Below are 115,343 nucleotides of genomic sequence, written 5' to 3'. Positions count from 1 at the left end.
AAAACTAACCGGGCGACGCGTCAATGGCCTTGCGAATCAAACGCCTATTTTTGCATCATCCGGATTCAATTACGCACGAATCGTGTCGTCACAGGCATCCTGTACGCAGCAAGGGAACGCTATAACCAGCGGCGAACACGCTGCTCATAGTGTTTCCATTCCAGCCCGAAATGTTTTCGCAGTTGTTCCTCTTCAAAATCAATGTGCAATCTGGCAACCGCCAGCATAAACAGTGGTGCAACCAATATTCCAATCAGGCTACCGACGTAGAGAGCAAAAGCTAACTGGAGTCCACTCATTCCAAGATAGATTGGATTGCGGCTCCAGGCATAACATCCGCCAGTAACAAGCGTGGTCGATTTCTCTGCATGCAGTGGGTTTAGCGTCGTACGTTTCTTCCGCATCTGCCACGCGGTATGCAGTATCATCGCCAAACTGGCGCTAGCCAACAATGCACTTATTACAATAGTCGCCGCGCCAAATGTGAAACGCGGGATCGCCGTCAACGCATCCGCGATGAGGAATAATATTAAGATGAGTGGTGGTGGAAGCCAGACTCTTAATTTTGTCAGGAAATGACGCATGGCTATAGACTAACCTCGGAAGCGGTTTGATTAACGCTGATACCGCTATAAATACCCTGTAAAAGACACATAAACAAACAATGTTTCACTCAGAACAGGCTATCGTCTTCACCAGACAGGCAGGATCTGTAGTACTAACCTCGGCAAAAAAACCGGCATCAGAGGCATCCGCCCCTGATGTTCCCGACAAGTTTACGCTGAAAAAGTTGAATCCGACGCTGATTCAAACAGCCCTACAGACTGCTTGTAAAAACGCATAAAATCATCAAACATCACTGGTGGTAAAAATTGATAACCCTGCAGGTAATCCACATTATTTTTCCGCAACCATTGCTGCTGATAGCCATATTCAACGCCTTCCGCCACCATGCGTAACCCCAGGAGTCCGGAAAGATGAATGATTGACTCGAGCATAGGGATATGTTGCTCAACTTCTTTAATAGCCTTGATGAACGTTTTATCAATTTTGATTACATCCAGGTCTAACTCATTGAGATAGCAGAGATTAGCGTATCCCGTGCCAAAATCATCTAAAGCAAACAGCACCCCTCTGTTTCGCAACGATCGTATCAGCTCTTTGAGAGCTGGAGTGATAGTTAGAGTCTGATTTTCGGTTATTTCAATCATTAATTTTATCGGTAGTCTTTGCGTTATCTCCATAAAGTTAAGGCATTCCCAATAAAAAACAGGATTACTTAAACCTGATGGACTGACATTAAAGGAGACGAATAGCGTTTTATTAATATCCTCGCTTCCGTCGACCAGATTACGCGCGACGGTGGTCATTAAATAGCTCGTTAACTCATTCATTAAGCCACTTTTTTCAGCCAGAGGTATAAACTCACGCTGAGAAATCGCATAATTATGGCCCTGTGGCCACCGAGCTAAAACCTCAACACCACAAACGTCCCCATTGATATTTACGATGGGCTGAAAATAAGGAATGATTTCTTCATTCCTTATTGCCATACTCAGTCGGCCAGAATCTGAAACATCATATGCATCGCCATAAATTACATTCTCACCAGAATGACTGTTTGTCGGGTAGCCTTCATGCAATAAATTATTCCTGGTTAAAAAAATGATAGTTTCATTAAAATGAGAAAATCCCAGACGAGCGGTTATCCGCTCCCGATATCGATAAACTGACTTAGTTGTTAGTGAGTTAGCAATACAAAAGTCGTGCAATTTTTCTTTTGTGAATGATGAATACAACATTTCCTCTTCAAATTCAGTCAAATGAAAATTAAAAATCGTCGAACCTTTAGTGACCTCCACAACCTCATTGGGTGCCATTAAATTGGCTCTTAGCTGAGAAATCAATTGATCAGATAATTCTCGTCCATTAATGAAAGCATACTCCTCGTATCCTCGATTAACAGAACGAGTTTCATTCATCCGAAGAACAATACAGTTGATGTTGATAAACTGCGTGCTATTTCTCTGAAACCATTTCCTGACCAGTAGCAATGGTAACCGGTTATCGATCACCAGCAAACAGGACGGGTATCGTGGAATAACTGACTGTGTACCAGAAATAAATGATCGCGCATCAACCAGTACCAGATTTGGCAGCCACGCTTTTATCCCTGAGAAAAGAAAAATATCATAACTGAGCAGAAAAACCTTTTTCGTATTCATAGTTACCACCAACTTAAATTTATGGCATAGCAGGTCCCTCGTTATATACACGAGAGAATATACAACACCTTCAGCCTCCAGCAATTATAAGGCGGTTCGTGAATTAACTTTATCCATAAGCCATATCACGTAATTTCAGAGTTTATAATCACAATTATCCATATGCGTATTCCCATTAAATGGTAAATCCATTTTAAATATCAAAAAAGGAAAATTCCTAATTTTCATCAGTACAAATCCTTTTACTCATTTTCACTACAAGGCAAAACAAAAAACCACGAATGCAAGCAACGACAAAATATACAACCACAAAAATCAAAATACTAACACATTACCTTGATTTATGCTGCCCGACAAACCATGAGCGTACGTCGCAGATCTCTTATTGCATAGACATTTCCTGCGATACGGATGACCTTATAATAGAAAATATCCTGTTGAGACATAAGCAGTTCGGTAATGTCATCGGGAACATTGTCATTTTTATTTTTGACAATAGCCAAGCGACGAGTCTGCAGATATCCGTCACGGTCTTTGCCAATAAAATTCAGGACAACATTACGATCTACAGCATAGTGCTTACCCTGAATATTAAGGCTCCCTATCTGGGATACCCGCCCTTCGGTAGCGGAAGAAATACGAAAAACCAACAGAACTTCACCTTCAATTTTTACGCCCTGAGTTTGCGCCTCCAGATGCAGGTAATTCTTGGCAGAGCAGGTCAGCGTCTCAGGTTCTTGATGGCGATAAAAAAAGTATGCTGTTATCACCGCAAGAAAGATCGCCCCGCTAATAAAGATAATTTTCGCATTCACGGGCAGCCCCTCCTTTATCCAGCGTACAGATCCCCAAAAAATTCTCTTTAAGATCATTACCTGCCGATAAATTATTATCATCATAAAAAACAATTGTTTTCTTGCCATCATGACAAGTCGCATTTATTTTTCGCCACATATCAGAAGATAAAAACGCTTTCGTTTTATCAGCATTATTGTCATCGGCAGTATAAAGTTCACAATCACCTATTGCCCTGATATAGATAAAATTCGTGGCACCTGAATTAAGAGCTGGCAATATCAAAACAGAGCTCCCAAGAAAGGCAAACAATAAAATGAACAGAACAATATTTTTGCGTTTCGGTGTTGCGGGTGAGTTCACCGTTTCTGTTACCGAACGAACAGGTACATCTCCACTGAAAGATGACTGTTCATCATTGACCGAAGCATGGAACAAAAATCCCTGCCGGGGCAATGTTTCAATGGGATTATCGGCCCCCAACTCACTAAATGCTTTTCGCAATATACTGATACTTTTATTAAGGCTATGACCCGATGGGGCCATGCCATGCTTTTTCCATACTTCTTCAATGATAAACTCACGATGGAGTTGTTGATTTTTATGGGCAATGAATAGCTCAAGTAGTCTCGCTGTAGATGCCGAAAGGATTATTGTAGTATCGCGATGTTTCAGGCTTTTTCTGGTGGAATCGTACTCAACCTGATCATTAATTATACTTTTCATACTGCCTGACTCTTGAATACCGTGACATGGAGTACAAATGACCAAAGTTTCATCTGTGCTGAGCTGAATACTGCATTGTATAAAGATAGTTACAGTATAGGTTCGATATCTAACCATGACATATCGGATCAGACTCAATGCTTACTATTGATTGAGTTTGAAGCACCCCTGACCTACTGGGATGTATTTCTGCAACGCTACGATAAACTTTCGGTTTTTTGTTTTGAGCTCACTACTACGCCAGGTTTCACCCGGCAACACATAACGCATGGTGGCTTCATCATCGGTTGAATTGCACCCTTGGTGTACGATGATTTTAAAAAAAGTATTCCCAGTGTTTTTCAGTGTTCCGTTAGCCTCATCAATGGTGTAGGCCAGATTTATGTTTCTCGGGCGAACAACCAATATGGTGTCCATAGCGATCACCGGGAGAGCCTGCCCGCCTTTCCCTTGATTACGTTCGGTAAACAGCGTGATCGGCATTTCACGAAACAGAATTCGGTAATAGCGTTCTTTATCATCCTGCGGCCCGCGGTAGAAAATCTTAAAAAACTCACTCGCCTGCGGAGCCAGTGAAAAATTCAGCGGAGTAAACAGAAGTTCGCCTTCAGCAATAGCACTTCTGTTTTCACCTCCCGGTCCCGGCTTGTCAATTTTTACTGCGCCGATACTGTATAAATTCTGTTTCTGGCTATCGTTATAGATTCGTTTACTGATAAATGCTTTATCCGATGGCATCTCATAAATGGTCGACTCCAGGTAGACTGCCTGTGTAGAGAATGCTGTCAGACCGGAAAGTAGAATAAATACCCATCTAAGCGCCAGACGACGGCGGTTCATGGCGTCACTCCCACCCAATTCGCCGTGACTTTTATCTCTCCACTGGCGCTGACGACACCTTCCCAGTCAGCGCCGGAAACGGTTAACATCGAACGTGAATCATTCATTGGGAAAAGCAATTTCAAATCAGTAGCATAATAGCTTCCATCGTCATTGTTATTTGCGTCCCAGGGCGTCTGTTGCCACTGCGCATCTCTCATACTGACTGCCGCTTCACTGCAGCTATTTCGTTTTTGCACCACGCCCCCCGACTGACTGTTGTACTGCAGAAAAGCGGGAATGGGGACGGACAGCCCGCCTTGCGCAGACGTAAACAGACAGTAAGGGACACTGTTTATCGTCGTACTTTCCCCAATAACTTGCGCGGTAATACTGTCTGCTTGACGGGGACCTGAGACGGTTACGGTGTACTCCATTTCTATAGGAGCGGCATCGCCAATCGTGCCACTACCGCTCGCAGAAGCTGTGTTGTCCGAAGAGACGATACTGATCCCATACTCCTTCGGCACAATATTGAGCTGTAGCGAAGGGGTAAACTGGTAGTGTCCTGACTCTGGTGTTAAGCCATTATAAAAGCCGAAGGTAAAGGGCTGACTGTTAGTAATGCTGATCCCTGAATCGACAAGATTCTTCAAAAATGCTTTTGACAGAAAAATATAAATGTATTCTCCGGAGGTCGTAAAAACGTTGTAATAAGCAGTTGAAGTACCATAGTTATACCAGTTTGAACCATTCCCGGAGTATCTCACGGTGGCCGCTCCGGGCGTAAAACCAAGCATCGCCGTATCGACAAAAGCGCGAAACGTCAAGGAGGCGGTCAGATTGGCCGTTTGTTGCAGGTTATAACTCACCATTTTGCAAATCACACCGTCAGTACCGCCTACCACGCCAAGTTCGCAATAACCAGAGTCTTTGGTGATGCTCGGCGTACCGTCGCTGGCAACCCAAAGCTCCTGAAATGCGTTAGTCGAGACAAGTGACAGATGACCGCGTTTAGTTAACGTGTAATTGACGTAATTCCATGATCCTGTCGATTGGTCTTTGCACCGTTGCCCGGAAGAATAATCATAATTTACAGAAGTATAACAGCGGTTGAACACGTAGGTTTCGCTGCTACCGGTAGGCACATTGCGAAAGTACTCATAAGCAGTATCGGTCAGGGAAGCGAATCCGTAGGCGCCACCAATAACGCCTGCGACAGAGCCGACCTGCGCATGATAAAAACCGTTTTTGTCAGTGCCCAATCCGGCAATAAACCCGGTTGATGGGCATTGGGTGCCACTATAACAACGGATTCCCCGGAAAGGCCCGTTAATCGGGGAGTTATCAATCCACATGTCCTGATAATAATTTCCAGGCGCAGTCCAGCCGACAAAACCTAAATACCCGAGACTCACCTGAGAGGTACCGTATTTTATCCACGTGTTTGACCCGCTGAAACGCGGATCAAGTGCCGATGGGGTAATAAAGTATTCACTATCAATGGCATTTTCGATAAACAAATAGTTATTGCTAACTGAGCCGGAAGAGATTGCATTCAACGCCAAAGCAGGCACAGGTGAAAAACTCCCTACGGCACAGATTACAGTAGCTAATTTAATTAATACTTTCATTTTATTACCTCTGCGCCATCGTGGTTTGCGTTGCACATTTCACATCGCCAACCCACGCTGCGCCGCGTGCTTTTTCCAAATCAAGATCGGCTTCGCATATGCTGCCATTGGCTGAAATTAACGTGATGACCGGATACTTTTTATCGATATCGATAGCAAACTCACCCTTTTCATCCGTACGCGTTTTACCGATGTGGTTATGGATATCGGTATTTGCAGCCAATTGTCCATCGGGATAACGAATGCGCCCGAATACAGTGACCATGCTTTTCACTTCAGGATTGATAACACCCACGTTACCCGGATATAGCGTCAGCTCCTGTTTGCGTCCTGAAACAATATCGAAGCTGTCCTCAGAGTTTTTATCATTGAGGATTTCCAGCTTGTACTGAGCATAGGGCGGCAGTGCAATGAAATTTGATTTACCGCTGAGAAGATAATTGCGGTTATTAATCTTCGCAGCTAGTTTCCCTTCACCGGTCAAATCTGTTTTCACAATGATGCCGGACCGCTGCCGCTCTTTACTCAGGCCGAAATCTTTACCTGCCCACGCCAGAGAACCTTGAGAAGAGAAGTTCATATTGGTGGAGTTGTCAGCAGAACGCGTTACCGATACGGTGCCGGCGTTATATTTCGTGTCATAACTCAAATTGCCGTTTACCGAATAATTATTGTCGTAATATTGTTCGCCACTCAGACGCGTTGATGCCGACAATCCGACCGATTTAATCGGGCCCTCAGCATACTGCTTACGCGCGCTGAGATTACCCTGAGTACTGCCATAACGATCCCGGGAGACGCCCATGCTCAACCAGGTCGCCAACGGCAACGATAAATCCAGACTGACATAACGTTCCTGTCGCCCATCGTCATTCCGATTGTTGTAGTAATAACGCTGAATACCTGCACGCAACCCAACCGTGGCATACCTGCCTGAATAAAGGGTCGTGCTGTAGTCCAGATTACGATATTTATTTCCCGAGTAGCGATTCTCCGTCTGACTCACGGTGAGCGAGCCCCCATGAGGAATAAACTTTCCGAGGTTAAGAGTCCCGCCAATGGAATAATTATCACGCTCCTGTAAAGGCAGACGATCGCCAATTTTACTGTCTTCACGAGATGCCCATAGGGAACCGTATCCCTCAGGGACATTAAGGTTGATGTTACTGATATTTCGCCATGACGAATCGTTCGCCACTAGCGTCTGATTGCCAATACTTACGTATTCATTCACATTGAGCGTGACATCCGTTTCATTAACCGCATTGTTGTCAAAACCGTAGAGCGTGGATTTCAGGCCCAGCCCCGATAATATCGCCAGCGTCATCGATGCGGCCCCCCCGGCAATCCAGGTCTGCTCGTTGCCCAAATCTTGATAATGATTTCGCTTGTAACTCACACGGTCATAATCCAGTGAGCCACCAAACAGTTGCCACGAAAGCTGATCAATCCCGGCGGCTTGTTGGCGGGCAAAGATTTTATTAACCCTGCTAATACGACTATTAATTGTCCGGCCATTGACCACGATATCTACCGTGACGTCATAAACACCATACGGAAAGCGACTGGTATCAATTTCATAGCTGCCCATATTAAAGTTCTGCACGCTGAGCAAACGCCCATCACGGAAGACATGAACCTCGCCAGCGGCTGGCAAAAATACGGTAATCGGCGTGAGTGAAAGCGCGGTATTCTCAACAACCGTACTTCCTTTGTTTCCGTAGCTCACACCGTAAATTTTCCCACCATTCAACGCATTCAAACTAGCAATAGACTGCACGTTCCAGGTGTCGAGCATCCCGAGCGCCAGTCGATACCCGTCATAATCACGCTCATACATCGCACGATAGAGTTTACTGGTGCCGTTGCTGTCGCCGATGCCGTAAAACGAACCGTTAATATTGATATGGTGCTCACGCAGCGATGTTGTATTGTCCACCGTCAGATAGCTGCGGGTACTGCTGCCATTATGATAATCGTTGTAGTAGGTACCAAAGTTATAATTCAGGACGTTAGAGAGAGACTCCACGCTGGAAGGTCCAAGCAGGCTACTGCGTGCGACAATCGCTTCAGTTAACGCATCTTTGCTGACTATCATCTCCAGGTGAAATGAAGAGACGTTGAGTTGCAGGCGTGCATTGTCCGATAGCTCGATATTGGTGTTATCGTGAAATTTCACATCACGAATTTTTTCTACCAACGCACGAGTTTTTCCAGATAACACGGCATTATTAGGCAATTCAGCAAGAGTCAGGGCTTTAACTGTAATATTGCCATCAACAAGCGAAATCATCGCATCGGCAATTTTTTGCTGACTTTTCTCGTCAGTCTCGTTGTAACGAATATATACCGGCACCGTCATTCCCTGCTCCAGTGAACGGGCGAAAGCGCTGGGAATAACGTAATTACCCACTTTTACTGGGGCTGCATGTGAAGTTCCTGGTGTCAGCGCAAGAAAAAGACAAATGCTACCGCCGACAATATATTTTGTTGTCATATGCATCCTTACAATCCGGTATTTTTATTTATCCCGTACAGATGGCTGCTATTGACCATCACTTCACTGTAATAAACTGCTTACCGTGCCAGATACCAATGCGTGAGCGGCTATTACTAATGTCGGTGAACTGCAGTTTTATTTTTGTACCTGGCATAATGTAATAGCGTTCGCGACAACCTCGTCCCTGATCGCGAGCCTTATCCTTACAGGCGCCATAGGCGATCACACGAAACGAAACATTGCCAGTATTGGTAATAACATCGCCATTTCGGCTATATTCAAAACGTTCTTTTCGCGGCGCGACCACCAGAATAGTGCCAATTTCTGCCGACGCTGTTGCTACCGCCATTTTATTCGCCCGGGTTTCCGCGCTCTCGGTGACCGGCTCATCTATCCATTGCAGACGATAATAACGTTCGAGATCATCTGCTGGTCCTTTATAAAAGAAGCGGAAAACATCCTTTGCTTGACCAGGAAGAATAAGATTGGCAGGTGTAGAAAGTAACTCTCCGGAATTGACAGGCTTTATTTCGACTCCCCCCGCCAAAGGTGATGACAATTGTTTTACCGAAACACTGACATAACGCGCCGCATCAGTTGTATTAGTAATTTCTTTCGATAATGAACTCTCAGCAGAAGTCATTATCGATGTGATTTCACCCACATTAATTGCCCATCCGGGAAAAGATGCTACTAACCCTACCAACATCACTGCCGGTAAATATTTTTTCATGACGCCATTCCTGATAAATTCGGGAGAAAAAATTCTCCCGAATTTTTATTACTTAGGCAGACGGAGTCGTCCAGGTTGCATTAAACTGTACTTTTACATCGCCAGTCCAATAGCCGTCTGGCAGAGCAGAGTAATCCGTTACTGCCTGGCTACCATCAGAAGTCGCTGACGCGATGGTGAATTTGAAGTTGGATTGATCGCTGACACGAGCAGCACCGTTATAAGCGCCATCAGCCATCAGGCTTTCAAGACCAGAAGTCGAGCTGGAGTTAACCAGGACAGTATCTGATGAGTTAGTCAGCGCGGTGCCATTCCATGCCACCCCTACGTTCAGGGTAGACGCATCGCCACTGGCGTTGGTCAGCGTGTTACTAATGATCTGAGCAGTCAGCTCAAAATCAGTTGCCGTTTCCTGACCCTGAATAGTCACATCAAAAGCACCGTCCTGAGAGTTGAAGGCTTTCAGTCCTTCAGCATACTGGAAAGTCAAAGAGTTCAGCGGGGTGACAACCAACATACTGGTGGTATCTTTTGTTGCCGTCGCGTCCCACGAGGCAGTTGCAGAAGCAGTAACGTCTGCCATTGCATTTGCTGCAACAAATACAGAAGCCAGAGAGGTTACTAATAATAATTTTTTCATTTTTATCTTCTCCTAAGAACAAACTCACCACCGAGTCTTATTTTTAAGTCACTCCAGCGGTTCCATTAATTGCGAGCCAGAATTGCCGCGCCAAAAAATTATCATTTGAATTAAGTAACATCTCAACAAACCCTGAAACGCAAAAATTACAAAAAACTAAGAATTTTCCCACAAAAAAATTTATCTAAGAAGTATCCTAAGACAGAATTACTTGAAATGTGCCTTGTTTCAGAATTATCACCCATACAAACAAGCAATACCAAACAATTCATCTTTTTTATGTTTTTGATAAATATCAAAAAGATCATACAAATACCACCTAAGCAAAACCCTTACAAAACATAAAGATAATTAACGCCTCCATATTTTCTCTATAATGCTTATTATTTGTTGCAATTATGCTAATTTTTTAACTTCACAAGAAAATTCTCATGAAATATTCATATGAGGGGGAATATTCTTATAAAATAATCGCCAAGCTGGAGGATTAGTATTCGAATTGATAATTATTTCACAGAAATAAAACCAGGAATTTTCCATATAAAAAGAATATTCCTGGAATATCAAGAGTTATATAACGCTCAACAGGAGAGATTTAGCTGAAACCTTTTAATCCCAAATAACTATTAAGTGTTACCGTTCGCACCCGATGTAGGGTAATCAAATTTTGTTGTTCGAGGGATTTAAATGACCGGCTAACGGTTTCAATTTTAAGGTCGAGATAACTGGCAATTTCCTCCCGGGAGAATGGCAAGTGAAGCGTCGTTTCTGGCCTGCCAATACGTAAATGCATCTCGTAAAACTCCACCAGAAAAGCAGCGATCCTGGCCTCAGCATGTTTATTCGCATAGCGCCGCAGTTTTTCAACAATGAATCCATTGTCCCTGCAGAGAAACTTGATGACTGCGGCAGCAACCGACGGATCCTTTTCTGCTACTTTGAACAACCGCGCAATATCGATATGACATACCTCCGCAGCCGTTGCCGCCTTAATCGTTGTCAGGTACTTCCCCCCTTCGACAGCATCCAGCGCCATGATATCTCCCGGAACATAAAAGCGACTGATAAAATCGTTATCACCGCATTCCACGCTGGACTTGCAGTATCCCTCGTGAATAACAAAAAGCATGTTTGCGGCTTCATCCTGCCGGGCGAGTATCTCCCCTGCTTTAAACCTTCTTCTTTTGTCTATTAATCGGTGTTGATTATCACGATCAATTGCCGCTCCCTTTGGACACAGCGAACAATGGCGGGGGGGAAACGGGTTGCCGAGCGGCACTACAGGAATGCGATGTTTGTGAATATCCGATTTCACGCAACAACTCCTCATAAAAATGAGACTGATTCTAATAGATCGGGCCATGGGAACAATACGTGAACTGAAGACCAGGAAAATTCATGCTGGCAGGGAAAATTCTGTGATACATCGCCTTTCTGGCACAGGGACGCATGGGTCAAAACCAGACTGATGATGTTAAAACGCAGGATAGAAAAATGTGGCAGTGGAGTGAAGGTTGGAATTAACAGGGCGATGCCTTAATAGCCTTGAAAATCAGAGTGCTATTATGGAATCGCCCGTTTTCAATTACGCACGGATCGTGTCGTCGCCGAAACCAACCCATTTGTATGTAGTCAGTGCTTCCAGCCCCATTGGGCCACGCGCGTGCAGTTTTTGCGTACTTACCGCCACTTCCGCGCCCAGTCCAAACTGGCCGCCATCGGTAAAACGCGTAGAGGCGTTAACGTACACAGCTGAAGAATCGACTTCATTCACAAAACGATCGGCGTTGCGTAGCGTACGCGTCAGGATCGCATCGGAATGCTGGGTACCATGCTCGCGGATGTGGGCGATGGCATCATCCAGACTGGTGACGATTTTCACGTTCAAATCCAGCGACAGAAACTCGTCGTCATACTCTTCAGCTTTCACCGCAACCACATTAGCAGGTCCTGCCTTCAATGTAGCCAGCGCCATTTCGTCTCCGTGCAGAGTTACGCCGCTTTGTGCCATCTGCTGGCTCAATGCTGGCAGAAAACGCGCGGCGATATCCTGATGCACCAGCAGAGTTTCTACGGTGTTGCAGGTGCTCGGACGCTGGGTTTTGGCATTGACGATAATCTTCAGGGCCGGGGCGATCTCCGCGGTATCATCAACATAGATATGACATACGCCAATGCCGCCGGTGATGACCGGGATAGTCGACTGCTCACGACACAGCTTGTGCAGGCCCGCGCCCCCACGAGGGATCAGCATATCGATGTACTTATCCATCCGTAGCATCTCAGCGACCAGTGCGCGGTCCGGGTTATCAATCGACTGTACGGCAGCCGCGGGTAAACCGCAGGCTTCCAGCGCCTTTTGGATAACCGCCACGGTGGCAGCGTTCGTCCGGTAGGTCTCTTTCCCACCGCGCAGGATCGCGGCATTGCCGGTTTTCAGGCACAGGGAGGCAACGTCAACGGTGACGTTTGGGCGCGCTTCATAAATTACGCCAATCACGCCCAGCGGGACGCGACGACGCTCCAGACGCAGACCGCTGTCCAGCAGCCCACCGTCAATCACCTGCCCGACTGGGTCGGCGAGATTACACACCTGGCGTACATCGTCAGCAATCGCTTTCAGACGCGCTGGCGTCAGGGCCAGGCGGTCTAGCATCGCATCGCTCAGGCCGTTGGCTCGCGCCTGCTCAACATCTTGTACGTTTGCGCTGAGGATGCTTTCGGTTTGCGCTTCCAGCTCATCAGCAATGGTTTCCAGTACGCGATTTTTTTCGCGACTGGAGAGCAGCGCCAGCTTATATGACGCGGCTTTGGCAGCAATGCCCATTTTTTCCAGCATATGCCTGTTCCTTAACGGGTGATCATGTCGTCACGATGGACAGCGACCGGGCCGTATTCGTAGCCCAGGATGGTGTCGATCTGTTGTGAGTGATGTCCGGCAATACGGCGCAGCGCATCGCTGTTATAGCGGGTGACGCCGTGGGCAATATCACGCCCTTCGAGATTGCAGATGCGGATCACTTCACCACGAGAGAAGTTGCCTGTCACGCTTTTAATGCCTTTTGGCAATAATGAGCTGCCGCGTTCCAGAATCGCTGCGGTAGCGCCCTCATCAACAGTAATTTCTCCGGCAGGCGGCGCGCCGAAGATCCAGCGTTTACGGTTCTCCAGTGGAGATGCCTGAGCATGAAAACGCGTCCCAACGGAAACGCCTTCCATCACGTCGCCAATGACGCCCGGTTTGCTGCCTGCGGCAATTATGGTGTCGATCCCGGCGCGGCACGCGACATCGGCGGCCTGCAGTTTTGTTCCCATCCCGCCGGTTCCCAGACCCGAGACGCTGTCTCCGGCAATGGCGCGCAGCGCATCATCAATACCGTGCACGTCTTTGATCAGCTCCGCCTGCGGATTGGTGCGCGGATCGGCGGTGAACAGGCCCTGCTGATCGGTCAACAGCAGCAGCTTATCGGCTCCAGCCAGAATTGCCGCCAGCGCTGAGAGGTTGTCGTTATCACCCACTTTAATTTCAGCGGTCGCCACCGCATCGTTCTCATTAATGACCGGAACGATGTTGTTATCCAGCAGCGCGCGCAGGGTATCGCGGGCATTGAGGAAGCGCTCTCTGTCTTCCATATCCGCACGCGTCAGCAGCATCTGCCCGATATGAATACCGTAAATCGAGAAAAGCTGTTCCCATAGTTGAATCAGTCGGCTCTGCCCTACCGCTGCCAACAGCTGTTTCGAGGCTATCGTTGCCGGGAGTTCAGGGTAACCAAGATGCTCACGTCCGGCGGCAATCGCGCCTGAGGTAACAATAACAATACGATGCCCTGCGGCATGGAGCTGCGCGCACTGGCGAACCAGTTCTACGATGTGGGCGCGGTTCAGGCGGCGGGATCCGCCCGTTAACACACTGGTGCCAAGTTTTACCACCAGCGTCTGGCTGTCACTCATGATTCTCTGCCATTCAAAATTGGGGAAAATGATATCAAACGAACGTTTTAGCAGGACTGGCCCCGGTTGCCAACAACCAGCGCACAAAGCATGAAATTTTATTGCGCAGGATCAGCAAGCGTAGCGGCAGATTTTGACGCATTTATTACAGAAACAAAAAAACATCCTTTTTTAAAAATATTCTTACTTTGTCATAAAACGTTCATTGCCAGACGTTAAAAACCCTCCTGTCTTTTAACGGGGATCACACCCAGTGAATATTAGCGCGTACTTTTAATCAGGAATGAAAATGAAAAAGAGCACTCTGGCATTAGTGGTGATGGGAATTGTTGCGTCGGCATCCGTACAGGCTGCGGAAGTGTATAACAAGAACGGTAATAAACTGGACTTATACGGCAAAGTAAAAGCCATGCATTACATGACGGATTATGACAGCAAAGATGGTGACCAAAGCTATATCCGTTTAGGTTTTAAAGGCGAAACGCAAATTAACGATCAACTGACCGGTTATGGTCGTTGGGAGGCTGAATTCGCCGGCAATAAAGCTGAAAGCGATTCTAACCAACAAAAAACACGTCTGGCCTTCGCCGGTGTGAAATTAAAAGATTTTGGCTCGTTTGATTATGGCCGTAACCTGGGTGCGCTGTATGACGTGGAAGCATGGACCGATATGTTCCCGGAATTCGGCGGCGACTCCTCCGCACAAACCGATAACTTTATGACCAAACGTGCCAGCGGCCTGGCAACTTACCGTAACACCGACTTCTTCGGCGTCGTGGATGGCCTGGATCTGACCCTGCAATATCAGGGTAAAAACCAGGACCGCGATGTGAAAAAACAGAACGGCGACGGTTTTGGTACTTCCGTTACCTATGACTTTGGCGGCAGCGACTTTGCGGTGAGCGGCGCTTATACCAACTCCGATCGTACTAACCAGCAGAATCTGCAAACTCGCGGTACAGGCGATAAAGCAGAAGCCTGGGCAACTGGCTTAAAATATGATGCTAACGATATTTATATTGCAACGTTCTATTCTGAAACGCGCAATATGACGCCAATTTCCGGTGGCTTTGCTAATAAAACACAGAACTTCGAAGCGGTAGTTCAGTACCAGTTTGACTTTGGTCTGCGTCCGTCACTGGGTTATGTGCTGTCTAAAGGGAAAGATATTGAAGGCGTCGGCAATGAAGATCTGGTGAATTATATTGATCTCGGCGCAACGTACTATTTCAACAAAAATATGTCCGCGTTTGTCGATTATAAAATCAACCAGCTCGATAGCGATAATAAGCTGGGCATCAACGATGATAATATCGTTGCCGTCGGTATGGTCTACCAGTTTTGATATAGCATAAAAAAAGCCGGATGGGGTTGCGCCGCCATCCGGCTTTTCACTGTTCATTATGCCGTTAACTTAACCGGTTCATCCTTAAAGTCGTCAGCAGGTTCCAGCGCCAGATTCAGCGTCGTTAACAAGCCAAGTAATTTTTCATGGAATTCACGTAAGGTGTATTCCAGTCGCTCTACCACTTCAGTCTCTTTCACCGGCACCGCAGTCCAGTTACCGTCTTTATCAAACAAACCAAACTGATAACTATACGTGAAGCGTTTTTCCTGCGCCTCCAGTTCCATCCACCAGCCCCAGAACTCGCGTTTCTCAGGGGCGGGTTTCACGTTGACGCAAACAGCCAGACAATCGAAAAAAAATCGATTATCTTCGCACTGCCCTTCCCGGATGTACGGGCCAAGCGCGGTGAATTTCTTGATCAATCTACTTTTCGGATGCCCACTCGGTAACGTCATTACGATCTCCTTAGGTGAAGCACCTGTTTTACCAAATCGATAAAATTTAGCAAACTTTTAACACAATCTCTGATTGATCCAACTGGTTATTTCCTGCAACCCTTTGTCAAAATTGCGATACACCGGATTGAAGGGGATCTCCAGTAGCTTACCGTCTGAAGATGAAGATGTGATTAAACGTGACTCTTCTTCCGGGCTAAACGGGTCGTTCTTCCAGAACCCCGAAAGCATTGGCGTCGGGCAACGTCGCCCCAGCAGGCCCTGCACTTTTAATGAATAGCGATTAAGCTCAACGCGCAGCGCTTCATCGGAGGCGTCATGCATCCCCAGGCGGCTAGCCAGTACATCAAGATACATTTCCGGGACGCTCGCCTGACGCTGCGGGTCACTAAGCAGCGCATGAACCACTGGTCCCAGACAGGCCACCGCCTTCAGACGTGATGATTCCAGATATGCCAGACGTACCGCTACGTTAGCGCCAAAGCGGAAACCGAAGGCCGCCACGCGAGTGTGATCCACCCAGGGAACATTAGGCAGCGCTTTTAATACGTGCTGATGCAGCAGGCTGGAATCCTGAGTCAGTTTCCATTTTGATGAGAACCCAACCGACGGCATATCCAGCGTCAGCATGGCAATGCCACGTGGAGCAAAGTAGCGCTCATACAGACTGTAATAATCCGTTTGCATGGAATCGAGGCCACCGCACATCAGCACCGTCGGGAACGGACCGTCGCCTTTTGGCATATGCAGGAATCCAGTGATTGGCGCGCCGCCAGTAACGGCAAATTCCATCTCGCGCAACGTCCCCGGCAGTCGCTGCGCGGCCTCTTCATAGGCGCGATTGGCCAAAGCCTGTGCCTGTTCTGCCAGCTCATCGCCTTTCAGGTGTGGGTAAGCGGCAATGTTGTACAACGTAGACGCATGCAGCCAGTGGCGTCCGCTCACCTGCGGATCCTCTTCCATAGACGCTTTCTGTTGCCAGTCCATCGCCTGCTTCGCCCACTCATAGATCCAGTTCCCACCGCGATAGCCGATAACCGTATCGTAGAGTTCTTTATCCGTACGCTCGGCTTCGCTCATCACGATACGTGCCTGCACCTCAAGGATTTCACGCGGGTCGACGCCACGCCAGATCCACATCAGACGATTCACCATGCGATACCAGTGGGGAATGGTTTTACCATCCAGGGCAGATTGTACGGACGGCTGCGCGCCGTGATTAAAACGACGAACCAGCGTTGACGTTTCAGGGTGTTTGAAGCGGGGTTTAAACAGGACTTCGCTGAGGTTAGCCTGTGACATGATTGCAGCCTCCATGAGTACTCACTAAGGCATAGTGTAACCTGACACTGCACAAAAAGAACAACGCCCGGCAGTTGCCAGGCGTTGAAAACTTTTTAGATTAGCGACCAGAGATCGGTGGGACGAACACCACGCCCATATCCCACGGCTGCTCAATCCAGGTATCCTGAGGGATATCAACAACATAATCATTCACCAGCGGGCGACCTGCCGGCTTAGCGAAGATAGTAACGAAATGCGCTTTAGGATACATTTCGCGGATCGCAACGGCGGTACCACCGGTGTCAACCAGGTCATCGATTACGATGAAACCTTCACCGTCGCCTTCGGCACGTTTCAGCACTTTCAGTTCGCGCTGGTTGTCGTGATCGTAGCTGGAGATGCATACGGTATCGACATGACGAATACCCAATTCACGCGCCAGCAATGCGCCCGGTACCAGACCACCACGGCTAACGGCAATAATGCCTTTCCATTGTTCAGAAGGCATCAGGCGGCTTGCCAGTTTACGTGCATGGATCTGCAACATGTCCCAGGTGACGACGTATTTTTCGCTCATGTGAAGTGTCCCAGCCTGTTTATCTACGGCTTAAAAAGTGTTCGAGGGGGAAATAGGTTGCGCGAGATTATAGAGATCTGACGCACTAAAAACCAGTGTTTCGCGGAATCCGCGCCTCTTTTTGCATGCTTTATGCTAGCCGTCAGCGGAGAAAGTGGTATTCTCAATCGCATCGCGCAAGCCTGACTTGTGGTGTTTTTAATTCTGCTAACCCCGTGGCCTGCAAGCAAGTTTTGTAGGACATCGCCAAGGAGACTCAACGTGTCTGAACTGTCTCAATTATCCCCGCAACCGCTATGGGATATTTTTGCCAAAATCTGTTCTATTCCTCATCCGTCCTATCATGAAGAGCAGCTCGCTGAACACATTCTGAGCTGGGCCCAGGAAAAAGGTTTCCACGTCGAGCGCGATCAAGTCGGTAATATCCTGATTCGCAAACCCGCTACCGCAGGCATGGAAAACCGCAAACCGGTCGTTCTGCAGGCGCACCTGGATATGGTCCCGCAGAAAAACAACGACACCGTGCACGACTTCACCAAAGATCCTATCCAACCTTATATTGATGGCGAATGGGTAAAAGCCCGTGGCACCACGCTGGGTGCGGATAACGGTATCGGTATGGCGTCCGCGCTGGCCGTTCTGGCTGATGACAGCGTGGTACATGGTCCTCTGGAAGTGCTGCTGACCATGACCGAAGAAGCAGGTATGGATGGCGCGTTTGGTCTGCAGGCTAACTGGCTACAGGCAGATATCCTGATCAACACCGACTCAGAAGAAGAAGGTGAGATCTACATGGGTTGCGCAGGCGGTATCGACTTTACCTCCAACCTGCCGCTGTCCCGTGAAGCAATCCCTGCTGGCTTCCAGAGCTTTAAGCTGACGTTAAAAGGCCTGAAAGGCGGCCACTCCGGCGGCGAAATCCACGTGGGTCTCGGTAACGCGAACAAGCTGCTGGTACGCTTCCTGGCGGGCCACGCTGAAGAGCTGGATCTGCGTCTGGTTGATTTCAACGGCGGTACGCTGCGTAACGCAATTCCGCGTGAAGCCTTTGCCACCCTGGCCGTGGCTGCAGATAAAGTTGATGCGTTAAAAGCGCTGGTCAACACCTATCAGGAAATCCTGAAAAACGAACTGGAAGCCAAAGAGAAGAACCTGGCTCTGCTGCTGGATGCCGTTACTCAAGACAAAGCCGCGCTGACCGCTGAGTCTCGTGACAGCTTTGTGCGTCTGCTGAACGCCACCCCGAACGGTGTTATCCGCAACTCCGACGTCGCCAAAGGCGTGGTAGAAACTTCCCTGAACGTCGGCGTTGTAACCATGACTGACGACAACGTTGAAATTCACTGCCTCATTCGTTCTCTGATCGACAGCGGTAAAGACTACGTGGTGAGCATGCTGGATTCACTGGGTAAACTGGCTGGCGCGAAAACCCAGGCAAAAGGCGGATATCCAGGCTGGCAGCCGGATGCCAACTCTCCGGTTATGCACCTGGTTCGTGAAACCTATCAGCGTCTGTTCAACAAAACGCCTAACATCCAAATCATCCACGCAGGTCTGGAATGTGGTCTGTTCAAGAAACCGTATCCAGATATGGACATGGTTTCCATCGGGCCAACCATCACCGGCCCGCACTCCCCGGATGAACAGGTTCATATCGAAAGCGTCGGCCATTACTGGACGCTGCTGACTGAACTGCTGAAGTCTATTCCGGCGAAGTAAGTCTGCGCTAAACGCCGGATGGCGCTGTGCTTATCCGGCCTACATGCTGATTTGTAGGCCGGATATAGTTTTTACGCAGCCATCCGGCAATACATCAACATCACAGCCCCAACAGTAGTTGCCTTTCCAGCTGTGGATCCAACAGCGTGACGTGTAATCCCACCAGCCTTACGCCCCGCCCTCCCCGACGTTCATTCCAGGTTTTGCGCGCCGTCGCAATTAAGTCATCTTTACTTAAGCGCGGCCAGACGTGCTCCTGCGTGGTTTGCTGAAAATCATTAAACTTGAGTTTTACTCCCTGCCGGGCGATCAACAGATCCGGTTTTACCTTGGCCAGACGTCGTTCCAGTTCGGGATATAGCCGCTCAATAATCTCCTCACATTCAGCCCACTCATGAATATCTTCTGCCAAAGTACGCTCGACGCCGACTGATTTGCGCAGTCTGTCATTGTTGACGTCGCGCTCATCAATGCCCTGGCTACGTTCCCACAACACGCGACCAAACTTACCAAAACGTTTGAGCAACATGGCCAGGTCGTATTTCTGAACATCCTCGCAGGTTCGCAACCCCATCGCTTCCAGCTTAGCGGCAGAGACTTTGCCAACGCCGGGAATTTTGCCTAACGGTAATGTTCTGAGAAATTCAGGAACATCGGCAGGGGTAATCACATATTGCCCATTGGGTTTGTTGAGATCGGAGGCTATTTTTGCCAGAAATTTGACCGGCGCAATTCCGGCAGAGGCGGTTAACTGTAGCTCGGCAAAAATTGTCTGGCGGATCTCCTGAGCGATCAGCGTAGCTGAGCCATGGCAGTGAGTGCTGTCAGTCACATCCAGATAGGCTTCATCCAGCGAAAGCGGTTCTATCAGCGAGGTATAGCGGGAGAAAATAGCCTGAATCTGGCGGGAAGCTTCTTTATAGGCCTCGTAACGACCAGGTAATAACGTGAGATGCGGGCACAGTTTTAACGCCATTCCGGTCGGCATTGCGCTACGCACACCAAATTTGCGCGCCGGGTAATTGGCCGTGCTGATGACTCCCCGACGTTCACGACTGCCGCCAATAGCAATGGGAATATCACGCAAGGCGGGGTTGTCGCGCATTTCCACCGCCGCGAAAAAGCAGTCCATATCGACATGTATGATTTTGCGCATCGCTCGCCTCCCACAACACTGTTTAAGTATACAGTATTTTTATGTTGTGAGAAGTCTGTTTATGCCTTAGGCCGGACCATTCATGACGAAGCGTGCATCGCACAGGTAACGCACGATGTCCGTGATCTTATGTTCTGCGGGATTACCCGCCGTACTGACAAAAAGCTTATTCACTTTGCGAATCTTTGCCCGCAGCAGTTTTTCGATCGTCATCAGGCGAAATGCATCATTTTCCACGCAGAAAAGCTCATAGTCGCCCAGACGTTCTCCACAAATTTCACAATGATTCATCCAGTAACGTAGCCCGGTAGTTTTACTTTTATCCAGATAGTAATTGCTGGCTTTGATGTTCTTTTGTATCTCTTCAGGCAGAGAATTAATGTGGAACAGAAAGGTATTCCGCCGAATAGATTGCCAGCCTTTGCCATCCTGATCTTTTCTGATAAAGCGGGTAAACATCACCCCGTGAATATGGGTGAGCTGGTGGCAGCTCCAGCAGTGCATCTTCGAGGTAATCACCAGATAGTACGGCGCAACGATGTTAAAACTGTCGGTGTTGTAGACATAGTCACGAAGCCCCTCATTTAACACATGAGGCTCGGTGTACCAGATACCTGAAACCGGGTCGAAATGCGCGCCCTGACAAGCCCCATCAGTGACATTATCAGTATGAATATCCAATGGAATAATATGGGTTACATCTATCACATTACCTTCCTGAGGGATAATTTGCCCCCACGTTGCGTGGGGGGCGGAAAACAGAATTAATGAGTGACGGGAACAGAGGGCTGACGTAAAGAAGTCACCTGCTTTTGTTTGTCCAGCTTATCAACCAGTGGCTGAACCACTTTCTCGCCGTGCTGACCAAAATATTGATACAGCGTATCGGAAGCACTTTGCGTTAACACCATGATCTCAATACGGCGGTTGCCTGCGCTTTCCGGGTTTTTCGCATCCAGCAGCATTTGGTCCGCCATGGCGCTAACCTGCATGACTTTATCCTGCGGCATGCCGGCATCTTCCAGCACGCGTCGTGCTGACAAAGCACGGTCGCCGGAGAGATTCCAGTTGTTGTAAATGTTGCTCTTATAGCTCATCGCATCCGTATGTCCGGTAATGATGAGCTTGTTGTCCAGCGAGTCAAACACGGGGGCCAGCTCAACCAGCAGCGATTTAAAGAACGGCATAATTTTGGCGCTGCCGCGTTCAAACATATTCCGGTTCTGGTCATCTTTAATCAGTACGCGCAACCCCTGAGGAACAATCTCCATCTCGAGGTTGGTTTCCATATGTGCGTTGCGGGCAATGACGTTAATATCGGTCGCCAGCTCACCCAATTCACGCGCTGATTTTTGCTTCAGCAACACCGCTTTTTCATTTACATCCAGCGCTTTTTTGGCGTTATCTTCTGTTATCTTCGCCGTCTCTTGCGGGGTAACCGTTTTATCCAGCTTGTTGCGCGTGACGTTTTTCTTCTGCGCACCCGGCGCTATCGGCTGCTTGCCCAGCTTGTTTAAAGGTGCCATACCGCCACCGTTAAAGATTGACTGGCCGTGCAGCGCCGCCACAATATTTTCTCGGTCAGCCTTGCTGACGCTGTTCACAATTAACTTTATCGTGGTGACCAAAGGTGCGGAGCGTATCTCCGAAGTTTCTGCCCGCTTTACGCTGGACGCCATGCCCGGTAAGCAGATGGCGATCGACGCCGATCTGAACGCAGGACTGATTAATCAGGCGCAGGCGCAAGCGCGACGTAAAGACGTAGCGGGCGAAGCGGATTTCTATGGCGCGATGGATGGTGCGTCAAAGTTCGTGCGCGGCGATGCCATCGCCGGGATGATGATCCTGGCTATCAACCTGATCGGCGGCGTCTGTATCGGGATCTTTAAATACGATTTAAGCGCCGAAGCCGCCTTCCAGCAATACGTACTGATGACCATCGGTGACGGCCTGGTCGCCCAGATCCCTTCTCTGCTGTTGTCGACAGCTGCAGCGATCATCGTCACCCGCGTAAGCGACAGCGGCGATATTGCCACGGACGTACGTAGCCAACTGCTGGCCAGCCCCTCCGTGCTGTATACCGCCACCAGCATTATGTTTGTGCTGGCAGTGGTGCCGGGGATGCCGCATTTCCCCTTCCTGATTTTCAGCGCCCTGCTGGGATTCACCGCCTGGCGCATGAGCAAGCGACCGAAGGTGGCTGAGACCGAAGAGAAAAATCTCGAAACGCTGACCAAAACCATCGCTGAAACCACCGAGCAGCAGGTCAGTTGGGAAACTATCCCCTTAATAGAACCTATCAGCCTGAGCCTGGGATATAAGCTGGTGTCGTTGGTCGATAAATCCAAAGGGAATCCGCTCACTCAACGCATTCGCGGTGTGCGACAGGTGATCTCAGACAGCAACGGCGTGTTGTTACCGGAAATTCGCATTCGCGAAAACTTCCGCCTTAAACCCACCCAGTACGCCATTTTTATCAATGGGATCAAGGCCGATGAAGCCGATATTCCCGCAGATAAGCTGATGGCGCTGCCCTCCAGTGAAACCTATGGCGAGATCGACGGTGTTTTAGGCCACGATCCGGCCTATGGTATGCCGGTCACCTGGATTGTTCCGGCGCAAAAAGCTAAAGCGTTAAATATGGGGTACCAGGTTATTGATAGTGCCAGCGTCATTGCGACGCATGTGAATAAGATCATTCGTAACTATATTCCAGAGCTGTTTAATTACGATGATATTACGCAGTTGCATAACCGCCTCTCTTCTATGGCGCCACGTCTGGCGGAAGATTTGAGCGCAGCGCTGAATTACAGCCAGCTCTTGAAAGTGTACCGGGCGCTGCTTATCGAAGGTGTGTCATTGCGCGATATCGTCACCATAGCCACCGTACTTGTCGCCAGTAGCACCGTGACCAAAGATCATATTTTGTTAACGGCCGATGTGCGCCTGGCGCTCCGTCGCAGCATTACCCACCCGTTTGTGCGCAAAGATGAGCTGGCCGTATATACGCTGAACAGTGAACTGGAGAATCTGCTGGCGAATGTGGTGAATCAGGCTCAGCAAAGTGGAAAAGTGGTGCTGGATAGCGTGCCGGTCGATCCCAATATGCTGAATCAGTTTCAGACCAATATGCCGCAGATAAAAGAACAGATGAAAGCGGCGGGGAAAGAGCCTGTGCTGCTGGTCGCGCCGCAGTTACGTCCTTTGCTCGCGCGCTATGCGCGCCTGTTTGCCCCGGGCCTACAGGTGTTGTCTTATAACGAAGTTCCGGATGAACTGGAATTAAAGATCATGGGGGCGTTAAGTTAACGCCTGCCGAGGCGGTGTCATTACACCGCCTTTTTGATTACAGAATCGTATTTTCCGTAAGAATACGACGAGCGCCAAGATAATGATCCTGCCAGAAGTCATCGGATAAATTGCTCACCCGAATTGTTTCTCCTGTCCGTGGTGATTCAATAAATTGTCCCTGCCCCAAATAGACGCCCATATGATCGGCAATATCCCGGCTGTGAATATGAAAGAACACTAAATCACCACGGCGAAGATCGCGGTTAGCGACAATAGTAGCCCGTCGATAGTGATACATTTCATTCGCTGTCCGGGGCAATTTTGCTGCCAGGATTTTGTTGTAGGCATAAAAAATCAGCCCGCTACAGTCAAACCCTTCATCCGGATCGGTACCGCCCCACAAATAGGGTTTACCGAGCTGTTGCTCAAGTCGGTGGATGGCCACTTCAGTGATATTGTGTAGATGATTGCTACTGAGAAAATGGTCATTCTCAGCCAGTTCCTGCCAGCGATGGTCGCTGGCTTTTAGTGGGCCAGGGAACCACTCCGGGTGCTGTTTAATCAGCGCTCGGTTCTGCTGGCGCAGCGCGCTTTTACTTTCTGCGTTGCCTTCCACCACGTAGCTTGCCTGCTTTTTTACCTGTGCGTGATACTGCTTCAGCAGCCGGGCGCGGTTACGCATCCGCAAGTGCGCCGCATAGCTTACATGGGCGTCAGATAAGAGGGGCTGAACTTTGGCGACAGACGGTGAGGACAATACAACACACAAAGACAGCAGACCCGGCAAAAAGCGTCGGGGTGCAGAGACAAAAGACATGAAAACAAAAATACCTAATCAAACACGTTCCGCGCAGTCTACCGCTATTACCGGGTATTCCATTTTAATATTTGATTATTAAAGTATTAATTTTTTAAATTCAATACATTAGGAATTTTGCACTAATAGGGCTCAATGACGGTCGCTCACCCGCAAAATACGCCAGTGTCTGACAGACTTTAAGCACAATTATCCGTATAAAGAAAATCTAAAGTGTAAACGCAGCAAGAGAGACTTGCGAAAAACTCTCTGGGTGATAATGTGAGCGCTCCAGATCCAGATTTATCCGATTTGGGGACTCTTTTGCCGTCCTGGCGTGTGTGATCGTTTTATCAAGGAATAAGCAGTATGCGTAAAATCGCATTTTTTCTTGCGATGCTTTTATTGCCGTGCGTTTCATTTGCCGGTTTGCTGAGCAGCAGCAGCCCGACTACGCCTGTCAGCAAAGAATATAAGCAGCAATTAATGGGCTCCCCCGTTTATATCCAGATCTTCAAAGAAGAGCGAACGTTGGATCTGTACGTCAAGATGGGCGAACAGTATCAATTGCTCGACAGTTATAAGATCTGTAATTATTCCGGTGGCTTAGGGCCGAAACAGCGTCAGGGTGATTTCAAAAGTCCGGAAGGATTTTACAGCGTTCAGCGTGGACAGCTGAAACCGGATAGCCGCTTCTATAAAGCGATTAACATTGGTTTCCCTAATGCCTACGATCGCGCACACGGTTATGAAGGTAAATACCTGATGATCCACGGCGCCTGTGTTTCCGTCGGCTGCTACGCAATGACCGACAACGGCATTGATGAGATTTTCCAGTTTGTCACCGGCGCGCTGGTGTTCGGGCAATCCAGTGTGCAGGTCAGCATTTATCCGTTCCGCATGACCGATGCCAACATGCAGCGCCATAAGTTCTCGTATTACAAAGAGTTCTGGTCGCAGCTAAAACCGGGATACGATTACTTCGAACAAACGCGTAAGCCACCGACCGTTTCCGTCGTCGATGGCCGTTACGTCGTCAGCAAGCCGTTGAGTCACGAAGTGGTTCAGCCGCAACTGGCATCAAACTACGCGCTCCCCGAGACAAAATAATGCCCACTCGCCTGGCATAATCTTTTGCCAGGTTTCATTGCCGGTTAACGGTTGAGTGGCAATCACGGTGACCACATCATTGGGTGTGGTCTCTGAGCTAAAATCAATCTCCACATCCTGATCCAGCAATGTCGCCACGCCAAACGGCGCACGCCGCGTGATCCAAAACAAATTGGTCGAGCAGAAGGCCATCACATAACGTCCGTCAGACAACAGCATGTTGAAGACGCCCTTCTCCCGCAGTTCTCCTGCCAGCATCGCGATATATTTAAACACCGCCGTCATATTGCCTGGCGTGCGCGGATAACGCTCCGTCAGCTTGTGGAGCAGCCAGCAGAAGGCTTTTTCGCTGTCGGTTTCACCGACCGGGCGGAAATTACCGGTCTCCAGTGATTTATAACCGCTGAGTTGCCCGTTATGGGCATACGTCCAGTTACGTCCCCATAGTTCACGGGTAAATGGATGGGTATTTTCCAGCGCTACTTCTCCACGATTCGCCTGACGAATATGGGCAATCACGGAACAGGATTTGATGGGATAGTCTTGTACCAGTTTGGCGATAGGCGAATTAAAGCTGGGTTGCGGATCTTTAAACGTACGGCAGCCCTTACCTTCATAAAACGTAATACCCCAGCCGTCTTTGTGCGGCCCGGTACCTCCGCCGCGCTGGACCAGCCCGGTGAAGCTAAAGCAGATATCGGTTGGCACATTGGCGCTCATCCCGAGCAGTTCGCACATACATCACCTACCTTAAAACCGTGAACTGCCTGATGGCGCTGCGCTTATCAGGCCTACATGGCGCTCATGTAGGCCGGATAAGGCTTCAGCCACCATCCGGCAATCGTCTTCTTATGGTTTAACCATCTCTTTTTCGATCAACTGGATCAGGATATGGATCACTTTGATATGAATTTCCTGAATACGATCAGCGTAGCCAAAGTGCGGCACGCGAATTTCGATATCCGCGCTGCCCGCCATTTTGCCGCCATCTTTACCGGTCAGGGTGATAACTTTCATCCCTTTCTCACGCGCTGCGGCAATCGCTTTAATTACGTTACCGGAATTACCCGAAGTCGAGATGCCTAACAGGACATCTCCCTCACGACCCACGGCTTCTACGTAGCGAGAGAACACATAATCGTAACCGAAATCGTTGCTGACGCAGGAGATATGGCTGACGTCAGAGATAGCGATAGCAGGGTAACCAGGACGGTTTTCACGATAGCGTCCGGTCAGCTCTTCGGCAAAGTGCATCGCGTCGCAATGGGAACCGCCGTTACCGCAAGAGAGTACCTTACCGCCGGCTTTAAAGCTGTCTGCCAACAGGACCGCCGCGCGCTGAATGGCGTGAATATTGGCGTCATCTTTAAGAAAATTAGCCAGCGTTTCCGCCGCTTCGCTCAGTTCGTTACGAATAAGATCCTGGTACATGAGGATATCCTTCAGCATGAATGTAAATGACAAGGTGCAGTGTACCGGATAGCGCTACCAGCGAGAAGTACAAGCCACAGGAATGGTTACGGCTTTTGATTTTTTGTGCCGGTTAAAACAGCAACAATGTGAGCTTTGTTGTAATTATTTTGTAAACACATTGCTAAAAGAATTTACATCCACTACAACCATATCATCACAAGTGGTCAGACCTCCTACAAGCAAGGGAGCTTTTCGTTATGATGATTTTGAGTATTATCGCTACGGTTGTTCTGCTCAGCGTTCTGTTTTATCACCGCGTGAGCTTATTCCTCAGCAGCTTAATTTTGCTCGCCTGGACGGCCGCGCTTGGCGTGGCTGGCCTGTGGTCAGTCTGGCTGCTGGTTCCTCTGGCCATTATTCTCGTACCGTTTAACTTTACGCCGATGCGCAAATCTATGATCTCTGCACCGGTGTTCCGCGGTTTCCGTAAAGTCATGCCGCCAATGTCGCGTACTGAGAAAGAAGCGATTGATGCCGGTACGACCTGGTGGGAAGGTGATCTGTTCCAGGGCAAGCCTGACTGGAAAAAACTGCATAACTATCCTCAGCCGCATCTGACTGCTGAAGAGCAAGCGTTTATTGATGGTCCAGTGGAAGAAGCGTGCCGCATGGCGAACGACTTTCAGATCACTCACGAACTCGCGGATCTGCCTCCGGAACTGTGGGCATATCTGAAAGAACACCGCTTCTTCGCGATGATCATTAAGAAAGAGTACGGCGGGCTGGAATTCTCAGCATATGCTCAGGCTCGCGTTCTACAGAAACTCTCCGGCGTTTCTGGGATCCTGGCGATCACCGTTGGCGTGCCTAACTCATTAGGCCCAGGCGAACTGCTGCAACATTACGGCACCGAAGAGCAGAAAAATCATTATCTGCCACGTCTGGCTCGCGGTCAGGAGATCCCATGCTTTGCTCTGACCAGCCCGGAAGCCGGCTCCGACGCAGGCGCGATCCCTGATACCGGCGTGGTTTGTATGGGCGACTGGCAGGGCCAGCAGGTGCTGGGTATGCGCCTGACCTGGAACAAACGCTATATCACGCTGGCGCCTATCGCTACCGTGCTGGGTCTGGCATTTAAACTCTCCGACCCGGAAAAACTGCTGGGTGGCGAAGAAGATCTTGGCATTACCTGTGCGCTGATCCCAACCTCAACGCCAGGTGTACAAATTGGGCGTCGTCACTTCCCGCTGAACGTGCCGTTCCAGAACGGTCCGACACTGGGCAAAGATGTGTTTGTACCAATTGATTACATCATCGGTGGTCCGAAAATGGCCGGTCAGGGCTGGCGCATGCTGGTGGAATGCCTGTCTGTGGGACGTGGTATTACCCTGCCATCTAACTCGACGGGCGGCGTGAAATCGGTCGCGATGGCCACCGGCGCGTATGCGCACATTCGTCGCCAGTTCAAAATCTCTATCGGCAAGATGGAAGGTATTGAAGAGCCGTTGGCACGTATTGCCGGTAACGCCTACGTGATGGACGCTGCAGCATCACTGATTACCTACGGCATTATGCTGGGTGAAAAACCGGCGGTGTTGTCGGCCATCGTGAAATATCACTGCACCCACCGCGGACAGCAGTCAATCATCGATGCGATGGATATCACTGGCGGTAAAGGCATTATGCTTGGCGAAAGCAACTTCCTCGCCCGTGCTTATCAAGGTGCGCCAATCGCTATTACCGTTGAAGGTGCCAACATTCTGACCCGTAGCATGATGATCTTCGGTCAGGGTGCGATTCGCTGCCATCCGTATGTTCTGGAAGAGATGGCTGCGGCACAGAGTAACGATGTGAATGCGTTCGACAAGCTGCTGTTCAAACACATCGGTCACGTCGGCAGTAACAAAGTGCGTAGCTTCTGGCTTGGCCTGACGCGTGGTTTAACCAGCAGCACGCCAACTGGCGATGCGACCAAACGTTACTACCAGCACCTGAACCGTCTGAGCGCCAACCTGGCCCTGCTTTCAGATGTGTCGATGGCTGTACTGGGCGGTAGTCTGAAGCGTCGTGAACGTATCTCCGCACGTCTGGGCGATGTGTTAAGTCAGCTGTATCTGGCCTCCGCGGTGCTGAAGCGTTATGACGACGAAGGCCGTCATGAAGCGGACCTGCCGTTGGTTCACTGGGGCGTTCAGGATGCGTTGTACAAAGCGGAACAGGCGATGGACGATCTGCTGAAGAACTTCCCGAACCGTCTGGTCGCGGGCTTGCTGAATGTGGTTATCTTCCCTACCGGTCGCCACTACCATGCACCGTCTGACAAATTGGATCATAAAGTCGCGAAGATTTTGCAGGTTCCGAGCGCTACTCGTTCTCGTATTGGTCGCGGTCAATATCTGACGCCAAGCGAGCATAACCCGGTTGGTTTGCTGGAAGAGGCGCTGCTGGACGTGATTGCAGCCGACCCAATCCACCAGCGGATCTGTAAAGAGTTGGGTAAAAACCTGCCATTTACCCGTCTCGACGAACTGGCGCACAATGCGCTGGCGAAAGGGCTGATTGATAAAGATGAAGCCGCGATTCTGGTGAAAGCCGAAGCGAGCCGCCTGCGCAGTATCAACGTGGATGACTTTGAACCCGAGGAGCTGGCGACTCAGCCGGTAAAGCTGCCAGAGAAAGTGCGTAAAGTCGAAGCCGCATAACGACACTCGCACGACGTTTAGCCCCGCTTAATGCGGGGCTTTTTATTGCCACATTTTCATTAATGCTCATGCTACAGTGTCAAAATGTTGTTCAACGAGGAGCCTCGATCGTGCCTGGTTTGAAAATTACTCTGCTGCAACAACCATTGATCTGGATGGATGGCCCGGCCAACCTGCGCCATTTTGACCGACAACTGGAAACCGTCGCCGGACGTGATGTCATTGTATTGCCTGAGATGTTTACCAGCGGATTTGCCATGGAAGCGGCAAATAAATCGTTGCCGCAAGAAGAAGTTGTAAGCTGGATGCGTAGCAAAGCGCAGCAGACAAATGCCCTGATAGCAGGTAGCGTGGCGATACAGTCTGAACGGGGGCCGGTGAATCGTTTTTTGCTGGTTGAACCCGAAGGTAATGTGCATTTCTACGACAAGCGCCATCTGTTCCGCATGGCGGATGAGCACCAGCATTACCAGGCGGGTGACGCGCGCGTTATTGTTGAATGGCGCGGCTGGCGCATTCTGCCGTTGGTCTGTTATGACCTGCGTTTTCCGGTATGGTCGCGCAATCGCAACGATTACGACCTTGCGTTGTATGTTGCCAATTGGCCTGCGCCGCGTTCTCTGCACTGGCAGGTTCTGCTTGCCGCACGGGCGATTGAGAACCAGGCTTATGTAGCAGGATGTAACCGCGTGGGCACTGACGGTAACGGGCATCATTATCGCGGTGACAGCCGGGTGATTAATCCGCAGGGTGAGATTATTGCCACCGCCGAGCCGCATCAGGCCACACGCATTGACGCAGAACTGTCTCTCTCAGCGCTGCGTGAATATCACGAGAAATTTCCCGCCTGGCAGGACGCCGACCCCTTCACGCTATAACTATCGCCTTAACTCCCGCTGCACAACGTTTTTCCGTGGCGGGATTGTTGCACTCCGTAACCAACCGCAAAACAAATTCGCGTGGCGACATGCGGTGGGCATCGTATCCTGCAAAAGATAATCACTCGTAATCAGCGAGTGACTGACAATGTTAATAATTCCCTTATCAGGATCTCGACATGAAGAACTTCTTACGCATGACTTTGCTAGCAGTTACCGTGGCTGGCGCTTCTTTTAGCACGCTTGCAGCAACCACATCTAATGTTCCGGCTCCAGCCCAGGATCCGATAGTACAACATCTTAAGTTGAGCACTGACCAGGTTGCGCAGATTAAAAAACTGCACCAGCAGCTTGAAACCAACGTAAGCCAGATTTCGGTGAAGGATGTTAAAGACGGCGCGTTGATTGACGTCATCAAGTCCGGGAAGTGGGATGAAGCAGTCGTCAAAAAACAGCTTTCGGCATTCAGCAACATCGAACAGCAGGCGCGTTATTATCGCGTGAAATACTATTTTGACCTGAACAAAGTGCTGACTCCAGAACAGCGCCAGCAGGTGCAAAAAGACATCGCACAGACGCTAAGCGAATAATTACCAGAGCCTGAATCAGCAATGATTCAGGCTTTTCGGTAAAATCGCCTGTTCAAACAGAAACCCCTGTACAGCATCTGCGCCGCTCATACGGCAAATGGCATAATCCTGTGGCGTTTCTACCCCCTCAATGACAACCCGTTCACCCAGCCCACGAAACTGATTGACCAGAACCCTCAACTGCCACTCCGATGTTCTGAACTGATGAAACATTCCACTTTCAATTTTGATGGCATCGAAACGGATGCCCGACAGCCGCCAGACAAAAAATAGCTCAGGTGAAACATCATCCAGCCACACGCGAAACCCGTGACGCACCAGCGTTTTTACGGCGATGCATACGGCCTGCTGCTCTGCCTTCTCCAGCCGCATCATGGAGCCCGGATCCTGAATCTCAATAACAATCCGCCCCTGATGCACCTGCTTTGTGAGACGCGTGACCCATGACAGACAGGTCAGCATCCTGACGGATAAATTCAACGAATAGCTTCCAGAAAGAGCCAGCACCCGTTGCATTTGCCATAGAAAAAGCTGCTGTTTTGCCGCAATTGAAAGGTGCTTGAAAAACAAATCCAGTGGGAGCGGAGTGCGTACCTGACTTAACACTTCACAGACATCCAGCGATACGTCATCAAAAAAATGAATGCGCTGCAAACGGATCCCAGTGATCTGCAGCAGTTCGGCGTTGCGGGGAAGTTCTGGCACATAACGGGCCTGTTCGCTGAATCTGTTCATATCATTCCATTATTTTATTAAAAGGACGTCGTGCATCCTGCAGCCACGGGATACGGCGATCGTTCGGGTATATCAGGCAAAAGCGCGTCGCCAGACGATGCGCCTCGACAGGGTCGCGCTGTTGCAACGCCAGCAAGATTTGCGTGAAGGAGACATTAGGGTCTGGGTGAACGCGCACATAGTCAGGCGCCCAGCGGCGAACCGCCTCCAGCCAACGAGCGTCCCGGGTACGCTGATACCGTTGCAGATACCCCATCTGGACATCAAACCGATAGCGACTGGTAAGAAGCCAGCCTCCTACAGGGAGCGATTCGGCAAGATGCCACTGCGATGACTGCCTTTCCGCCAGCGTCAGTTGCTGTTGCGTATGCAGCGTGAGAAGCAGCAATGGCGCGACGGTCAGTAGCGAGATAACCCCTGGCGCGCGAATCAGCCACGTCGACGTAAGCACCAGGCGTATTCCAGCTCGGTCGCTGTCTGCACATCGAAGCAACAGGATCAGCAGTAGCCAATGCGGCGTTGACTGCCTGACGGGGTATTCCGTCAGCATATGAATCACCACCGGCAGCGCCGCCACCAGACAGGCGCGACGCCAACGATTTCCATGCATCCAGAGCCAGAAACCACTCGCAATAAAACACAGCGCTCCCACCAGCCCAACCAGACCGCCCTCCACCAGCCATAACACCAGTTCATTGTGCGGATGCGAGATGCTGCTCAACCCCAACGGTCCCGCACGTTCGAGAAACACGGCGGCAAAACTGCCCACGCCCCACCCCGTCCACGGGCGTTCGGCAAATAATGCCAACGACGTTTTGAGTACCGTCCAGCGCACCTGGGAAGTGGTGAAGTGATCGACCGTTGCAACGGACAAAAAATGGCGAACGAGCGACCCCGCCGCCATGCCTGACGCCAACGGCAACAGGAGTAGTAACAACGTACGCCGTTGCGCCGGGAAAACCGCCAGCAGCAGCACTTCACCGATTACCAGAGACAGGTAACCGGTTTGCGACTGGGATTCATGCAGCACAAATCCCATCATCACCAGGCCAACCCCGATGACAATTCGATACCCGTCGCGCAGCCGTAAAAAGAGCGTGGCTGACAGCAACACGCCACAGGCCGCAAAGCTGGCCAGCAGGTTGACCTGCTGAAAAATGCCGTAAGGCCGTGTACCACGTCGCCAGGCAAACTCCCAGTAATCCACGCCCGGCAAATGCCAGTACTGATAGACAAACACCAGACATTCAATCACGCACGCCCCCCATAGCAGGGCCAGCAGTGCCGTCAGGGTGTTTGCCGTGAGAGGAATTTGCAATGTGACCAGATAGACGCTCACACCTCCCAGTAACGCCCCCGCCACCAGTAGTGCCTCGGCCTGCCTGACGTCAGGTGTTAGCAGGCAAAGCAACATCAGGATGAACGCCCCGATCGTAAAACCCGCAGCTGGCACAGTGATGCGCCAGCGTTGACGAGGCGCCAGCATCAATGCGCTTGCAGCCAGTACAACAGCGTAGATCCAGCTCGTAATATTAAGCGGCAACGACAGACCGCTGCCGCCGTTGTTCGGCCAGTAGAGATGCATGGCCCCACACCAGAAAAACAGACTAATACCGAGCAATAATTTCTGCGCAGGCAACGGCGCAATCCGATTCAGTACGTTCATCATGCTACTGGTAGTTCAACGTCCAGGTCCCGCTGGCGCTGAACGGACCGTATTCGAGAGACTGATTTTTTATCGCCGATGGCTCCGCTGCGACCCACGCCAAAAAATTCAGCGTCATCGAGCCTTCTGTTATCTCTTTGACTGATGTGCTCTCATCAAGGCGGATTGCCGTGCCGTCCTCTTCGCTCATCCCAATCCCGATCCCTGACGCGCCCCCTTGTTCACTGCTATCCAGCGCCAGATGATCGGCCAGCTCCGCATCCTCACGACCGCTGAAGGTAACCGAGATCCCACGGAAAACCTCAGGATTGCAGTCGCGTAACTGGATGCTGAATTTTTCCGGCTTACTGCGCCCCGATAGATAGAGATCCTGCGTCGCGATTTGCTTGAAATCGACCTCGATTTTGTCGCCACCCGGTGCAAGGCTGCAGGCCAGTGCTCTGATGGTGCCGTGAAAATACATATCGCCGCCGACCAGTTTGGTGTCGGCCTGTGCCATGCTGCCAAGCAGTAACATACCGGTCGCGAATAACGCCGAGAATCTCATGACATCCCCCTACTGAAACTGCGCGACAACGGTGGCAGAGGCTTCAAATTCACCTTCCTTCACGCTTCCCACGCCCGGCTTTGCCACCGGCGCGGCGGTGAGATTCCAGTCGCCCTGATTCTGGTAAAACCCCTTCACGTTGTAAAATTGATTGGGCACGACGGTGCCACCACTCTCGTCTTTAAGCATAATGCCGAGATCGTCGCGTTTTTGTCCGCCGCTTAACGTGCCGAGGAGATTACCGTTAAATCCCGCCGTGCCTGACGCCGTGGTCGTTTGCACGCCAAGATTGATATTCAGCGCGCCCTGATCGAAGCTGCCGCCTTCACACACCACATGTATAGGGATTGGCTTACTATAGTTAGTGCCGTTGAGCCGGGCAGCGGATCCTGGCAAATCGCCAAACTCAATGCTGATTTTGTCTCCCCGGTTGAAGGTGCATTTGTCCGGTACGGTAATCAGCCCGGATTTAATCACCACGCGGGAAATTGGCGTTGTCGGCGTAGGACCAGCATCCCCTAAGCGCCCAGCAACCTCCACCAGCGACTGGGAGGTAATATTGATGCCATTAATAATGGGTTTTGTGACAATAAACGTCACTTTCCCTTTTGAACCACTTTCTATGTTGGTAGCCCGCTCGTAACCTTTGCGCTTTTTGCAGCTATGATCGTTATAACGATTTGAAAAATTGGTAAAAGGTGCCTGAACGTAGTTGTTATAACGCCCGGCGACCCACACCTGTACTTCCACATCCAGATACTCGTTTAGACGAAAACGGTTCGCTCCCTGATTGGAAGGCGGCATCGTGGTCGTGGTGGTGTAGTAAATCGGTTGTCGGGAGATGTCAGCCTGTTCGCAGTGAAAATCCACTACATACCAACTGCCAAGATTCCAGGGGAACGGCTCCGTTCTGCCGCCCACGTGGTTTTTGCTGACATCCAGCGAGTTCAGTTCAATATCGTACTGATGCGGCGACCCACCTTCCGGCTCACCTTCTCCCTGTGTAAATGCCTGCCCGGCCAGAGGACAGCCTGCCAGCACCCCCCACAGCAGCATTTTGCGCAATACGCTCATAGATACTCCAGCTTAAGTCTGACCAGACCGTTAAACTCTCCGGCGGTCACCTCTCGCCCAAAAGATTCCAGCGCGGCAAGAAAATGAATGGCGTTATCGCCCGGTTTGAGGATCCACATGCGTTGCGGTTGATTCAGGTGGATCAACTGCTTACGTTCAGTCAGTAGCCGGATGCCCGCGCCGCGAACATCGCCACGAATGCGCCCCAAATCGCTGTTTTCCGGTGCGCCTTCAGCCATCATCGTCATCGAAACACCACGCTCCACCGTGCTGTAAGCAAGCTCAGGCATCTCACTGGTCTGCCCGGGAAAATCCCTTAAGGTATGACCGGAGCCCTTTAAACAACCGTTCAGATACAGCGTGACCAATACCGGATCGCTGCGATCGCCGCCCTGGCGAAATCGGCTGGCGGAAATATCACCAAGATCGATAGTCTGATCGCGGGAGGCCATATCCAGCACGCACGGCGAAACGAATACCCGACCATGAAAGCGGACATTGCCATACTCACCGGACACGTTGCTCATATCCTGGCGACCGCTTGTGGCCTGAACCGAGCAGGCCATGCCCGCCATCAGCAGAGCGCAAAGCATCTTTTTCATTTACGAATCCTGTTACCGGGGCTGTTGCTCCATTGGCAATGCTTTACACACATTGCCTGTGCAGCTGAATTTCAATTCGGGATGACCGCCAAAATCGTTCACATACATCATGCTGAACTGGCTAACGCTGCCGTCGGTCACGCTGAAATCGCGAGATGACTTTGGTGAAACCATAACCCCAGGGAAGTCAGTCAGCCTGTCGCCGCCCTGAGCTTCAGGTTTGCGGCTTAAGCCGATCAAGGTGACGAAGTACGGCGTTGGGTTATCCACACTCCAGCGCAGGCCCTGCTTATGAAAGACCAGTTGGTTTTGCCACACGGCGCCCGGTGTTTCCGGCACGATGGCGGTCGGACGGTAGAACAGTTTGATACGCGACTGCATCGCCAGCTGCAGCACGTTCGGCTTATCCGGCTTGGGCGGAATTTCGCGCACGTTCAGGTAGAACAGACTTTCTCGATCCTGTGGCAGAGCGTTAATACCGCTGGTTTTCGTCACACGTGCAATGCCCTTTTGCCCGCCGTTAATCCGTTGTAGCGGCGGTAAAACCATCAGCGGCGAGGTGATTTTTGTTCCATTGGCGTCTTCCACCCACGACTGAGCCAGAAACGGAATGCTCGGACTGGTGTTGGTTAAGTTCGCGCTGACAGAGCGCGCATCACCGGTGATGATCAGGCGGGTACGGTCAAGTGCGATACCCGCCCATGAGGCGTTGATCTCTGCAATAAAAAGCAGACCGCAGGCCACGGGTTTCAGCCAACGCTGCACGGAGTAAAAAGCTTGATTTTTCATGACAAAATTCATTCAGGTTATTGAAATTATTCACAAGGCAACAGCACGTTACCTTCCGGGTTGATTTGTTGCGGCATCTGTAAGTGACACTGAGCACGACCGCCCCAGGCAACAGAAAGACGCTCAGCTGGATTCACACCCGCAATCCAGGCCATGCCGTTTTCCATCACCATGGCGACGCTGACACCGTTGGCGTTAAACACTTCGGCACCAAACGGCGGTACAGAGCCATCCTTCAGGCGCAGCAGCGCCATCATTTTTTGCCCCTGCGCCACGGCGAAGCGCTGATAACCAATCGCGCCTTCCGTCAGGGTGTTGGTGACGATGGCTTTGGTCGCGGAAATATCCTCGTCCATTGCGTCCACATCGATACGGGTATCAAAGCTGTGATAGCTGACGACGTCCGGTACGACGGCAATACCGAAGCGGTTTGAGTGCGCCTGTTCACCGTTCAGCGGTACATTCGCCACACCGTCGGTATCAACCATCACCCTGGCGGTATTCATTGACGCCTGGCTGTTATGCAGCGCCGCGCCGTGACGCGTTGCGGTAAAGCCGCCGCGCATCGTGCCGCCAACGGAGAAATAACGTGATTGCTGCCAGCTGACGTTAGACTCAAGCTCAGCCATCATGCTGCGATGCTTGTAGTAACCATCAAACGCGGTGTGCCCTTCACCGGAAACCCCTGCGCGCAGTCGCCATGGATTGTTACGGTCGCGGTTATCGGAATACGAAACCATCTGACTGGTCTGGTTGCCGCTGTTTTGCACTTCATAATCCATGGAGCGGCCATCGCTCCATGGCACAGAAATGGACAGCGAAAGGCTGTCGTCCCGTTTGCCCTGATACTCAGAGCGGTAAGCAGCAAGGTTGGCGCTGATCCCCTGAATGCCTGCGAACGAAAAGCTGTGCCCCATCGACAACCCGTAACGATCCTGAGAGCCACGATCCCAGTAATTCTGGTGGGTATAGGTCAGGTACAGCGTGGTCGCTAATTGCGGGTCGTCAGCAAAAAAGGTCTTGTTACCGGTGATGGTGTACATCTCTTTTTCGTTGCCGGCGCTGTTGTTATTTTCATACTGCTCGTCAAGGAACTGCGAGAAGGTGCGGAAGTTACGCTGTGAAAAGCGGTAACCAGCAAAGGTGATGGCGCTGTTGTACTCATCAAAGGTTTTGGCATAGCTGAGCTTAAAGGACATCCCTTTTTGTTCAGCCTGATGCTTCACCCGACTCACGGATTGCGTCGCGTCAGCCGACAGCGCACCCAGCCAGCTCAAATCCCGCCCAATCCCCATCGACCAGGCGTTATAACGATCGCCAGTGAGCAACGCGCCGCCATACAGCGACCACGCATTGCTGACCCCCCAGGAAAAATCACCGCTATAAAACGCAGGCCCCTGGACGTCGTGGTTATAACGCGATGGCTTACCGACCGCGGCGTTGTATCGAACATAGCCCGGGCGCGTCAGGTAAGGAATATCGGCCGTATTGACCTGAAAGGTTTGTACACTGCCATCCTGCTCTTCGACGCGAACATCCAGCGTGCCGCGTACCGAGCCGTGCAGATCCTGAATATTAAATGGCCCCGCAGGAACGGTGGTTTGATAGATAACACGCCCCTGCTGACTGACAGTGACCTTCGCATTGCTGCGCGCGATGCCATGTACTTCGGGCGCGTAGCCCTGCAAATTCGGCGGCAGCATGCGTTCGTCGCTGGCGAGGTTCGCCCCGGTGAAACGTACCGAATCAAAAACCTGAGAATTCAGGTAGATTTCGCCGAGCGTCAGTTTTGCCGCCTGCATCGGTAACGGGCGATAGGCATAGATCTGATCCCAATCGATTCGCCCTCGGTTCTCATCCGAAGCGTAATTGGCTTGGTACTGGCCACGAAAACGCCACGCGCCGAGGTTAAAGCCAGTCTGCCCATAGCCAGACAGAGAGCGATAACGATCGCCGCCCTGCTCGTAATGTGTGGCCTGGCCTGAAACGCTGTAGTCAAAAATTAGCCCTGCGACACCGTTATCCCAACGCTCCGGCGGCGTCCAGTCTGGATCGGTATATTTCATCCATGCCTGAGGCACGGTAATGTCCAGTACGCCGGCGCTATTATTCAGCACCACACCCGGCAGGCGGGAAATGTCATAGCAGGCCGCGCTGATCGGGTGAATATAGGTCAGCGCCTCTTCTTTGAGCGCCAGTAATTCAAGTTGTTGTGGCGTCAGACAGGCCATGGATTTATGCGGGTTGGCAGGGTCGACGATATAACGAATCGACTGCTGAGGGATCTCCTGGCTGTTAATACGAACATCCAGCAGATATTCTCCGGGAGTCACAAAGTTGCCTTCGGAAAAACGCTGCAAATCGACATTGTGCCTGTCGCTGGCATCCAGTACGTCGGTATTAAATTCAATGGCCTCATCCGCTTCAACAAATGAAGAGGCACAGACCAGAGCAATAAAAAGCGCCAGACGTTTTTTATCTGTTTTCAGCGTGATCATTTTCGTTCGCAAACCTTCAGATACCCGAATTGCAGTGCAGCTCAGAGATAATTCACAACAAAATGCGTGACCGCAGTAAATTCGCCGGATGTCATTCTTCCGTCGCGGGAGATCAAATAAGCCGTAAAATTGAGCGTGTTTTTCCCTGGGTTAAGCGCATAGTCCGGTGATGGCTCACCCAGATGAATTTGCTGTCCTTTGCCGTCATATATTTCTATCGCTAAATTTTCAGTTTCCGATTGCACGCTCAGATAATCAGGATTGTCACTATCGGGTGCGCCGGAAAAGGTAATATTGGCGCGTTGAAACAGACTCCCCGGATGTTGAGAATCCCCAAGGGAACATCCCAGCAAATGAATGCTGAAATCATGCGCAGATACTTTTTCAGGTTTACCGGAAATATCTCTGGCTGAGAGATCATCAAATTCAACCAGTAGCGACCGGTCGCGCGGATCGACATAACAGGCAGCTTCAATAATATTTCCCCGCATGCGCATTTTGCCGGGCGTACTGACAAGACGATGAGTGTCAGCCAAAACCCATGCAGGCGATATAAAGATAAAAAGCAGTAAAATACGCCATCCAGGCATCACCGCATTTCCTTTCAGTTATTCGCAGGAAGGGTTAGGCAGGCGCATAATTGCGCCTGCTGCAGATCGTTACTGGTAGTCGATCTGGAAATTAACGGTAGATTCGAAATCACCCGGAGTTACCGCTGCAGATGCGTTGTTTGCCTGCAGGTAAGCGACGAAATCAATGTCGGTTTCGCCATCGGTAATGTTGACCTGAGAGGCCGCTTTGCCCCATTCCACGTCCTGGTTGCCGCTGTCAACCATACCGATGCCCGCACCCTTTGCAGTACCCGAGGTGAACGCGGCCAGCGCGTTGTTATCTGAATCAATTGTTGCCGGGGTATAGGTCACAGTAGCCGTTTTCGCGACGGTCGTATCACAGCCCTGCAGCACGATTTTGGCATGCTTAACGCCTGCACGTTGGTTGTCTTTTAACTGAGAGGTTGGGATTTCACCAAAATTTACCTGCACCGGGCTGGATTCTGGGGCCAGACCGCATGCGGAATTAACCAGAGAACCAGTGAAGTGAATTTTACCGTTAGTCGGTTCAACATTTTTTGCAGCATAAGCAGAAGATGCAGTAAAAGTCATTCCCGCCATCAGCGCACAGGCCACAGCCACGTTTTTCATTTTCATATTACTACTTAACCTTATATCTTTTTTTTGGTTATTCCGACGATCTATTTCCGCAGACAATCAATGCAAGGGAAATCCTGATCTGCAGGTGGCGGTAGTGCATATCCTTGCAAACAATCCATCTCAAGCCACCCCGTATTTTGAACTTCATTGGTATTCCATCCGAAATACCGTCCACAGGTGTTTACGCTGTTTCGGGACTTATATTAAGTCGACGAAAAAATGACACAATGCAAAAATCCGGTATTAATCAAACTCAGGGAATCGTGTTGTAACACAGTCTGTCGAGCGATCGTTTACCTAAAAAACAGCCAAAAAACATACCACACCCAGTGTTAATTGCTATTATTTATGGTTTTTATAGAGTTTTTATCTATCAAATATTTTTTTATTTAGCCAGAAGAACAGGCAAAATGTATTTATGAAAGTTTTGTAAAAATGAAATTAGGTATCAAAAGCGAGTAATGACAATAAGATAGTGAAAGAGAGGAAGGACATAGGAGGATTCTATTAGATATATTAAAAGATTGTTATATAAATATTAATAAAGAGTTCTATGGTACAATCATTTTTTATAAATGAATTATGTTATGCTATTGCTTCCCCCACTCGAATGCGAGATATCCTGCTTTAAAGGAGACATCAGTGATTTCTCATATACCAATAAACAAAATCAAATCCGTAATTATTGGTGATGGCTTAGTTTTCAGACCACATAAAAATACCCTAAAAGACCTGGCGTCTGGTGAAATGGCCACATTGAATAATGTGGCAACACAATTACTGCTCTATCTGTTGCAAAATGGTAAAGAGATATCCTCGCGCGATGAAATTCTGCAGAATGTTTTCCAGCATAATGGCGCCAGAGCGACGGATGCTAATCTCAATCAGCACATTTCATTTCTGCGCAAAGCAATAACGTCTACGGGCCATCCTGCAGAACTGATCGTCACCATTCCGCGAATAGGATTTCGGATGGGCGACGCCAGTATCAATATTCAGCAACTGGAGGAAGCACAAGCACCCACCAGAATAGCCAATGTTGCATTGATGCCCAGGAAAAAGAAACGAAACCTGTGGCCTGTCATGATAACAACGTTAATTACCGGCATCGCCGTGCTGGCGACAGCGTGGTTAACATGGATACCCAATAAAATCGCTATGACGGACGCGGCGATCCTGCGGACTATCGACTACGAGCAATGCCGAGTGCATATATTAGGAAACGCCCTCACCGACACCATTACCGAAAAAAAAGCGCTGGATATTTTCAAGTCCGTGGGTATTAACCCTAACTGTTCGTATCCAAAAGATCTGTATCTCAATACCTGGGCGAGCAACCATAATCTGGTTGAGTGGTCGTTTGCAGCTGAATGTGGGCTAAACCTCGGCTATTACCATTGCATCAGCCAGTATCGCCATCATGAGGAATGATATGAAGCAGGAAAGCGATCACTCTCCTTTACTATGGTCAGTCGTGATTGCCATTTTTGGGCTGGCGACTATCGCTTTTTTTATTATCGCCGGGAATGCGAAAAAACAAGAAATCAGTTTTTCCTGTTCCTCGGAATTCACGTCGATACTCGACATCCAAAACACCAAAAAGGAACTCCACGGAATAATGCTGATCACCAGCTACAACTCTGGACACCTCTCATTGTCAGTACAAGGGAAACTCAAAAGTGATGATGGCGAGTTTGCTGTTAACCGAAAACTGTTCTTTCGCTATGCCCGACCACTCGGCCATACCGCCGGCGTTTTTATGCTCACCCCCGACGGACGCGAAAAATCCCCGGATGATGAAGCAACGGATGCTATAGATTATCTTTTCTTTGACGCTTACGAACGTGCCGACAAGCTGTATATGCTAAAGCACCTGAATGAGGAAACGGTTCTTATTGGCGATAACTTTTCACCCCGCTTCGCCTGCGTGATGAATCACTTCGCGAGTTAATCGCCTTCTGGATATGCGTCGGGTTAAGGATGACCTGATGTGTTGCCCACCCGAAAGCACGGGCGCGGTCGATAGAACGTGAGAATGAGATTATTATTTTTGGTGGGTTAAAACGACGAAAGCCTGAATCATTTCTGATTCAGGCTTTCTGAATAGTGGCGGAATGGACGGGACTCGAACCCGCGACCCCCTGCGTGACAGGCAGGTATTCTAACCAACTGAACTACCACTCCGCGTTGTGTTCCGCTTGGGAACGAAGCGAATATTACGGATTGCCTCGCACCTCGTCAACGCCTTTTCTCACGTTTTTTAATCGTTTGCTGCAAAAATCACCCGAATGGCCATTTTCATACCGTAAATGTACAAACTATGCCCGCCAGAGGCAACTTCCGCCTTTCTTCTGCACCAGGTCAAGGCGTGACTCATGGGCCGCTAACTCTTCATCAGTGGCGAAAACAACACGTAGTTTGCTGGACTGGCGCACAATACGCTGGATCCCTGTGTCATTCCTCTGCTGGCTGTCGCCTTCCATTGAAAACGCCATCGTGGTCTGCCCGCCGGTCATCATCAGATAAACGTCGGCCAGAATCTGGGCATCAAGCAATGCGCCGTGCAGGGTTCGTTTACTGTTGTCTATCTCATAGCGCGAGCACAACGCATCAAGGCTGTTTCGCTTGCCAGGAAACATTTTCCTCGCCAGCGCCAGGCTATCGGTTATTTTGCAGAATTCGTTCGTCTTCGGAATATCCCGCTTGAGCTTCGCGAACTCGTAATCCATAAAACCGATATCGAACGATGCGTTATGGATGACCAGCTCCGCGCCGCGAATGTAGTCGAGAAATTCGTCGGCTACATCAGCAAACGTGGGTTTATCAAGCAGGAATTCGTCTGCGATTCCGTGTACGCCGAACGCTTCCGGGTCCACCAGCCGATCCGGCTTCAGGTAAACATGGAAGTTATTGCCGGTCAGGCGGCGGTTCACCACTTCAACCGCACCGATCTCAATGATCTTGTGGCCTTCATAGTGGGCGCCAATCTGGTTCATACCGGTGGTTTCGGTATCGAGGACGATCTGTCGTGTAATTCCAGTGCTCATAACGGTCATTTATGTCAGACTTATCGTTTGATTTCGATTTGCTAAAACAGGAAGTCTACCAGAGATGCTTAAACAGGTAGAAATTTTCACCGATGGTTCTTGCCTGGGAAATCCAGGACCGGGTGGTTATGGGGCGATTTTACGCTATCGCGGGCGCGAAAAAACCTTTAGCGAAGGCTACAACCTTACAACTAATAATCGCATGGAGCTGATGGCAGCAATCGTTGCGCTGGAAGCCCTGAAAGAACAGTGTGAAGTGATACTCAGCACGGACAGCCAGTATGTGCGCCAGGGCATTACGCAGTGGATCCACAACTGGAAGAAGCGTGGCTGGAAAACAGCAGATAAAAAACCAGTGAAGAACGTCGATCTGTGGAAGCGTCTCGATGCCGCTTTAGGCCCTCATCAAATCAAATGGGAATGGGTTAAAGGCCATGCGGGCCATCCGGAAAACGAACGCTGCGATGAGCTTGCGCGCACCGCGGCCATGAGCCCGACTCAGGATGATATTGGGTATCAGACTGAGGCTTAAGCGTCCGGTTTACGGTATTGCCGGGTCGCGCCAACGGCATGACGGATAGGCGTTTTGCTTTTATTTTGTTTCATCGGGTTGAGCGTAAGCGGAATGGTTCGCTTGCGCGCAACCACCAGCTGTAAACAGCCCAGCGCGGGGATATGGGTGCTTAACATTTTCCCGCCCTTCTTATTCCAGGGCAGAACATGAAAACGACTATAGTGCAGCACTTCAAAATTCAGTAATGATAGCCAGTCCAATTGACGCATGAGGGTAAACATCCGACTGTTATAGGGCGATGTCTTACGCAATACGGGCACCAGTTTACGCAAACCCATCAGGCTTACCGGGTTAAAGCCGCTCAAAATCAACCAACCGTCATCAATCAACACGCGATCGGCTTCACGCAGTAGGCGATGCGGATCGGAACACCACGGTAACGTATGGGCCAATAAACAGACATCCACGGACTTATCGGCAAAGGGAAGATGCAAAGGATCGGCCGTCACCTGCATGGGAGAACCCTGCAAAGAAACATTTACCTGATGAGAAACCGCGCACGCTTCGGAATCGATTTCTGCGCTTAAATTACCAACCTTAAGCAGATGAAAACCGTACATTTTTGCGAACCACGGGTTAAGCTGATACTCCAGCGCCTCACGATAGTGTTCGCCCCAGGGCAGATCATCCCAGCTAACGGGCGCTACGACAGTTTGAGGGATCCTTGCCGGTTTCATCACAACCTTCCGTTACGCATTGAGAGGTAATATATGAATCTTAACAGTATTCCTGCATTTCAGGACAATTACATCTGGGTCTTGTCAAATAATGACCAGCATTGTCTGATTGTGGACCCGGGTGAAGCGGCTCCTGTTCTGAAAGCCATTGCAGAGCATAACTGGGTGCCTGAAGCCATTCTGCTAACCCATCATCATCAGGATCACGTGGGCGGAGTGAAAGAGCTACTGCAACATTTCCCACACATAGTGGTATACGGACCAGCTGAAACGCAAGATAAGGGAACGACGCATATAGTCGAAGATGGCGATATTGCACTCGTTTTGGGGCATGAATTTACGGTAATTGCCACTCCGGGTCACACTTTAGGACATATCTGTTACTTTAGTCAGCCTTATCTGTTTTGTGGCGACACGCTCTTTTCTGGCGGTTGCGGTCGGCTTTTTGAAGGCACCCCATCCCAAATGTATCAATCACTTAAAAAACTAAACTCACTTCCTGACGACACATTGATTTGTTGCGCACATGAATACACATTAGCAAATATGAAGTTTGCTTTAAGCATTCTGCCGCACGATTCGTTCATAAATGAATATTATCGTAAAGTTAATGAGTTACGCGTAAAAAAACAAATGACACTACCCGTAATTCTGAAAAATGAGCGACGAATTAATCTTTTTTTGAGAGCGGAAGATGTTGATTTAATTAATGAAATTAACAAAGAAACAATATTGCAACAACCTGAAGAGCGTTTTGCCTGGTTAAGGTCAAAGAAAGATACGTTCTGACAATTCCGGGTTGCCTTTTGAAAACTTCGCCGTTATGATCGGTCGTCTTTTAAGCAACTATTGACACACACATGAAGGCAAAAGCGATATTACTCGCCTCTGTCCTGCTTGTTGGGTGCCAGAATACTGGTAACGTCCAACAACACGCACAGAGCCTTTCTGCAGCTGGTCAAGGGGAAGCAGGAAAGTTTACAAGTCAGGCGCGATGGATGGACGACGGAACATCTATCGCCGCTGATCAAGATTTGTGGGCTTTCATTGGTGACGAGCTAAAGATGGGAATTCCGGAAAACAGCCGGATTCGCGAACAGAAACAGAAGTATTTACGCAATAAGAGCTATCTCCACGATGTAACTTTACGGGCAGAGCCGTATATGTACTGGATAGCCGGGCAGGTTAAGAAACGTAACATGCCTATGGAACTGGTACTACTACCCATAGTGGAGAGCGCTTTTGATCCTCACGCAACGTCTGGCGCCAATGCCGCAGGTATTTGGCAGATCATTCCGAGCACGGGGCGCAATTATGGTTTAAAACAGACCCGCAGTTATGATGCACGTCGCGACGTTGTGGCTTCCACCACCGCCGCGCTGGACATGATGCAGCGTCTGAACAAGATGTTTGATGGCGACTGGCTGCTGACCGTTGCTGCTTATAATAGCGGTGAAGGTCGTGTCATGAAGGCAATCAAAACGAACAAAGCTCGTGGTAAACCCACTGACTTCTGGTCGTTGCCATTGCCTCAGGAAACGAAGCTATACGTGCCCAAAATGCTGGCATTGAGCGATATACTCAAAAACAGCAAACGCTATGGCGTACGTCTGCCAACAACAGACGAAAGCCGCGCGTTGGCACGTGTTCGCCTGAGTAGCCCGGTTGAGATGGCTCAGGTTGCCGATATGGCGGGTATTTCCGTTAGCAAGCTGAAGACCTTCAATGCAGGCGTGAAAGGTTCCACGTTGGGTGCCAGCGGCCCGCAATATGTGATGGTGCCAAAGAAGCATGCAGAGAAGCTGCGTGAGTCTCTGGCTTCAGGCGAAATTGCAGCCGTGCAGTCAACGCTGGTCGCGGATAACACGCCGCTGAACAGCCGTAGCTACAAAGTTCGCTCTGGCGATACGCTTTCTGGCGTTGCTTCACGTCTTGGCGTGAGCATCAATGACCTTAAGCAGTGGAATAATCTGCGCGGGTCGTCGCTGAAAGTAGGCCAGAATCTGACGGTGGGCGCTGGCAGCAGCGCACAGCGACTGGCGAACAACAGCGATAGCATCACCTATCGTGTGCGTAAAGGCGACTCGCTCTCGAGTATTGCCAAACGCCACGGGGTTAACATCAAGGATGTGATGCGCTGGAACAGCGATACGAATAATCTACAGCCAGGCGATCAGCTAACGTTGTTTGTGAAAAACAACGACATGCCGGACTCCTGATAGCATTGTAGAAATGAAGGCACTGGTTTCCCCCCAGTGCCTTTTTCATTTATCCCGCTTTATGTGCCTCAACCATTATCGTGTCGCTGGTAAACGAGCCATCTTCCTGTAACGCAAAGTAGTCTTTCACTTGTGCAGAAGCACTTTGTTGGTAGGCACGAATCGCGTCGCTCAACGCTGCAGGCGTACGCATCCGCGCCACCCACGAACTGAATTCCAGCGCCAGGCGATCGGTTAACAAGGTATCGGCAATCAGATTGGCGTCATTGATTAACGACAACCACTCTCCGCTGGAATAGTTGCGTACGTGTGAGGTATCGCGTAATGCCTCCACGGTTTGCAACCAGATATCACGTACTGGGTGGCCAGGCGACATCACATCCATCACAATCAGTACACCCCCGGGCTTCAGAACGCGGTTCACTTCCCGCAGCGCGCGCCCGACATCATGCCAGTGATGCGCGGAATAGCGGCTAATCACCACATCAAATACGTTATCTTCAAATGGCAGGCTCTCAGCATACCCCTGCCGTGTGGCGATATTTTCCAGACCTCGGTCTTTTGCCGCCTTAGCAACCACTTCAAGCATCTGCGACGATAAATCATAAGCCACGACCTGCTTTACCTGTTGCGCGGCCACAAAGCTAGCGTGCCCTGCTCCGCATCCCATATCCAATACGCGAGCCTGCGGAAATGCCGACAACCTTTCCCCCAGACGTTGCAAGTCACGGCCAGAGGCGTGCACCGTACTGGTTAAATAGGCATTAGCCTGAGAGCCAAACTGTTTTTCGACGTTGTCATGGTGAGAGCGTGTTGTCATTGTGTTGTCCTTCGGTTGTTATGAAATATGAAGGGCAACCATCACAGGCCTGCCCTATGGCAGACCTGACACACCGTTATTGTTCAGGTTTGCCGGGACTGAATTCAACGAGTAGCGGGTTGTGATCGGATGCACGGGTGACCAGCACAGAGGCTTCACTCACGTTCAGACCGCGATAGAACACAAAATCAAGAGGGCGACCAAACGCACGGCGGCGCTGATCGTCAGTAAAGCGAACCTGGCGCAGCGACATTTCACGCGCAAAACGGTACAGCGCATTCATCCGTCGACGGCTCCAGGCATTAAAATCGCCAGCCATGATCACCGGACCGCTGTGATGAGCAATCTGATCGCCAATGGGAAGTAACTGCTTACTATAGACATCAACGCCAAGGCTAAAGTTAACCGCGTGGATATTCACCACCATTAACAGCCGAGTGTCAGGCAACGGGTACACCGTCACCAGCGCCGATTTCGCCAGCCGTAAAATAGGCTCACGCTCGCGCAATGGACAGCAGTAAACAGGATGAGCAGCAGAGAGCGTCATGACGCCAGAGGGATGCTGAGGCAGCACAAAGGCCGGAACCTGATCGGCAGCAAGATAGTTAGCGGTCGCAAACTGCACCAGTTCTGGCGTGGTTTGTGCTTCCTGCAATAACACCAGATGCGCATCTTTGCCAAAATTCTTCAGCACCGACTGCCATTCTGCGCGCTGCTGTTTAAAAATATTCCATACCAGCACGCGAATGCGATCTTCACTGCTTAACGGAACGCCTGCGGGTAATGCCTGGCCAATATGCGCAAACGACCCCGGCGGTAAAATCCGCTCGGCGGGTTGTCCGGCAACATAACGCATGGCATAGGTGTTTTTTCGCACTTTAGACTTTCAAACCTCTGTAACGTCAACCAGTCCGCAGCCGGACTGGTTCTTCTGTTATAGGGATTTTAGCACTCACTTTCAACGAACAATTGCAGTTTGTTTTGTAAGTGGGCGCTTACATCAATGATTTACCCCAAAGCAACGCGCGCGGGCTTATCAAGACGACCGCTGAGTCCCATCAGCAGGAAAGCAACCAGGACAATAAGTGCGCCAATCCACGGCGTCTGCGCCAGACCATAATGCTCGACCGTTTGTCCACCAATCACTGAACCCAGTGCAATGCCAATGTTAAACGCCGCAATGTTCAACCCTGACGCCACATCTACAGCATTAGGCGTAAATTGTTCCGCTTTCTGTACCACATAGACCTGCAACCCCGGTACGTTACCAAAGGCAAAGATCCCCATTACCAGGATGGTAGCCAGCGCGGCATACTGTGTAGAAGCCGTCAGTTGGAAAACCATCAGCAGAACAAACAGTGCGGCGAAAATGAATTTCAGCGCAGGAACGGCACCATGCTTATCCGCCAGCTTACCACCCCAGATATTACCGATAGCCACTGAAACACCGTAACCCAGTAAGATCCAGCTTACTGCTGCCGGAGAGAATCCCGCCAGATCCTGCATCATCGGTGCCAGGAAGGTGAATGCCGTGAATACACCGCCGTAGCCCAGTGCCGTAACGGCATAAATCAACAACAGACGGGGATGAGTCAGCACTTTCACCTGGTCGCGAATGCTGGCGGCTGCACGACCGGGAATGTTGGCGGGGATCAACAGCTGGCTACTGATCAGTGCAATCACGCCTAACATTGATACCGCAAGGAAAGTCTCGCGCCAGCCAAAGTGTTGACCAATAAACGTTCCCAGCGGCACGCCGGTTACCAGCGCCACCGTTAAGCCACCAAACATAATGGCGATGGCGGAGGCCGCTTTCTCTTTCGGCACCAGACTTGTCGCGATGGTAGAACCAATCGAGAAGAATACACCGTGTGCCAGCCCAGTCAGCAGACGAGCGACAATGAGTGTCATATACCCGGGAGCCTGCCATGCCAGCAAATTCCCCGCCGTAAACAGAACCATCAGCGCAACCAGTAACTGCTTACGTGGCAGGCGTCCGGTCAAAGCGGTCAGTACCGGTGCGCCAATCGCCACACCCAGCGCATAGATGGAAACCAGCATCCCGGCGGAAGGTAACGAGATCGCCAGTTGTTTAGCGATGGTCGGCACCAGACCAACAATCACAAACTCAGTAGTGCCTATAGCGAAGGCACTAATTGTTAGTGCAAATAAAGCGAGAGGCATAAATAACTCCGTAACATCAGTAATCAGATGACACGCAGTATGCCTGGATGTTTTAATGACAAAAATATTCAAAATCTCAATATAATTTTGCGTCAGGTGCAAAAATGAAAGCAACCTCTGAAGAACTTGCGATTTTTGTAGCGGTAGTCGAAAGCGGCAGCTTTAGCCGGGCGGCAGAACAGCTTGGACAAGCCAATTCCGCGGTCAGTCGGGCAGTAAAAAAGCTGGAGATGAAACTGGGCGTCAGTTTGCTTAATCGAACGACCCGACAGCTAAGTCTCACTGAGGAAGGAGAGCGCTACTTCAGGCGGGTGCAGCAGATACTGCAAGAGATGGCTGCAGCAGAAACGGAAATCATGGAGTCGCGTAATACTCCGCGCGGCCTGCTGCGCATCGACGCAGCAACACCGGTGATGTTGCATTTCCTGATGCCGCTAATCAAACCGTTCCGGGAGCGGTATCCCGAGATGACGTTGTCTCTCGTCTCCTCGGAAACATTCATCAATCTTATTGAACGAAAAGTGGATGTTGCTATACGAGCGGGTACACTGACTGACTCGAGTCTACGTGCGCGTCCGTTATTTACCAGCTATCGCAAGATTATTGCCTCACCGGAGTACATTGCCCGTTTTGGTAGACCAGAGACCGTCGAGGAGTTAAAACAGCATCTGTGTCTGGGGTTTTCCGAACCGGTTTCGCTCAATACCTGGCCAATTGCCTGTAGCGACGGACAGCTGCATGAGGTCGAGTGTGGAATTTCTTCCAACAGTGGGGAAACGCTAAAACAGCTTTGCCTGAACGGCAACGGCATCGCCTGTCTTTCAGATTATATGATAGATAAAGAGATCGCGCAGGGAGAGCTAGTGGAACTGCTGGCCGATAAACGTCTGCCGGTAAAAATGCCTTTCAGCGCCGTTTACTACAGCGATCGTGCGGTCAGTACACGTATTCGTGCATTTATAGACTTTTTAAGTGAATATATAAGAACAGCTCCCGAAGGAGCTGTAAAATAGGGGTAAGGGATACACAGGCTCGGGCAATTAATCCCAGGCAGGAGCCAGACCTTCCGGGCTGACCAGACGATCGTTGCAGTCCAGTGCCGCGATCATTTTTTTATCTTCGGCATCCAGATGCAGTTCCAGCGCCAGCAGGTTGCTTGCCAGGTTTTCACGTTTGGTAGAAGAAGGAATTACGGAGTAACCTTCCCCCATTGCCCATGCCAGAATAACCTGCGCCGGAGTCGCATTATGTTTAGCGGCAATGTGCGCAATCACTTCATCTTTCAGCGCGTTACCGTAAGCCAGTGTCATGTAAGAGGTGATGTGGATACCGTGTGCTTTCGCCCAGTCAACCACCTTACGGCTCTGAAGATACGGAGAAAGCTCAATCTGGTTGGTCGCAATATTGTCTGCGCCTACTGCGGCAATGGCTTTTTCCATCAGCGCAATGGTGAAGTTTGAGATACCAATTTCACGAGTCAGTCCCTGCTGTTTTGCTTCGAGCAGCGCCAGCATGAATTCCTCAACAGATACAGCATCTCCTGGAGATGGCCAGTGGATCAGCACCAAATCAACATAATCTGTACGCAGTTTCTTCAGGCTTTCTTTCAGACTTGGGATCAGTTTTTCTTTGCTGAGATTTTCAATCCAGATCTTGGTGGTGATGTACAGTTCGTTACGCGGTACGCCGGTTTCGGCAATCGCCTGACCAACAGCCGCTTCATTATCATAGATTTGCGCAGTGTCGACAGCACGGTAGCCTAGTTCAAGCGCCGTTTTAACAGAAGCGATAACCACGTCGTCTTTCAGGCGGAAAGTACCCAAACCGAATGCAGGGATAGCCATAGAATTCCTCTTTTTAATCACTATGTTCATCAACTAAGAGGATTATGACTTCCAGCTCTTTATAGAAAAAGAGTGATAAATGCAGAGGATTTTTGCGGATGTAGCAATAATCAAACTGCAGGCAAAGAAAAAGCCCTGAGCTAATGCTCAGGGCTCTTAATAAGTGGCGGAACGGACGGGACTCGAACCCGCGACCCCCTGCGTGACAGGCAGGTATTCTAACCAACTGAACTACCGCTCCACCGAATTTCTTTGTCACTACCCGGATTCTTCATCCCGGTTTACTGCAATTTGATGCCTGGCAGTTCCCTACTCTCGCATGGGGAGACCCCACACTACCATCGGCGCTACGGCGTTTCACTTCTGAGTTCGGCATGGGGTCAGGTGGGACCACCGCGCTACAGCCGCCAGGCAAATTCTGTTATCAGACCACTTTATGCGTTCTGATGTAATCTGTATCAAGCTGAATATGATGTCTGTCTTTCGCCAAAACATCTTCGGCGTTGTAAGGTTAAGCCTCACGGTTCATTAGTATCGGTTAGCTCAATGTATCGCTACACTTACACACCCGACCTATCAACGTCGTCGTCTTCAACGTTCCTTCAGGAGACTTAAAGTCTCAGGGAGAACTCATCTCGGGGCAAGTTTCGTGCTTAGATGCTTTCAGCACTTATCTCTTCCGCATTTAGCTACCGGGCAATGCCATTGGCATGACAACCCGAACACCAGTGATGCGTCCACTCCGGTCCTCTCGTACTAGGAGCAGCCCCCCTCAATTCTCCAGCGCCCACGGCAGATAGGGACCGAACTGTCTCACGACGTTCTAAACCCAGCTCGCGTACCACTTTAAATGGCGAACAGCCATACCCTTGGGACCTACTTCAGCCCCAGGATGTGATGAGCCGACATCGAGGTGCCAAACACCGCCGTCGATATGAACTCTTGGGCGGTATCAGCCTGTTATCCCCGGAGTACCTTTTATCCGTTGAGCGATGGCCCTTCCATTCAGAACCACCGGATCACTAAGACCTGCTTTCGCACCTGCTCGAGCCGTCACTCTCGCAGTCAAGCTAGCTTATGCCTTTGCACTAACCTCCTGATGTCCGACCAGGATTAGCTAACCTTCGTGCTCCTCCGTTACTCTTTAGGAGGAGACCGCCCCAGTCAAACTACCCACCAGACACTGTCCGCAACCCGGGTAACGGGTCCACGTTAGAACACCAGCCATTAAAGGGTGGTATTTCAAGGATGGCTCCATGCAGACTGGCGTCCACACTTCAAAGCCTCCCACCTATCCTACACATCAAGGACCAGTGTTCAGTGTCAAGCTATAGTAAAGGTTCACGGGGTCTTTCCGTCTTGCCGCGGGTACACTGCATCTTCACAGCGAGTTCAATTTCACTGAGTCTCGGGTGGAGACAGCCTGGCCATCATTACGCCATTCGTGCAGGTCGGAACTTACCCGACAAGGAATTTCGCTACCTTAGGACCGTTATAGTTACGGCCGCCGTTTACCGGGGCTTCGATCAAGAGCTTCTCCTTACGGATAACCCCATCAATTAACCTTCCGGCACCGGGCAGGCGTCACACCGTATACGTCCACTTTCGTGTTTGCACAGTGCTGTGTTTTTAATAAACAGTTGCAGCCAGCTGGTATCTTCGACTGATTTCAGCTCCATGAGTAAATCACTTCACCTACATATCAGCGTGCCTTCTCCCGAAGTTACGGCACCATTTTGCCTAGTTCCTTCACCCGAGTTCTCTCAAGCGCCTTGGTATTCTCTACCTGACCACCTGTGTCGGTTTGGGGTACGATTTCGTGTTACCTGATGCTTAGAGGCTTTTCCTGGAAGCAGGGCATTTGTTACTTCAGCACCGTAGTGCCTCGTCATCACACCTCAGCGTTAAAAAGGTACCGGATTTACCTGGAACCTCCGCCTACATGCTTAAACCGGGACAACCGTCGCCCGGCTAACATAGCCTTCTCCGTCCCCCCTTCGCAGTAACACCAAGTACAGGAATATTAACCTGTTTCCCATCGACTACGCCTTTCGGCCTCGCCTTAGGGGTCGACTCACCCTGCCCCGATTAACGTTGGACAGGAACCCTTGGTCTTCCGGCGTGCGGGGTTTTCACCCGCATTATCGTTACTTATGTCAGCATTCGCACTTCTGATACCTCCAGCATGCCTCACAGCACACCTTCAACGGCTTACAGAACGCTCCCCTACCCAACAACACATAGTGTCGCTGCCGCAGCTTCGGTGCATGGTTTAGCCCCGTTACATCTTCCGCGCAGGCCGACTCGACCAGTGAGCTATTACGCTTTCTTTAAATGATGGCTGCTTCTAAGCCAACATCCTGGCTGTCTGTGCCTTCCCACATCGTTTCCCACTTAACCATGACTTTGGGACCTTAGCTGGCGGTCTGGGTTGTTTCCCTCTTCACGACGGACGTTAGCACCCGCCGTGTGTCTCCCGTGATAACATTCTTCGGTATTCGCAGTTTGCATCGGGTTGGTAAGTCGGGATGACCCCCTAGCCGAAACAGTGCTCTACCCCCGAAGATGAATTCACGAGGCGCTACCTAAATAGCTTTCGGGGAGAACCAGCTATCTCCCGGTTTGATTGGCCTTTCACCCCCAGCCACAAGTCATCCGCTAATTTTTCAACATTAGTCGGTTCGGTCCTCCAGTTAGTGTTACCCAACCTTCAACCTGCCCATGGCTAGATCACCGGGTTTCGGGTCTATACCCTGCAACTTAACGCCCAGTTAAGACTCGGTTTCCCTTCGGCTCCCCTATACGGTTAACCTTGCTACAGAATATAAGTCGCTGACCCATTATACAAAAGGTACGCAGTCACCCAACAAAGAGGCTCCCACTGCTTGTACGTACACGGTTTCAGGTTCTTTTTCACTCCCCTCGCCGGGGTTCTTTTCGCCTTTCCCTCACGGTACTGGTTCACTATCGGTCAGTCAGGAGTATTTAGCCTTGGAGGATGGTCCCCCCATATTCAGACAGGATACCACGTGTCCCGCCCTACTCTTCGAGTTCACAACCTGTGCATTTTGGTGTACGGGACTATCACCCTGTACCGTCGGACTTTCCAGACCGTTCCACTAACACACAAGCTGATTCAGACTCTGGGCTGCTCCCCGTTCGCTCGCCGCTACTGGGGGAATCTCGGTTGATTTCTTTTCCTCGGGGTACTTAGATGTTTCAGTTCCCCCGGTTCGCTTCATTACGCTATGTATTCACGTAATGATAGTGTGTCGAAACACACTGGGTTTCCCCATTCGGAAATCGCCGGTTATAACGGTTCATATCACCTTACCGACGCTTATCGCAGATTAGCACGTCCTTCATCGCCTCTGACTGCCAGGGCATCCACCGTGTACGCTTAGTCGCTTAACCTCACAACCCGAAGATGTTTCTTTCGATTCATCATCGACTTGCAAAAATTTGAGAGACTCGAACACACCGCTTATCTGTTCTTATTTACGGAGAACAGACACAGTGTGTCGTTTCAATTTTCAGCTTGATCCAGATTTTTAAAGAGCAAATATCTCAAACGTCACCCGAAGGTAAGTTTTGAGATATTGAGGTCGGCGACTTTCACTCACACATACCAGCAAGTGGCGTCCCCTAGGGGATTCGAACCCCTGTTACCGCCGTGAAAGGGCGGTGTCCTGGGCCTCTAGACGAAGGGGACACTGAAGTCTCAATCGCAAGACGCCTTGCTATTTACTTTTCATCAGACAATCTGTGTGAGCACTTCAAAGGCAGGTTCTTTAAGGTAAGGAGGTGATCCAACCGCAGGTTCCCCTACGGTTACCTTGTTACGACTTCACCCCAGTCATGAATCACAAAGTGGTAAGCGCCCTCCCGAAGGTTAAGCTACCTACTTCTTTTGCAACCCACTCCCATGGTGTGACGGGCGGTGTGTACAAGGCCCGGGAACGTATTCACCGTGGCATTCTGATCCACGATTACTAGCGATTCCGACTTCATGGAGTCGAGTTGCAGACTCCAATCCGGACTACGACATACTTTATGAGGTCCGCTTGCTCTCGCGAGGTCGCTTCTCTTTGTATATGCCATTGTAGCACGTGTGTAGCCCTACTCGTAAGGGCCATGATGACTTGACGTCATCCCCACCTTCCTCCAGTTTATCACTGGCAGTCTCCTTTGAGTTCCCGGCCGGACCGCTGGCAACAAAGGATAAGGGTTGCGCTCGTTGCGGGACTTAACCCAACATTTCACAACACGAGCTGACGACAGCCATGCAGCACCTGTCTCAGAGTTCCCGAAGGCACCAAAGCATCTCTGCTAAGTTCTCTGGATGTCAAGAGTAGGTAAGGTTCTTCGCGTTGCATCGAATTAAACCACATGCTCCACCGCTTGTGCGGGCCCCCGTCAATTCATTTGAGTTTTAACCTTGCGGCCGTACTCCCCAGGCGGTCGACTTAACGCGTTAGCTCCGGAAGCCACGCCTCAAGGGCACAACCTCCAAGTCGACATCGTTTACGGCGTGGACTACCAGGGTATCTAATCCTGTTTGCTCCCCACGCTTTCGCACCTGAGCGTCAGTCTTTGTCCAGGGGGCCGCCTTCGCCACCGGTATTCCTCCAGATCTCTACGCATTTCACCGCTACACCTGGAATTCTACCCCCCTCTACAAGACTCTAGCCTGCCAGTTTCGGATGCAGTTCCCAGGTTGAGCCCGGGGATTTCACATCCGACTTGACAGACCGCCTGCGTGCGCTTTACGCCCAGTAATTCCGATTAACGCTTGCACCCTCCGTATTACCGCGGCTGCTGGCACGGAGTTAGCCGGTGCTTCTTCTGCGAGTAACGTCAATCGTTGCGGTTATTAACCACAACGCCTTCCTCCTCGCTGAAAGTACTTTACAACCCGAAGGCCTTCTTCATACACGCGGCATGGCTGCATCAGGCTTGCGCCCATTGTGCAATATTCCCCACTGCTGCCTCCCGTAGGAGTCTGGACCGTGTCTCAGTTCCAGTGTGGCTGGTCATCCTCTCAGACCAGCTAGGGATCGTCGCCTAGGTGAGCCGTTACCCCACCTACTAGCTAATCCCATCTGGGCACATCCGATGGCAAGAGGCCCGAAGGTCCCCCTCTTTGGTCTTGCGACGTTATGCGGTATTAGCTACCGTTTCCAGTAGTTATCCCCCTCCATCGGGCAGTTTCCCAGACATTACTCACCCGTCCGCCACTCGTCACCCAAGGAGCAAGCTCCTCTGTGCTACCGTTCGACTTGCATGTGTTAGGCCTGCCGCCAGCGTTCAATCTGAGCCATGATCAAACTCTTCAATTTAAGTTTGATGCTCGTGAATTAAACTTCGTAATGAATTACGTATGTTCACTCAGAGACTTGGTATTCATTTTTCGTCTTGCGACGTTAAGAATCCGTATCTTCGAGTGCCCACACAGATTGTCTGATAAATTGTTAAAGAGCAGTGCCGCTTCGCTTTTTCTCAGCGGCGCGGGGTGTGCATATTACGCCATCCCGCTGCGAAGTCAAGCATTTAATTTCGCTTTCTTCGCCGGAGTTCTCAGTGGAACCCCGCTGACCCGGCGGCTTATAATCCGTTGTTCCGTGTCAGTGGAGGCGCATTATAGGGAGTTATTTCAGGCTGACAAGGGGAAATTTAAAATAACTTTCTGAGTGCGTGTTTTTTCACCAAAACAACCATTAACATGCCATAAAATAAGCAAATTGCCGTTTTTGCAGCCGCAATCACACTTCCAGGTGGCATACTAATGAATAAGAAAAAGAGTAAGGAAGAACATTCATGCCGTTAAATGCCCAACAGCTAGCCGCACAGAAAAACTTGTCCTACGTTCTGGCCGAAAAGCTGGCTCAGCGAATATTAAAAGGTGAATACGCGCCGGGCGCTATATTGCCTGGCGAAATAGAGCTGGGCGATCAGTTTGGTGTGAGTCGCACCGCGGTAAGAGAGGCGGTAAAAACGTTAACGGCAAAAGGTATGGTATTACCACGCCCACGTATCGGCACACGCGTCATGCCGCAAGCAAACTGGAACTTCCTCGACCAGGAGCTGCTCACCTGGTGGATGACGGAAGATAATTTCCCACAGGTCATTAAACATTTTCTGGTGATGCGTATCAGCCTGGAGCCTCAGGCGTGTTTACTGGCGGCGACCATTGGTACGGCTGAACAGAAAGCGCACCTCAACACGCTGATGGAAGAGATGGTCGAGCTGAAAAGAAACTTCAGACGCGAACGCTGGATTGAGGTTGATATCGCCTGGCATGAACACATCTATGAAATGAGTGCGAATCCGTTCCTTATTTCCTTTGCATCTCTGTTCCATTCGGTTTACCAGACCTACTTTACCTCTATTACCTATAACGATGTGGTGAAACTGGATTTGCACCAGGCCATTGTCGATGCAATAGATGATAACGATGGCGATCGCGCCTTTGCTGCTTGTCAGGCATTGCTGATAGCACCGAACGTGCTACCGGATAAATAATATGTCAGAAAAGAAATCACGTAGTATGGCCGGGCTACCGTGGATAGCAGCCATGGCCTTTTTTATGCAGGCACTAGACGCCACTATCCTCAATACCGCCCTACCCGCAATAGCACATAGTCTTAACCGCTCTCCGCTCGCCATGCAGTCGGCCATTATCAGCTATACCCTGACGGTCGCGATGCTGATCCCGGTAAGTGGTTGGTTGGCAGACCGATTTGGTACCCGACGCGTCTTTATGATTGCTGTTAGCCTGTTTACGTTGGGATCGCTGGCCTGTGCGCTGTCCAACTCCCTAAGCGAGCTGGTGATTTTCCGTGTCATTCAGGGGATCGGTGGCGCCATGATGATGCCCGTTGCCCGTCTGGCGTTATTGCGTGCCTACCCTCGTAGTGAACTGCTTCCCGTGCTTAACTTCGTCACCATGCCTGGACTTGTGGGGCCGATTTTAGGTCCGGTATTGGGCGGTGTACTGGTTACATGGGCCAGTTGGCACTGGATCTTCCTGATTAATATTCCAATTGGCATTGCCGGTATCTTCTACGCTCGCAAATATATGCCGAACTTCACCACCCCACGCCGCGGTTTTGATATGACCGGTTTCTTTCTGTTTGGTTTGAGCCTGGTGTTGTTTTCCAGCGGCGTTGAATTGTTCGGCGAGAAGCTTGTCGCTACCTGGGTCGCACTCGGTATTATTCTTGTCAGTGTGTTGTTACTACTCGCCTATATTCGCCATGCTCGTCGTCACCCAACGCCACTAATATCTCTTCCGATATTTAAGACTCGAACCTTTTCTGTTGGGATCGCCGGCAACCTCGCCACTCGCCTGGGCACAGGCTGCGTGCCCTTCTTAATGCCGCTGATGTTGCAGGTAGGCTTTGGATATCCGGCTCTGATAGCCGGTTGTATGATGGCGCCAACGGCGTTGGGTTCAATTCTGGCAAAATCCATGGTGACGCAGGTTCTGCGCAAACTCGGCTACAGGACCACATTGGTGGGTGTTACGGTTTTTATCGGCCTGATGATTGCGCAGTTCGCTTTGCAATCTCCTGCCATGCCGGTCTGGATGCTGATCCTGCCGCTGTTCATTTTAGGTATGGCGATGTCCACCCAGTTTACCTCAATGAATACTATCACTCTGGCGGATCTGACCGATGAAAACGCCAGCAGCGGCAACAGCGTATTGGCCGTTACTCAGCAGTTATCAATCAGTTTAGGGGTTGCCATCAGCGCCGCCGTTCTGCGTATCTATGAAGGTATGGAAGGAACCAATACGGTCGAACAGTTCCACTACACCTTTATGACGATGGGCGCTATCACGGTAATATCCGCGCTGATGTTCATGCTGCTAAAAGCCAAAGATGGACGTAACCTGATCAAAGATCGGCACAAACCTAAACCGACCCCCGCTCCATCAAAACAGGAGTAAGCTGCAAACGCTGTTGTTGTAATGCGGGCTGGGCCATCCGATGGATTAATACATCGATGGCCAGTTCGCCCAATTCATCTTTTGGTTGATGTATGGTCGTCAGCGGAGGCGTCATATAGCGCGCCAGCTCGATATCATCATAACCCACCACCGCCATATCCTGCGGAATGCGCAATCCCGACTGGTACAGAGCCTGATACGCGCCAACCGCCATTGCATCATTGCCGGTAAAAACGGCCTGCGGTCGCTGTTTATGCGACAGCAACGTTTGCATAGCTTCAAAGCCGCCACCAAACTCAAAGTCACCGGTAATCTCGTAGCCTTCCGGGACAGGCAAGCCCGCCCGCTTCATTGCCGCCCGATATCCTTCCAGACGCAAACGCGCCGGGGTTTTATCCAGCGGCCCGGTGATGCAGGCAATGCGCGTAAAACCTTTTTCGATAAGATGTTGCGTGGCTAAATCCCCGCCCAGCAGGGAGTTATCCTGAATCAGATCGCTTTCACCATCAAAGGGCGACCAGTCCATCATCACGGTCGGTATAGAAGGATAACGCTGCATTATCTCTCTGGAAGGCTGATGTGTTTCCGTGCAGAGCAGCAGCAAGCCATCCACGCGTTTTTGCATTAGCGTTTCCAGATTACGGTTCATGCGCTGTTCATCGCCTTCGGTATTGCACAGTACCAGGCTGTAGCCGCGCTCAAAACAGCTACGTTCAACGCCGCGCACCAGCTCAGAATAGAAGGGATTGGTACTGGCAGTGATTAACATGCCAATTGTGCGGGTCTGGTTTAACTTGAGGCTACGCGCCAGCGCGGAGGGAGCGTAGTTAAGCGCTTTAATCGCAGCTTCTACTTTGTCAGTGACAGACTCACTGACAAAGCGATCTTTATTAATGACGTGAGAAACCGTCGACGTGGAAACACCCGCCAGGCGGGCGACGTCCTTCATTGTAGCCAAGCGTTACCTCTGTTGACTTAAAAACGCTTCTATTTCTTCGCGCCACGGAACGGAAGGCTGTGCGCCTTTACGGGTAACCGCAATCGCCGCAGCGGCATGCGCAAAACGGATCGCTTCAGGCAGTGGAGTCTCTTCCAGTAACGCTGTAATTAACGCGCCATTAAAGGTGTCTCCGGCGGCAATAGTATCAACGGCTTCCACTTTAAAACCGGGTACTCGCTGACCTTCGCCATTCACGCTGGCCCACACACCGCGACTCCCTAAGGTAATCAGTACAGTATGGATTCCTTTAGCATGCAATGCCTGCGCCGCTTTGGCCGCGTCTTCATCATTTTCAACCCGGATCCCCGTCAGCTTTTCAGCCTCGGTTTCATTCGGGGTAATAATATCTACCAGCGCCAACAGCTCGTCAGAAAGTTCACGCGCCGGAGCCGGGTTTAGGGCGACCATGGTCTTATTTTGATGTGCAATCTTTGCCGCAGCCAGAACACTTTCGATCGGCGACTCTAGCTGCATCAGTAAAGCGGACGCCTGCGCAATACGCTCATGCTGTGCTTCCACCAGCGCTGGCGAAAGCGCTGCGTTAGCTCCAGCATGAATGCCGATAACGTTCTCACCTTCACCATTCACAAAAATCAACGCAACACCGGTCGATTCCCCCGAAATTACGCTAATCGGCGCAATATCAATGTTGTCTTTGGCTAACTGTTTACGCACACTTTCGCCAATATCATCATCGCCCGTACAGGCAATGAATGCGATATTCGCGCCACTACGACCCGCAGCAACAGCCTGATTCGCGCCTTTACCGCCAAATGCGACCTGATAATGACTACCGGTTACGGTTTCACCAGGTGTCGGGAAAGAGTTAAGGTTAAGGATGTGATCGGCATTGATACTGCCAAGAACAACGAGGTTGCCTGCGGTTTTCATATTTGGTGTTCCAAGTCAAAGTGCGCCACCGGGTTAGGGTGGCGCGTGCCCTGCTTTTCTTTTTACGCTTTCATCCCCAAAACCAGATACGGGGATGGCGTATTTATGTCTCCATCAGGCCGCGAGCGACCTGAATCGGTATTACTGCTTGATGACCAGCTTCAGGTCAACCGGATATTTAGCCTGAACCTTCTCGCCTTTCAGGACTTTATCCGCAGTCTCAACGCCTTTCGCGCCGATCTGATCCGGCAACTGAGCAATGGTCGCAGCCAGTTTGCCATCATTTACTGCTTTTTCGCCATCTGGAGTGCCGTCAAATCCAACCACCATCACATCAGATTTACCCGCGGTTTGCAGTGCGCGCAGCGCACCCAGCGCCATTTCATCGTTCTGAGCAAATACGGCCTGCACATCAGGATGCGCGGTCAGCAGGTTCTGCATGACGTTCAGACCTTTAGTGCGGTCGAAGTCTGCCGGCTGGCTGGCCAGTACGTTAAATTTGTGTGCCGCAACGGCCTGCTGGAAACCTTCGCCACGCTCACGCGCCGCTGAAGTTCCGGCAATCCCCTGCAGTTCGATAACTTTCGCGCCTTCACCTGCTTTCTTCGCGATGTAATCACCCGCAATTTTGCCGCCCAACACGTTATCAGACGCAATGTGGCTTACCACTTCGCCTTTGGAGGCAACACGGTCAAGGGTAATAACCGGAATTTTTGCCTGGTTAGCCATCTTCACAGCATTACCAACGGCATCAGAGTCGGTTGGGTTGATCAGCAGAATTTTAGTTCCACGAACCGTTAAGTCCTGAACGTTAGCCAGCTCTTTCGCCGGGTTGTTCTGCGAGTCCAGAATCACCAGGTTATAACCCAGCTTATCCGCCTCTTTTTGCGCCCCATCCTTCAGAGAAACAAAGAACGGGTTATTGAGGGTGGAGACCACCAGCGCAATAGTATCTTTAGCCATCGCATTCGCGCTCACGGTGGCGCTTAGCGCAACAGCAGAAACCAGGGTAGCCAGTTTTTTCATGTTCATATTTAAGATGTCCTGTAATCGTTGTTACTGCTTTTTGTTGTCTACCAGTACCGCCAGCAAAATCACCACCGCTTTGACGATCATCTGGTAATAGGAGGATACACCTAACAAATTCAACCCATTATTGAGGAAACCAAGAATCAATGCGCCGATCAGCGTCCCAACAATTCGTCCTTTACCACCCGCCAGGCTAGTACCGCCTAATACCACCGCAGCGATAGCATCCAACTCATAGCCAGTACCTGCCGTCGGTTGCGCAGAGGAAAGGCGCGCAACTTCAATGATGCCCGCCAGCGATGCCAGCAGACCGCACAGTGAGTAAACGATAATTTTGATTTTACTGACGCTGATACCGGACAGACGCGTTGCCGCTTCGTTACCGCCCAGCGCATAGATATAACGCCCCAGACGCGTGTGGTGCAGCATGTACCACGCCGCGAGGAAGACAATCCCCATGATCCACACCGGCGTAGGGACGCCTAACGGACGACCAATCCCGAACCAGCCAAACAGATCGGCATTGTCAGTAAACCCGGTGTTTACCGGACTGCCGTTGGTGTAGACCATGGTCACACCGCGCAGCAGCAGCATCATAACCAGAGTCGCGATAAACGCCTGCACGCGACCTTTCGCGACAATCACCCCGGTTACCGCGCCAATGGCAGCGCCGAGCGCCAGGGCCGCAGCAACAGCCACCAGCGCATTGACTTCAATCCCTACAATCGAAGCCGCAACCGCACCGGTCAGCGCCAGCAAGGAACCGACGGACAGATCGATACCCGACGTCAGGATAACCAGCGTCATGCCAACCGCCATGATGGCGTTCACCGACGTTTGCTGAAGAATGTTGAACAGGTTATTAACGGTAAAAAAGTTAGGGCTCATGGTGGAAACAATCGCGATCAGCACTAACAGAGCGATGAGCGACTTTTGCTCCAGAAGCCATGCTTTAGTGAAATAACGGCGACCAGAAACAGCCTGGGTAGTCATCTTTTTTACTCCTGATTCACGCGATTAAGCTTGCCCACAGCGGCAGCCATTAATACTTCCTGAGTGGCCTGCTCGCGAGTGAATTCACCGCCGAGATGCCCTTCATGCATAACGATAATTCGATCGCTCATGCCCAATACTTCTGGCATCTCAGAAGAGACCAGAATGATACTCAGCCCATCAGCCTTAAACTGGTTGATAAGCTGATAGATTTCTTTTTTCGCCCCAACGTCAACGCCGCGCGTTGGTTCATCAAGGATCAGCACTTTTGGCCGGGTCATCAGACCGCGCGCAATCGCCACTTTCTGCTGGTTACCGCCGGAAAGAAGGCCGATAGCCTGTTCCATCGATGGCGTTTTAACATTGAACAGGCGAATAAAATCACCCACCGCCTGCTGCTCATCTTTATGTTTAAGGCTTCCGCCTGCACGGCTGAAATAACGCAGCGCGGTCAGTGACATATTCTCTTTCACCGACATGCCGAGCACTAAACCATCGCGTTTACGGTCTTCAGAAATATAGACGATGCCGTTAGCCAGTCCATCCTGCGGCGAACGGGTAACCACTTCATGGCCATCAAGCGTGACGTAGCCGCTGGTGCGTGGCAATGCGCCGTACAACACTTTCATCAGCTCGGTACGTCCGGCCCCCATCAGCCCCGATACGCCAAGGATCTCGCCTTTACGCAGCGTGAATGACACATCGTTTACGCCAGGACCGCACAGATTATCGACCTTCAGGCGAATATCACCCGGCGCTTTTTCCAGGCGCGGGTACTGATCTTCCAGCTTACGTCCCACCATCATTTCAATCAGCGAGTCTTCGGTAAGCGATGCGACTTCACGCTCGGCAATAAACTGCCCATCGCGGAAGACGGTTACGTCGTCGCAAATCTCGAAGATCTCTTTCATGCGGTGAGAAATATAGACAATGCCGCGTCCCTGGGATTTCAGTTCGCGAATGACGCGGAACAGGGATTCGGTTTCGGTGTCGGTGAGGGCATCCGTCGGTTCATCCATAATGATGACCTTCGATTCAAAGCTCAGCACTTTAGCAATTTCGACCATCTGCTGATCGCCAATCGACAGCTCACCGACCAGCCTGTCGCTTTTAAAGCGCAGATTGAGTTTGGCGAGCAGCAGATCGGCTTCGGCGTACATCTTCTTCCAGTCAATTTTGCCAAAGCGATTCACAAACTCACGACCGAGAAAAATGTTTTCAGCGATAGTGAGTTGCGGGATCAGGTTCAGCTCCTGGTGGATGATACCGATTCCGGCTTCCTGGGAGGATTTCGGGCCGTTAAAGGTGGTCTCTTTCCCCAGCCACAATAAGGAACCGGCATCACGGGTGTAGATTCCGGTCAGCACCTTCATCATGGTGGATTTACCCGCGCCGTTTTCGCCCACCAGCGCCATTACGCGGCCTGGGTAGACATTCAGCGCGGCGCCGGATAGCGCTTTTACGCCCGGGAACGCTTTATCGATCCCTTTGAGTTGCAGTAATGCGTTCATGATGGCCTCAGAACGTGACGCCAGCACAGAGAATGATATTCGCATACGGAGAACACTCTCCGCTGCGAATTACCGCCTGACTGTCTGCGGTTTGTTTTTTGAATTGTTCATGCGTGGTGTAACGAATTTCTATGGTGTTTCCCTGGTGTTGTTGCAGTTGCTCAATGTGGCTGAGCAACGTTTCGTGGAGTTGCGGATTATGTTGTTTAATTTCCGACGCGAGAATGGCCGCCTCGACCTGCATTTCACGTGTGACCACATCCAGTACCTGCATAAAAGAAGGTACGCCCTGGGTTAATGCCATATCGATACGCGTTGTGCTGTTCGGGATGGGTAAACCTGCATCACACACCACCAGCGTATCGGTATGCCCCAGACGGGAGATCACCGATGAAATTTCAGAGTTGAGTACCGTGCCTTTCTTCATTTTCTTTCCCCACTAGCGAAACGTTTCGCTGGAGATAAGTGTAGTGCGAAGAGTGGACAGAAAACCACCGCGACGTTACGAAAATGTGATCGCCATCGAAACGTTTCGCAAGGATTATCATTAGATGAAATGAAAACTGGGAGGGGCAAAACAAAACGCCCCTTTTCACGATGAAAGAGGGCGTTGATGAGATTAAATCTCGACCTGAGTACCGAGCTCAATAACCCGGTTCGGTGGGATTTCAAACTGGTCCGGCGCACGCAGCGCATTGCGCTGTAACAGCAGATACAGCTTACCGCGCAGACGCAAGTACCATGGTCGTTTGCCGACAATCAGCGACTCGTGCGACATGAAGAAGGAGGTTTCCATCATCCGGCAGCTTAAGCCTTCCAGACCGCAGCGATGGAACACTTCCTCCACGTTCGGCGTTTCGCGCCAACCGTAGCTGGCAACCACGCGCCAGAAGGTGGGCGATAACTGCTCAATCTGCACCCTACGCACGTTGTGAACATAGGGCGCATCTTCCGTGCGCAGCGTCAGCAGAATAACGCGCTCATGCAGCACCTTGTTATGTTTGAGGTTATGCAGAAGCGCAAACGGGATGACGTTCAGTGCGCGGGACATATATACAGCCGTTCCCGGCACGCGTACCGGTGGTGATTTCTCCAGAGAAGCAATCATCGCCTCCAGAGAGTTACCGTGCTCATGCATACGACGCAGCAGACGGAAGCGTTCACTTTTCCAGGTGGTCATGATGGTGAACATCACCAGACCCAGCGTCAGAGGCAGCCAACCGCCGGAAATCAGTTTATCGAGGTTCGCGGAGAACAGCGGAACATCGACGCACAGGAATGCCACCAGGATCAGGAAGACGAAGTATTTATTCCAGTGCCAGTTTTTGCGCGCCACGGTGGTCGACAAAATAGAGGTCAGCACCATCGTCCCCGTTACCGCAATCCCGTACGCCGCGGCCAGATTACTGGAGTGTTCAAAACTCACAATCACAATAACCACCGCAAAATAGAGCATCCAGTTAACGAAAGGAATGTAGATCTGGCCCGACTCCATTTCCGAGGTATGGATAATGCGCATTGGCGATAAATATCCCAAACGCACGGCCTGACGCGTCAGCGAGAACACACCGGAGATAACCGCCTGCGAAGCGATTACCGTCGCCAGCGCAGCGAGGATCAGTAGCGGGATCAACGCCCAGTCTGGCGCCAACAGGAAGAACGGGTTTTTGATCGCTTCAGGATGCTTTAACAGTAGCGCCCCCTGACCAAAATAGTTCAGTACCAGTGAAGGCAACACCACAGAGAACCATGCCAGGCGAATCGGCAACTTACCGAAGTGGCCCATATCCGCATACAGCGCTTCAACACCGGTAATCGACAACACCACCGCACCCAGTGCAATAAAAGACAACGTTTTGAATTCGAGGAAGAAATGCACCGCCCAATACGGATTTAGCGCCTGCAGTACTTCCGGATTGCCAATAATACTGCGTACGCCTAAAACCGCCAGCGTCAGGAACCACAGCAGCATAATCGGCGCAAACAGCTTACCGACCATGCCGGTACCGTGTTTTTGAATCAAAAACAGCAGGGTCAGTACGATTATCGAGAGCGGAACAATCCAGGTATCCAGTTGCGGGGCAATAATCTCCAGACCTTCAATCGCAGACATCACAGAAATGGCTGGCGTAATCACCACTTCACCATAGAAGAAGCTGCCGCCTATCAATCCCATAATGACCAGCATGGAGGTTGTTCGCGCCGAGGTATTGCGCCCGGCCAATGACATCAGCGTCAGGATCCCGCCTTCTCCGGCGTTATCTGCGCGCATGACAAACGTCAGGTATTTAATGGAGACAACAAAGATCAGCAGCCAGAAAATCAGCGAGAGAAAACCAAATACGGCATCACGTTCAACGCCAAAACCAAACTGGCCGGACAAACATTCACGAAGCGTATAAAGTGGGCTGGTACCAATATCACCGTAGACAACCCCAATGGCTGCAAGGGTAATCGCAGACAATGATTGTTTATTATCAGTGCTCATAGACTCGTCTTTCGTTTATACACATCATCTTTCAAGCCACTCCGTGTGGGCTGCATTCGTTATTCCCCCCATCCCAGGAGAAAACTCCATTGCCGCCTTGGTGCAGCTTGATTGATTTGGTGTATATATAAGAAATGTGTGCGTCGTCCCTTGGCCCACAAAAAGGCGCACAGTATGCACGATTAATCACAAAATCGTACCCCTAAATGAGACCAGATTAATCTGGCTCAAAGAAAAATAAGCGCACCTTCAGTCTATTACTGCAATGGTGTGAAGCATCTATACTCGCAGTTTATGCAGTACATTTGGCGAAAGGACGCCACTTCATTATGGCTCACCCACATTTATTAGCGGAAAGAATTTCCCGTCTGAGCAATGCGCTGGAAAAGGGACTTTATGAACGTAGCCACGCCATTCGTCTGTGTCTGCTGGCAGCACTCAGCGGCGAGAGCGTTTTCTTATTAGGCCCCCCGGGGATCGCAAAGAGCTTAATTGCCCGCCGACTGAAGTTTGCCTTCCAAAATGCACGCGCTTTTGAATACCTGATGACGCGCTTCTCTACGCCGGAAGAAGTTTTCGGCCCGCTGTCCATACAGGCCCTTAAAGACGAAGGTCGCTATGAACGCTTAACGGCGGGCTATCTTCCTGAAGCTGAAATCGTTTTTCTTGATGAAATCTGGAAAGCAGGCCCGGCAATTCTTAACACCCTGCTGACCGCCATTAACGAACGTCACTTTCGCAACGGCGCGTATGAAGAAAAAATTCCGATGCGTCTGCTGGTTGCCGCTTCCAACGAACTGCCTGAAGCCGACAGCAGCCTGGAAGCGCTGTACGACCGTATGCTGATTCGTCTGTGGCTGGATAAAGTTCAGGACAAGGCCAATTTCCGCTCCATGCTGCTAAGTCAGCAGGATGAAAGCGACAACCCGGTCCCCGCATCATTGCAGGTGACGGATGAAGAGTATCACCAGTGGCAAAAAGACATTGGCGCCATCAAGCTTCCCGATCGCGTGTTTGAGCTTATTTTCACCCTACGCCAGCAGTTGGACACGCTACCAAATGCCCCCTACGTGTCCGATCGTCGCTGGAAAAAAGCGATCCGCTTACTCCAGGCCAGCGCTTTCTTTAGCGGACGTGATGCGGTAGTACCTATCGACCTGATCCTGCTGAAAGATTGTCTGTGGTACGACGCGCAAAGCCTGAATCTGATGCAACAGCAGCTTGAAATATTGATGACCGGACACGCCTGGCAGCAGCAAGCCATGCTGACGCGCCTGGGCAGTATTGTGCAGCGCCGCATTCAACTCCAGCAGCAACAAAGCGACAAAACGGCGTTCACGGTAATCCGTCAGGGTGGCATGTTCAGTCGTCGTCCTCATTATGATTTACCACCAGAAGCTACGTCCTCAGTCGTGACATTACTGCTACAAAAGCCATTAAAGCTGCATGATATGGAAGTTATCCATATTGCTTTTGAACGCAGTGCGCTGGAACTGTGGCTAACAAAAGGCGGTGAAATCCGCGGAAAATTAAACGGGATCGGCTTTGCCCAAACACTGAATATGGAAGTCGATAGTGCACAGCATCTGGTTGTGCGCGATGTCAGTTTACAGGGTTCTCGCCTGGCGCTGCCGGGGGCTTCGCAAGAGAGTATGCCCGCAGAGATAAAGCAGGAGCTTGAAGCGCTCGATAACGAGTGGCATCAGCAGCACAGCGCATTCAGCGAACAGCAAAAATGCCTGTTTATTCATAGCGACTGGTTAGGCCGCATTGAGGCCAGCCTGCAGGATGTCGGGGCGCAAATCCGCCAGGCGCAACAATGCTGACCCTTGATACACTCAACATAATGCTGGCAGTCAGCGAAGAGGCGATGATCGAAGAGATGATCGTCGCCCTGTTGGCTTCCCCAAAGATGGTGGTATTTTTTAAAAAATTTCCTCGCCTTAAAAAAGCGATCACTGACGATATTCCCCGCTGGCGCGAATCTTTGCGTAGCCGCCTCAAAGATACCCATGTGCCGCCGGAGTTGGCAGAAGAAGTCATTTGTTATCAACAAAGCCAGCTCCTCTCTCATGCACAGTTTATCGTTCAACTACCGCAAATATTATCGCTATTGCACCGACTCCATTCGCCCTGGGCTGGGCAAGCGCAGCAACTGGTCAATGACAACAGCACCTTTACGCCCGCCCTACATACGCTTTTTCTCCAGCGCTGGCGCCTGAGCCTGGTGGTGCAAACCACAACGCTGAATCAGCAACTGCTGGAAGAAGAGCGCGAGCATTTGCTCAGTGAAGTACAGGAACGGATGACCCTTAGCGGACAACTGGAACCCGTTCTGGCGGAAAATGACAACGCTGCAGGCCGGTTGTGGGATATGAGCGCGGGCCAAATCAAGCGCGGTGATTATCAGTTGATGGTGAAATACGGCGAATTTCTGACGCAACAACCCGAACTCCAGCGCCTGGCCGAGCAGTTAGGTCGTTCCAGAGAGGCGAAATCCGTGCCGCGTAAAGATGCGCCAATGGAAACCTTCCGTACCCTGGTGCGCGAACCGGCAACCGTCCCGGAGCAGGTGGATGGCATCCAGCAAAGTGACGATATCCTGCGCCTGCTACCGCCAGAACTGGCCACGTTGGGCATAACCGAACTGGAATACGAGTTCTACCGACGGCTGGTGGAAAAGCAACTGCTGACCTACCGCCTGCACGGCGAAGCATGGCGTGAGAAAGTAACAGAACGTCCGGTGGTGCATCAGGATTTTGACGAGCAGCCGCGCGGACCTTTTATCGTCTGCGTTGATACATCAGGATCGATGGGCGGGTTTAATGAGCAGTGTGCGAAAGCCTTTTGCCTGGCGCTAATGCGCGTCGCCCTTGCCGATAACCGGCGTTGTTTCATTATGCTGTTTTCAACAGAAGTGGTGCGCTATGAGCTTTCCGGTCCGGAGGGCATCGAACAGGCGATCCGCTTTTTAAGTCAACGCTTTCGTGGTGGCACTGATATTGCCAGCTGTTTTCGCGCCATTATTGAACGCATGCAGGGTCGGGAATGGTTTGATGCCGATGCGGTGGTTATCTCAGATTTTATCGCTCAGCGATTACCCGATGAAGTCGTCAGCAAAGTGGGGGAATTACAGCGGGTGCACCAGCACCGTTTTCATGCGGTAGCGATGTCAGCACATGGCAAACCCGGCATCATGCGCATTTTCGATCATATCTGGCGCTTTGATACCGGGATGCGAAGCCGCCTGCTCAGACGCTGGCGGCGTTAATTGTTACAGCAGAGAAGCGACGCTTTCACGTACCTGGGCCGGCCATACGCCACACTGAACCTGGCCAATGTGCGGTAATTGCAGCAACAGCATGGTCAGACGCGACTGCCCAATCCCCCCACCAATCGTCTGCGGCATTTCACCACGCAGCAGCGCCTGGTGCCATTCCAGACTCAGGCGATCTTCATCACCAGTCAAAGACAGCTGGTGTTTCAGAGCGTCAGCATCCACACGGATCCCCATAGAAGACAGCTCAAACGCATCTTCCAGAACCGGGTTCCAGACCAGAATATCACCGTTCAGACCGGCATGACCCAGCTCAGACGCTGAACTCCAGTCATCATAATCCGGCGCACGTACATCATGACGGTGACCGTCACTGAGCTTACCGCCGATTCCCACCAGGAATACCGCGCCCAGCTCTTTAGCGATCGCACGTTCACGACCTTTTGCGTCAAGATCCGGATAACGAGATAACAGCTCCTGGCTATGAACAAAGTGGATCTGCTCTGGCAGGAACGGTGCCAGACCAAACTCTTTGCTAACCGCAGCTTCGGTGGCCTTAATTCCCGCCCAGATAGCCTCTACCGTGCTTTTCAGAGTGGAGAATTGACGCTCACCGTCGCCCATCACGCGCTCCCAGTCCCACTGGTCAACGTACACTGAGTGCAGCGGGGAGAGGCGATCTTCATCGGGACGCAGGGCTTTCATATGCGTGTACAGCCCCTCGCCTGCGCTAAAGTCGTGTTGTCCTAACGTTTGACGCTTCCACTTCGCCAGTGAATGAACCACTTCGAATTGAGCGTCTGGCAATGCTTTAACCTTCACCTGCACCGCTTTTTCACAGCCCGACAAGTTATCCTGCGTGCCATCTCCAACGCGGCTGAGGATCGGAGCCTGAACTTCGATCAGACCTAAACGCTCTTCCAGCTGGCGAGAAAAATGAGATTTTACGAAGCTAATTTGACGTTGTTTGGCAATGTAAGCGGTTTTCATTATGTGTACTCCTGTGTCCTGTTGCCTATGATTAAGCAACAGAATGGAGGTAATATTCAATAATCAACAAACAAAAAGCCGACTTCGATTTTGATTCGTTAAAATTAACGACTAAAATAGAGGGAATCATTAATCTACATAAGAAAAACCTATGGAAAATTATCAGATCGACAATCTGGACCGCGGCATTCTTGATGCCCTGATGGAAAATGCCCGTACTGCCTACGCAGAATTAGCCAAACAGTTCGGCGTCAGCCCAGGAACAATTCACGTTCGCGTAGAAAAGATGAAGCAGGCCGGGATCATTACCGGCGCGCGGATTGATGTTAGTCCCAAACAATTGGGTTACGACGTCGGCTGCTTTATCGGCATCATTCTGAAAAGTGCGAAAGACTATCCGTCAGCACTTGCAAGACTGGAAAGCCTCGATGAAGTGACCGAAGCGTATTACACCACCGGGCACTACAGCATCTTTATTAAGGTAATGTGCAAATCGATCGACGCGTTGCAGCAGGTACTTATCAACAAGATCCAAACAATTGACGAAATTCAGTCCACTGAAACCCTGATCGTCTTGCAGAACCCGATTATGCGTACCATCAAGCCGTGATCGGGTTTTTTAATCCCCTATTTTTCCACAGGTAGATCCCAGCTCGCACACAGCGTACAATACGCCCTCTTTATAAAGGTGGGCGATCATGGCAGACATCACTCTTATCAGCGGTAGTACGCTTGGCAGTGCGGAATATGTAGCAGAGCATCTGGCTGAAAAGCTGGACGACGCCGGTTTTTCCAGCGAAATACTGCATGGGCCAATGCTTGAAGAGGTTCCGACTGACGGGATCTGGCTGATTATCAGCTCCACACACGGAGCAGGAGACATTCCTGACAACCTGCAGCCTTTATATGATGCCTTACGCGAGCAGAAACCGAACCTGTCACAAGTGCACTTTGGTGCAATCGGGATCGGCAGTCGTGAATATGACACCTTTTGCGGCGCAATCGACAAGCTGGAAGCCGAATTGAAGGCCTGTGGGGCAAAACAGATCGGCGAAACGCTCAGGATCAACGTACTGGAACATGAAATTCCGGAAGATCCGGCTGAAATTTGGCTGGGATCGTGGCATCCGTTGCTCAGAGATTTGTAAAGATCGTACTTTTTTATGTGGATAACTCTGGTTAAAAGCTTGGATCAACCGGTAGTTATCCCAAGAGCAACTGTTGTTCAGTTTTTGAGTTGTGTATAACCCTTCATTCTGATCCCAGCTTATACGGACCAGGATCACCGATCATTCACAGCTAATGATCCTCAGCAACCTGTTGATCTTACTTAAAGGATCGCCCTTATCCACAGAAAGGTGCGATCCTAATAAGAGATCACAGTAAAACAGATCTCTAAATAAAAAGATCTTCTTTTTAATACCCAGGATCCCAGGTCTTTCTCCATCGACTAAAGTTGAGTAGAATCCACGGCCCGGGCTTCAATCCATTTTCACACCGCGTTATGCGAGGCAATCACCATGTTTTATCAGGATCCTTTTGACGTCATCATCATTGGCGGGGGTCATGCAGGCACCGAGGCCGCAATGGCCGCGGCGCGAATGGGTCAACAGACTCTGCTTTTGACACACAATATCGACACTCTGGGACAGATGAGCTGCAACCCGGCGATCGGCGGTATTGGGAAGGGACACCTGGTAAAAGAAGTGGATGCGCTTGGTGGGTTGATGGCAAAAGCGATCGACCATGCCGGTATCCAGTTTAGGATACTAAACGCCAGCAAAGGGCCTGCCGTTCGTGCTACTCGCGCTCAGGCCGATCGTGTGCTCTATCGCCAGGCGGTACGTACCGCACTGGAGAATCAACCCAACCTGATGATCTTCCAACAGGCGGTTGAAGATCTGATTGTTGAAAACGATCGTGTCGTAGGCGCGGTAACCCAAATGGGACTGAAGTTCCGTGCCAAAGCGGTCGTGTTAACCGTGGGGACTTTCCTCGACGGCAAAATTCATATTGGTCTGGACAACTACAGCGGTGGCCGCGCTGGCGATCCGCCGTCTATTCCGCTGTCACGTCGTCTGCGTGAACTGCCGCTGCGCGTCAGTCGCCTGAAAACCGGTACACCGCCGCGAATCGATGCGCGCACGATTGATTTCAGCGTGCTCGGCCAGCAAAACAGCGATAACCCGATGCCGGTCTTCTCATTCCTGGGCGATGCTTCTCAACATCCGCGCCAGATGCCGTGTTACATCACGCATACCAATGAAAAAACCCATGATGTGATCCGTAATAACCTCGATCGTAGCCCGATGTACGCAGGCGTGATCGAAGGTATCGGCCCACGCTATTGCCCGTCGATCGAAGACAAAGTGATGCGCTTTGCCGATCGTAACCAACATCAGATCTTCCTCGAACCGGAAGGACTGACGTCTAACGAAATTTACCCGAATGGCATCTCCACCAGCCTGCCGTTCGATGTGCAGATGCAAATTGTCCGTTCCATGCAGGGGATGGAAAATGCCAGAATCGTCCGTCCTGGCTACGCAATTGAGTATGATTTCTTCGATCCGCGCGACCTGAAACCTACTCTGGAAAGCAAATTCATCCAGGGTCTGTTCTTTGCTGGTCAGATCAACGGTACGACCGGTTATGAAGAAGCTGCCGCGCAAGGGATGCTGGCTGGTCTGAACGCCGCACGCTTGTCTGCTGACAAAGACGGCTGGGCGCCGCGCCGCGATCAGGCTTATCTTGGTGTGCTGGTGGACGATCTGTGTACGCTGGGCACCAAAGAACCGTACCGCATGTTCACCTCACGCGCGGAATACCGTTTGATGCTGCGCGAAGATAACGCCGACCTGCGTCTGACCGAAATTGGCCGTGAGCTGGGACTGGTGGACGATGAGCGTTGGGCTCGCTTCAACGAGAAGCTGGAGCGTATTGAACAAGAACGCCAGCGTCTCAAATCAACCTGGGTGAATCCGTTAGCGGAGTCCGCTGCAGAAGTGAATGCTCACCTGGCGACACCTCTGTCACGTGAAGCGAGCGGTGAAGATCTGCTGCGTCGCCCGGATATGACCTATGCTCAGTTGACCTCTTTATCTGCGTTTGCACCTGCGCTTGATGATGCTCAGGCCGCAGAACAGGTTGAAATTCAGGTGAAATACGAAGGATATATCGCCCGTCAGCAGGAAGAGATCGAGAGACAACAGCGTAATGAGAACACCCTGTTGCCTGCAACGCTGGATTATCGTCAGGTCTCCGGCTTGTCGAATGAGGTCATTGCCAAACTGAACGATCACAAACCGGTATCGATCGGTCAGGCATCGCGTATTTCCGGCGTAACACCTGCCGCCATCTCCATTCTGCTGGTATGGCTGAAAAAACAAGGTATGCTGCGTCGCAGCGCTTGATATCACTTTTTGGCGGGAGCGCTTCGTTTGCCCGCCCTACAAATTTGTCGGCCCGATAAGCGACAGCGCGTCGGGCAATAGATTATTTACAGGTAACGACCGTGCTCAACAAACTCTCTCGTCTGCTGGCTGATGCCGGTATTTCTCTTACCGATCACCAGAAAAATCAGCTGATTGCGTATGTCGATATGCTGCATAAATGGAACAAAGCGTACAACCTGACGTCGGTGCGTGATCCCAACGAAATGCTGGTGCGCCATATTCTGGACAGCATTGTCGTCGCGCCGTACCTGAAGGGCGAGCGTTTTATCGATGTCGGCACTGGTCCGGGCCTGCCGGGAATCCCTCTCTCCATCGTACGTCCTGAAGCGCATTTCACACTGCTGGATAGCCTGGGAAAACGCGTTCGTTTCTTGCGCCAGGTGCAGCATGAGCTTGCGCTTACTAACATCACTCCAGTGCAAAGTCGCGTTGAAGAATTCCCTTCAGAGCCGCCGTTTGATGGGGTGATTAGCCGTGCTTTCGCGTCACTCAATGATATGGTGAGCTGGTGCCATCATTTGCCTGGTCAGGAAGGGCGTTTTTATGCGCTAAAAGGGCAGTTGCCTGAAGATGAAATTGCCTCGTTGCCTGCAGAATTCAGCGTCGAGTCGGTCGAAAAATTACACGTTCCGCAACTGGATGGTGAACGTCATCTGGTGGTTATTAAGCCAAACAAAATTTAATTTTTATCAAAAAAAATAGAAAAAAAACGGTTCTTCGGGTGTTAAAAGTCATAAGGAATAGTGTGGTTAAATGTCGTTACATTTCACTAATGCCTTACGGTTTTGCATCATAACTATAACGTACCGTTTTTTGTTGAAAGTGAAACAAGTCAGCTGTGAAAATATCAGCCTGCTAAAAATAGAATCAAAGAATCACCGCTCGTGTTAATTTTTTATTATAAATGTCAATGGGTGGTTTTTTTGTTGTTATTCGCTATTTTTAAAACAGTAACGAATTTTAGGCTTAAATATCAAAAAGTTGAAATGGCATCATTTGCCAAGTAAATAAATAGTGCCGGGGCGAATATGCTTAATATGTGATCTGGTGCACGCTTTGCAGCCAGTGTTTACGCGGCTTTTGCAGTTTTGCATGATCGTTCACAGTTTGCATAAAAGTGATAAATGTGGCGTAGCGAAAAATATTTAAACATTTATTCACTTTTTAGCTACTTATTGTTTGAAATCGAGAAGGCGCACCGTATAATTTGACCGCTTTTTGATGCTTGACTCTAAGCCATAAAGAACGTTTTATACGACACGCGGCATACCTCGAAGGGAGCAGGAGTAAAAACGTGATGTCTATGTCGCTCTTGAGTCGAAACGTTGCTCGTAAGCTTTTGCTCACACAGTTTCTGGCGGTAATAGCAAGTGGACTGCTATTTAGCCTCAAAGACCCTTTCTGGGGCATCTCCGCATTGTGCGGTGGATTGGCAGTGTTACTGCCTAATGTGTTGTTTATGATATTTGCCTGGCGTCACCAGGCACATACACCAGCTAAAGGCCGAGTAGCCTGGACGTTCGCTTTCGGCGAAGCCTTCAAGGTATTAGCTATGCTGGTGTTGTTGGTGGTGGCGTTGGCTGTTTTGAAAGCGGTATTCATGCCGCTGATCGTTACGTGGGTTTTGGTGCTGGTGGTTCAGATACTGGCGCCGGCTGTAATTAACAACAAAGGGTAAAGGCATCATGGCTTCAGAAAATATGACGCCGCAGGATTACATAGGACACCATCTGAATAACCTTCAGTTGGACCTACGTACATTCTCGCTGGTGGATCCGCACAACCCCCCAGCCACCTTCTGGACGCTCAATATTGACTCCATTTTCTTCTCGGTGGTTCTGGGTCTGTTGTTCCTGCTTATGTTCCGTAGCGTAGCCAAAAAGGCGACCAGCGGCGTACCAGGTAAATTTCAGACTGCGATTGAGCTGGTAATCGGCTTTGTGCATGGTAGCGTGAAAGACATGTACCATGGCAAAAGCAAGCTGATTGCTCCGCTGGCCCTGACGATTTTCGTCTGGGTATTCCTGATGAACTTGATGGATTTGCTGCCTATCGACCTGCTGCCGTACATCGGTGAGCATATCTTTGGCCTACCGGCTCTGCGTGTGGTTCCGTCTGCTGACGTGAACATCACCCTGTCGATGGCGCTGGGCGTATTTATCCTCATTCTGTTCTACAGCATCAAAATGAAAGGCATCGGTGGCTTCGCGAAAGAGTTGACGCTGCAGCCGTTCAATCACTGGGCGTTCATCCCTGTCAACTTAATCCTTGAAGGGGTAAGCCTGCTGTCCAAACCAATCTCACTTGGTCTGCGACTGTTCGGTAACATGTACGCTGGTGAGCTGATTTTCATTCTGATTGCTGGTCTGTTGCCGTGGTGGTCACAGTGGATCCTGAATGTGCCGTGGGCCATTTTCCACATACTGATTATCACGCTGCAAGCCTTCATATTTATGGTTCTGACGATTGTCTATCTGTCGATGGCATCTGAAGAGCATTAATTTACCAACACTACTACGTTTTAACTGAAACAAACTGGAGACTGTCATGGAAAACCTGAATATGGATCTGCTGTACATTGCTGCCGCTGTGATGATGGGTCTGGCGGCAATCGGTGCTGCGATCGGTATCGGCATCCTCGGGGGTAAATTCCTGGAAGGCGCAGCGCGTCAACCGGATCTGATTCCTCTGCTGCGTACTCAGTTCTTTATCGTTATGGGTCTGGTGGATGCAATCCCAATGATCGCTGTAGGTCTGGGTCTGTACGTGATGTTTGCTGTCGCGTAGTAAGCGTTGCTTGAATTAAGAGCAATATCAGAACGTTAACTAGATAGAGGCATTGTGCTGTGAATCTTAACGCAACAATCCTCGGCCAGGCCATCGCGTTTGTCCTGTTCGTTCTGTTCTGCATGAAGTACGTATGGCCGCCTTTAATGGCTGCCATCGAAAAACGTCAAAAAGAAATTGCTGACGGCCTTGCTTCTGCAGAACGAGCACATAAGGATCTTGACCTTGCAAAGGCCAGCGCGACCGACCAGCTGAAAAAAGCGAAGGCGGAAGCTCAGGTAATCATCGAGCAGGCGAACAAACGCCGTGCTCAGATCCTGGACGAAGCTAAAACTGAAGCAGAGCAGGAACGTACTAAAATCGTGGCACAGGCGCAGGCGGAAATTGAAGCCGAGCGTAAACGTGCTCGCGAAGAGCTGCGTAAGCAAGTTGCTATCCTGGCTGTTGCTGGCGCCGAGAAGATCATCGAACGTTCCGTGGATGAAGCTGCTAATAGCGACATCGTGGACAAACTTGTCGCTGAACTGTAAGGAGGGAGGGGCTGATGTCTGAATTTGTTACGGTAGCTCGCCCCTACGCCAAAGCAGCTTTTGACTTTGCCGTTGAGCACCAAAGCGTTGACCGTTGGCAGGATATGCTGATGTTTGCCGCTGAGGTGACAAAAAACGAACAAATGGCAGAGCTTCTCTCTGGCGCGCTGGCGCCGGAAACGCTCGCTGAGTCGTTTATCGCCGTATGCGGTGAGCAACTGGACGAAAGCGGCCAAAACCTGATTCGGGTAATGGCTGAAAATAACCGTCTGAATGCGCTCCCGGATGTTCTTGAGCAGTTTATTCACCTGCGTGCAGCCAGTGAGGCTATCTCTGAGGTAGAAGTTACTTCTGCCAATGCACTGAGTGATGAACAGCTTAAGAAGATTAGCGCAGCGATGGAAAAACGTCTGTCACGCAAAGTTAAGCTGAATTGCAAAATCGATAAGTCTGTAATGGCAGGCGTAATCATCCGAGCGGGTGATATGGTCATTGATGGCAGCGTACGCGGCCGTCTTGAACGCCTTGCAGACGTCTTGCAGTCTTAAGGGGACTGGAGCATGCAACTGAATTCCACCGAAATCAGCGAACTGATCAAGCAGCGCATTGCTCAGTTCAATGTTGTGAGCGAAGCTCACAACGAAGGTACTATTGTTTCTGTAAGTGACGGTGTTATCCGCATTCACGGCCTGGCCGATTGTATGCAGGGTGAGATGATTTCCCTGCCGGGTAACCGTTACGCTATCGCACTGAACCTGGAGCGCGACTCCGTAGGTGCAGTTGTGATGGGTCCATACGCTGACCTCGCCGAAGGCATGAAGGTTAAGTGTACGGGTCGTATTCTGGAAGTTCCGGTTGGCCGTGGCCTGCTGGGTCGTGTGGTGAACACTCTGGGTTCCCCGATTGACGGTAAAGGTCCGGTTGATAACGATGGCTTCTCGCCAATCGAAGTTATCGCACCGGGCGTAATCGAACGTCAGTCCGTCGACCAGCCAGTACAGACCGGTTATAAATCTGTTGATGCCATGATCCCAATCGGTCGTGGCCAGCGTGAGCTGATCATCGGTGACCGTCAGACAGGTAAAACCGCGATGGCAATCGATGCCATCATCAACCAGCGTGATTCCGGCATCAAATGTGTGTACGTGGCTATCGGCCAGAAAGCGTCCACCATTTCTAACGTGGTTCGTAAACTGGAAGAACACGGCGCACTGTCCAACACCATCGTTGTTGTGGCGACCGCGTCTGAATCTGCTGCACTGCAATACCTGGCACCATATGCCGGTTGCGCAATGGGCGAATACTTCCGTGACCGCGGTGAAGATGCACTGATCGTTTACGATGACCTGTCTAAACAGGCTGTTGCTTACCGTCAGGTTTCCCTGTTGCTGCGTCGTCCACCAGGACGTGAAGCATTCCCGGGCGACGTATTTTACCTCCACTCCCGTCTGCTGGAACGCGCATCCCGCGTAAACGCGGAATACGTTGAGAAGTTCACCAATGGTGAAGTTAAAGGTAAAACCGGCTCCCTGACCGCTCTGCCGATTATCGAAACCCAGGCGGGTGACGTTTCTGCGTTCGTTCCGACCAACGTAATTTCTATTACCGATGGTCAGATCTTCCTGGAAACCAACCTGTTTAACTCCGGTATTCGTCCGGCAGTTAACCCGGGTATCTCCGTATCTCGTGTTGGTGGTGCAGCGCAGACCAAGATCATCAAGAAACTGTCCGGTGGTATTCGTACCGCGCTGGCGCAGTATCGTGAACTGGCAGCGTTTTCTCAGTTCGCTTCCGACCTGGATGAAGCTACTCGTAAGCAGCTGAGCCACGGTCAGAAAGTAACTGAATTGCTGAAGCAGAAACAGTATGCGCCAATGTCTGTTGCACAGCAGGGTGTGGTGCTGTTCGCGGCTGAACGCGGTTACCTCGAAGATGTGGAACTGGCGAAAATCGGTAGCTTCGAAGCCGCTCTGCTGGCTTACGTTGACCGTGACCACGCTCCGCTGATGCAAGAGATCAACCAGTCCGGTGGCTATAACGATGAAATCGAAGGCAAGCTGAAAGCTATCCTCGATTCCTTCAAGGCAACCCAGTCCTGGTAACGTCTGGCGGTCTGCTTTAGGGTGGACCGCAAGGCATTGAGGAGAAGCTCATGGCCGGCGCAAAAGAGATACGTAGTAAGATCGCAAGCGTCCAGAACACGCAGAAGATCACTAAAGCGATGGAGATGGTCGCCGCTTCCAAAATGCGTAAATCGCAGGATCGCATGGCGGCCAGCCGTCCTTATGCAGAGACCATGCGCAAAGTGATTGGTCACCTTGCGAATGGTAATCTGGAATATAAGCACCCTTACCTGGAAGAACGCGACGTTAAACGCGTGGGCTACCTGGTGGTGTCGACCGACCGTGGTCTGTGCGGTGGCTTGAACATTAACCTGTTCAAAAAGCTGCTGGCGGATATGAAAACATGGTCCGATAAAGGCGTTCAGTGCGATATCGCAATGATCGGCTCTAAGGGCGTGTCTTTCTTTAACTCCGTTGGCGGTAATGTGATTGCTCAGGTAACCGGTATGGGGGATAACCCTTCCCTGTCCGAACTGATCGGTCCGGTTAAAGTGATGCTGCAGGCCTACGATGAAGGTCGCCTGGACAGACTGTACGTTGTCAGCAACAAATTTATTAACACCATGTCTCAGACGCCAACCATCACCCAACTGCTGCCTCTGCCGGCATCAGATGATGATGAATTGAAGCGTAAATCCTGGGATTACCTGTATGAGCCAGACCCGAAAGCGCTGCTGGATACCCTGCTGCGTCGTTATGTCGAGTCTCAGGTTTATCAGGGCGTGGTAGAAAACCTGGCCAGCGAGCAGGCCGCACGTATGGTGGCGATGAAAGCCGCGACCGACAATGGCGGCAGCCTGATTAAAGAGCTGCAGTTGGTATACAACAAAGCTCGTCAGGCCAGCATTACTCAGGAACTCACCGAAATCGTCGGTGGTGCATCCGCGGTATAACCAGGTTAATTCGTAGAGGATTCAAGATGGCTACTGGAAAAATTGTCCAGGTAATCGGCGCCGTGGTTGACGTCGAATTCCCTCAGGATGCCGTACCGCGCGTGTACGATGCTCTTGAGGTTATGAATGGTAAAGAGAGCCTGGTGCTGGAAGTTCAGCAGCAGCTCGGCGGCGGTATCGTACGTACCATCGCCATGGGTTCTTCTGACGGTCTGCGTCGTGGTCTGGAAGTTAAAGACCTCGAGCACCCGATCGAAGTCCCGGTAGGTAAAGCAACGCTGGGTCGTATCATGAACGTTCTGGGTCACCCGATCGACATGAAAGGCGATATCGGTGAAGAAGAGCGTTGGGCTATCCACCGTGCAGCACCTTCCTACGAAGAGCTGTCAAGCTCTCAGGAACTGCTGGAAACCGGTATCAAAGTTATCGACCTGATGTGTCCGTTCGCTAAGGGCGGTAAAGTTGGTCTGTTCGGTGGTGCGGGTGTAGGTAAAACCGTAAACATGATGGAGCTGATCCGTAACATCGCGATCGAACACTCCGGTTACTCCGTGTTTGCGGGCGTAGGTGAACGTACTCGTGAGGGTAACGACTTCTACCACGAAATGACCGACTCCAACGTTCTGGACAAAGTATCCCTGGTATATGGCCAGATGAACGAGCCGCCGGGAAACCGTCTGCGTGTTGCGCTGACCGGTCTGACCATGGCTGAGAAGTTCCGTGACGAAGGTCGTGACGTTCTGCTGTTCGTTGATAACATCTATCGTTACACCCTGGCCGGTACAGAAGTATCTGCACTGCTGGGTCGTATGCCATCAGCGGTAGGCTACCAGCCGACCCTGGCGGAAGAGATGGGTGTTCTGCAGGAACGTATCACCTCCACCAAAACCGGTTCTATCACCTCCGTTCAGGCGGTATACGTACCAGCGGATGACTTGACTGACCCATCCCCAGCAACCACCTTTGCTCACTTGGATGCAACCGTGGTACTGAGCCGTCAGATCGCATCTCTGGGTATCTACCCGGCAGTTGACCCGCTGGACTCCACCAGCCGTCAGCTGGATCCGCTGGTTGTTGGTCAGGAACACTACGACACCGCGCGTGGCGTACAGTCCCTGCTGCAGCGTTATCAGGAACTGAAAGACATCATCGCCATCCTGGGTATGGATGAACTGTCTGAAGAAGATAAACTGGTGGTAGCACGCGCACGTAAGATTCAGCGCTTCCTGTCCCAGCCGTTCTTCGTTGCGGAAGTATTCACCGGTTCTCCGGGCAAATACGTTTCCCTGAAAGACACCATCCGTGGCTTTAAAGGCATCATGGAAGGCGAATACGACCACCTGCCAGAGCAGGCGTTCTACATGGTTGGTTCTATCGACGAAGCCGTGGAAAAAGCCAAAAAACTTTAACGCCTTAATCGGAGGGTGATATGGCAATGACTTACCACCTGGACGTCGTCAGCGCAGAGCAACAAATGTTCTCTGGTCTGGTCGAGAAAATCCAGGTAACGGGTAGTGAAGGTGAACTGGGTATTTTCCCGGGTCACGCACCGCTGCTCACCGCCATTAAGCCTGGTATGATCCGCATCGTTAAACAGTTCGGTCATGAAGAGTTTATCTACCTGTCCGGCGGCATTCTCGAAGTGCAGCCTGGCAGCGTGACCGTTCTGGCTGATACCGCGATTCGCGGACAGGATCTCGATGAAGCGAGAGCCCTGGAAGCGAAGCGTAAGGCTGAAGAGCACATCAAGAGCTCTCATGGTGACGTGGATTACGCTCAGGCATCTGCGGAACTGGCCAAAGCGATCGCGAAACTGCGCGTTATCGAGTTGACCAAAAAAGCGATGTAACACCGGCTTGAAAAGCATAAAGGCCAGTCTGGTTTCCAGGCTGGCTTTTTTTTGCTTTTGCTGCAAGAACATTTAAATTGAAAGCTGTTTTGTGATTTAGATCATAAAAATATTGATTGGCTAAAAAATGCGGCGTAGACTCTTTTTATGTGATGTGTGTCACATAATAAAATCAGATAAAAAGAGATGCCAACATGAAATTACTCAATAAAATCATCGCCATGTTCAGCAATATGAGCTTTTAGACTTTACCTGCCTGTCCTGTGGCGCGATGCTTGATATGGTTTATCAGTCAGCGCCACTTGTTGTTATAAATCCCCTCCCCCTACTCTTCTCCCTCAACTTTTTATTTCGCGTACACATGTTCGGTTTCTCACTGAATCACATAAAAAAAATCGGGCTTTGCATGTGTAACTCTTTATTCATGCGGTAAAAAAATAGCAAAAACATTAACCTAAGGCTTTAATAAGAGCAGTCCCCAGGTTTTTGGCAGACAAAAGATACTGATTTAGACGAAAATAGTGAGTTATCAGATGGGGAATTACCCCTGTTGAACGTTTTATCTTCGGTCCATTTCACGCTGAAAAAAATGTAGTATTTTCAATGTGAAACGGTATAAATTCGTTCTCAAATTACAGTCAGGATGTGTATGTTGAATAATGCTATGAGCGTCGTGATCCTTGCCGCAGGCAAAGGCACGCGTATGTATTCCGATCTCCCTAAAGTGCTGCATACCCTCGCAGGAAAACCGATGGTTCAGCATGTCATTGATGCTGCTAATGAATTAGGTGCGACTCACGTACATCTGGTCTACGGGCACGGTGGTGATTTGCTCAAGCAGACGCTGAAAGATGGCAATCTGAACTGGGTTCTGCAGGCGGAACAGTTGGGTACCGGCCATGCAATGCAGCAGGCGGCGCCATTCTTTGGTGATGATGAAGACATTTTAATGCTCTATGGCGATGTGCCGCTGATCTCTACCGATACCTTACGTCGCCTGCGTGAAGCCAAACCGCAGGGCGGCATTGGCTTGCTAACGGTAAAACTTGATGACCCAACCGGTTATGGCCGAATTACCCGCGATAACGGCAATGTCACGGGTATCGTTGAGCATAAAGATGCCACCGACGAGCAGCGTCAAATCCAGGAAATAAACACTGGTATCCTGATTGCCAACGGCGCTGACATGAAGCGTTGGCTGTCTAAACTGACCAACAACAACGTGCAGGGTGAATACTACATCACCGATATCATCGCGATGGCGTATAAGGAAGGACGTGAAATTGCTGCAGTACATCCGGCACGCATTAGCGAAACTGAAGGGGTGAATAACCGTCTTCAGCTATCCCGTCTGGAACGTGTTTATCAGTCCGAGCAGGCAGAAAAACTGCTGCTGGCGGGCGTGATGTTGCGCGATCCGGCACGTTTTGATCTTCGCGGTACGCTTATTCACGGGCGCGATGTTGAAATTGATACTAACGTTATCATTGAAGGTAACGTAACCGTTGGGGATCGCGTCAAGATTGGCGCCGGTTGCATCATCAAAAACAGCGTGATTGGTGAGGGTTGCGAGCTTAGCCCATACAGTGTGGTGGAAGATGCGCATCTGGAAGCCGCTTGCACCATTGGTCCATTCGCACGTCTGCGCCCGGGTGCTGAGCTGCAGGAAGGCGCGCACGTGGGTAACTTTGTCGAAATGAAAAAAGCGCGTCTGGGTAAAGGCTCCAAAGCCGGTCATTTGACCTACCTGGGTGATGCGGAGATTGGCGATAACGTGAATATCGGCGCGGGTACGATTACCTGCAACTACGATGGCGCCAATAAGTTTAAAACCATTATTGGTGATGATGTGTTTGTGGGGTCTGATACTCAGCTGGTGGCGCCTGTCACCGTGGGTAAAGGTGCGACGATTGCCGCCGGAACCACCGTAACGCGTAATGTCGCCGATAACGAACTGGTATTAAGCCGTGTACCTCAGGTCCATAAACAGGGCTGGCAGCGTCCGGTGAAGAAGAAGTAAGTGATTTTTGCCGGATGGCGGCCTACGTGCGGTGACGTTCTGTAGGCCTTATAAGCGTAAGCGCCATCAGGCACACAAGAGATGAGGGGATAACATAATCCTCCGCTCAACAAGCAGTACCATAAAAATAACCCCACTCTCTACAAGGCTCGGGGCGCCCGAAATGGGCAAATACAGGTCAGCGACAACGACAGGCATAATGCCTAAATTCGGAATCAAAAAATATGTGTGGAATTGTTGGCGCTATCGCGCAGCGTGATGTAGCTGAAATCCTTCTCGAAGGTTTACGTCGTCTGGAATATCGTGGTTATGACTCTGCTGGTCTGGCCGTCGTCGATGCTGAAGGTAACATGACCCGTCTGCGTCGTCTGGGTAAAGTGCAGATGCTGACTGCTGCTGCGGAAGAACATCCGTTGCATGGTGGTACAGGTATCGCTCATACCCGTTGGGCGACACACGGTGAACCTTCAGAAGCGAACGCGCATCCTCATGTTTCTGAACACATTGTTGTGGTGCATAACGGCATCATTGAAAACCATGAACCACTGCGTGAGCTGTTGAAAACGCGTGGCTATACCTTTGTTTCTGAAACCGACACCGAAGTGATTGCTCACCTGGTGCACTGGGAACTGGAACAGGGTGGTACGCTGCGTGAAGCCGTGCTGCGCACTATTCCCCAACTACGTGGTGCCTACGGCACGGTGATCATGGATACCCGTAATCCGGAAACCCTGCTGGCGGCCCGTTCTGGTAGCCCGCTGGTGATTGGTCTGGGTATGGGCGAAAACTTCATCGCTTCCGATCAGCTGGCGCTGCTGCCGGTAACCCGTCGCTTCATCTTCCTGGAAGAGGGTGACATCGCGGAAGTGACTCGTCGTTCTGTCTCTATTTTCGACAAGTCTGGCGCAGAAGTGAAACGTCAGGATATCGAATCGAATCTGCAGTATGACGCGGGCGAAAAAGGTATTTATCGCCACTACATGCAGAAAGAGATCTACGAACAGCCGAACGCGATTAAAAATACGCTGACCGGGCGCATTAGCCACGGTGAAGTGGATTTAAGCGAGCTGGGGTCGCGTGCCAACGAGCTGCTGTCTCAGGTTGAGCATATCCAGATTATCGCCTGCGGTACGTCTTACAACTCCGGTATGGTGTCCCGCTACTGGTTTGAATCGCTGGCGGGTATTCCTTGTGATGTCGAAATCGCTTCCGAATTCCGCTATCGCAAATCCGCCGTGCGTCGTAACAGCCTGATGATTACCCTTTCTCAGTCTGGTGAAACGGCGGATACCCTGGCGGGCCTGCGCTTATCTAAAGAGCTGGGCTATCTGGGATCGCTGGCTATCTGTAACGTTCCGGGTTCCTCTCTGGTGCGTGAATCTGACCTGGCGATGATGACCAATGCCGGTACCGAAATCGGTGTGGCCTCCACGAAGGCATTTACCACTCAGCTGACCGTTCTGCTGATGCTGGTGGCGAAACTGTCCCGTCTGAAAGGCCTTGATGCGTCTATTGAGCAGGAGATCGTTCACGGTCTGCAGGCGCTGCCGAGTCGTATTGAGCAGATGTTGTCTCAGGACAAACGCATTGCCGCTCTGGCAGAAGGTTTCTCTGACAAACATCATGCGCTGTTCCTTGGCCGTGGCGATCAGTATCCAATTGCGCTGGAAGGCGCGCTGAAGCTGAAAGAGATCTCTTATATTCACGCTGAAGCTTATGCCGCAGGTGAACTGAAACACGGTCCGCTGGCGCTGATTGATGCCGATATGCCAGTTATCGTGGTTGCGCCGAACAACGAATTGTTGGAAAAACTGAAATCCAACATTGAAGAAGTTCGCGCCCGTGGCGGTCAGCTGTACGTCTTTGCTGACCAGGATGCTGGCTTTACCAGCAGCGAAAACATGCACATCATCGAGATGCCGCATGTGGAAGAGGTGATTGCACCGATCTTCTACACCGTTCCGCTGCAGCTGCTGGCGTATCATGTGGCACTGATTAAAGGCACCGACGTCGATCAGCCGCGTAACCTGGCGAAGTCAGTTACCGTAGAATAATACTTAGTACAAAGCTATTAAGGGTTGCTGTAGCAATACAGCAACCTTTTTTATTTGCATTTACAAATATTCTAAATAGTATTTTAATTATAGATTAATCACCTGTTTGTAATTATATTTAAATCATATAAATAATAATGATGTTAGCTTGTAGATTGAGCTGATTGTGTTTTTTTTGCACTTTTTTATGGGTGAATTCTGAAAATTTAAATTCTGATATATAAAATGTGAGGTAATTGTTATATTAATAATTAATGTATATGCTTGTATTATTAGTTAATGAAATCTGTAAACCTGATTATTTCTGTTTTACAGATTTTGTAATTTGCTGTTTATATATTTTAAGGAGTATTATCTATCCCGATGTAAAGGGTATTTGTTTTATTTTTTATCTGTGAAAATAAAACGTTAAGATAATTTAATATATAAAGGGATAAAATGAAACTAAATTTAATTACGGGTGCGTTGGTGCTTTCTTCTACGATTATGGCAAGCCAGGTATTTGCTTCTGATGGTACCGTCCACTTTCGTGGTGAAGTGATTGACAGTACGTGTGAAGTGACCGCAGATACCAAAGATCAGAGTGTCGACTTAGGTAAAGTAAACCGTACTGCATTCACCGGTGCAGGTTCTACCGCCGCGCCGACGGCTTTCCATATTGACCTGGAGAAATGCCCGGATACATATACCAAAGCGGGCGTTCGCTTCGATGGCACAGAAGCTGCCGACGGTAATGGCGACCTGGCTATTGGCGATCCGCTGAATACGACGACTCCGGGTGATTATACAGGAACTGAACCTGCACCGATTACCGCAACAGGTGTTGCGATCCGTATCTATAACAAAGCTGATAACTCTCAGGTTAAGCTGTATACAAAATCAGCTGAAACCCCGATTGTTGCGACTAAAGCGTCTATGCAGTTTGTTGCTCGTTATATTGCCACTTCTGCGACAGTGACTGCCGGTACCGCTAACGCCGATTCCCAGTTCACCGTTGAATATGTGAAGTAATACAAAGAGTCATTCGTTTCAATTGAATATTCATTGTTAATTAAATGGCGCTCGTTATTGTGCTATTCCTTTTTCTTTGTTATAGCGAGCGTCTTTTTATTTCTGGATACATGTATGCCTGGTCATTATTTTAAAATAGTTCTGTTTATGGTCTTTTCATTTTATTCATCGGTATCTTTTTCAGGTATCGTTGTTGGAGGCACACGAGTTATTTTTCCAGGTAATGCACCCGATGCAACGATATCTATTTATAATAAAGAATCTAAACTCCCTTATTTAATTCAGTCGTGGGTCGATCCATTTGACAAAAATGATAAGAGCAAACCGCCCTTTACGACGATTCCTCCTGTGTCGCGACTCGAGGCTGGGCAAGAAAAAATATTACGTATTATTAAAACAGAGGGTAATCTTCCTACCGATCGTGAATCTGTTTTTTGGTTTAATGTTAAAAATATTCCCCCGTCAACGAATAAAGAAGAGGGGAGCTCTCTTGAAATTGCTATTAAAACACGAATTAAGCTTTTCTGGCGTCCCGCGTCGATAACCATTACGCCGGAAAAGGCAGTAGCCAAAGTATCCTGGCAGCGTCAGGGAAATAAACTGATGGTGAATAATCCAACGCCTATTCATATCAATGTGATGAGCGTAATTGTTGACGGAAAAGATATCACCTTAAATATGATTAAGCCGTTTGAAACGATAGCCCTGGACATTCCTGAAGGGGCTGCTGGGCGTTCGTTGGTATGGCAATTTATTAATGATTATGGCGCGATCAGCGATCCGATAAAAAGGGCCCTTTAACTACCCGACAAGGACGTCACGATGATTGATTCAGGTCGTTATTTCATACTGGTTTCCGGCGTTTTTATGAGCGCTACTTTTCAGAGTATGGCGCAGGATTCATTATTTAACCCGAATCTTCTGGAGATCGATCACCCGGTTAATGTCGATATCCGTCAGTTTAACCGCTCAAATGCGCTTCCTCCGGGTAATTATAAGGTTGATGTAATCGTTAATGGTCGTTTTTTTGAACGACAGGATATTAAATTTATTCAGGACTCACCGGAAGGGGAGCTTCACCCCTGCTTTATTGCCATAAAGGATGTTTTATCTTCCTATGGTGTAAAAGTTAATGCGCTGAAGGAACTGAATGAGGCTGATAGTGAAGCGTGTATCAATCCGGTTCCCTTGATCGATGGCTCATCGTGGTTTTTTGATGCTAACAAACTGGCGTTGAATATTTCTGTTCCACAAATTTATCTGGATAGTTCGGCGGCTGATTATATCAGCCCCTCCCGCTGGGATCAGGGGATTAATGCGCTGATGGTTAACTATGATTTCTCCGGGGCACACACATTAAAATCCAATTATGACTCCTCTGAGGATGACAGCTATTACCTCAACTTACGCAACGGTTTGAATATCGGTGCCTGGCGGCTACGTAACTACAGCACCTTAAACGCGACGGAAAACAGTACTGAATACCACTCTATCAGTAGCTACGTTCAGCGAGATATTGCCGCGCTGCGTAGCCAGATTATGCTGGGTGATACCTGGACGGCGAGTGATGTTTTTGACAGCACGCAAATCCGTGGGGCACGGTTGTATACCGACGACGATATGTTGCCATCCAGCCAGAATGGCTTTGCGCCAATAGTTCGTGGTATCGCTAAAAGCAACGCGACGGTGATTATTCGGCAGAATAATTATGTTATTTATCAGTCTGCTGTACCGCAAGGGGCTTTTGAGATCACCGATCTTAACACCACCAGCGGCGGCGGCGATCTGGATGTGACCATCAAAGAGGAGGATGGCAGCGAGCTGCACTTTACCCAGCCGTATGCCTCGCTTGCCATTCTGAAACGTGAAGGGCAAACCGATGTGGACATTAGCGTCGGTGAAATACGCGATGAGAGCGGCTTTACGCCCAATGTGCTACAGGCTCAGGTTCTCCATGGTTTGCCGTGGGGGCTGACGCTGTATGGCGGTACACAGGTCACGGATGATTATGCATCTGCGGCGATGGGGATGGGTAAGGATATGGGCTCGCTCGGCGCGCTGTCATTGGATGTGACTCACGCGCATGCCAACTTTGACGATGGTGACGATGAAACCGGGCAATCTTATCGCTTTCTCTATTCTAAGCGGTTCGATGAAACTGATACGAATTTCCGTCTGGTTGGATACCGTTATTCCACTGAGGGGTACTACACGCTCAATGAATGGGCATCCCGGCAGAATAATGATGAAGATTTCTGGATGATTGGTAACCGACGTAGCCGTATTGAAGGGACGTGGTCGCAATCTTTTGCCCGGGGCTACGGTAATATTTATCTGACGTTGAGTCGACAGCAGTACTGGAAAACGGATGACGTCGAGAAATTGGTTCAGTTTGGTTATGCCAACACCTGGCGGCGTATTTCGTGGAACGTTTCCTGGAACTACACCGATTCTGTCAATCATTATGGAAGCAGTCAGTCTTATGATGATGAGAACGATCATGAGCATATTTTTATGCTGTCGGTTTCGGTACCGCTTTCCGGCTGGCTGGAGAACAGTTACGTCAATTATTCGCTGACGCAAAACAATCACAATGACAGCACGATGCAGGTCGGATTGGGCGGTACCGCGCTGGAAGGACATAACCTTGCCTATAACGTTCAGGAATCATGGGTTAGCGATCCGCAAGACAGCTATAGCAGTAACGCCAGCCTGAGCTATGACGGTACCTATGGCTCAGTTAACGGTAGCTATGCCTATAGTCAGGATTCACAGCGCCTTAACTACGGGGTTCGCGGCGGTATTCTGGTTCACAGCGGCGGCATCACTTTTTCGCAAGAGCTAGGGGAAACGGTGGCATTGGTTGAAGCGCCGGGGGCAGATGGCCTCTCAGTGGAGAACGCCACCGGCGTATCCACCGACTGGCGAGGCTATACGGTAAAAACGCAAATGAATCCGTATGATGAAAACCGGGTGGCGATCAACAGCAATTATTTCTCGCGCGCTAATGTCGAACTGGAAAATACCGTGGTTAATCTGGTACCTACGCGCGGCGCTGTGGTGAAAGCGACGTTTGTCACTCATGTTGGTTATCGTGTGTTGTTTACGGTAACGATGCCAGATGGTAAACCCGCACCATTTGGCGCTATGGCCTCGGCGGATTTGGAGTCCGGCACGGTAACTGGGATTGTGGGTGATAATGGTGAGCTTTATTTATCCGGAATGCCGGCAGAAGGTCATTTTACGATTACGGGTAATCTTGGCACCTGTTCTGCACATTACCATTTTTCTGAACCGAAAGATAATGAACTGATTCAGGTTAAAGTTGGCTGCAAATAAAAAGGATATTAATTTGAGACTGGTTATCTGTTTTATATTTCTCACGTCTGCTATTTTTTGCAAAAATCTATTAGCCGCCGACGTTTATTGTGAGGCAGATGGTGGAACGCATCATAGTATATTAACATTCCCCAATAAAAAAATTAGTGCAACTCAAAATAAAAGTGGGCAAACATTTGAGCAGCATGTTGATAATGGAAATAGGTATCATGGGTTTTGCTACTGTACTAGTAATTTTAACTATGTTTATTATACTGCCGTGGAAAATTCCTCGTTAGCTAAATCAGGTGTGCGGAGTAATATACAATATTATAATCTTAATGAACATTTGGATGTGGGGATCTCCATCGCTATTCTCGGTAGAGGTTATATTAATGTACCTTTTTCCAATCAACCTAACAATCCTGATGGCAAAAACACATGTACAGATAATAAAAAAATAGCGACTTTTGATAGTGGGTCAGATGCGATTATTTATTTTTATGTCAAGGAGCCATTTATTGGAAAAGTGACTATTCCAACTATGTTAATGGCTTCTTTGTATGGTAAAACGAACGCCACTGGTGCAGATAGTCCCACTCCGTTAGCCGATGTCTATATCCAGGGGGATATTACCGCTCCACAGGAGTGTGAAGTTAATGGAGGGCAAGTGATTGAAGTCAATTTTGAAAAAATACCCGCCTCCGAATTTTCATCGACGCCGGGTGCGGCGATTACCAGCCGTAAAATTCCGATAAAGGCATCGGTTAAATGTACGGGAATGGCGGCTGGGCAAGATGTTGAAGTTTCGCTACATGCGACGCAGACGGCGACATCGCCCACAATGTTACAGACATCAAACGACGATGTTGGAATCAAGATTTATGATGAATACGATAAAGAAGTTGATGTGAACGGCGGGCGCATGGAAACAGATATGGGAAAACGTTCGCGTTTGGGTGAAGAAGATGGCGAGTTCAATTTCTCTGCCGCACCCGGTAGCGCCACCGGTGCCAGGCCAAAGCCCGGTACCTTTAGCGCCAATGCTACGATCATCATGGAAATTAAAAACTAATCCTCCTCAGGCAACGGCTGTTTATGACAGCCGTTGTCATATTTACCATCCGAATCCCAACGCATCAAAAATTTTATGACAAAAAAATGAAAGCTAATTGATTTATTTTTGTTATTTTTCAATGTGTTATATTTTATGTTGTTGCTGTCATAAAACTGTCATATTTCGTACATTTAACTGTCACCTGTTTGTCCTATTTTGCTCACAGTAGCAACTCAAACAACGATTTACGAAAACCGTGCAGGAGACATTATGAAAGTTATGCGTACCACTGTCGCAACTGTTGTCGCCGCGACCTTATCCATGAGCGCGTTCTCTGCGTTTGCAGCAGCGAGCCTGACAGGTGCAGGTGCAACCTTCCCTGCGCCAGTGTATGCCAAATGGGCAGATACCTATCAGAAAGAGACCGGTAGCAAAGTAAACTACCAGGGTATCGGCTCCTCCGGTGGTGTAAAACAAATTACGGCCAATACCGTTGATTTCGGCGCTTCTGATGCACCGCTGTCTGACGAAAAACTGGCGCAAGAAGGTCTGTTCCAGTTCCCGACCGTGATCGGTGGCGTAGTGCTGGCTGTGAATATCCCGGGCCTGAAATCCGGCGAGCTGGTGCTGGACGGTAAAACGCTGGGTGACATCTACCTCGGTAAAATTAAGAAGTGGGATGATGAAGCCATCACCAAACTGAACCCGGGTCTGAAGCTGCCTTCACAGAATATCGCCGTTGTGCGTCGCGCTGACGGTTCCGGTACTTCCTTCGTTTTCACCAGCTACCTGGCAAAAGTAAACGAAGAGTGGAAATCTAAAATTGGTTCCGGCTCTACTGTGAACTGGCCGACCGGTCTGGGCGGTAAAGGTAACGACGGTATCGCTGCGTTCGTACAGCGTCTGCCGGGTTCTATCGGTTACGTTGAGTACGCTTACGCTAAGCAGAACAACCTGGCGTACACCAAGCTGTTCTCTGCTGATGGCAAACCGGTAAGCCCGACAGAAGAGAGCTTTGCTAACGCCGCAAAAGGCGCTGACTGGAGCAAAACTTTCGCTCAGGATCTGACTAACCAGAAAGGTGACGACGCGTGGCCAATCACTTCCACCACCTTCATCCTGGTCCATAAAGAGTCGAAGAAACCAGAGCAGAGCGCAGAAGTGCTGAAGTTCTTCGACTGGGCGTACAAAAATGGCGGCAAACAGGCTAACGACCTGGATTACGCCAGCCTGCCGGACAGCGTGGTTGAGCAGGTTCGTGCTGCATGGAAGACCAACGTGAAAGACAGCAGCGGTAAAGCGCTGTACTAATAGAATATCTTTAACGAGTTGGCGGATGGCGCTACGCTTATCCGCCCTACGGTTTCGACTGTAGGCCCGCTTTGTAGGCCGGATAAGCGTAGCGCCATCCGGCATGGGCAACTTCGTAAACGCGTTTAACTTAAAGAGTGATTTATGGCTGCAACCAAGCCTGCTTTTAACCCACCGGGTAAAAAGGGTGACATGATCTTCAGCGCGCTGGTAAGACTGGCTGCGCTGATTGTGCTATTGATGTTGGGTGGCATTATTGTCTCTCTGGTTATCTCCTCCTGGCCAAGCATTCAGAAATTTGGTTTCTCCTTTCTGTGGACCAAAGACTGGGATGCGCCAAACGATATCTACGGTGCCTTAGTACCGATTTACGGTACGCTGGTTACCTCACTTATTGCACTGCTGATTGCCGTTCCGGTGAGTTTCGGCATTGCGCTGTTCCTGACTGAACTTGCACCTGGCTGGCTGCGTCGCCCGCTGGGCATCGCTATTGAACTGCTGGCGGCAATTCCGAGTATCGTGTACGGCATGTGGGGGCTGTTTATCTTTGCCCCGCTGTTTGCGACTTATTTCCAGGAGCCGGTCGGAAACATCCTTTCCAACATTCCGTTTGTTGGCGCACTGTTCTCCGGCCCGGCTTTTGGTATCGGTATTCTGGCGGCTGGCGTGATCCTCGCCATCATGATCATCCCGTACATTGCGGCGGTTATGCGTGATGTGTTCGAACAAACGCCGGTACTGATGAAAGAGTCAGCCTACGGCATCGGCTGTACCACCTGGGAAGTTATCTGGCGCATCGTCCTGCCGTTCACCAAAAATGGCGTGATCGGCGGCGTGATGTTGGGGCTGGGCCGCGCACTGGGTGAAACCATGGCGGTGACCTTTATCATCGGTAACACCTACCAGCTCGACAGTGCCTCGCTGTACATGCCGGGCAACAGTATTACCTCTGCGCTGGCGAATGAATTTGCCGAAGCGGAATCTGGACTGCACGTTGCCGCGTTGATGGAGCTGGGTCTGATTCTGTTTGTGATCACCTTCATCGTGCTGGCTGCGTCTAAGTTCATGATCATGCGCCTTGCGAAGAACGAGGGGGCACGCTAATGGCTACGCTTGAAATGCAAAACACCGCTCAGCTTGCGGAATCCCGCCGTAAAATGCAGGCGCGTCGTCGTCTGAAAAACCGCATCGCGCTGACGCTCTCTATGGCGACCATGGCGTTCGGTCTGTTCTGGCTCATTTGGATCCTGATGTCCACGATCACCCGCGGCATTGACGGTATGTCGCTAGCGCTGTTCACCGAAATGACGCCGCCGCCGAATACGGCGGGTGGTGGTCTGGCGAACGCCCTGGCCGGTAGCGGTCTGTTGATTCTGTGGGCGACCGTGTTTGGTACCCCGCTCGGCATTATGGCGGGTATCTACCTGGCGGAGTATGGGCGTAAGTCCTGGCTGGCTGAGGTCATCCGCTTTATCAATGACATTCTGCTTTCTGCGCCATCCATCGTGGTCGGTCTGTTCGTTTACACCATCGTGGTAGCAAAAATGGAGCATTTCTCCGGCTGGGCGGGCGTGATCGCGCTGGCGCTGCTGCAGGTGCCCATTGTTATTCGTACCACAGAGAACATGCTCAAGCTGGTGCCAGATAGCCTGCGTGAAGCCGCCTATGCACTGGGTACGCCGAAATGGAAGATGATTTCTGCGATCACCCTGAAGGCATCTGTCTCGGGGATCATTACAGGTGTTCTGTTAGCAATTGCTCGTATCGCAGGTGAAACGGCTCCGCTGCTGTTTACGTCGCTCTCCAACCAGTTCTGGAGCACTGACATGATGCAGCCTATCGCCAACCTGCCGGTCACTATCTTTAAGTTTGCGATGAGCCCGTTTGCTGAGTGGCAGCAACTGGCCTGGGCCGGGGTACTGATTATTACCCTGTGCGTACTGCTGCTGAACATTCTGGCGCGCGTCATTTTCGCGAAGAAGAAACACGGTTAATTTTTACGGCGTGGCTGATGCGGCGCCGGATGAGGAAAAGATTGAAATGAGTATGGTTGATACTGCCCCAGGTAAAATTCAGGTTCGTGATTTGAACTTCTACTATGGCAAATTCCATGCCCTGAAGAACATCAACCTGGATATTGCTAAAAACCAGGTAACGGCGTTTATCGGTCCTTCTGGCTGTGGTAAATCGACGCTGCTGCGTACGTTCAACAAAATGTTTGAACTGTACCCGGAGCAACGTGCGGAAGGTGAAATTCTGCTGGATGGCGACAATATTCTCACCAATACCCAGGATATCGCTCTGCTGCGAGCCAAAGTGGGCATGGTATTCCAGAAGCCCACGCCGTTCCCGATGTCCATCTACGACAACATCGCTTTTGGCGTACGTCTGTTTGAGAAACTCTCGCGTGCGGATATGGACGAACGCGTGCAGTGGGCATTGACCAAGGCCGCATTGTGGAATGAAACCAAAGATAAATTACACCAGAGCGGGTACTCTCTCTCGGGTGGTCAGCAGCAGCGACTGTGTATTGCGCGTGGCATCGCCATTCGCCCGGAAGTGCTTCTGCTTGATGAGCCATGTTCAGCGCTCGACCCTATTTCTACCGGGCGTATCGAAGAGCTGATCACTGAGCTGAAAGAGGATTACACCGTCGTTATCGTTACCCACAACATGCAGCAGGCTGCGCGTTGTTCCGATCACACGGCATTTATGTACCTGGGCGAGTTGATTGAGTTCAGTAACACGGACGATCTGTTCACCAAGCCCGCGAAGAAACAAACTGAAGATTACATCACCGGTCGTTACGGCTGATTCAGGAGCTTGTTGTGGATAACCTTAACCTTAATAAACATATTTCCGGCCAGTTCAATGCAGAGCTGGAAAGCATCCGTACCCAGGTGATGACCATGGGCGGCATGGTCGAGCAGCAGCTTTCTGATGCAATCACGGCGATGCACAATCAGGATAGCGAGCTGGCGAAGCGCGTCATTGAAGGCGATAAGAACGTCAATATGATGGAGGTGGCGATCGACGAAGCCTGCGTGCGCATCATCGCCAAGCGTCAACCGACAGCGAGCGACCTGCGTCTGGTGATGGCGATTATCAAAACCATCGCTGAGCTGGAACGTATTGGCGACGTGGCAGATAAAATTTGCCGCACCGCGCTGGAGAAGTTCTCGCAACAACACCAGCCGCTGCTGGTAAGTCTGGAGTCGCTGGGTCGTCACACCGTGCAGATGCTGCACGACGTGTTGGATGCGTTTGCGCGTATGGATCTCGACGAAGCGGTACGTATTTATCGCGAAGATAAGAAAGTCGACCAGGAGTATGAAGGCATCGTGCGTCAGCTGATGACTTATATGATGGAAGACCCACGTACCATTCCAAGCGTGCTGACCGCGCTGTTCTGCGCACGTTCCATCGAACGTATCGGTGACCGCTGCCAGAATATCTGCGAATACATCTTCTATTTCGTGAAGGGACAAGACTTCCGTCACGTGGGCGGCGATGAGCTGGATAAGCTGCTGGCGGGCAAAGATCCTAAAGAGTGATAAAAACGTAGAAAATAGGCCGGATAAGCGTTAGCGCTATCCGGCAATTGCCCGGTGGCGCAAGCTTACCGGGCCTACAAAAAATTACCGGGTAATATCCCAACCCCGTGCCTTCCACAATTCCGGCAACTGTGTCAGATCGGTAAAGGTCGTGACTTTTGGATGATCGATCGGTTTGTTATGCGGATCGGCGCAGAAGTAGAACACTTCCATCCCCGCCGCAATCCCCGCCTGCGCGCCTGCGCTGGAATCATCAACCAGAATGCAGTTCTCAACATTAACGTCCATTGCTTTTGCCGCATGGAACATTAGGGTCGGATCGGGCTTCCAGCGTTGGATATCGTAGCCGCTGAACAGTAAATCAGGAAAATGGTGCAACATGCCCAGCTTACCCAGCGAATGCTGCATTTTGCTGACCGGACCGTTAGACACCACGCACATTGGCACAGCCATGCTGTCCAGCAGCGTGTTCGCACCAGCAATGACTTCCAGCTCGGTATCGAACAGACGTGCGACCTCAGCGCGGTAAACCGGTTCTAAATCGGCTTTTGCCAGTTCGACACCGTGCTCTTCGTTGATAATGTCGATGATCTCGTACAGCTTTACCCCCTTGAAGCGTTTGAAAATTTCTTCAAGATCGAGCGTAATGCCAAACGCCTGGAACATGCTGACATACGCGCGAGAACAAATCACTTCACTGTCGACAAGGGTACCGTCACAGTCAAAAAATACGGCTTCTATCTGGGACATGTCATTTCCGTTTTAACAAGTTTAACGTTTTCGTAATGCATTATTGGGCGACGCAATCGTTGCCGTATAAGCAAAATCAATGAAAAAAGTTGCTCATAACCCAACCCTATTGTCGCATTTTGGTATAGGATAGCGACGAATTTTCCCTCCTTGTTCGGAAATTGATAATGAGTCAACAACACACAACCCAGGCTTCTGGCCAGGGGATGCTGGAACGCGTGTTCAAACTGCGCGAACATGGCACGACGGCACGGACCGAAGTGATCGCCGGTTTAACCACCTTCCTGACGATGGTGTATATCGTTTTTGTTAACCCGCAAATTCTTGGCGTGGCTGGCATGGATACCAGCGCCGTCTTTGTTACCACCTGCCTTATTGCTGCCTTTGGTAGCATCCTGATGGGGCTATTTGCTAACCTGCCGGTCGCACTTGCGCCTGCTATGGGCCTGAATGCATTTTTCGCTTTCGTGGTCGTCGGCGCGATGGGCCTGTCATGGCAGATCGGTATGGGGGCTATCTTCTGGGGCGCGGTAGGTCTGCTGCTGCTGACCATTTTCCGCGTACGTTACTGGATGATTGCCAATATCCCGGTGAGCCTGCGAGTGGGGATCACCAGTGGTATCGGTCTGTTCATCGGCATGATGGGGCTGAAAAACGCAGGTGTTATCGTCGCCAACAAAGACACGCTGGTGTCTATCGGTAACCTGACGTCCCACAGCGTACTTCTCGGTATTCTGGGCTTCTTTATCATCGCGATTCTGGCGTCACGTAATATTCATGCTGCGGTGCTGATTTCCATCATTGTAACCACGCTGCTGGGCTGGATGCTGGGCGATGTCCATTACAACGGTATCGTTTCTGCGCCGCCGAGCGTGATGTCCGTTATCGGACATGTCGATCTGGCCGGTTCGTTTAACATTGGCCTGGCGGGTGTGATTTTCTCGTTCATGCTGGTCAACCTGTTTGACTCCTCCGGTACGCTGATTGGCGTGACGGATAAAGCCGGTCTGGCGGACGCGAAGGGCAAGTTCCCACGCATGAAGCAGGCGCTGTATGTGGATAGCGTGTCGTCGGTTACCGGGGCGTTTATCGGGACTTCTTCCGTTACCGCCTATATTGAATCCTCTTCCGGGGTGTCGGTTGGTGGCCGTACCGGCCTGACTGCAGTCGTCGTTGGCCTGCTGTTCCTGCTGGTTATCTTCCTGTCGCCGCTGGCGGGAATGGTACCGGGCTATGCAGCTGCAGGTGCGCTGATTTACGTTGGTGTCCTGATGACATCAAGCCTGTCACGCGTGAAGTGGGATGATCTGACTGAAGCGGTTCCGGCGTTTATTACCGCCGTGATGATGCCGTTTAGCTTCTCAATTACCGAAGGTATTGCGCTGGGCTTTATCTCTTACTGCGTGATGAAAATCGGTACTGGACGTTTCCGCGATCTCAGCCCGTGCGTCATCGTTGTCGCGCTGCTGTTTGTGCTGAAGATTGTGTTTATCGACGCGCATTAAAATATCGGTCTGGACAACTGCCCGCCAGGCATCGTTGCTGGCGGGCTTTTTCTTTTAGGCTTTCACGCGTTGGATGTAGTCGCCAAATGCGGTCAACTGGCCGGTCAGATGGTCCAGCGTGCTTTGGTCAATCACTTCACCCGTCTGCGGATCCACCTTGTTTTGAATGACCCCGCCCATAAATTCCGGCTTGTTCATTACCATGGCGTCGAGGAACACCAGGATTTGACGCAGATGGTACTGGCAGCGCGCGCCGCCAATGGCACCCATGGAGCTGGTCTGGATCAGCACCGGTTTGCCGGATAATGGCTGATCGGGCAGGCGAGACAGCCAGTCGATGGCGTTCTTCAGTCCGCCCGGAACAGAATAGTTATATTCAGGTGTGACGATGACGACACCGTCAGCCTTTCTGATTTGCTCAGCCAGTGCTTCTACGCTGGCCGGAAAACCTTCTTCCTGCTGGAGATCGGCATCGTACAGTGGGATATCACCAATCGACGGTAACGCGCTCACTTCCATTCCTGCGGGAGCAATCTTGGGCAGTGTACGGGCAACCATTCCATTAAACGAACCTTTGCGCAGACTTCCCAGTAACGTAACAACATTCAATGTTTCAGACATGGTGACTCCTGTTTCATCATAAAGGTTAAATCAAAGCGTATGGCTTTTCGCTGCGCATAATTGAGAGAACCGGATCAGACGACCCGTTGGCTCATTGGCGCGAGTCTGGATATCAGGCAAACTTTTCCAGTCCTGCTGACCATCAAACTCCCAAACCTTGAGTTTTTCAATGGCTGGCGAAACCGCAACCGACCACACCAGCACATCTTCCGCGTCGCAAATGGCTTCAATCTGCGCAACATGGGCACATTTCAGGCGTCCTGCGCCGGGTAAAAGCTGGAGTTCGCGCGGATCGTCATTGCATACATCGCCAGTGAGTTTGAGTACGCTCTGGCGCAATGTAATGAGCTGCGCGCGTGCTTCATTGGGGTCGTTTTGATTATTGATCCACAGGTTTTCGTTACTGGAGAAGCGCCACGTTTCCGCTGAATTTGGATTGTTAAACCCGCGGGTTGCCCGCTGAAGTTCCATATCCAGGCCGCACGTTCCTTCAGTCGTTAGCACAACGCCGACGATATTCCCGGCATAAGAGATCGAAAATCCCGGTAGATTCTTATCGCGAAAAACGGGCTTACCTTTCGCCTCAGTAACAATCTCAGGCAACGTGCTGGTGCCGTAAAGCATGAACATCAGTTCGGCGAGAAGACTTCGGGAGGCCAGGAAGCGTGTTCGGCGATGAGCGGGCAGATCTCTTGCTTCGATATGGCATGGAGAAGGGAGGCGAGCTGATACCAGGTGTCCCTCCGTAAGAATCCCTCTGGCAAAATGTGTCGCCATTTTTCGCTCCGTGATTAATGGTCCGTGATTATCACCAGAGTAACATTTACACGGCTTCCGGGCAGGCTTTGCTGCCCAAAAAGTAAGCGGAAATGGGGTACATTACGCGATATTTACATTTCTGTTGCCAGAATGGTCGATTTTGAAACACCAAAATGACGGATCGTCAGGATATATCGCGATAAAGCGCCTTGATCGTGTCTTTTAGCCAGACGATCTTAGGATTGTGGCTGTTGCGTTTATGCCAAAGAAGAGTAAACGGTACGCGCATTTTTTCCAGTTGCGCCGTATCAAATGGCATCGGCCGCGCAACGAGTGGAAGCTGGTGGAGTTGGTTATAACGCTGGCAATAAACCGGTGCGGTGGCAATCAGCGCGTGATCCGGCTGCGCTGCCATAAACAGCGATTGCTCAAAACCAGGCAGACATAACGCGATATTGCGTGCGCGCCCCATTTCTTGCAGGACTTCATCCAGCGCCCAGGTATCGCTTTGCTCCCAGCTAATGCTGATGTGCGGATAGCGCAGAAAGGTGTCCAGATTCCACTCTTCCTGCAGTGCGGGATGATCTTCACGTAGCCAGACGCAGGGCAGATCGGAAAACAGCACTTCATGGTCGATCGACAATGGCAACAAACTCAGCAGTTCGCGCGAACGCGGATGACTTTCGCGCCCGGTGAAGCCAATATCCACTTCACCGCGAATAATGGCATCCAGCGAATCATAGTCCCAGTTGCGTATTTTGATCGTCGCCTGAGGATAGCGCTGGTAAATCTGCCGGGAGAGCGCGTTGAACATGATCATCACCAGTGGCGTTTCGGCCACCAGATCAAACTTCAGCCCGCGCGGCGATTCATGGTGCGGTTTATCGAGCAGCTGATTGCCCATCTGCATCCATTCAGCCAGGCTCTGCTCCATGCTGACCATCAGCGGCGTCGGCGATAGCCCCAGCGGGGTGTTCACAAACAAGGGATCGTCAAACCAGGCCCGCAGCTTCGACAGCGACTTACTGACCGCCGACGGAGTGACGTTCATCCGTTTAGCGGTTTTAGTGACGCTGCGTTCCTGCATCAACAACTGCAGGCAGAGCAATAAATTAAGATCGAGACTGCTGAGGGATTTCTTCATGAGTTGGCGCGGACCGGTTAGGTGCAACAGTGATAATCAGCATGATACTCACTATGCTACAGCCAATCAGAATCCCGATCAGCATATTCAGCGCATCAAGGCCAAGAACAGCCGCCAGCCAAATCCACAGCGAGGAACCGCAAACCTGTGCAATACCTAATGCCGAGCTGGCGACGCCCGCGCGCAGCGAGAACGGTCCCAGCGCCTGGCTCATCGCAACACCGAAACCGACCGAGAATCCGGCGCAGATTAAGGTTAGCCCGAACAACGTTACCGCGTGTGAAGTAGCAAGGGTTAACACCACGCCAGCACACAGAAACAGCACCTGCGAGGTTAGCATCATAACGCGAGGCTTAAACACGCTCAGGGCGAATGGCGTAGAGAAAGAGACCGCCATACTGATGCCAGCGGTCATGGCCATGGTAGTGGCGTACTCGCCGCGGTCGAAGCCCATCACTTCCATCAGCAGCACCGGAGACGTATTCACGAAGGTCAGGATCACCGACACGCTAAGGGTGGTAATGGCCAGACGGCTTAAGAAAAAGCGGTTTACCAGTGATTCGGTAGTGTGGTTCTTTTCCATCGTCGCCATAAACGTTGCTGGGCGCGATTCTCGCAGGACAAATACCGACAGCAGGCAAACAGCCACACCCATTCCCATCATCGTGTAGAACAGGCTCTGCCACGGGTATTTGAGCATGATCAGATGCCCCATCACCGGAGCCAGCACCGGCACGATACAGGTAATACCGTTCAACAACGACAGTACCTTCGCCCGGCGACGATCGTCGAGCGTATCGCGCAGAATAGCGAAAGCCACCACATAGCAGCAGCCGGCGCCCACACCCTGAATAAAGCGGCCTACCAGGAACGGCGTACCGCTCTCGGCAAATGAACACAGCGCAGAGGCGAAAATAAAGATGAGTGCACCGACAATAGCGACTGGTTTACGTCCTGACTGGTCGGCAACTTTTCCGGCGAAAAGCATCGCCGTCGCCATTCCCGCCAGATAAACCGAAAACGCGATATGCAGTTGCGCCTCGCTGGCCTGTAGATCGGCCGCAATACGGGGCAGCCCCACCAGATACATATCAATACCGGCAGGATAAAGAAGAACCAGGGCGAAACTGCAGATTAGAAAGCGTGTCATAGCGACCTCATGAGAAATGTGGCGCTAAGCATACGGTCAGAGAGTCAACTGCACGAGTTGCCATTTGGACAACAGTGATTTCCGCATGGGAAATTGTTGTTGCCGGATGGCGGTGTAAACGCCTTATCCGGCCTACAGGGCCTGTAGGCCCGGCAAGCATCGCGCCACCGGGCAACACAACGTTACTTACCAATACAGAAACTGGAGAAAATTCGTCCCAGCAGATCGTCGGAGGTAAATTCCCCGGTGATCTCACTGAGGTTCTGCTGCGCCAGACGTAGCTCCTCTGCCAGCAATTCTCCGGCCCATGCGCCGAGAAGTTGGGCTTTACCCTGCTCAAGATGCTCCGCCGCTTCTGCCAGTGCCTGCAGGTGACGACGACGCGCCAGGAAGCCACCTTCCATATTGGTTTCAAAGCCCATGCTCTGTTTGAGATGGTTACGCAGTACGTCAACACCTTCACCGGTACGTGCGGAGAGACGAACCAGTGAGTGGCCATTTACTTCGCTAAGGCCCAGCGTCTCACCGGTAATATCCGCTTTGTTACGCACCACGGTAATCGGCAGTTTGGCTGGCAGACGGGCAATAAAGTCTGGCCAGATGTCAGCTGGGTCCACGGCGTCGGTGGTGGTGCCATCCACCATAAACAGCACACGGTCGGCTTGTTCGATTTCCTGCCAGGCACGTTCGATACCGATGCGTTCAACTTCATCACTGGCATCGCGCAAACCGGCAGTATCGATGATGTGCAGCGGCATACCGTCGATATGAATATGCTCACGCAGTACGTCGCGAGTCGTCCCCGCAATGTCGGTCACAATAGCCGCCTCACGGCCTGCCAGCGCGTTCAGCAGGCTCGATTTCCCGGCGTTAGGGCGACCGGCAATGACTACCTTCATCCCTTCGCGCAGCAGGCTACCCTGACGCGCTTCGGCACGTACGGCATCAAGATCGCTGATAACGCTATTGAGCTGCGCTTCAATCTTGCCGTCAGACAGGAAGTCGATTTCTTCATCCGGGAAGTCGATCGCCGCTTCGACATAGATGCGCAGGTGAGTGAGTGCTTCCACAAGATGATTTACCCGTGCGGAAAATGCGCCCTGCAACGAGTTCAGCGCCGAGCGAGCGGCTTGCTCCGAGCTGGCATCGATCAGGTCGGCAATCGCCTCGGCCTGGGCTAAATCGAGCTTATCATTGAGAAACGCGCGCTCGGAGAATTCACCGGGTCTGGCAATGCGCAGCCCGGGAATGGTCAGAATACGTTTGAGCAGCAGGTCAAGAATCACCGGACCTCCGTGGCCCTGAAGCTCTAAAACGTCTTCGCCGGTAAAGGAGTTCGGGCCGGGGAACCACAGGGCAATCCCCTGATCCAGCGTGCTGCCATCCGCGTCTTTAAACGGGAGATAATCGGCATAACGCGGTTTGGGTAGTTTCCCCAGTACGGTTTCTGCGACCTCACGCGCCTTCAGGCCGGAGATACGCAGGATACCCACGCCACCACGTCCCGGTGGGGTGGCCTGAGCGACGATGGTGTCGTTATGGCTCATGGTTTGTCTCTTCTTAATGCAATAAAAAAGGCGGTCTAATGACCGCCCTTTACTTTATGTTCCGTTTGCCGGATGGCGGCTTCGCCTAATCCGGCCTACACCGAATCAGGAGTTTTTCTTCTCGCGGCTATGCAGGCCACGCTTCTCCAGACCACGGTAAATCAGCTGCTGCTGAATAATGGTTACCAGGTTGCTGACGATATAGTACAGCACCAGACCTGACGGGAACCACAGGAAGAACACGGTGAAGATGACCGGCATAAAGGTCATGATCTTCTGCTGCATCGGGTCGGTTACGGTGGTCGGAGACATCTTCTGAATGAAGAACATCGTCACGCCCATCAGAATTGGCAGAATGTAGTACGGGTCCTGTGCAGACAGGTCATGGATCCACAGAGCGAACGGTGCATGACGCAGTTCAATGGAGCCCATCAGCATGTAGTACAACGCCAGGAAGATTGGCATCTGGATGATCAGCGGGAAGCAGCCGCCCAGCGGGTTAACCTTCTCAGCTTTGTACAGGGCCATCATTTCCTGGCTCTGACGCTGTTTGTCATCGCCCAGACGCTCACGCATTGCCTGAATCTTCGGCTGCAGCATACGCATCTTCGCCATGGAGGTGTACTGCGCTTTGGTCAGCGGGTACATGATGCCACGAACGATAAAGGTGATAACGATGATGGAGAAGCCCCAGTTACCCAGGAAGCTATGGATCCACTTCAGCAGTTTAAACAGCGGCTGAGAAATGAACCACAACCAGCCGTAATCCACGGTCAGATCCAGGTGCGGTGCAACGGCCGCCATTTTATCCTGAATTTCCGGGCCGACCCACAGGGTACTGGTCATCGCGCCAGTCTGGCCAGGCTGTACCAGTACCGGCTGTGACTTATAGCCGATAGCGGCAATGCCGTTACCCAGGTTAGCGGTATAGAAGTTGTTGGTGCCGTCGTTACGCGGAACCCATGCCGTTGCGAAATACTGTTGCAGCATTGCGACCCAGCCGTCTTTAGCATTGACGTTCAGGTTTTCGTTTTCAGCAATGGTGTCGAATTTGTATTTCTCATACTTCTCATCCGGCGTGGAGTACGCCGCGCCGCGGAAGGTGTGCAGCGCAAAGTTGCTGCTACCTGTGTCGCGATGAGATGGCAGATTGATGGATTGCTTCAGCTGACCAAAGGTGGATACTTCCAGCGGTTTTTCGCCGGCGTTCTGCACGCTGTAGTTAACGTTGACAGCATATTCACCACGCTTGAGTACAAACGTTTTAGTGAATGTGTTACCCGCTGCGTCAGTATAGGTCATCGGGATCTGCAGTTCGTTCTGACCGTCAGCCAGTACAAACGCGTCTTTCTCGACGTTGTACAGCGGACGCGGGCCGTTAGCCGGGTTATCCGGGCCGTCACGACCTGTCAGGCCACTCTGAGCCTGGTAGATGAACTGTGGCGTGGTTTCCAGTAACTGGAACGGTTCGGTAGAACCGAGTTCTTTCGGGTAAGCTGGCAGTGAAGCCTGTTCTACATCACCACCACGGGTGTTGATGGTCAGATCAAGCACGTCAGTTTTAACCGTAATCAGTTTCCCCTGGCCACTGGCCGGTACGCCCTGGTCTGCGGCGCTACCCGCTGCGGTGGTCGTTGTCTGCGTGGTCTGTTGGGCCTGAGGTTGCGGGTTTTTATCCTGCTCCCAGGCTTGCCAGATCATGAAAGACACGAACAGCAAAGCGATGACTAAAAGATTGCGTTGCGAATCCATCGTTAGTGTTCTCTGGTATCAAATGGTCCGGGCGGGACGGGATCGTCACCACCAGGGTGTAAAGGGTGGCATTTTAATACGCGTTTCACCGTCAACCAACTGCCTTTTATCACTCCAAACCTGCGCAATGCCTCAATTCCGTAGCTCGAACAGGTTGGAGTGAAACGGCAATGCGGCCCAAGCAGCGGACTGATCAGGCGTTGATAGACCCGAATAAGGGCTATCAGGACCCGCGAGCCAGGCGACAATGGCGACGCCATAATTTTTCCAACGCTTCCGAGAGAGCACGGTTATCGAGGTCAGCAACCCCTTTTTTCGCCACCACCACGAAATCCATTGCTGGAAGGTCGTGCTGACGTAAACGGAAGCTTTCACGCGTCAGACGTTTAATCCGATTGCGTTCATGCGCACGTTTAACATTTTTCTTGGCGACTGTAAGACCGATACGGGGATGCCCCAGCGAATTCAGGCGGCCGAGGATGGTGATTTGCGGCGTGCCAGCCCGTTGTGGCTGCTGGAAGACGAATGTGAAATGAGTGGGAGTTAACAAACGTAACTCCCTGGGAAATGCGAGCTTAACCACTCAGGGGCTAGCTTTTATTACTTAGAAACGGTCAGACGAGAACGGCCTTTAGCACGACGACGTGCCAGAACCTGACGACCATTTTTATTAGCCATACGAGCACGGAAGCCGTGAGAACGGTTGCGCTTCAGTACAGACGGTTGAAAAGTGCGTTTCATGGCGATTTCTACCTAAACTTGAATAAATTCACTGACTTTTGCGTATACCCGAACGAATTTCGAACGACTTACGCCACAGTGTGGGTGATTAAAGAGGCCGGATTGTAATAATTGTACACTCCGGAGTCAATTCTCTTTCCTTATTTCCCGCTTTTTTCCGCATGGTTTCGTGTAAAAAACAGGCAGCGTTGACGCCGTAAGGCGACCGTTACTCGCTGGGGGTAAGAATTATACGGGCTGGTGGATAAAGCGCAAGGATCGCTCGGGATCTTTATTAGATCGTTTAAGCAGTAAAGCATCTTTACTCATTAATTTTTTCAATATGCGCGCTAAAACCTGCAGCACTTCTCCAGGATCGTTTACACTTAGCCGATTCTGGATCATCCTGTGGATAAATCGGGAAGAATCTGTGAGAAACAGAAGATCTCTTTCTCAGTTTACGCTATGATCCGCGGTCCTGATCGTTTCAATGGATCCTGATCGGGTAAAAATTGCAGATAGCAATTCGCACGTCACCCTTTGCATAGGGTCTTGTCGGTGTGCGTCAACAATCATGAATGTTTCAGCCTTTGTCATTTATCGACTTTTGTTCGAGTGGAGTCCGCCGTGTCACTTTCGCTTTGGCAGCAGTGTCTTGCCCGATTGCAGGATGAGTTACCAGCCACAGAGTTCAGTATGTGGATACGCCCGTTGCAGGCGGAACTGAGCGATAACACGCTGGCTTTGTACGCGCCAAACCGTTTCGTGCTCGATTGGGTAAGGGATAAATACCTTAATAATATTAATGGATTACTCAATAATTTCTGTGGAGCGGATGCCCCACAGCTGCGCTTTGAAGTCGGTACTAAACCCGTCACGCAAACGCTGAAAACGCCGGTCAACAACGTTGTTGCGCCCGCCCACGTGACTCAGCAAGTGCAACCACAACGTGCTGCTCCGGCGGCGCGTCCAGGCTGGGATAACGTCCCGGCTCCGGCAGAACCTACCTATCGTTCTAACGTCAACGTCAAACACACGTTTGATAACTTCGTTGAAGGTAAATCTAACCAACTGGCGCGCGCGGCGGCACGTCAGGTGGCGGACAATCCTGGCGGCGCCTACAATCCGTTATTCCTTTATGGCGGTACGGGTCTGGGTAAAACCCACCTGCTGCACGCTGTCGGTAACGGTATTATGGCGCGTAAGCCAAACGCCAAAGTGGTGTATATGCACTCCGAGCGTTTTGTGCAGGACATGGTCAAAGCCCTGCAAAACAACGCGATCGAAGAGTTTAAACGTTACTACCGTTCCGTTGACGCGCTGCTGATTGACGATATCCAATTCTTCGCGAATAAAGAGCGATCGCAGGAAGAGTTTTTCCACACCTTTAATGCCCTGCTGGAAGGCAATCAGCAGATCATCCTGACCTCGGATCGCTATCCGAAGGAGATCAACGGCGTTGAAGATCGTCTGAAATCCCGTTTTGGCTGGGGACTGACTGTCGCGATCGAACCGCCTGAACTGGAAACGCGTGTTGCGATCCTGATGAAAAAAGCCGACGAAAACGACATTCGTCTGCCGGGTGAAGTAGCGTTCTTTATTGCCAAGCGTCTACGCTCTAACGTACGTGAGCTGGAAGGCGCACTGAACCGCGTGATCGCCAACGCCAATTTTACCGGCCGGGCGATTACTATCGATTTCGTGCGTGAAGCGCTGCGCGATCTGCTGGCTTTGCAGGAAAAGCTGGTCACCATCGACAATATCCAGAAGACGGTGGCGGAGTATTACAAAATCAAAATTGCGGATCTGCTTTCTAAGCGTCGATCTCGCTCGGTAGCTCGTCCGCGCCAGATGGCGATGGCGCTGGCAAAAGAGCTCACTAACCACAGTCTGCCGGAAATTGGCGACGCGTTTGGTGGGCGTGACCATACTACCGTGCTTCATGCCTGCCGCAAGATTGAGCAGTTGCGTGAAGAAAGCCATGATATTAAAGAAGATTTCTCCAATTTAATCAGAACATTATCTTCGTGACGCTATGAAATTTACCGTTGAACGTGAACATTTATTAAAACCGCTTCAGCAGGTCAGCGGCCCGCTGGGTGGACGTCCTACACTGCCGATCCTCGGAAACCTGCTGCTGCAGGTTGCTGACGGCACCCTTTCGCTTACCGGTACCGATCTCGAAATGGAGATGGTGGCGCGCGTGGCGCTGATCCAGCCTCATGAACCTGGTGCGACCACCGTTCCGGCGCGTAAATTCTTCGATATTTGCCGTGGATTACCAGAAGGGGCGGAAATTGCCGTTCAACTGGAAGGCGACCGTATGCTGGTGCGTTCTGGCCGCAGCCGTTTCTCGCTGTCTACGCTGCCTGCCGCCGACTTCCCGAATCTGGACGACTGGCAGAGCGAAGTCGAATTCACCCTGCCACAGGCGACAATGAAGCGCCTGATTGAAGCCACGCAGTTTTCGATGGCGCATCAGGACGTGCGTTACTACTTAAACGGCATGCTGTTTGAAACCGAAGGGGAAGAGTTGCGTACCGTGGCGACCGACGGTCACCGCCTGGCGGTCTGTTCAATGCCTGTCGGTCAGCCGTTGCCTAGCCATTCGGTGATCGTACCGCGTAAAGGTGTGATTGAACTGATGCGTATGCTCGACGGCGGCGATAACCCGCTGCGCGTGCAGATTGGCAGCAACAATATTCGTGCGCACGTTGGTGACTTCATCTTTACTTCCAAGCTGGTTGACGGTCGTTTCCCGGATTATCGCCGCGTATTGCCGAAGAATCCGGACAAACATCTGGAAGCCGGTTGCGATATCCTCAAACAGGCGTTTGCGCGTGCGGCGATTCTCTCCAACGAGAAATTCCGTGGCGTGCGTCTGTATGTCAGCGAAAACCAGCTCAAAATCACTGCCAACAACCCGGAGCAGGAAGAAGCAGAAGAAATTCTGGATGTTTCCTATCCTGGTACTGAACTGGAAATCGGCTTTAACGTTAGCTACGTACTGGACGTTCTGAACGCGCTGAAGTGCGAAAACGTGCGTATTCTGCTGACCGATTCCGTATCGAGCGTACAGATTGAAGATGCAGCGTCACAATCTGCAGCCTATGTCGTCATGCCTATGCGCTTGTAAAGAATATCGGGCTATCTTACTTGTTATTCTGGCTCCGGGCAGTGCTCGCAATCCTCACGTACTTCAGTACGCTCCGGTTGCTGTGCGCTGGCCGTAACCAGACTAACTGCGACGATAACGCCCTGGTTATGAGTTGATATGTCGCTATCCCGACTCCTGATTAAAGATTTCCGCAATATTGAAAATGCGGATCTCGCTTTATCTCCCGGCTTTAACTTTCTGGTAGGCGCTAACGGCAGCGGCAAAACCAGCGTGCTGGAAGCTATCTATACGCTCGGCCATGGTCGGGCGTTTCGCAGTTTGCAGATTGGCCGCGTGATTCGCCACGAGCAGGAGTCGTTTGTTTTACACGGGCGTTTGCAGGGTGAAGAACGTGAGACGTCGATTGGCCTGACGAAAGACAAACTGGGTGACAGCAAAGTGCGCATTGACGGCACTGACGGGCACAAGGTCGCGGAACTGGCGCACCTGATGCCGATGCAGTTGATCACGCCTGAGGGGTTTACTTTACTCAATGGCGGCCCCAAATACAGAAGAGCATTCCTTGACTGGGGATGCTTTCACAATGAAGCCGGATTTTTCACCGCCTGGAGTAACCTGAAGCGACTGCTCAAGCAGCGCAATGCAGCGCTGCGCCAGGTGAGTCGTTATGAGCAACTGCGCCCGTGGGATAAAGAACTGATCCCACTGGCGGAACAAATCAGCACCTGGCGCGCGGAGTACAGCGCCGGTATCGCGCAGGATATGGCGGATACCTGCCAGCAGTTTCTTCCCGAGTTTTCTCTCTCCTTCTCTTTCCAGCGCGGCTGGGAGAAAGAGACAGATTACGCCGAAGTGCTGGAACGTAGTTTTGAACGCGATCGCATGTTGACCTACACCGCGCACGGTCCGCATAAGGCGGATTTCCGCATTCGCGCCGACGGTGCGCCGGTGGAAGATACGTTGTCGCGTGGGCAGCTCAAGCTGCTGATGTGCGCCTTACGTCTGGCGCAAGGGGAGTTCCTGACCCGCGAAAGCGGACGGCGCTGCCTGTACCTGATAGATGATTTTGCCTCTGAACTGGATGATGCGCGTCGCGGGCTGCTGGCCAGCCGCTTAAAAGCCACGCAATCTCAGGTCTTTGTCAGCGCAATTAGCGCTGAACACGTTATAGACATGTCCGATGAAAATTCGAAGATGTTTACCGTGGAAAAGGGTAAAATAACGGATTAACCCAAGATAAAATGAGCGAGAAACGTTGATGTCGAATTCTTATGACTCCTCCAGTATCAAAGTCCTGAAAGGACTGGATGCGGTGCGTAAGCGCCCGGGTATGTATATCGGCGACACGGATGACGGCACCGGTCTGCACCACATGGTATTCGAGGTGGTAGATAACGCTATCGACGAAGCGCTCGCGGGTCACTGTAAAGATATCGTGGTAACGATTCACGCTGATAACTCCGTGTCCGTTACCGATGATGGCCGTGGTATCCCAACCGGTATTCACCCGGAAGAGGGCGTTTCGGCGGCGGAAGTTATCATGACCGTTCTGCACGCAGGCGGTAAATTCGATGATAACTCCTATAAAGTTTCCGGCGGTCTGCACGGTGTGGGTGTTTCCGTCGTTAACGCCCTGTCACAGAAGCTGGAACTGGTGATTCGTCGCGAAGGCAAAGTGCATCAGCAAACTTACGTGCACGGTGTGCCGCAGGCGCCGCTGGCAGTAACTGGCGAAACAGAAATGACGGGGACTCAGGTCCGTTTCTGGCCAAGCCACGAAACCTTTACCAACGTCGTTGAGTTCGAATACGACATTCTGGCCAAGCGTCTGCGTGAGCTGTCATTCCTGAACTCCGGCGTCTCTATTCGTCTGCGCGACAAGCGCGACGGCAAAGAAGACCATTTCCACTACGAAGGTGGCATCAAGGCGTTTGTTGAATACCTCAACAAAAACAAAACGCCGATCCACCCGAATATCTTCTACTTCTCCACCGAAAAAGACGGTATCGGCGTTGAAGTTGCGCTGCAGTGGAACGATGGTTTCCAGGAAAACATCTACTGCTTCACCAACAACATTCCGCAGCGTGACGGCGGTACTCACCTTGCAGGCTTCCGTGCGGCGATGACCCGTACCCTGAACGCCTACATGGACAAAGAAGGCTACAGCAAAAAAGCGAAAGTCAGCGCTACCGGTGACGATGCCCGTGAAGGCCTGATTGCCGTTGTTTCCGTGAAGGTGCCGGATCCGAAATTCTCCTCTCAGACCAAAGACAAGCTGGTCTCTTCTGAGGTGAAATCGGCGGTAGAACAGCAGATGAACGAACTGCTGAGCGAATACCTGCTGGAAAACCCGTCTGACGCGAAAATCGTCGTCGGCAAAATCATTGATGCTGCGCGTGCTCGTGAAGCTGCACGTCGCGCGCGTGAAATGACCCGTCGTAAAGGCGCGCTGGACTTAGCGGGTCTGCCGGGCAAACTGGCGGACTGTCAGGAACGCGACCCGGCTCACTCTGAACTGTACCTGGTGGAAGGGGACTCAGCGGGCGGCTCTGCGAAGCAGGGACGTAACCGTAAGAACCAGGCGATTCTGCCGCTCAAGGGTAAAATTCTTAACGTTGAGAAGGCGCGTTTCGACAAGATGCTCTCTTCTCAGGAAGTGGCGACGCTGATCACCGCGCTGGGCTGCGGCATCGGTCGCGACGAGTACAACCCGGACAAACTGCGTTATCACAGCATCATCATCATGACCGATGCGGACGTCGACGGCTCGCACATCCGTACGCTGCTGTTGACCTTCTTCTATCGTCAGATGCCGGAAATCGTTGAGCGCGGCCACGTTTACATTGCACAGCCGCCGCTGTACAAAGTGAAGAAAGGCAAGCAGGAACAGTACATCAAAGACGATGAAGCGATGGATCAGTACCAGATCTCTATCGCCCTTGATGGCGCCACGCTGCACACCAACGCCAGCGCACCAGCCCTGGCGGGTGAAGCGTTAGAAAAACTGGTTTCTGAATACAACGCGACGCAGAAAATGATTGGCCGTATGGAACGTCGTTTCCCGAAAGCGCTGCTGAAAGAACTGGTTTATCAGCCGACGCTGGCTGAAGCCGATCTGGCTGATGAAGCGAAAGTCACTGCCTGGGTGTCCCAGCTGGTTAACGTGCTGAATGAAAACGAAGTTCACGGCAGCACCTGGAACAGCTTTGTGCGTAAAGACGCTGAACTGAACCTGTTCGAGCCGGTGATCCGCGTGCGTACCCACGGCGTTGATACCGATTATCCGCTGGAGCATGAATTTGTGACCGGTGGCGAATATCGTCGTATTTGTACGCTCGGCGAGAAGCTGCGTGGACTGATCGAGGACGATGCGTTTATCGAACGTGGCGAGCGTCGCCAGCCGGTTGCCAGCTTCGAGCAGGCGCTGGAATGGCTGCAGAAAGAGTCACGTCGCGGCCTCGCTATCCAGCGTTATAAAGGTCTGGGCGAGATGAACCCGGAACAGCTGTGGGAAACCACCATGGATCCGGAAAGCCGTCGTATGCTGCGCGTTACCGTGAAGGATGCGATTGCTGCCGACCAGCTGTTCACCACGCTGATGGGTGATGCCGTTGAACCGCGTCGCGCGTTTATCGAAGAGAATGCCCTGAAAGCGGCGAACATCGATATCTAACATGTACCTCAGGCCTGCTCCTGTAGGCCTGATAAGCGAAGCGTCATCAGGCAGTTCGTTTACGTTTGCCGGCTCAGGCCTTATCCGGCCTACCATCGATTGTCAAAAGGGGAATCTCGATTCCCCTTTCTATCCCCCTTTTCGTAGCTGTTTTTTGAGCGGAATCGCGTTAGCATGAGGACGGACTCATTTAATCCGGGGAACTCATGGCTATCAAACTTATTGCTATCGACATGGATGGCACACTTCTGCTGCCCGATCACACCATTTCACCTGCGGTCAAAACGGCGATTGCCGCAGCGCGCGCGCGTGGCGTGAATGTGGTGCTGACCACGGGACGCCCGTATGCCGGCGTTCACAGCTATCTGAAAGAACTACATATGGCACAGCCCGGTGACTACTGCATTACCTACAACGGTGCGCTGGTGCAGAAAGCTGGAGATGGCAGTACCGTAGCGCAAACTGCGTTAAGCTATGACGATTATCGCTACCTGGAGCAGCTTTCCCGGGAAGTTGGCTCACATTTCCACGCCCTCGATCGCAACACGTTGTATACCGCGAACCGTGATATCAGCTACTACACGGTGCACGAATCGTTTGTCGCGACCATCCCGCTGGTGTTCTGTGAAGCCGAGAAAATGGATCCAGAAACCCAGTTCCTGAAAGTGATGATGATTGATGAA

General features: G+C 50.9%; 100 protein-coding genes, 3 tRNA genes, 3 rRNA genes and 2 pseudogenes (1 of these 108 running past the window's edge). 47 read left to right on the top strand and 61 right to left on the bottom strand.

Translation table 11 applies throughout. The annotated features are described in order from the left end of the window. Positions 1 to 119: 119 nt before the first annotated feature. From SK34_RS12010 to proB, 12 genes are all read right to left on the bottom strand, one after another. On the bottom strand, positions 120 to 584 hold the full coding sequence (locus SK34_RS12010) for a methyltransferase family protein (protein ID WP_003843778.1): 465 nt from the start codon (positions 582 to 584) through the stop codon (positions 120 to 122). 192 nt (positions 585 to 776) lie between these two features. Further along, positions 777 to 2,225 carry an EAL domain-containing protein gene (locus SK34_RS12005; RefSeq protein ID WP_003838773.1) on the bottom strand — a complete coding sequence of 483 codons (1,449 nt, stop codon included), beginning with the start codon at positions 2,223 to 2,225 and terminating at the stop codon, positions 777 to 779. 341 nt (positions 2,226 to 2,566) lie between these two features. Then, a complete protein-coding gene (locus tag SK34_RS12000; protein WP_003838775.1) occupies positions 2,567 to 3,040 on the bottom strand; it encodes a hypothetical protein in 474 nt (157 codons plus the stop codon). Next, positions 3,015 to 3,746 carry a winged helix-turn-helix domain-containing protein gene (locus SK34_RS11995; protein WP_016149623.1) on the bottom strand — a complete coding sequence of 244 codons (732 nt, stop codon included), beginning with the start codon at positions 3,744 to 3,746 and terminating at the stop codon, positions 3,015 to 3,017. Before SK34_RS11995 ends, SK34_RS12000 begins: the two co-directional genes overlap by 26 nt. A 144-nt stretch (positions 3,747 to 3,890) precedes the next feature. Further along, positions 3,891 to 4,586 carry a fimbrial biogenesis chaperone gene (locus SK34_RS11990; protein WP_003031358.1) on the bottom strand — a complete coding sequence of 232 codons (696 nt, stop codon included), beginning with the start codon at positions 4,584 to 4,586 and terminating at the stop codon, positions 3,891 to 3,893. Next, positions 4,583 to 6,199, bottom strand: a complete 1,617-nt coding sequence (locus SK34_RS11985; protein WP_008324500.1) for a hypothetical protein — start codon at positions 6,197 to 6,199, stop codon at positions 4,583 to 4,585. The genes SK34_RS11990 and SK34_RS11985 overlap by 4 nt, the downstream gene beginning before the upstream one ends. Before the next feature lie 4 nt (positions 6,200 to 6,203). After that, positions 6,204 to 8,696, bottom strand: coding sequence for a CS1-pili formation C-terminal domain-containing protein (locus tag SK34_RS11980; protein ID WP_048233105.1), 2,493 nt, complete (start codon positions 8,694 to 8,696; stop codon positions 6,204 to 6,206). Between the two features lie 58 nt (positions 8,697 to 8,754). Further along, a complete protein-coding gene (locus SK34_RS11975; protein WP_003031363.1) occupies positions 8,755 to 9,432 on the bottom strand; it encodes an EcpB family pilus assembly chaperone in 678 nt (225 codons plus the stop codon). 52 nt (positions 9,433 to 9,484) lie between these two features. Beyond that, on the bottom strand, positions 9,485 to 10,072 hold the full coding sequence (gene ecpA, locus SK34_RS11970) for a common pilus major fimbrillin subunit EcpA (protein WP_003031365.1): 588 nt from the start codon (positions 10,070 to 10,072) through the stop codon (positions 9,485 to 9,487). A gap of 595 nt (positions 10,073 to 10,667) precedes the next feature. Beyond that, positions 10,668 to 11,387: a Crp/Fnr family transcriptional regulator gene (locus tag SK34_RS11965; protein ID WP_016149621.1), complete on the bottom strand. Its 720-nt coding sequence runs from the start codon at positions 11,385 to 11,387 to the stop codon at positions 10,668 to 10,670. A gap of 270 nt (positions 11,388 to 11,657) precedes the next feature. Then, positions 11,658 to 12,911, bottom strand: coding sequence for a glutamate-5-semialdehyde dehydrogenase (gene proA / locus SK34_RS11960; protein ID WP_003031370.1), 1,254 nt, complete (start codon positions 12,909 to 12,911; stop codon positions 11,658 to 11,660). An 11-nt stretch (positions 12,912 to 12,922) separates the two neighbouring features. Continuing rightward, on the bottom strand, positions 12,923 to 14,026 hold the full coding sequence (gene proB, locus SK34_RS11955; RefSeq protein WP_003031373.1) for a glutamate 5-kinase: 1,104 nt from the start codon (positions 14,024 to 14,026) through the stop codon (positions 12,923 to 12,925). Positions 14,027 to 14,315: 289 nt separating this feature from the next. Here proB and phoE point away from each other — a divergent pair, with 289 nt between their 5' ends. Further along, positions 14,316 to 15,371: a phosphoporin PhoE gene (gene phoE, locus SK34_RS11950; protein WP_003031375.1), complete on the top strand. Its 1,056-nt coding sequence runs from the start codon at positions 14,316 to 14,318 to the stop codon at positions 15,369 to 15,371. A 56-nt stretch (positions 15,372 to 15,427) separates the two neighbouring features. Here the strand turns inward: phoE and crl are convergent, their stop codons facing one another. The 3 genes from crl to gpt all read right to left on the bottom strand — a co-directional run bounded on the left by crl (position 15,428) and on the right by gpt (position 17,690). Continuing rightward, a complete protein-coding gene (gene crl, locus SK34_RS11945) occupies positions 15,428 to 15,829 on the bottom strand; it encodes a sigma factor-binding protein Crl (protein ID WP_003031376.1) in 402 nt (133 codons plus the stop codon). 57 nt (positions 15,830 to 15,886) lie between these two features. Further along, positions 15,887 to 17,131, bottom strand: coding sequence for an esterase FrsA (frsA, locus tag SK34_RS11940; RefSeq protein ID WP_003031378.1), 1,245 nt, complete (start codon positions 17,129 to 17,131; stop codon positions 15,887 to 15,889). Positions 17,132 to 17,231: 100 nt separating this feature from the next. Then, entirely contained in the window at positions 17,232 to 17,690 is a 459-nt protein-coding gene (gene gpt, locus SK34_RS11935) for a xanthine phosphoribosyltransferase (protein WP_003031380.1), read from the bottom strand. Between the two features lie 261 nt (positions 17,691 to 17,951). Here gpt and pepD point away from each other — a divergent pair, with 261 nt between their 5' ends. Further along, positions 17,952 to 19,409 carry a cytosol nonspecific dipeptidase gene (gene pepD / locus SK34_RS11930; RefSeq protein WP_003031381.1) on the top strand — a complete coding sequence of 486 codons (1,458 nt, stop codon included), beginning with the start codon at positions 17,952 to 17,954 and terminating at the stop codon, positions 19,407 to 19,409. A 100-nt stretch (positions 19,410 to 19,509) separates the two neighbouring features. Here the strand turns inward: pepD and dinB are convergent, their stop codons facing one another. The 3 genes from dinB to lafU form a co-directional block, all read right to left on the bottom strand. After that, positions 19,510 to 20,565 (bottom strand): DNA polymerase IV, encoded by a 1,056-nt coding sequence (gene dinB / locus SK34_RS11925; protein ID WP_016149619.1) that lies wholly within the window; start codon positions 20,563 to 20,565, stop codon positions 19,510 to 19,512. Positions 20,566 to 20,631: 66 nt separating this feature from the next. Next, positions 20,632 to 21,273 (bottom strand): hypothetical protein, encoded by a 642-nt coding sequence (locus tag SK34_RS11920; protein ID WP_003838789.1) that lies wholly within the window; start codon positions 21,271 to 21,273, stop codon positions 20,632 to 20,634. Between the two features lie 56 nt (positions 21,274 to 21,329). Next, complete coding sequence (gene lafU, locus SK34_RS11915) at positions 21,330 to 22,244, bottom strand: putative lateral flagellar export/assembly protein LafU (RefSeq protein WP_197081265.1); 915 nt, start codon at positions 22,242 to 22,244, stop codon at positions 21,330 to 21,332. Between lafU and SK34_RS11910 the strand changes: the two are divergent. After that, positions 22,156 to 23,874, top strand: a pseudogene (locus SK34_RS11910) (flagellar biosynthesis protein FlhA); the annotation flags it as partial. The gene lafU and the pseudogene SK34_RS11910 sit on opposite strands and share 89 nt — an antisense overlap. 37 nt (positions 23,875 to 23,911) lie before the next feature. Here SK34_RS11910 and SK34_RS11905 read toward each other — a convergent pair. After that, positions 23,912 to 24,673 carry a C40 family peptidase gene (locus tag SK34_RS11905; RefSeq protein WP_048233103.1) on the bottom strand — a complete coding sequence of 254 codons (762 nt, stop codon included), beginning with the start codon at positions 24,671 to 24,673 and terminating at the stop codon, positions 23,912 to 23,914. Between the two features lie 348 nt (positions 24,674 to 25,021). Between SK34_RS11905 and dpaA the strand changes: the two genes are divergently transcribed. Beyond that, positions 25,022 to 25,762: a peptidoglycan meso-diaminopimelic acid protein amidase gene (gene dpaA / locus SK34_RS11900; RefSeq protein WP_003031387.1), complete on the top strand. Its 741-nt coding sequence runs from the start codon at positions 25,022 to 25,024 to the stop codon at positions 25,760 to 25,762. On the opposite strand, the gene SK34_RS11895 is transcribed toward dpaA, so the two are convergent. Then, positions 25,733 to 26,500: a class II glutamine amidotransferase gene (locus tag SK34_RS11895; RefSeq protein ID WP_003031388.1), complete on the bottom strand. Its 768-nt coding sequence runs from the start codon at positions 26,498 to 26,500 to the stop codon at positions 25,733 to 25,735. The two genes, dpaA and SK34_RS11895, sit on opposite strands and share 30 nt — an antisense overlap. A 111-nt stretch (positions 26,501 to 26,611) precedes the next feature. Further along, on the bottom strand, positions 26,612 to 27,193 hold the full coding sequence (lpcA, locus tag SK34_RS11890) for a D-sedoheptulose 7-phosphate isomerase (RefSeq protein ID WP_003031390.1): 582 nt from the start codon (positions 27,191 to 27,193) through the stop codon (positions 26,612 to 26,614). 239 nt (positions 27,194 to 27,432) lie between these two features. Between lpcA and fadE the strand changes: the two genes are divergently transcribed. The 3 genes from fadE (at position 27,433) to SK34_RS11875 (ending at position 31,345) form a co-directional block, all read left to right on the top strand. After that, complete coding sequence (gene fadE, locus SK34_RS11885) at positions 27,433 to 29,877, top strand: acyl-CoA dehydrogenase FadE (RefSeq protein WP_003031392.1); 2,445 nt, start codon at positions 27,433 to 27,435, stop codon at positions 29,875 to 29,877. A gap of 110 nt (positions 29,878 to 29,987) precedes the next feature. Beyond that, positions 29,988 to 30,755 carry an amidohydrolase gene (locus SK34_RS11880; protein ID WP_048233102.1) on the top strand — a complete coding sequence of 256 codons (768 nt, stop codon included), beginning with the start codon at positions 29,988 to 29,990 and terminating at the stop codon, positions 30,753 to 30,755. A 179-nt stretch (positions 30,756 to 30,934) separates the two neighbouring features. Then, on the top strand, positions 30,935 to 31,345 hold the full coding sequence (locus SK34_RS11875; RefSeq protein WP_048233101.1) for a Spy/CpxP family protein refolding chaperone: 411 nt from the start codon (positions 30,935 to 30,937) through the stop codon (positions 31,343 to 31,345). Between the two features lie 15 nt (positions 31,346 to 31,360). Here the strand turns inward: SK34_RS11875 and SK34_RS11870 are convergent, their stop codons facing one another. The 9 genes from SK34_RS11870 to SK34_RS11830 form a co-directional block, all read right to left on the bottom strand. After that, positions 31,361 to 32,080, bottom strand: a complete 720-nt coding sequence (locus tag SK34_RS11870) for an EAL domain-containing protein (protein ID WP_003838873.1) — start codon at positions 32,078 to 32,080, stop codon at positions 31,361 to 31,363. A 1-nt stretch (position 32,081) separates the two neighbouring features. Continuing rightward, complete coding sequence (locus tag SK34_RS11865) at positions 32,082 to 33,749, bottom strand: O-antigen ligase family protein (protein ID WP_048233099.1); 1,668 nt, start codon at positions 33,747 to 33,749, stop codon at positions 32,082 to 32,084. 1 nt (position 33,750) lies between these two features. Beyond that, complete coding sequence (locus tag SK34_RS11860) at positions 33,751 to 34,293, bottom strand: fimbrial protein (RefSeq protein WP_044702515.1); 543 nt, start codon at positions 34,291 to 34,293, stop codon at positions 33,751 to 33,753. A 9-nt stretch (positions 34,294 to 34,302) separates the two neighbouring features. Then, positions 34,303 to 35,367, bottom strand: a complete 1,065-nt coding sequence (locus tag SK34_RS11855) for a fimbrial protein (RefSeq protein ID WP_044702517.1) — start codon at positions 35,365 to 35,367, stop codon at positions 34,303 to 34,305. Continuing rightward, entirely contained in the window at positions 35,364 to 35,969 is a 606-nt protein-coding gene (locus SK34_RS11850; protein WP_032948581.1) for a fimbrial protein, read from the bottom strand. The genes SK34_RS11855 and SK34_RS11850 overlap by 4 nt, the downstream gene beginning before the upstream one ends. Before the next feature lie 12 nt (positions 35,970 to 35,981). After that, entirely contained in the window at positions 35,982 to 36,758 is a 777-nt protein-coding gene (locus SK34_RS11845) for a fimbrial biogenesis chaperone (RefSeq protein WP_003838882.1), read from the bottom strand. A 26-nt stretch (positions 36,759 to 36,784) separates the two neighbouring features. Continuing rightward, on the bottom strand, positions 36,785 to 39,256 hold the full coding sequence (locus SK34_RS11840) for a fimbria/pilus outer membrane usher protein (RefSeq protein WP_048233098.1): 2,472 nt from the start codon (positions 39,254 to 39,256) through the stop codon (positions 36,785 to 36,787). A 41-nt stretch (positions 39,257 to 39,297) separates the two neighbouring features. Continuing rightward, complete coding sequence (locus tag SK34_RS11835) at positions 39,298 to 39,846, bottom strand: fimbrial protein (protein ID WP_003838886.1); 549 nt, start codon at positions 39,844 to 39,846, stop codon at positions 39,298 to 39,300. Positions 39,847 to 39,915: 69 nt separating this feature from the next. Further along, on the bottom strand, positions 39,916 to 40,464 hold the full coding sequence (locus SK34_RS11830) for a fimbrial protein (protein WP_044714304.1): 549 nt from the start codon (positions 40,462 to 40,464) through the stop codon (positions 39,916 to 39,918). A 645-nt stretch (positions 40,465 to 41,109) separates the two neighbouring features. On the opposite strand from SK34_RS11830, the gene SK34_RS11825 reads away from it, so the two are divergent. Beyond that, positions 41,110 to 41,898 (top strand): winged helix-turn-helix domain-containing protein, encoded by a 789-nt coding sequence (locus tag SK34_RS11825; protein WP_032948574.1) that lies wholly within the window; start codon positions 41,110 to 41,112, stop codon positions 41,896 to 41,898. 1 nt (position 41,899) lies between these two features. Continuing rightward, the gene (locus tag SK34_RS11820) at positions 41,900 to 42,418 is read left to right on the top strand and encodes a hypothetical protein (protein ID WP_003838893.1); all 519 of its coding nucleotides are present in this window, start codon (positions 41,900 to 41,902) and stop codon (positions 42,416 to 42,418) included. Between the two features lie 156 nt (positions 42,419 to 42,574). On the opposite strand, the gene SK34_RS11815 is transcribed toward SK34_RS11820, so the two are convergent. Both SK34_RS11815 and dnaQ read right to left on the bottom strand, forming a co-directional pair. After that, positions 42,575 to 42,651: transfer RNA gene (locus SK34_RS11815), tRNA-Asp, on the bottom strand. A 134-nt stretch (positions 42,652 to 42,785) separates the two neighbouring features. After that, positions 42,786 to 43,514, bottom strand: coding sequence for a DNA polymerase III subunit epsilon (dnaQ, locus tag SK34_RS11810; protein ID WP_003031410.1), 729 nt, complete (start codon positions 43,512 to 43,514; stop codon positions 42,786 to 42,788). Between dnaQ and rnhA the strand changes: the two are divergent. Then, a pseudogene (gene rnhA / locus SK34_RS11805) lies at positions 43,468 to 44,046 on the top strand (ribonuclease HI). The gene dnaQ and the pseudogene rnhA sit on opposite strands and share 47 nt — an antisense overlap. Here the strand turns inward: rnhA and SK34_RS11800 are convergent. Next, entirely contained in the window at positions 44,043 to 44,765 is a 723-nt protein-coding gene (locus SK34_RS11800) for a class I SAM-dependent methyltransferase (protein ID WP_003031413.1), read from the bottom strand. The pseudogene rnhA and the gene SK34_RS11800 overlap by 4 nt on opposite strands. 33 nt (positions 44,766 to 44,798) lie before the next feature. Between SK34_RS11800 and gloB the strand changes: the two genes are divergently transcribed. Together gloB and mltD are read left to right on the top strand one after the other, a co-directional pair. Further along, complete coding sequence (gene gloB, locus SK34_RS11795) at positions 44,799 to 45,554, top strand: hydroxyacylglutathione hydrolase (protein ID WP_048233097.1); 756 nt, start codon at positions 44,799 to 44,801, stop codon at positions 45,552 to 45,554. A 71-nt stretch (positions 45,555 to 45,625) separates the two neighbouring features. Continuing rightward, a complete protein-coding gene (mltD, locus tag SK34_RS11790; RefSeq protein WP_003031421.1) occupies positions 45,626 to 46,984 on the top strand; it encodes a murein transglycosylase D in 1,359 nt (452 codons plus the stop codon). Between the two features lie 49 nt (positions 46,985 to 47,033). Here mltD and SK34_RS11785 read toward each other — a convergent pair whose 3' ends face one another. The 3 genes from SK34_RS11785 to SK34_RS11775 all read right to left on the bottom strand — a co-directional run bounded on the left by SK34_RS11785 (position 47,034) and on the right by SK34_RS11775 (position 49,988). Beyond that, positions 47,034 to 47,804, bottom strand: coding sequence for a class I SAM-dependent methyltransferase (locus tag SK34_RS11785; RefSeq protein WP_048233096.1), 771 nt, complete (start codon positions 47,802 to 47,804; stop codon positions 47,034 to 47,036). A gap of 76 nt (positions 47,805 to 47,880) precedes the next feature. Further along, positions 47,881 to 48,681 (bottom strand): endonuclease/exonuclease/phosphatase family protein, encoded by an 801-nt coding sequence (locus SK34_RS11780; RefSeq protein ID WP_003031427.1) that lies wholly within the window; start codon positions 48,679 to 48,681, stop codon positions 47,881 to 47,883. A 131-nt stretch (positions 48,682 to 48,812) separates the two neighbouring features. Next, positions 48,813 to 49,988: an MFS transporter gene (locus tag SK34_RS11775; RefSeq protein ID WP_048233808.1), complete on the bottom strand. Its 1,176-nt coding sequence runs from the start codon at positions 49,986 to 49,988 to the stop codon at positions 48,813 to 48,815. A 104-nt stretch (positions 49,989 to 50,092) separates the two neighbouring features. Between SK34_RS11775 and yafC the strand changes: the two genes are divergently transcribed. Beyond that, entirely contained in the window at positions 50,093 to 51,001 is a 909-nt protein-coding gene (gene yafC / locus SK34_RS11770) for a DNA-binding transcriptional regulator YafC (protein ID WP_048233095.1), read from the top strand. A gap of 27 nt (positions 51,002 to 51,028) precedes the next feature. Here the strand turns inward: yafC and dkgB are convergent, their stop codons facing one another. The 6 genes from dkgB to SK34_RS11740 all read right to left on the bottom strand — a co-directional run bounded on the left by dkgB (position 51,029) and on the right by SK34_RS11740 (position 57,171). Beyond that, entirely contained in the window at positions 51,029 to 51,832 is an 804-nt protein-coding gene (gene dkgB / locus SK34_RS11765) for a 2,5-didehydrogluconate reductase DkgB (protein ID WP_016149586.1), read from the bottom strand. 164 nt (positions 51,833 to 51,996) lie between these two features. Beyond that, a tRNA-Asp gene (locus SK34_RS11760) sits at positions 51,997 to 52,073 on the bottom strand. Positions 52,074 to 52,128: 55 nt separating this feature from the next. Further along, positions 52,129 to 52,244, bottom strand: a 5S ribosomal RNA gene (gene rrf, locus SK34_RS11755). Between the two features lie 95 nt (positions 52,245 to 52,339). After that, positions 52,340 to 55,246: ribosomal RNA gene (locus SK34_RS11750) — 23S ribosomal RNA — on the bottom strand. Between the two features lie 222 nt (positions 55,247 to 55,468). Beyond that, positions 55,469 to 55,544, bottom strand: a tRNA-Glu gene (locus SK34_RS11745). Positions 55,545 to 55,629: 85 nt separating this feature from the next. Continuing rightward, a 16S ribosomal RNA gene (locus SK34_RS11740) occupies positions 55,630 to 57,171 on the bottom strand. The 16S, 23S and 5S rRNA genes sit together here with 2 tRNA genes alongside, the layout of an rRNA operon. Before the next feature lie 478 nt (positions 57,172 to 57,649). Between SK34_RS11740 and SK34_RS11730 the strand changes: the two genes are divergently transcribed. Together SK34_RS11730 and mdtD are read left to right on the top strand one after the other, a co-directional pair. Further along, positions 57,650 to 58,354: a FadR/GntR family transcriptional regulator gene (locus tag SK34_RS11730; protein WP_003023753.1), complete on the top strand. Its 705-nt coding sequence runs from the start codon at positions 57,650 to 57,652 to the stop codon at positions 58,352 to 58,354. A 1-nt stretch (position 58,355) separates the two neighbouring features. After that, on the top strand, positions 58,356 to 59,783 hold the full coding sequence (gene mdtD, locus SK34_RS11725; RefSeq protein WP_048233093.1) for a multidrug transporter subunit MdtD: 1,428 nt from the start codon (positions 58,356 to 58,358) through the stop codon (positions 59,781 to 59,783). Here mdtD and rbsR read toward each other — a convergent pair. The 7 genes from rbsR to kup form a co-directional block, all read right to left on the bottom strand. Further along, entirely contained in the window at positions 59,749 to 60,741 is a 993-nt protein-coding gene (gene rbsR / locus SK34_RS11720; RefSeq protein WP_003023757.1) for a ribose operon transcriptional repressor RbsR, read from the bottom strand. The two genes, mdtD and rbsR, sit on opposite strands and share 35 nt — an antisense overlap. Before the next feature lie 3 nt (positions 60,742 to 60,744). Beyond that, the gene (gene rbsK, locus SK34_RS11715; RefSeq protein WP_003023758.1) at positions 60,745 to 61,674 is read right to left on the bottom strand and encodes a ribokinase; all 930 of its coding nucleotides are present in this window, start codon (positions 61,672 to 61,674) and stop codon (positions 60,745 to 60,747) included. 141 nt (positions 61,675 to 61,815) lie between these two features. Continuing rightward, positions 61,816 to 62,706, bottom strand: coding sequence for a ribose ABC transporter substrate-binding protein RbsB (gene rbsB, locus SK34_RS11710; protein WP_003023760.1), 891 nt, complete (start codon positions 62,704 to 62,706; stop codon positions 61,816 to 61,818). A 24-nt stretch (positions 62,707 to 62,730) separates the two neighbouring features. After that, positions 62,731 to 63,696, bottom strand: coding sequence for a ribose ABC transporter permease (gene rbsC, locus SK34_RS11705; protein WP_003023762.1), 966 nt, complete (start codon positions 63,694 to 63,696; stop codon positions 62,731 to 62,733). Positions 63,697 to 63,701: 5 nt separating this feature from the next. Next, entirely contained in the window at positions 63,702 to 65,207 is a 1,506-nt protein-coding gene (rbsA, locus tag SK34_RS11700) for a ribose ABC transporter ATP-binding protein RbsA (RefSeq protein ID WP_003023764.1), read from the bottom strand. A 7-nt stretch (positions 65,208 to 65,214) separates the two neighbouring features. Next, positions 65,215 to 65,634 (bottom strand): D-ribose pyranase, encoded by a 420-nt coding sequence (gene rbsD / locus SK34_RS11695; RefSeq protein ID WP_003023766.1) that lies wholly within the window; start codon positions 65,632 to 65,634, stop codon positions 65,215 to 65,217. Between the two features lie 192 nt (positions 65,635 to 65,826). Continuing rightward, positions 65,827 to 67,695 carry a low affinity potassium transporter Kup gene (gene kup / locus SK34_RS11690; RefSeq protein WP_003023768.1) on the bottom strand — a complete coding sequence of 623 codons (1,869 nt, stop codon included), beginning with the start codon at positions 67,693 to 67,695 and terminating at the stop codon, positions 65,827 to 65,829. Positions 67,696 to 68,024: 329 nt separating this feature from the next. On the opposite strand from kup, the gene ravA reads away from it, so the two are divergent. Both ravA and viaA read left to right on the top strand, forming a co-directional pair. Next, positions 68,025 to 69,521, top strand: a complete 1,497-nt coding sequence (gene ravA, locus SK34_RS11685) for an ATPase RavA (RefSeq protein WP_003023770.1) — start codon at positions 68,025 to 68,027, stop codon at positions 69,519 to 69,521. Next, the gene (gene viaA / locus SK34_RS11680) at positions 69,515 to 70,966 is read left to right on the top strand and encodes an ATPase RavA stimulator ViaA (RefSeq protein ID WP_003023773.1); all 1,452 of its coding nucleotides are present in this window, start codon (positions 69,515 to 69,517) and stop codon (positions 70,964 to 70,966) included. The genes ravA and viaA overlap by 7 nt, the downstream gene beginning before the upstream one ends. 3 nt (positions 70,967 to 70,969) lie before the next feature. Here the strand turns inward: viaA and asnA are convergent, their stop codons facing one another. Beyond that, entirely contained in the window at positions 70,970 to 71,962 is a 993-nt protein-coding gene (gene asnA / locus SK34_RS11675; protein ID WP_003827009.1) for an aspartate--ammonia ligase, read from the bottom strand. A 151-nt stretch (positions 71,963 to 72,113) separates the two neighbouring features. On the opposite strand from asnA, the gene asnC reads away from it, so the two are divergent. The 24 genes from asnC (at position 72,114) to phoU (ending at position 97,921) form a co-directional block, all read left to right on the top strand. Further along, the gene (asnC, locus tag SK34_RS11670) at positions 72,114 to 72,572 is read left to right on the top strand and encodes a transcriptional regulator AsnC (protein ID WP_003023780.1); all 459 of its coding nucleotides are present in this window, start codon (positions 72,114 to 72,116) and stop codon (positions 72,570 to 72,572) included. An 88-nt stretch (positions 72,573 to 72,660) separates the two neighbouring features. After that, positions 72,661 to 73,110, top strand: a complete 450-nt coding sequence (gene mioC, locus SK34_RS11665; protein ID WP_003023782.1) for an FMN-binding protein MioC — start codon at positions 72,661 to 72,663, stop codon at positions 73,108 to 73,110. 372 nt (positions 73,111 to 73,482) lie between these two features. After that, positions 73,483 to 75,372: a tRNA uridine-5-carboxymethylaminomethyl(34) synthesis enzyme MnmG gene (mnmG, locus tag SK34_RS11660; RefSeq protein ID WP_003023784.1), complete on the top strand. Its 1,890-nt coding sequence runs from the start codon at positions 73,483 to 73,485 to the stop codon at positions 75,370 to 75,372. Between the two features lie 101 nt (positions 75,373 to 75,473). Continuing rightward, positions 75,474 to 76,097 carry a 16S rRNA (guanine(527)-N(7))-methyltransferase RsmG gene (gene rsmG, locus SK34_RS11655; protein ID WP_048233091.1) on the top strand — a complete coding sequence of 208 codons (624 nt, stop codon included), beginning with the start codon at positions 75,474 to 75,476 and terminating at the stop codon, positions 76,095 to 76,097. A gap of 614 nt (positions 76,098 to 76,711) precedes the next feature. Then, on the top strand, positions 76,712 to 77,092 hold the full coding sequence (gene atpI / locus SK34_RS11650) for a F0F1 ATP synthase subunit I (protein WP_003023790.1): 381 nt from the start codon (positions 76,712 to 76,714) through the stop codon (positions 77,090 to 77,092). Positions 77,093 to 77,099: 7 nt separating this feature from the next. After that, positions 77,100 to 77,915 carry a F0F1 ATP synthase subunit A gene (gene atpB, locus SK34_RS11645; protein ID WP_003023792.1) on the top strand — a complete coding sequence of 272 codons (816 nt, stop codon included), beginning with the start codon at positions 77,100 to 77,102 and terminating at the stop codon, positions 77,913 to 77,915. A 46-nt stretch (positions 77,916 to 77,961) separates the two neighbouring features. After that, entirely contained in the window at positions 77,962 to 78,201 is a 240-nt protein-coding gene (atpE, locus tag SK34_RS11640; protein WP_003023794.1) for a F0F1 ATP synthase subunit C, read from the top strand. Between the two features lie 59 nt (positions 78,202 to 78,260). Continuing rightward, a complete protein-coding gene (gene atpF / locus SK34_RS11635) occupies positions 78,261 to 78,731 on the top strand; it encodes a F0F1 ATP synthase subunit B (RefSeq protein ID WP_003023796.1) in 471 nt (156 codons plus the stop codon). Between the two features lie 14 nt (positions 78,732 to 78,745). After that, a complete protein-coding gene (gene atpH, locus SK34_RS11630; protein WP_003023799.1) occupies positions 78,746 to 79,279 on the top strand; it encodes a F0F1 ATP synthase subunit delta in 534 nt (177 codons plus the stop codon). 12 nt (positions 79,280 to 79,291) lie between these two features. Then, entirely contained in the window at positions 79,292 to 80,833 is a 1,542-nt protein-coding gene (atpA, locus tag SK34_RS11625; RefSeq protein ID WP_003023802.1) for a F0F1 ATP synthase subunit alpha, read from the top strand. Between the two features lie 50 nt (positions 80,834 to 80,883). Next, complete coding sequence (atpG, locus tag SK34_RS11620; RefSeq protein WP_003023804.1) at positions 80,884 to 81,747, top strand: F0F1 ATP synthase subunit gamma; 864 nt, start codon at positions 80,884 to 80,886, stop codon at positions 81,745 to 81,747. A 26-nt stretch (positions 81,748 to 81,773) separates the two neighbouring features. Further along, the gene (gene atpD, locus SK34_RS11615) at positions 81,774 to 83,156 is read left to right on the top strand and encodes a F0F1 ATP synthase subunit beta (protein ID WP_003023806.1); all 1,383 of its coding nucleotides are present in this window, start codon (positions 81,774 to 81,776) and stop codon (positions 83,154 to 83,156) included. A 20-nt stretch (positions 83,157 to 83,176) separates the two neighbouring features. Continuing rightward, positions 83,177 to 83,596: a F0F1 ATP synthase subunit epsilon gene (locus SK34_RS11610; protein WP_003023809.1), complete on the top strand. Its 420-nt coding sequence runs from the start codon at positions 83,177 to 83,179 to the stop codon at positions 83,594 to 83,596. Positions 83,597 to 84,245: 649 nt separating this feature from the next. Then, complete coding sequence (gene glmU, locus SK34_RS11605; protein ID WP_044700491.1) at positions 84,246 to 85,616, top strand: bifunctional UDP-N-acetylglucosamine diphosphorylase/glucosamine-1-phosphate N-acetyltransferase GlmU; 1,371 nt, start codon at positions 84,246 to 84,248, stop codon at positions 85,614 to 85,616. Positions 85,617 to 85,840: 224 nt separating this feature from the next. Then, positions 85,841 to 87,670 carry a glutamine--fructose-6-phosphate transaminase (isomerizing) gene (glmS, locus tag SK34_RS11600; protein ID WP_003023813.1) on the top strand — a complete coding sequence of 610 codons (1,830 nt, stop codon included), beginning with the start codon at positions 85,841 to 85,843 and terminating at the stop codon, positions 87,668 to 87,670. Between the two features lie 438 nt (positions 87,671 to 88,108). Continuing rightward, complete coding sequence (locus SK34_RS11595; RefSeq protein WP_044714273.1) at positions 88,109 to 88,681, top strand: chaperone-usher fimbrial major subunit; 573 nt, start codon at positions 88,109 to 88,111, stop codon at positions 88,679 to 88,681. Positions 88,682 to 88,762: 81 nt separating this feature from the next. Further along, complete coding sequence (locus SK34_RS11590) at positions 88,763 to 89,482, top strand: fimbrial chaperone (protein ID WP_407057038.1); 720 nt, start codon at positions 88,763 to 88,765, stop codon at positions 89,480 to 89,482. A 21-nt stretch (positions 89,483 to 89,503) separates the two neighbouring features. Beyond that, positions 89,504 to 92,020, top strand: coding sequence for a fimbria/pilus outer membrane usher protein (locus tag SK34_RS11585; RefSeq protein WP_048233089.1), 2,517 nt, complete (start codon positions 89,504 to 89,506; stop codon positions 92,018 to 92,020). Further along, complete coding sequence (locus tag SK34_RS24665; protein WP_181553658.1) at positions 92,007 to 93,074, top strand: fimbrial protein; 1,068 nt, start codon at positions 92,007 to 92,009, stop codon at positions 93,072 to 93,074. The genes SK34_RS11585 and SK34_RS24665 overlap by 14 nt, the downstream gene beginning before the upstream one ends. A gap of 252 nt (positions 93,075 to 93,326) precedes the next feature. Beyond that, on the top strand, positions 93,327 to 94,367 hold the full coding sequence (gene pstS / locus SK34_RS11575; RefSeq protein WP_048233087.1) for a phosphate ABC transporter substrate-binding protein PstS: 1,041 nt from the start codon (positions 93,327 to 93,329) through the stop codon (positions 94,365 to 94,367). Positions 94,368 to 94,511: 144 nt separating this feature from the next. Then, positions 94,512 to 95,471 (top strand): phosphate ABC transporter permease PstC, encoded by a 960-nt coding sequence (pstC, locus tag SK34_RS11570; RefSeq protein WP_003023817.1) that lies wholly within the window; start codon positions 94,512 to 94,514, stop codon positions 95,469 to 95,471. Beyond that, entirely contained in the window at positions 95,471 to 96,361 is an 891-nt protein-coding gene (pstA, locus tag SK34_RS11565) for a phosphate ABC transporter permease PstA (RefSeq protein ID WP_003023819.1), read from the top strand. Before pstC ends, pstA begins: the two co-directional genes overlap by 1 nt. 46 nt (positions 96,362 to 96,407) lie before the next feature. Continuing rightward, the gene (gene pstB, locus SK34_RS11560) at positions 96,408 to 97,181 is read left to right on the top strand and encodes a phosphate ABC transporter ATP-binding protein PstB (protein WP_003023821.1); all 774 of its coding nucleotides are present in this window, start codon (positions 96,408 to 96,410) and stop codon (positions 97,179 to 97,181) included. A gap of 14 nt (positions 97,182 to 97,195) precedes the next feature. Further along, positions 97,196 to 97,921, top strand: a complete 726-nt coding sequence (phoU, locus tag SK34_RS11555; RefSeq protein WP_003023824.1) for a phosphate signaling complex protein PhoU — start codon at positions 97,196 to 97,198, stop codon at positions 97,919 to 97,921. An 84-nt stretch (positions 97,922 to 98,005) separates the two neighbouring features. Here the strand turns inward: phoU and yieH are convergent, their stop codons facing one another. Beyond that, positions 98,006 to 98,671, bottom strand: coding sequence for a 6-phosphogluconate phosphatase (gene yieH, locus SK34_RS11550; protein ID WP_003844428.1), 666 nt, complete (start codon positions 98,669 to 98,671; stop codon positions 98,006 to 98,008). Between the two features lie 167 nt (positions 98,672 to 98,838). Here yieH and adeP point away from each other — a divergent pair, with 167 nt between their 5' ends. Then, entirely contained in the window at positions 98,839 to 100,176 is a 1,338-nt protein-coding gene (gene adeP, locus SK34_RS11545; protein WP_003023830.1) for an adenine permease AdeP, read from the top strand. Positions 100,177 to 100,230: 54 nt separating this feature from the next. Here the strand turns inward: adeP and SK34_RS11540 are convergent, their stop codons facing one another. From SK34_RS11540 to SK34_RS25190, 10 genes are all read right to left on the bottom strand, one after another. Continuing rightward, on the bottom strand, positions 100,231 to 100,797 hold the full coding sequence (locus tag SK34_RS11540) for an NADPH-dependent FMN reductase (protein ID WP_003023832.1): 567 nt from the start codon (positions 100,795 to 100,797) through the stop codon (positions 100,231 to 100,233). Positions 100,798 to 100,827: 30 nt separating this feature from the next. Then, positions 100,828 to 101,574, bottom strand: coding sequence for a 4'-phosphopantetheinyl transferase family protein (locus SK34_RS11535; RefSeq protein WP_003840588.1), 747 nt, complete (start codon positions 101,572 to 101,574; stop codon positions 100,828 to 100,830). 166 nt (positions 101,575 to 101,740) lie between these two features. Then, entirely contained in the window at positions 101,741 to 102,700 is a 960-nt protein-coding gene (yidZ, locus tag SK34_RS11530) for an HTH-type transcriptional regulator YidZ (protein ID WP_003023837.1), read from the bottom strand. Then, positions 102,669 to 103,850 (bottom strand): MFS transporter, encoded by a 1,182-nt coding sequence (locus tag SK34_RS11525; protein WP_003844430.1) that lies wholly within the window; start codon positions 103,848 to 103,850, stop codon positions 102,669 to 102,671. The genes yidZ and SK34_RS11525 overlap by 32 nt, the downstream gene beginning before the upstream one ends. A 182-nt stretch (positions 103,851 to 104,032) precedes the next feature. Continuing rightward, on the bottom strand, positions 104,033 to 105,397 hold the full coding sequence (gene mnmE / locus SK34_RS11520) for a tRNA uridine-5-carboxymethylaminomethyl(34) synthesis GTPase MnmE (RefSeq protein ID WP_003844431.1): 1,365 nt from the start codon (positions 105,395 to 105,397) through the stop codon (positions 104,033 to 104,035). A gap of 105 nt (positions 105,398 to 105,502) precedes the next feature. Then, positions 105,503 to 107,149, bottom strand: coding sequence for a membrane protein insertase YidC (yidC, locus tag SK34_RS11515; RefSeq protein ID WP_003023844.1), 1,647 nt, complete (start codon positions 107,147 to 107,149; stop codon positions 105,503 to 105,505). 2 nt (positions 107,150 to 107,151) lie between these two features. Continuing rightward, entirely contained in the window at positions 107,152 to 107,409 is a 258-nt protein-coding gene (gene yidD / locus SK34_RS23815) for a membrane protein insertion efficiency factor YidD (protein WP_003023846.1), read from the bottom strand. Next, complete coding sequence (rnpA, locus tag SK34_RS11510; RefSeq protein ID WP_003023848.1) at positions 107,373 to 107,732, bottom strand: ribonuclease P protein component; 360 nt, start codon at positions 107,730 to 107,732, stop codon at positions 107,373 to 107,375. The genes yidD and rnpA overlap by 37 nt, the downstream gene beginning before the upstream one ends. Positions 107,733 to 107,749: 17 nt before the next feature. Beyond that, positions 107,750 to 107,890: a 50S ribosomal protein L34 gene (gene rpmH / locus SK34_RS11505; RefSeq protein ID WP_003023858.1), complete on the bottom strand. Its 141-nt coding sequence runs from the start codon at positions 107,888 to 107,890 to the stop codon at positions 107,750 to 107,752. 228 nt (positions 107,891 to 108,118) lie between these two features. Next, positions 108,119 to 108,199, bottom strand: a complete 81-nt coding sequence (locus tag SK34_RS25190; protein WP_418222139.1) for a hypothetical protein — start codon at positions 108,197 to 108,199, stop codon at positions 108,119 to 108,121. Between the two features lie 297 nt (positions 108,200 to 108,496). Here SK34_RS25190 and dnaA point away from each other — a divergent pair, with 297 nt between their 5' ends. From dnaA to yidA, 5 genes are all read left to right on the top strand, one after another. Then, positions 108,497 to 109,900 (top strand): chromosomal replication initiator protein DnaA, encoded by a 1,404-nt coding sequence (gene dnaA / locus SK34_RS11500; protein ID WP_003023861.1) that lies wholly within the window; start codon positions 108,497 to 108,499, stop codon positions 109,898 to 109,900. Positions 109,901 to 109,904: 4 nt separating this feature from the next. Continuing rightward, entirely contained in the window at positions 109,905 to 111,005 is a 1,101-nt protein-coding gene (gene dnaN / locus SK34_RS11495) for a DNA polymerase III subunit beta (protein ID WP_003023863.1), read from the top strand. A 138-nt stretch (positions 111,006 to 111,143) separates the two neighbouring features. Continuing rightward, positions 111,144 to 112,217 (top strand): DNA replication/repair protein RecF, encoded by a 1,074-nt coding sequence (recF, locus tag SK34_RS11490; RefSeq protein WP_003844434.1) that lies wholly within the window; start codon positions 111,144 to 111,146, stop codon positions 112,215 to 112,217. Between the two features lie 28 nt (positions 112,218 to 112,245). Further along, on the top strand, positions 112,246 to 114,660 hold the full coding sequence (gyrB, locus tag SK34_RS11485; protein ID WP_003844435.1) for a DNA topoisomerase (ATP-hydrolyzing) subunit B: 2,415 nt from the start codon (positions 112,246 to 112,248) through the stop codon (positions 114,658 to 114,660). Positions 114,661 to 114,866: 206 nt separating this feature from the next. Further along, on the top strand, positions 114,867 to 115,343 hold the 5' portion of the coding sequence (yidA, locus tag SK34_RS11480; protein WP_048233081.1) for a sugar-phosphatase. 336 nt of this gene lie beyond the right edge of the window; only the first 477 of its 813 coding nucleotides appear in the window; the start codon lies at positions 114,867 to 114,869; its stop codon lies off the right edge, out of view.

Origin of the sequence: Citrobacter sp. MGH104, assembly GCF_001034485.1 — a bacterium.
In the GTDB taxonomy this organism is placed as follows: Bacteria; Pseudomonadota; Gammaproteobacteria; order Enterobacterales; family Enterobacteriaceae; genus Citrobacter; species Citrobacter freundii.
The sequence above is the reverse complement of the archived record's forward strand: the minus strand, read 5'-3'. Positions and strand labels throughout refer to the sequence as shown.

Bases quoted from the DNA above. Each gene is read 5' to 3' on its own strand.
- SK34_RS11775 (WP_048233808.1), bottom strand. From the start codon at position 49,988: ATGCCTCTCGCTTTATTTGCACTAACAATTAGTGCCTTCGCTATAGGC.
- SK34_RS11840 (WP_048233098.1), bottom strand. From the start codon at position 39,256: ATGATCACGCTGAAAACAGATAAAAAACGTCTGGCGCTTTTTATTGCT.
- SK34_RS11595 (WP_044714273.1), top strand. From the start codon at position 88,109: ATGAAACTAAATTTAATTACGGGTGCGTTGGTGCTTTCTTCTACGATT.
- proB (WP_003031373.1), bottom strand. From the start codon at position 14,026: ATGAGTGACAGCCAGACGCTGGTGGTAAAACTTGGCACCAGTGTGTTA.
- viaA (WP_003023773.1), top strand. From the start codon at position 69,515: ATGCTGACCCTTGATACACTCAACATAATGCTGGCAGTCAGCGAAGAG.
- pstA (WP_003023819.1), top strand. From the start codon at position 95,471: ATGGCTACGCTTGAAATGCAAAACACCGCTCAGCTTGCGGAATCCCGC.
- atpD (WP_003023806.1), top strand. From the start codon at position 81,774: ATGGCTACTGGAAAAATTGTCCAGGTAATCGGCGCCGTGGTTGACGTC.
- rpmH (WP_003023858.1), bottom strand. From the start codon at position 107,890: ATGAAACGCACTTTTCAACCGTCTGTACTGAAGCGCAACCGTTCTCAC.
- ravA (WP_003023770.1), top strand. From the start codon at position 68,025: ATGGCTCACCCACATTTATTAGCGGAAAGAATTTCCCGTCTGAGCAAT.
- pstS (WP_048233087.1), top strand. From the start codon at position 93,327: ATGAAAGTTATGCGTACCACTGTCGCAACTGTTGTCGCCGCGACCTTA.
- rbsC (WP_003023762.1), bottom strand. From the start codon at position 63,696: ATGACTACCCAGGCTGTTTCTGGTCGCCGTTATTTCACTAAAGCATGG.
- rbsA (WP_003023764.1), bottom strand. From the start codon at position 65,207: ATGAACGCATTACTGCAACTCAAAGGGATCGATAAAGCGTTCCCGGGC.
- dnaQ (WP_003031410.1), bottom strand. From the start codon at position 43,514: ATGAGCACTGGAATTACACGACAGATCGTCCTCGATACCGAAACCACC.
- yidZ (WP_003023837.1), bottom strand. From the start codon at position 102,700: ATGAAGAAATCCCTCAGCAGTCTCGATCTTAATTTATTGCTCTGCCTG.
- SK34_RS11865 (WP_048233099.1), bottom strand. From the start codon at position 33,749: ATGATGAACGTACTGAATCGGATTGCGCCGTTGCCTGCGCAGAAATTA.
- SK34_RS11800 (WP_003031413.1), bottom strand. From the start codon at position 44,765: ATGAAACCGGCAAGGATCCCTCAAACTGTCGTAGCGCCCGTTAGCTGG.
- atpH (WP_003023799.1), top strand. From the start codon at position 78,746: ATGTCTGAATTTGTTACGGTAGCTCGCCCCTACGCCAAAGCAGCTTTT.
- SK34_RS11975 (WP_003031363.1), bottom strand. From the start codon at position 9,432: ATGAAAAAATATTTACCGGCAGTGATGTTGGTAGGGTTAGTAGCATCT.
- SK34_RS11875 (WP_048233101.1), top strand. From the start codon at position 30,935: ATGAAGAACTTCTTACGCATGACTTTGCTAGCAGTTACCGTGGCTGGC.
- SK34_RS11985 (WP_008324500.1), bottom strand. From the start codon at position 6,199: ATGAAAGTATTAATTAAATTAGCTACTGTAATCTGTGCCGTAGGGAGT.
- atpG (WP_003023804.1), top strand. From the start codon at position 80,884: ATGGCCGGCGCAAAAGAGATACGTAGTAAGATCGCAAGCGTCCAGAAC.
- SK34_RS11525 (WP_003844430.1), bottom strand. From the start codon at position 103,850: ATGACACGCTTTCTAATCTGCAGTTTCGCCCTGGTTCTTCTTTATCCT.
- yidD (WP_003023846.1), bottom strand. From the start codon at position 107,409: ATGGCGTCGCCATTGTCGCCTGGCTCGCGGGTCCTGATAGCCCTTATT.
- lafU (WP_197081265.1), bottom strand. From the start codon at position 22,244: ATGGCGTCCAGCGTAAAGCGGGCAGAAACTTCGGAGATACGCTCCGCA.
- mioC (WP_003023782.1), top strand. From the start codon at position 72,661: ATGGCAGACATCACTCTTATCAGCGGTAGTACGCTTGGCAGTGCGGAA.
- SK34_RS11990 (WP_003031358.1), bottom strand. From the start codon at position 4,586: ATGAACCGCCGTCGTCTGGCGCTTAGATGGGTATTTATTCTACTTTCC.
- SK34_RS11905 (WP_048233103.1), bottom strand. From the start codon at position 24,673: ATGTCTTTTGTCTCTGCACCCCGACGCTTTTTGCCGGGTCTGCTGTCT.
- atpE (WP_003023794.1), top strand. From the start codon at position 77,962: ATGGAAAACCTGAATATGGATCTGCTGTACATTGCTGCCGCTGTGATG.
- SK34_RS11845 (WP_003838882.1), bottom strand. From the start codon at position 36,758: ATGAAAAATCAAGCTTTTTACTCCGTGCAGCGTTGGCTGAAACCCGTG.
- ecpA (WP_003031365.1), bottom strand. From the start codon at position 10,072: ATGAAAAAATTATTATTAGTAACCTCTCTGGCTTCTGTATTTGTTGCA.
- yidC (WP_003023844.1), bottom strand. From the start codon at position 107,149: ATGGATTCGCAACGCAATCTTTTAGTCATCGCTTTGCTGTTCGTGTCT.
- dkgB (WP_016149586.1), bottom strand. From the start codon at position 51,832: ATGGCTATCCCTGCATTCGGTTTGGGTACTTTCCGCCTGAAAGACGAC.
- SK34_RS11585 (WP_048233089.1), top strand. From the start codon at position 89,504: ATGATTGATTCAGGTCGTTATTTCATACTGGTTTCCGGCGTTTTTATG.
- yafC (WP_048233095.1), top strand. From the start codon at position 50,093: ATGAAAGCAACCTCTGAAGAACTTGCGATTTTTGTAGCGGTAGTCGAA.
- SK34_RS11835 (WP_003838886.1), bottom strand. From the start codon at position 39,846: ATGCCTGGATGGCGTATTTTACTGCTTTTTATCTTTATATCGCCTGCA.
- proA (WP_003031370.1), bottom strand. From the start codon at position 12,911: ATGCTGGAAAAAATGGGCATTGCTGCCAAAGCCGCGTCATATAAGCTG.
- SK34_RS25190 (WP_418222139.1), bottom strand. From the start codon at position 108,199: ATGAGTAAAGATGCTTTACTGCTTAAACGATCTAATAAAGATCCCGAG.
- atpB (WP_003023792.1), top strand. From the start codon at position 77,100: ATGGCTTCAGAAAATATGACGCCGCAGGATTACATAGGACACCATCTG.
- adeP (WP_003023830.1), top strand. From the start codon at position 98,839: ATGAGTCAACAACACACAACCCAGGCTTCTGGCCAGGGGATGCTGGAA.
- mnmE (WP_003844431.1), bottom strand. From the start codon at position 105,397: ATGAGCCATAACGACACCATCGTCGCTCAGGCCACCCCACCGGGACGT.
- fadE (WP_003031392.1), top strand. From the start codon at position 27,433: ATGATGATTTTGAGTATTATCGCTACGGTTGTTCTGCTCAGCGTTCTG.
- SK34_RS11895 (WP_003031388.1), bottom strand. From the start codon at position 26,500: ATGTGCGAACTGCTCGGGATGAGCGCCAATGTGCCAACCGATATCTGC.
- recF (WP_003844434.1), top strand. From the start codon at position 111,144: ATGTCGCTATCCCGACTCCTGATTAAAGATTTCCGCAATATTGAAAAT.
- dinB (WP_016149619.1), bottom strand. From the start codon at position 20,565: ATGCGCAAAATCATACATGTCGATATGGACTGCTTTTTCGCGGCGGTG.
- gloB (WP_048233097.1), top strand. From the start codon at position 44,799: ATGAATCTTAACAGTATTCCTGCATTTCAGGACAATTACATCTGGGTC.
- SK34_RS11855 (WP_044702517.1), bottom strand. From the start codon at position 35,367: ATGAGCGTATTGCGCAAAATGCTGCTGTGGGGGGTGCTGGCAGGCTGT.
- gpt (WP_003031380.1), bottom strand. From the start codon at position 17,690: ATGAGCGAAAAATACGTCGTCACCTGGGACATGTTGCAGATCCATGCA.
- atpA (WP_003023802.1), top strand. From the start codon at position 79,292: ATGCAACTGAATTCCACCGAAATCAGCGAACTGATCAAGCAGCGCATT.
- pstC (WP_003023817.1), top strand. From the start codon at position 94,512: ATGGCTGCAACCAAGCCTGCTTTTAACCCACCGGGTAAAAAGGGTGAC.
- SK34_RS11730 (WP_003023753.1), top strand. From the start codon at position 57,650: ATGCCGTTAAATGCCCAACAGCTAGCCGCACAGAAAAACTTGTCCTAC.
- SK34_RS11870 (WP_003838873.1), bottom strand. From the start codon at position 32,080: ATGAACAGATTCAGCGAACAGGCCCGTTATGTGCCAGAACTTCCCCGC.
- atpI (WP_003023790.1), top strand. From the start codon at position 76,712: ATGTCTATGTCGCTCTTGAGTCGAAACGTTGCTCGTAAGCTTTTGCTC.
- SK34_RS11980 (WP_048233105.1), bottom strand. From the start codon at position 8,696: ATGACAACAAAATATATTGTCGGCGGTAGCATTTGTCTTTTTCTTGCG.
- SK34_RS11850 (WP_032948581.1), bottom strand. From the start codon at position 35,969: ATGAAAAAGATGCTTTGCGCTCTGCTGATGGCGGGCATGGCCTGCTCG.
- rbsK (WP_003023758.1), bottom strand. From the start codon at position 61,674: ATGAAAACCGCAGGCAACCTCGTTGTTCTTGGCAGTATCAATGCCGAT.
- phoE (WP_003031375.1), top strand. From the start codon at position 14,316: ATGAAAAAGAGCACTCTGGCATTAGTGGTGATGGGAATTGTTGCGTCG.
- mnmG (WP_003023784.1), top strand. From the start codon at position 73,483: ATGTTTTATCAGGATCCTTTTGACGTCATCATCATTGGCGGGGGTCAT.
- kup (WP_003023768.1), bottom strand. From the start codon at position 67,695: ATGAGCACTGATAATAAACAATCATTGTCTGCGATTACCCTTGCAGCC.
- SK34_RS11785 (WP_048233096.1), bottom strand. From the start codon at position 47,804: ATGACAACACGCTCTCACCATGACAACGTCGAAAAACAGTTTGGCTCT.
- mdtD (WP_048233093.1), top strand. From the start codon at position 58,356: ATGTCAGAAAAGAAATCACGTAGTATGGCCGGGCTACCGTGGATAGCA.
- SK34_RS12005 (WP_003838773.1), bottom strand. From the start codon at position 2,225: ATGAATACGAAAAAGGTTTTTCTGCTCAGTTATGATATTTTTCTTTTC.
- dnaN (WP_003023863.1), top strand. From the start codon at position 109,905: ATGAAATTTACCGTTGAACGTGAACATTTATTAAAACCGCTTCAGCAG.
- frsA (WP_003031378.1), bottom strand. From the start codon at position 17,131: ATGTCACAGGCTAACCTCAGCGAAGTCCTGTTTAAACCCCGCTTCAAA.
- crl (WP_003031376.1), bottom strand. From the start codon at position 15,829: ATGACGTTACCGAGTGGGCATCCGAAAAGTAGATTGATCAAGAAATTC.
- SK34_RS12010 (WP_003843778.1), bottom strand. From the start codon at position 584: ATGCGTCATTTCCTGACAAAATTAAGAGTCTGGCTTCCACCACCACTC.
- SK34_RS11820 (WP_003838893.1), top strand. From the start codon at position 41,900: ATGAAGCAGGAAAGCGATCACTCTCCTTTACTATGGTCAGTCGTGATT.
- rbsB (WP_003023760.1), bottom strand. From the start codon at position 62,706: ATGAACATGAAAAAACTGGCTACCCTGGTTTCTGCTGTTGCGCTAAGC.
- glmS (WP_003023813.1), top strand. From the start codon at position 85,841: ATGTGTGGAATTGTTGGCGCTATCGCGCAGCGTGATGTAGCTGAAATC.
- SK34_RS11830 (WP_044714304.1), bottom strand. From the start codon at position 40,464: ATGAAAATGAAAAACGTGGCTGTGGCCTGTGCGCTGATGGCGGGAATG.
- asnC (WP_003023780.1), top strand. From the start codon at position 72,114: ATGGAAAATTATCAGATCGACAATCTGGACCGCGGCATTCTTGATGCC.
- SK34_RS11995 (WP_016149623.1), bottom strand. From the start codon at position 3,746: ATGAAAAGTATAATTAATGATCAGGTTGAGTACGATTCCACCAGAAAA.
- dpaA (WP_003031387.1), top strand. From the start codon at position 25,022: ATGCGTAAAATCGCATTTTTTCTTGCGATGCTTTTATTGCCGTGCGTT.
- glmU (WP_044700491.1), top strand. From the start codon at position 84,246: ATGTTGAATAATGCTATGAGCGTCGTGATCCTTGCCGCAGGCAAAGGC.
- lpcA (WP_003031390.1), bottom strand. From the start codon at position 27,193: ATGTACCAGGATCTTATTCGTAACGAACTGAGCGAAGCGGCGGAAACG.
- SK34_RS11860 (WP_044702515.1), bottom strand. From the start codon at position 34,293: ATGAGATTCTCGGCGTTATTCGCGACCGGTATGTTACTGCTTGGCAGC.
- SK34_RS11540 (WP_003023832.1), bottom strand. From the start codon at position 100,797: ATGTCTGAAACATTGAATGTTGTTACGTTACTGGGAAGTCTGCGCAAA.
- asnA (WP_003827009.1), bottom strand. From the start codon at position 71,962: ATGAAAACCGCTTACATTGCCAAACAACGTCAAATTAGCTTCGTAAAA.
- yieH (WP_003844428.1), bottom strand. From the start codon at position 98,671: ATGTCCCAGATAGAAGCCGTATTTTTTGACTGTGACGGTACCCTTGTC.
- SK34_RS11535 (WP_003840588.1), bottom strand. From the start codon at position 101,574: ATGGCGACACATTTTGCCAGAGGGATTCTTACGGAGGGACACCTGGTA.
- rbsD (WP_003023766.1), bottom strand. From the start codon at position 65,634: ATGAAGAAAGGCACGGTACTCAACTCTGAAATTTCATCGGTGATCTCC.
- gyrB (WP_003844435.1), top strand. From the start codon at position 112,246: ATGTCGAATTCTTATGACTCCTCCAGTATCAAAGTCCTGAAAGGACTG.
- pstB (WP_003023821.1), top strand. From the start codon at position 96,408: ATGAGTATGGTTGATACTGCCCCAGGTAAAATTCAGGTTCGTGATTTG.
- SK34_RS11610 (WP_003023809.1), top strand. From the start codon at position 83,177: ATGGCAATGACTTACCACCTGGACGTCGTCAGCGCAGAGCAACAAATG.
- mltD (WP_003031421.1), top strand. From the start codon at position 45,626: ATGAAGGCAAAAGCGATATTACTCGCCTCTGTCCTGCTTGTTGGGTGC.